98 protein-coding genes, 3 tRNA genes, 1 rRNA gene and 2 pseudogenes (1 of these 104 running past the window's edge) are annotated in these 115,343 nt (G+C 47.6%); 64 read left to right on the forward strand and 40 right to left on the reverse strand.

The features are described from left to right. Together N0M98_RS09335 and N0M98_RS09340 are read left to right on the forward strand one after the other, a co-directional pair. Positions 1–177 (forward strand): 23S ribosomal RNA (locus tag N0M98_RS09335); the annotation flags it as partial. Positions 178–329: 152 nt separating this feature from the next. Then, positions 330–415: transfer RNA gene (locus tag N0M98_RS09340), tRNA-Leu, on the forward strand. Between the two features lie 546 nt (positions 416–961). On the opposite strand, the gene N0M98_RS09345 is transcribed toward N0M98_RS09340, so the two are convergent. From N0M98_RS09345 to N0M98_RS09370, 6 genes are all read right to left on the reverse strand, one after another. Further along, positions 962–1,360: a DUF6075 family protein gene (locus N0M98_RS09345; protein WP_259617652.1), complete on the reverse strand. Its 399-nt coding sequence runs from the start codon at positions 1,358–1,360 to the stop codon at positions 962–964. Between the two features lie 62 nt (positions 1,361–1,422). Then, positions 1,423–2,634, reverse strand: a complete 1,212-nt coding sequence (locus N0M98_RS09350; protein ID WP_259617653.1) for a site-specific integrase — start codon at positions 2,632–2,634, stop codon at positions 1,423–1,425. Positions 2,635–2,809: 175 nt separating this feature from the next. Further along, complete coding sequence (locus N0M98_RS09355) at positions 2,810–3,100, reverse strand: hypothetical protein (protein WP_259617654.1); 291 nt, start codon at positions 3,098–3,100, stop codon at positions 2,810–2,812. A gap of 24 nt (positions 3,101–3,124) precedes the next feature. After that, positions 3,125–3,427, reverse strand: coding sequence for a hypothetical protein (locus tag N0M98_RS09360; RefSeq protein ID WP_259617655.1), 303 nt, complete (start codon positions 3,425–3,427; stop codon positions 3,125–3,127). Positions 3,428–3,531: 104 nt separating this feature from the next. Continuing rightward, complete coding sequence (locus tag N0M98_RS09365; RefSeq protein WP_259617656.1) at positions 3,532–3,882, reverse strand: hypothetical protein; 351 nt, start codon at positions 3,880–3,882, stop codon at positions 3,532–3,534. Positions 3,883–3,884: 2 nt separating this feature from the next. Continuing rightward, complete coding sequence (locus tag N0M98_RS09370) at positions 3,885–4,163, reverse strand: hypothetical protein (RefSeq protein ID WP_259617657.1); 279 nt, start codon at positions 4,161–4,163, stop codon at positions 3,885–3,887. Between the two features lie 564 nt (positions 4,164–4,727). On the opposite strand from N0M98_RS09370, the gene N0M98_RS09375 reads away from it, so the two are divergent. The 3 genes from N0M98_RS09375 (at position 4,728) to N0M98_RS09385 (ending at position 6,892) form a co-directional block, all read left to right on the forward strand. Next, positions 4,728–5,027, forward strand: a complete 300-nt coding sequence (locus N0M98_RS09375; protein ID WP_259617658.1) for a hypothetical protein — start codon at positions 4,728–4,730, stop codon at positions 5,025–5,027. Positions 5,028–5,268: 241 nt separating this feature from the next. After that, entirely contained in the window at positions 5,269–5,850 is a 582-nt protein-coding gene (locus N0M98_RS09380) for a recombinase family protein (RefSeq protein ID WP_259617659.1), read from the forward strand. Next, positions 5,843–6,892, forward strand: coding sequence for a hypothetical protein (locus N0M98_RS09385; protein ID WP_259617660.1), 1,050 nt, complete (start codon positions 5,843–5,845; stop codon positions 6,890–6,892). The genes N0M98_RS09380 and N0M98_RS09385 overlap by 8 nt, the downstream gene beginning before the upstream one ends. A gap of 60 nt (positions 6,893–6,952) precedes the next feature. Here N0M98_RS09385 and N0M98_RS09390 read toward each other — a convergent pair whose 3' ends face one another. After that, the gene (locus tag N0M98_RS09390; protein WP_259617661.1) at positions 6,953–7,459 is read right to left on the reverse strand and encodes a hypothetical protein; all 507 of its coding nucleotides are present in this window, start codon (positions 7,457–7,459) and stop codon (positions 6,953–6,955) included. A gap of 953 nt (positions 7,460–8,412) precedes the next feature. Between N0M98_RS09390 and N0M98_RS09395 the strand changes: the two genes are divergently transcribed. Beyond that, entirely contained in the window at positions 8,413–8,535 is a 123-nt protein-coding gene (locus tag N0M98_RS09395; protein ID WP_259617662.1) for a hypothetical protein, read from the forward strand. A gap of 973 nt (positions 8,536–9,508) precedes the next feature. Here N0M98_RS09395 and N0M98_RS09400 read toward each other — a convergent pair. After that, positions 9,509–10,756 carry a tyrosine-type recombinase/integrase gene (locus N0M98_RS09400; RefSeq protein ID WP_259617663.1) on the reverse strand — a complete coding sequence of 416 codons (1,248 nt, stop codon included), beginning with the start codon at positions 10,754–10,756 and terminating at the stop codon, positions 9,509–9,511. 120 nt (positions 10,757–10,876) lie between these two features. Here N0M98_RS09400 and N0M98_RS09405 point away from each other — a divergent pair, with 120 nt between their 5' ends. Next, positions 10,877–11,677 carry a hypothetical protein gene (locus N0M98_RS09405; protein WP_259617664.1) on the forward strand — a complete coding sequence of 267 codons (801 nt, stop codon included), beginning with the start codon at positions 10,877–10,879 and terminating at the stop codon, positions 11,675–11,677. A gap of 471 nt (positions 11,678–12,148) precedes the next feature. Here the strand turns inward: N0M98_RS09405 and N0M98_RS09410 are convergent, their stop codons facing one another. The 4 genes from N0M98_RS09410 to N0M98_RS09425 form a co-directional block, all read right to left on the reverse strand. Further along, positions 12,149–12,865, reverse strand: coding sequence for a hypothetical protein (locus tag N0M98_RS09410; protein WP_259617665.1), 717 nt, complete (start codon positions 12,863–12,865; stop codon positions 12,149–12,151). Positions 12,866–13,531: 666 nt separating this feature from the next. After that, positions 13,532–13,681: a sporulation histidine kinase inhibitor Sda gene (gene sda, locus N0M98_RS09415; RefSeq protein ID WP_259617666.1), complete on the reverse strand. Its 150-nt coding sequence runs from the start codon at positions 13,679–13,681 to the stop codon at positions 13,532–13,534. A 126-nt stretch (positions 13,682–13,807) separates the two neighbouring features. Continuing rightward, on the reverse strand, positions 13,808–14,293 hold the full coding sequence (locus N0M98_RS09420) for an antirestriction protein ArdA (protein ID WP_259617667.1): 486 nt from the start codon (positions 14,291–14,293) through the stop codon (positions 13,808–13,810). A 13-nt stretch (positions 14,294–14,306) separates the two neighbouring features. After that, entirely contained in the window at positions 14,307–14,780 is a 474-nt protein-coding gene (locus N0M98_RS09425; protein ID WP_259617668.1) for a JAB domain-containing protein, read from the reverse strand. A 237-nt stretch (positions 14,781–15,017) separates the two neighbouring features. On the opposite strand from N0M98_RS09425, the gene N0M98_RS09430 reads away from it, so the two are divergent. Beyond that, on the forward strand, positions 15,018–16,061 hold the full coding sequence (locus N0M98_RS09430) for a hypothetical protein (RefSeq protein ID WP_259617669.1): 1,044 nt from the start codon (positions 15,018–15,020) through the stop codon (positions 16,059–16,061). A gap of 121 nt (positions 16,062–16,182) precedes the next feature. Here N0M98_RS09430 and N0M98_RS09435 read toward each other — a convergent pair whose 3' ends face one another. The 3 genes from N0M98_RS09435 to N0M98_RS09445 all read right to left on the reverse strand — a co-directional run bounded on the left by N0M98_RS09435 (position 16,183) and on the right by N0M98_RS09445 (position 19,078). Beyond that, complete coding sequence (locus tag N0M98_RS09435) at positions 16,183–16,869, reverse strand: hypothetical protein (RefSeq protein WP_259617670.1); 687 nt, start codon at positions 16,867–16,869, stop codon at positions 16,183–16,185. Between the two features lie 379 nt (positions 16,870–17,248). Next, complete coding sequence (locus N0M98_RS09440) at positions 17,249–18,793, reverse strand: stalk domain-containing protein (RefSeq protein WP_259617671.1); 1,545 nt, start codon at positions 18,791–18,793, stop codon at positions 17,249–17,251. 84 nt (positions 18,794–18,877) lie between these two features. Continuing rightward, the gene (locus tag N0M98_RS09445; RefSeq protein ID WP_259617672.1) at positions 18,878–19,078 is read right to left on the reverse strand and encodes an XRE family transcriptional regulator; all 201 of its coding nucleotides are present in this window, start codon (positions 19,076–19,078) and stop codon (positions 18,878–18,880) included. A gap of 169 nt (positions 19,079–19,247) precedes the next feature. On the opposite strand from N0M98_RS09445, the gene N0M98_RS09450 reads away from it, so the two are divergent. From N0M98_RS09450 to N0M98_RS09505, 12 genes are all read left to right on the forward strand, one after another. Beyond that, a complete protein-coding gene (locus tag N0M98_RS09450; protein WP_259617673.1) occupies positions 19,248–19,706 on the forward strand; it encodes a helix-turn-helix domain-containing protein in 459 nt (152 codons plus the stop codon). A 207-nt stretch (positions 19,707–19,913) separates the two neighbouring features. Then, positions 19,914–21,440 (forward strand): alpha/beta fold hydrolase, encoded by a 1,527-nt coding sequence (locus tag N0M98_RS09455; RefSeq protein WP_259617674.1) that lies wholly within the window; start codon positions 19,914–19,916, stop codon positions 21,438–21,440. Positions 21,441–21,911: 471 nt separating this feature from the next. Further along, positions 21,912–22,556 (forward strand): hypothetical protein, encoded by a 645-nt coding sequence (locus N0M98_RS09460; RefSeq protein WP_259617675.1) that lies wholly within the window; start codon positions 21,912–21,914, stop codon positions 22,554–22,556. An 80-nt stretch (positions 22,557–22,636) separates the two neighbouring features. After that, positions 22,637–23,419, forward strand: a complete 783-nt coding sequence (locus tag N0M98_RS09465; protein ID WP_259617676.1) for a hypothetical protein — start codon at positions 22,637–22,639, stop codon at positions 23,417–23,419. A gap of 234 nt (positions 23,420–23,653) precedes the next feature. Beyond that, on the forward strand, positions 23,654–25,723 hold the full coding sequence (locus N0M98_RS09470; protein ID WP_259617677.1) for a Druantia anti-phage system protein DruA: 2,070 nt from the start codon (positions 23,654–23,656) through the stop codon (positions 25,721–25,723). A 16-nt stretch (positions 25,724–25,739) separates the two neighbouring features. After that, entirely contained in the window at positions 25,740–27,284 is a 1,545-nt protein-coding gene (locus N0M98_RS09475) for a P-loop NTPase family protein (protein ID WP_259617678.1), read from the forward strand. Between the two features lie 3 nt (positions 27,285–27,287). After that, on the forward strand, positions 27,288–28,763 hold the full coding sequence (locus tag N0M98_RS09480; RefSeq protein ID WP_259617679.1) for a hypothetical protein: 1,476 nt from the start codon (positions 27,288–27,290) through the stop codon (positions 28,761–28,763). 3 nt (positions 28,764–28,766) lie between these two features. Further along, complete coding sequence (locus N0M98_RS09485; protein WP_259617680.1) at positions 28,767–33,425, forward strand: FtsK/SpoIIIE domain-containing protein; 4,659 nt, start codon at positions 28,767–28,769, stop codon at positions 33,423–33,425. A 74-nt stretch (positions 33,426–33,499) separates the two neighbouring features. After that, complete coding sequence (locus N0M98_RS09490) at positions 33,500–34,198, forward strand: DNA/RNA nuclease SfsA (protein WP_259617681.1); 699 nt, start codon at positions 33,500–33,502, stop codon at positions 34,196–34,198. 293 nt (positions 34,199–34,491) lie between these two features. Continuing rightward, on the forward strand, positions 34,492–35,295 hold the full coding sequence (locus N0M98_RS09495; RefSeq protein ID WP_259617682.1) for a ParA family protein: 804 nt from the start codon (positions 34,492–34,494) through the stop codon (positions 35,293–35,295). A 1-nt stretch (position 35,296) separates the two neighbouring features. Next, the gene (locus N0M98_RS09500; protein WP_259617683.1) at positions 35,297–35,608 is read left to right on the forward strand and encodes a hypothetical protein; all 312 of its coding nucleotides are present in this window, start codon (positions 35,297–35,299) and stop codon (positions 35,606–35,608) included. 491 nt (positions 35,609–36,099) lie between these two features. Continuing rightward, positions 36,100–36,184, forward strand: a tRNA-Leu gene (locus N0M98_RS09505). A gap of 530 nt (positions 36,185–36,714) precedes the next feature. On the opposite strand, the gene N0M98_RS09510 is transcribed toward N0M98_RS09505, so the two are convergent. The 3 genes from N0M98_RS09510 to N0M98_RS09520 form a co-directional block, all read right to left on the reverse strand. Next, entirely contained in the window at positions 36,715–37,116 is a 402-nt protein-coding gene (locus tag N0M98_RS09510) for a hypothetical protein (protein ID WP_259617684.1), read from the reverse strand. A gap of 80 nt (positions 37,117–37,196) precedes the next feature. Continuing rightward, positions 37,197–38,102 carry a M56 family metallopeptidase gene (locus N0M98_RS09515; RefSeq protein ID WP_249862894.1) on the reverse strand — a complete coding sequence of 302 codons (906 nt, stop codon included), beginning with the start codon at positions 38,100–38,102 and terminating at the stop codon, positions 37,197–37,199. A gap of 11 nt (positions 38,103–38,113) precedes the next feature. Then, positions 38,114–38,473 (reverse strand): BlaI/MecI/CopY family transcriptional regulator, encoded by a 360-nt coding sequence (locus tag N0M98_RS09520; RefSeq protein WP_249862895.1) that lies wholly within the window; start codon positions 38,471–38,473, stop codon positions 38,114–38,116. Positions 38,474–39,429: 956 nt separating this feature from the next. On the opposite strand from N0M98_RS09520, the gene N0M98_RS09525 reads away from it, so the two are divergent. After that, a complete protein-coding gene (locus N0M98_RS09525; RefSeq protein ID WP_249862897.1) occupies positions 39,430–40,257 on the forward strand; it encodes a helix-turn-helix transcriptional regulator in 828 nt (275 codons plus the stop codon). Positions 40,258–40,393: 136 nt separating this feature from the next. Next, positions 40,394–40,789: a VOC family protein gene (locus N0M98_RS09530; protein ID WP_249862898.1), complete on the forward strand. Its 396-nt coding sequence runs from the start codon at positions 40,394–40,396 to the stop codon at positions 40,787–40,789. A gap of 214 nt (positions 40,790–41,003) precedes the next feature. Here N0M98_RS09530 and N0M98_RS09535 read toward each other — a convergent pair whose 3' ends face one another. The 6 genes from N0M98_RS09535 to N0M98_RS09560 are packed head-to-tail and all read right to left on the reverse strand — an operon-like array spanning position 41,004 to position 46,474. Next, entirely contained in the window at positions 41,004–42,044 is a 1,041-nt protein-coding gene (locus tag N0M98_RS09535) for a sensor histidine kinase (RefSeq protein ID WP_249862899.1), read from the reverse strand. Beyond that, positions 42,041–42,742, reverse strand: coding sequence for a response regulator (locus N0M98_RS09540; protein ID WP_249862900.1), 702 nt, complete (start codon positions 42,740–42,742; stop codon positions 42,041–42,043). Before N0M98_RS09540 ends, N0M98_RS09535 begins: the two co-directional genes overlap by 4 nt. Positions 42,743–42,765: 23 nt before the next feature. Beyond that, on the reverse strand, positions 42,766–43,452 hold the full coding sequence (locus N0M98_RS09545) for an ABC transporter permease (protein ID WP_259617685.1): 687 nt from the start codon (positions 43,450–43,452) through the stop codon (positions 42,766–42,768). A gap of 12 nt (positions 43,453–43,464) precedes the next feature. Continuing rightward, entirely contained in the window at positions 43,465–44,250 is a 786-nt protein-coding gene (locus N0M98_RS09550; protein ID WP_259617686.1) for an ABC transporter permease, read from the reverse strand. Further along, on the reverse strand, positions 44,247–44,987 hold the full coding sequence (locus N0M98_RS09555) for an ABC transporter ATP-binding protein (RefSeq protein WP_259617687.1): 741 nt from the start codon (positions 44,985–44,987) through the stop codon (positions 44,247–44,249). The genes N0M98_RS09550 and N0M98_RS09555 overlap by 4 nt, the downstream gene beginning before the upstream one ends. Then, complete coding sequence (locus N0M98_RS09560) at positions 44,984–46,474, reverse strand: DUF1349 domain-containing protein (RefSeq protein ID WP_259617688.1); 1,491 nt, start codon at positions 46,472–46,474, stop codon at positions 44,984–44,986. Before N0M98_RS09560 ends, N0M98_RS09555 begins: the two co-directional genes overlap by 4 nt. Before the next feature lie 535 nt (positions 46,475–47,009). On the opposite strand from N0M98_RS09560, the gene N0M98_RS09565 reads away from it, so the two are divergent. Both N0M98_RS09565 and N0M98_RS09570 read left to right on the forward strand, forming a co-directional pair. After that, positions 47,010–49,604 carry a winged helix-turn-helix domain-containing protein gene (locus tag N0M98_RS09565; RefSeq protein WP_259617689.1) on the forward strand — a complete coding sequence of 865 codons (2,595 nt, stop codon included), beginning with the start codon at positions 47,010–47,012 and terminating at the stop codon, positions 49,602–49,604. 981 nt (positions 49,605–50,585) lie between these two features. Then, entirely contained in the window at positions 50,586–54,206 is a 3,621-nt protein-coding gene (locus N0M98_RS09570; protein WP_259617690.1) for an S-layer homology domain-containing protein, read from the forward strand. A gap of 227 nt (positions 54,207–54,433) precedes the next feature. On the opposite strand, the gene N0M98_RS09575 is transcribed toward N0M98_RS09570, so the two are convergent. The 3 genes and pseudogenes from N0M98_RS09575 to blaI all read right to left on the reverse strand — a co-directional run bounded on the left by N0M98_RS09575 (position 54,434) and on the right by blaI (position 56,694). Beyond that, the gene (locus N0M98_RS09575; protein WP_259617691.1) at positions 54,434–55,561 is read right to left on the reverse strand and encodes an outer membrane protein assembly factor BamE; all 1,128 of its coding nucleotides are present in this window, start codon (positions 55,559–55,561) and stop codon (positions 54,434–54,436) included. Positions 55,562–55,567: 6 nt separating this feature from the next. Beyond that, a pseudogene (locus N0M98_RS33845) lies at positions 55,568–55,996 on the reverse strand (M56 family metallopeptidase); the annotation flags it as partial. A gap of 323 nt (positions 55,997–56,319) precedes the next feature. Continuing rightward, positions 56,320–56,694 (reverse strand): penicillinase repressor BlaI, encoded by a 375-nt coding sequence (gene blaI, locus N0M98_RS09580; protein WP_259617692.1) that lies wholly within the window; start codon positions 56,692–56,694, stop codon positions 56,320–56,322. 479 nt (positions 56,695–57,173) lie between these two features. Between blaI and N0M98_RS09585 the strand changes: the two genes are divergently transcribed. Then, positions 57,174–57,749 carry a sigma-70 family RNA polymerase sigma factor gene (locus tag N0M98_RS09585; RefSeq protein ID WP_259617693.1) on the forward strand — a complete coding sequence of 192 codons (576 nt, stop codon included), beginning with the start codon at positions 57,174–57,176 and terminating at the stop codon, positions 57,747–57,749. Beyond that, positions 57,742–58,515 (forward strand): DUF4179 domain-containing protein, encoded by a 774-nt coding sequence (locus N0M98_RS09590; RefSeq protein WP_259617694.1) that lies wholly within the window; start codon positions 57,742–57,744, stop codon positions 58,513–58,515. Before N0M98_RS09585 ends, N0M98_RS09590 begins: the two co-directional genes overlap by 8 nt. A 409-nt stretch (positions 58,516–58,924) precedes the next feature. Here N0M98_RS09590 and N0M98_RS09595 read toward each other — a convergent pair whose 3' ends face one another. Next, complete coding sequence (locus N0M98_RS09595; protein ID WP_259617695.1) at positions 58,925–59,593, reverse strand: ArsR/SmtB family transcription factor; 669 nt, start codon at positions 59,591–59,593, stop codon at positions 58,925–58,927. 376 nt (positions 59,594–59,969) lie between these two features. Here N0M98_RS09595 and N0M98_RS09600 point away from each other — a divergent pair, with 376 nt between their 5' ends. The 5 genes and pseudogenes from N0M98_RS09600 (at position 59,970) to N0M98_RS09620 (ending at position 64,804) form a co-directional block, all read left to right on the forward strand. Continuing rightward, positions 59,970–61,250, forward strand: a complete 1,281-nt coding sequence (locus N0M98_RS09600) for an MFS transporter (protein ID WP_259617747.1) — start codon at positions 59,970–59,972, stop codon at positions 61,248–61,250. Positions 61,251–61,298: 48 nt separating this feature from the next. Beyond that, positions 61,299–61,621: pseudogene (locus tag N0M98_RS33850) on the forward strand (flavin monoamine oxidase family protein); the annotation flags it as partial. Positions 61,622–62,081: 460 nt separating this feature from the next. Then, the gene (locus N0M98_RS09610) at positions 62,082–63,569 is read left to right on the forward strand and encodes an MDR family MFS transporter (protein WP_259617697.1); all 1,488 of its coding nucleotides are present in this window, start codon (positions 62,082–62,084) and stop codon (positions 63,567–63,569) included. A gap of 99 nt (positions 63,570–63,668) precedes the next feature. Beyond that, positions 63,669–64,163: a MarR family transcriptional regulator gene (locus tag N0M98_RS09615; protein WP_310943432.1), complete on the forward strand. Its 495-nt coding sequence runs from the start codon at positions 63,669–63,671 to the stop codon at positions 64,161–64,163. An 80-nt stretch (positions 64,164–64,243) separates the two neighbouring features. Continuing rightward, the gene (locus tag N0M98_RS09620; RefSeq protein ID WP_259617698.1) at positions 64,244–64,804 is read left to right on the forward strand and encodes a nitroreductase family protein; all 561 of its coding nucleotides are present in this window, start codon (positions 64,244–64,246) and stop codon (positions 64,802–64,804) included. Positions 64,805–64,996: 192 nt separating this feature from the next. Here N0M98_RS09620 and N0M98_RS09625 read toward each other — a convergent pair whose 3' ends face one another. Then, complete coding sequence (locus N0M98_RS09625; protein ID WP_259617699.1) at positions 64,997–65,914, reverse strand: alpha/beta hydrolase; 918 nt, start codon at positions 65,912–65,914, stop codon at positions 64,997–64,999. 169 nt (positions 65,915–66,083) lie between these two features. Between N0M98_RS09625 and N0M98_RS09630 the strand changes: the two genes are divergently transcribed. The 3 genes from N0M98_RS09630 to N0M98_RS09640 all read left to right on the forward strand — a co-directional run bounded on the left by N0M98_RS09630 (position 66,084) and on the right by N0M98_RS09640 (position 68,177). Beyond that, on the forward strand, positions 66,084–66,647 hold the full coding sequence (locus tag N0M98_RS09630) for a TetR/AcrR family transcriptional regulator (protein WP_259617700.1): 564 nt from the start codon (positions 66,084–66,086) through the stop codon (positions 66,645–66,647). Between the two features lie 220 nt (positions 66,648–66,867). Beyond that, on the forward strand, positions 66,868–67,461 hold the full coding sequence (locus tag N0M98_RS09635; RefSeq protein ID WP_259617701.1) for a YdeI/OmpD-associated family protein: 594 nt from the start codon (positions 66,868–66,870) through the stop codon (positions 67,459–67,461). Positions 67,462–67,631: 170 nt separating this feature from the next. Further along, positions 67,632–68,177, forward strand: a complete 546-nt coding sequence (locus N0M98_RS09640) for a TetR/AcrR family transcriptional regulator (protein WP_259617702.1) — start codon at positions 67,632–67,634, stop codon at positions 68,175–68,177. Positions 68,178–69,326: 1,149 nt separating this feature from the next. Here N0M98_RS09640 and N0M98_RS09645 read toward each other — a convergent pair. From N0M98_RS09645 to N0M98_RS09665, 5 genes are all read right to left on the reverse strand, one after another. Then, positions 69,327–70,931 carry an exosporium glycoprotein BclB-related protein gene (locus N0M98_RS09645; protein WP_259617703.1) on the reverse strand — a complete coding sequence of 535 codons (1,605 nt, stop codon included), beginning with the start codon at positions 70,929–70,931 and terminating at the stop codon, positions 69,327–69,329. Positions 70,932–71,035: 104 nt separating this feature from the next. Further along, complete coding sequence (locus N0M98_RS09650) at positions 71,036–71,377, reverse strand: alpha-helical endospore appendage domain-containing protein (protein ID WP_259617704.1); 342 nt, start codon at positions 71,375–71,377, stop codon at positions 71,036–71,038. A 41-nt stretch (positions 71,378–71,418) separates the two neighbouring features. Continuing rightward, on the reverse strand, positions 71,419–72,528 hold the full coding sequence (locus tag N0M98_RS09655) for a glycosyltransferase family 2 protein (RefSeq protein WP_259617705.1): 1,110 nt from the start codon (positions 72,526–72,528) through the stop codon (positions 71,419–71,421). Next, complete coding sequence (locus tag N0M98_RS09660) at positions 72,525–73,028, reverse strand: hypothetical protein (protein ID WP_259617706.1); 504 nt, start codon at positions 73,026–73,028, stop codon at positions 72,525–72,527. The genes N0M98_RS09655 and N0M98_RS09660 overlap by 4 nt, the downstream gene beginning before the upstream one ends. A 5-nt stretch (positions 73,029–73,033) precedes the next feature. Beyond that, positions 73,034–73,351: an alpha-helical endospore appendage domain-containing protein gene (locus N0M98_RS09665; RefSeq protein ID WP_259617707.1), complete on the reverse strand. Its 318-nt coding sequence runs from the start codon at positions 73,349–73,351 to the stop codon at positions 73,034–73,036. 192 nt (positions 73,352–73,543) lie between these two features. On the opposite strand from N0M98_RS09665, the gene N0M98_RS09670 reads away from it, so the two are divergent. The 5 genes from N0M98_RS09670 to N0M98_RS09690 all read left to right on the forward strand — a co-directional run bounded on the left by N0M98_RS09670 (position 73,544) and on the right by N0M98_RS09690 (position 78,176). Next, entirely contained in the window at positions 73,544–74,656 is a 1,113-nt protein-coding gene (locus N0M98_RS09670; RefSeq protein ID WP_259617708.1) for a tetratricopeptide repeat-containing glycosyltransferase family 2 protein, read from the forward strand. Continuing rightward, complete coding sequence (locus tag N0M98_RS09675) at positions 74,643–76,205, forward strand: glycosyltransferase family 2 protein (protein ID WP_259617709.1); 1,563 nt, start codon at positions 74,643–74,645, stop codon at positions 76,203–76,205. The genes N0M98_RS09670 and N0M98_RS09675 overlap by 14 nt, the downstream gene beginning before the upstream one ends. A gap of 25 nt (positions 76,206–76,230) precedes the next feature. After that, the gene (locus tag N0M98_RS09680; RefSeq protein WP_259617710.1) at positions 76,231–77,097 is read left to right on the forward strand and encodes a hypothetical protein; all 867 of its coding nucleotides are present in this window, start codon (positions 76,231–76,233) and stop codon (positions 77,095–77,097) included. A gap of 4 nt (positions 77,098–77,101) precedes the next feature. After that, on the forward strand, positions 77,102–77,848 hold the full coding sequence (locus tag N0M98_RS09685; RefSeq protein ID WP_259617711.1) for a class I SAM-dependent methyltransferase: 747 nt from the start codon (positions 77,102–77,104) through the stop codon (positions 77,846–77,848). Between the two features lie 254 nt (positions 77,849–78,102). Beyond that, a tRNA-Arg gene (locus N0M98_RS09690) sits at positions 78,103–78,176 on the forward strand. A gap of 85 nt (positions 78,177–78,261) precedes the next feature. Here the strand turns inward: N0M98_RS09690 and N0M98_RS09695 are convergent. The 3 genes from N0M98_RS09695 to N0M98_RS09705 form a co-directional block, all read right to left on the reverse strand. Further along, on the reverse strand, positions 78,262–78,441 hold the full coding sequence (locus N0M98_RS09695) for a hypothetical protein (RefSeq protein ID WP_249862905.1): 180 nt from the start codon (positions 78,439–78,441) through the stop codon (positions 78,262–78,264). Between the two features lie 58 nt (positions 78,442–78,499). Next, positions 78,500–78,676: a DUF4025 domain-containing protein gene (locus tag N0M98_RS09700; RefSeq protein WP_259617712.1), complete on the reverse strand. Its 177-nt coding sequence runs from the start codon at positions 78,674–78,676 to the stop codon at positions 78,500–78,502. 80 nt (positions 78,677–78,756) lie between these two features. Beyond that, on the reverse strand, positions 78,757–79,062 hold the full coding sequence (locus N0M98_RS09705) for a hypothetical protein (protein ID WP_259617713.1): 306 nt from the start codon (positions 79,060–79,062) through the stop codon (positions 78,757–78,759). Positions 79,063–79,210: 148 nt separating this feature from the next. On the opposite strand from N0M98_RS09705, the gene N0M98_RS09710 reads away from it, so the two are divergent. The 5 genes from N0M98_RS09710 (at position 79,211) to N0M98_RS09730 (ending at position 85,963) form a co-directional block, all read left to right on the forward strand. Next, entirely contained in the window at positions 79,211–81,475 is a 2,265-nt protein-coding gene (locus N0M98_RS09710; protein WP_259617714.1) for a PAS domain S-box protein, read from the forward strand. Positions 81,476–81,550: 75 nt separating this feature from the next. Then, positions 81,551–82,486 (forward strand): aldo/keto reductase, encoded by a 936-nt coding sequence (locus N0M98_RS09715; RefSeq protein ID WP_259617715.1) that lies wholly within the window; start codon positions 81,551–81,553, stop codon positions 82,484–82,486. Between the two features lie 702 nt (positions 82,487–83,188). Beyond that, on the forward strand, positions 83,189–83,713 hold the full coding sequence (locus tag N0M98_RS09720; protein ID WP_259617716.1) for a helix-turn-helix domain-containing protein: 525 nt from the start codon (positions 83,189–83,191) through the stop codon (positions 83,711–83,713). Between the two features lie 93 nt (positions 83,714–83,806). Further along, on the forward strand, positions 83,807–85,195 hold the full coding sequence (gene fumC, locus N0M98_RS09725) for a class II fumarate hydratase (RefSeq protein WP_259617717.1): 1,389 nt from the start codon (positions 83,807–83,809) through the stop codon (positions 85,193–85,195). A gap of 135 nt (positions 85,196–85,330) precedes the next feature. Next, the gene (locus N0M98_RS09730; protein WP_259617718.1) at positions 85,331–85,963 is read left to right on the forward strand and encodes an NUDIX hydrolase; all 633 of its coding nucleotides are present in this window, start codon (positions 85,331–85,333) and stop codon (positions 85,961–85,963) included. A gap of 171 nt (positions 85,964–86,134) precedes the next feature. Here the strand turns inward: N0M98_RS09730 and N0M98_RS09735 are convergent, their stop codons facing one another. Beyond that, positions 86,135–86,401 (reverse strand): YpbS family protein, encoded by a 267-nt coding sequence (locus N0M98_RS09735; protein WP_259617719.1) that lies wholly within the window; start codon positions 86,399–86,401, stop codon positions 86,135–86,137. Positions 86,402–86,816: 415 nt separating this feature from the next. Between N0M98_RS09735 and rocD the strand changes: the two genes are divergently transcribed. From rocD to N0M98_RS09770, 7 genes are all read left to right on the forward strand, one after another. After that, the gene (gene rocD / locus N0M98_RS09740) at positions 86,817–88,010 is read left to right on the forward strand and encodes an ornithine--oxo-acid transaminase (RefSeq protein WP_249862915.1); all 1,194 of its coding nucleotides are present in this window, start codon (positions 86,817–86,819) and stop codon (positions 88,008–88,010) included. A 22-nt stretch (positions 88,011–88,032) separates the two neighbouring features. Continuing rightward, positions 88,033–89,583 (forward strand): L-glutamate gamma-semialdehyde dehydrogenase, encoded by a 1,551-nt coding sequence (gene pruA, locus N0M98_RS09745; RefSeq protein ID WP_259617720.1) that lies wholly within the window; start codon positions 88,033–88,035, stop codon positions 89,581–89,583. A gap of 72 nt (positions 89,584–89,655) precedes the next feature. Next, positions 89,656–90,579, forward strand: a complete 924-nt coding sequence (locus N0M98_RS09750; RefSeq protein WP_259617721.1) for a proline dehydrogenase family protein — start codon at positions 89,656–89,658, stop codon at positions 90,577–90,579. Positions 90,580–90,615: 36 nt separating this feature from the next. Then, on the forward strand, positions 90,616–91,545 hold the full coding sequence (gene rocF / locus N0M98_RS09755; RefSeq protein WP_259617722.1) for an arginase: 930 nt from the start codon (positions 90,616–90,618) through the stop codon (positions 91,543–91,545). A gap of 394 nt (positions 91,546–91,939) precedes the next feature. After that, on the forward strand, positions 91,940–93,742 hold the full coding sequence (locus N0M98_RS09760) for an ATP-binding cassette domain-containing protein (RefSeq protein WP_259617723.1): 1,803 nt from the start codon (positions 91,940–91,942) through the stop codon (positions 93,740–93,742). 23 nt (positions 93,743–93,765) lie between these two features. Then, a complete protein-coding gene (locus N0M98_RS09765; RefSeq protein ID WP_259617724.1) occupies positions 93,766–95,616 on the forward strand; it encodes an ABC transporter ATP-binding protein in 1,851 nt (616 codons plus the stop codon). 80 nt (positions 95,617–95,696) lie between these two features. After that, on the forward strand, positions 95,697–96,182 hold the full coding sequence (locus tag N0M98_RS09770; RefSeq protein WP_249862920.1) for an NUDIX hydrolase: 486 nt from the start codon (positions 95,697–95,699) through the stop codon (positions 96,180–96,182). A gap of 114 nt (positions 96,183–96,296) precedes the next feature. Here the strand turns inward: N0M98_RS09770 and N0M98_RS09775 are convergent, their stop codons facing one another. Together N0M98_RS09775 and N0M98_RS09780 are read right to left on the reverse strand one after the other, a co-directional pair. After that, on the reverse strand, positions 96,297–99,338 hold the full coding sequence (locus N0M98_RS09775) for an alpha-mannosidase (RefSeq protein ID WP_259617725.1): 3,042 nt from the start codon (positions 99,336–99,338) through the stop codon (positions 96,297–96,299). A 197-nt stretch (positions 99,339–99,535) separates the two neighbouring features. Beyond that, on the reverse strand, positions 99,536–100,648 hold the full coding sequence (locus tag N0M98_RS09780; RefSeq protein WP_249862922.1) for a GntR family transcriptional regulator: 1,113 nt from the start codon (positions 100,646–100,648) through the stop codon (positions 99,536–99,538). 243 nt (positions 100,649–100,891) lie between these two features. On the opposite strand from N0M98_RS09780, the gene N0M98_RS09785 reads away from it, so the two are divergent. From N0M98_RS09785 to N0M98_RS09845, 13 genes are all read left to right on the forward strand, one after another. Beyond that, the gene (locus tag N0M98_RS09785) at positions 100,892–102,349 is read left to right on the forward strand and encodes a sensor histidine kinase (protein ID WP_259617726.1); all 1,458 of its coding nucleotides are present in this window, start codon (positions 100,892–100,894) and stop codon (positions 102,347–102,349) included. Positions 102,350–102,424: 75 nt separating this feature from the next. Then, positions 102,425–102,628, forward strand: coding sequence for a VOC family protein (locus tag N0M98_RS09790; protein ID WP_249862925.1), 204 nt, complete (start codon positions 102,425–102,427; stop codon positions 102,626–102,628). Between the two features lie 45 nt (positions 102,629–102,673). Next, positions 102,674–102,925 (forward strand): YolD-like family protein, encoded by a 252-nt coding sequence (locus tag N0M98_RS09795; RefSeq protein ID WP_249862926.1) that lies wholly within the window; start codon positions 102,674–102,676, stop codon positions 102,923–102,925. Between the two features lie 298 nt (positions 102,926–103,223). Continuing rightward, positions 103,224–104,768 (forward strand): ATP-binding protein, encoded by a 1,545-nt coding sequence (locus N0M98_RS09800; protein ID WP_259617727.1) that lies wholly within the window; start codon positions 103,224–103,226, stop codon positions 104,766–104,768. A gap of 410 nt (positions 104,769–105,178) precedes the next feature. Beyond that, positions 105,179–107,494 (forward strand): helix-turn-helix domain-containing protein, encoded by a 2,316-nt coding sequence (locus N0M98_RS09805; RefSeq protein ID WP_259617728.1) that lies wholly within the window; start codon positions 105,179–105,181, stop codon positions 107,492–107,494. Between the two features lie 157 nt (positions 107,495–107,651). After that, a complete protein-coding gene (locus N0M98_RS09810; RefSeq protein ID WP_259617729.1) occupies positions 107,652–108,602 on the forward strand; it encodes an ABC transporter permease in 951 nt (316 codons plus the stop codon). Between the two features lie 15 nt (positions 108,603–108,617). Beyond that, complete coding sequence (locus tag N0M98_RS09815; RefSeq protein ID WP_249862930.1) at positions 108,618–109,484, forward strand: carbohydrate ABC transporter permease; 867 nt, start codon at positions 108,618–108,620, stop codon at positions 109,482–109,484. Between the two features lie 37 nt (positions 109,485–109,521). Then, positions 109,522–111,057, forward strand: a complete 1,536-nt coding sequence (locus N0M98_RS09820; protein ID WP_259617730.1) for an extracellular solute-binding protein — start codon at positions 109,522–109,524, stop codon at positions 111,055–111,057. A 70-nt stretch (positions 111,058–111,127) separates the two neighbouring features. Then, the gene (locus tag N0M98_RS09825; protein ID WP_249862932.1) at positions 111,128–112,558 is read left to right on the forward strand and encodes a sulfatase family protein; all 1,431 of its coding nucleotides are present in this window, start codon (positions 111,128–111,130) and stop codon (positions 112,556–112,558) included. A gap of 108 nt (positions 112,559–112,666) precedes the next feature. After that, the gene (locus tag N0M98_RS09830) at positions 112,667–113,581 is read left to right on the forward strand and encodes a Rossmann-fold NAD(P)-binding domain-containing protein (RefSeq protein WP_259617731.1); all 915 of its coding nucleotides are present in this window, start codon (positions 112,667–112,669) and stop codon (positions 113,579–113,581) included. A 355-nt stretch (positions 113,582–113,936) separates the two neighbouring features. Further along, the gene (locus N0M98_RS09835; protein WP_249862934.1) at positions 113,937–114,113 is read left to right on the forward strand and encodes a hypothetical protein; all 177 of its coding nucleotides are present in this window, start codon (positions 113,937–113,939) and stop codon (positions 114,111–114,113) included. Continuing rightward, a complete protein-coding gene (locus tag N0M98_RS09840; RefSeq protein WP_249862935.1) occupies positions 114,106–114,285 on the forward strand; it encodes a hypothetical protein in 180 nt (59 codons plus the stop codon). Before N0M98_RS09835 ends, N0M98_RS09840 begins: the two co-directional genes overlap by 8 nt. Positions 114,286–114,418: 133 nt before the next feature. Then, positions 114,419–115,343: the 5' portion of a S66 family peptidase gene (locus N0M98_RS09845; RefSeq protein ID WP_259617732.1), read on the forward strand. The gene runs 89 nt beyond the window's last position; 925 of the gene's 1,014 nt are visible here — the first part of the coding sequence; its start codon is at positions 114,419–114,421; its stop codon lies off the right edge, out of view.

Raw genomic sequence — 115,343 nt, forward strand, 5'->3', positions numbered from 1 at the left:
CTGGATAGCTACGTACGGACGGGATAAGCGCTGAAAGCATCTAAGCGTGAAGCCCCCCTCAAGATGAGATTTCCCAGTAAGTAAGACCCCTTGAAGACGACGAGGTAGATAGGTTCGGGGTGGAAGCACGGCAACGTGTGGAGCTGACGAATACTAATCGGTCGAGGGCTTAACCAAATTCCCAAGAAAGTGAAGAGAAGCTTCGAAGCTGATTCCAAATACTTTCTCGGGGCCCGGAAACAAACCGGGAAGAACAAATAATCATTGCTCAACAACGCGCACAAGTTTCGTATCTAGTTTTCAAGGCGCAAGCCTTGAAATGAATATATGCGGTTGTGGTGGAATGGCAGACACGCTATCTTGAGGGGGTAGTGGGCGTACGCCCGTGGAGGTTCGAGTCCTCTCTACCGCACCATAATTAAAACCTCGGAAACCCTTAATGAATAAGGGTTTTTCTTTTTTTCTCCTTCAAGTTAAGTTCAAAATTTTTGTGGTGGATTATGGTGGAATCACGTTTTTGGTGGAATTTGGTGGAGTAAGTGAAAATTACGGATGATTTTTGAGGGTTTTTAGAAGTGAAAATGAGGTTAAAATAAAATCGGAGCAAGTTGCCCCGATAGCTTTAGTGAAGTAATAAATTTATTCTGACGTTGTTGTGACTTACTGCCTTATCCATCAATCTAATAAGAAAATTACTTGGCGTTCCATCGCTTCTATGCCAATAATAATCTGTACCTACCTTTGTAAAGTGATACGGAATGAATCTCATATGACCAATCTTCTTGATGACAAGTGTGTATTCATGATCATCTCCTTCTAACTCAAAGTCAAGCCTGTAATACTTATGACCCATGTAGAAGTTTTCATTACCGATTTGAACATTTTTAATTTTCATATCAACCCGCCGTATCTAATAAATTTAACTGTGAAGAAAAGCCCGCATAGGGCTCTCGAATATTGCTCATACTGCAACTACATGTCTGCCGCGTCGAACTTGGCAAGCTTCAACGAATACTCGGAATAGTTCATCACCCCATGTGCTAAGGGCTAGATATGGAGTGAAGTCATCCCATGCTTCCGAATGCTTATGATTGTTGTACAGGTTAAGACCTGCTTTGACTAGATGCCGGTATCCATCAGATAAACTTGCTCTAGTACACGGCGGATTTTCCTGCTCGTGGAAATACCAATCGTAAGGACCGTGACCGCCACTTACCGGATTTTGATCGCAATGCTCATAGACCGTCGGCAGCGCCACAATATAGAATGCTGCTTTGTACTGATTATCAACTTTGCCGACAGGATATTGGTTTAGTAACTGATTAAAATTCTGCTCATGCTGAGCATCTGTGAAATACATAATAAATGTCCTCCAATATCAAATTGTTGGGTACAGGGAAGCCCGAAGGGTTCCCTGTACAATTAATTATCATCTAAGATGTTGTCGATCATATCGGAGGCTTCAAGCGCTTCCTCAGATATAGTTGCTTCGGGCTCAGGTTCTTCTTCTTCCATCATGCTATCGACTTTGTTTACCGCCTCATCTTGCATGTTTGGAAGCAGATGAGAATAAATGTCAAGCGTCAAGCGAACGCTAGCATGTCCAAGCATTTCGGACACTACTTTTGGATGAACATTTGCCAAAAGCAGCAAACTCGCGCAAGTGTGGCGACAACTATGATAGGTGATGTAAGGAAGGTTTAGTTTCGTTTGTAGTTTCTTCCACCGCTTCATAATATCTCGGGGTAGGGCTGGTGTTCCTTTCTCTGTGCATATAACCAGATCGTTATCTACATATGCCTCACCGAGCTTATCTCGCTCTGTGTAGATCATTTCGCGATGCTCCAGAAGGGCAGCAGTCGTTGACTTAGACAATGCAACCGAGCGGATACCAGCAGTCGATTTCGCCCCAGGCATTAGCTTCTTTCCATCATGACTAAGTGTTTGCTGTATGCGCAGCACTCGTTTATTAAAGTCGATGTCACGCCATCTAAGCCCCAAAACTTCGCCCTGACGTAATCCACAGAACAGGGGAAGGTAGTACGCCATATAATATCGTGAAAGCCCCTTAGCGTCCGCTACAAAGCGTTTGACGGTTTCTTTATCCCAGACTTCGATTTTTTTATAAGTGACTTTCGGTTTTTTCACGAGCGCAACGACATTCTCGGCTACTTCTTTTTTACGGACTGCTTCAGATAGAGCATTGTTCATGATATTATAAATTTTCTTACGTGTACCAGAAGCAAGCCCTTTTTCGTCTATCTGATCCATAAGCTTCTCAATGTGAAGCACGTTCAACTTGGACAGCTTTACGTTCCCGATGCAAGGATTGATGTGAATGCGAATGTTGGTGTCATACACTTGCGCTGTTTGTTCTCCAATCTCATTTTCCCGCCGCTTAACCTTTAACCACTCTGCAAGCAACTCGCTCAGCAGTTTGCTAGATGGCTTTACGATGGTTTTGTTGTTCTTTTTGAACAAAATCTCGGTTTCGTAAGCGAGGGCTTCTCTCTTCGTGGCGAAGCCTCGCTTTTTTTCAATAATCTTCTTTCCAGTCTCAGGGTCGATTCCCAAGAAAGCCTCCACATACCACGTTCTCTTATTGTTCTTGCCGTAATACTCATGTACTGGCATAAAATCTTCCTCTCATATTGTCTTTGATTTAATTTGTCAGGCAGCAATACCCAACCTTACACTTCGCTTGCCGTAAGACAGGCGAAGCTTGCGATATGGGCTAAGCCATAAGCAATTGAAGTAAGTTTCGTTGGAATATAGCAGGGATTTTGATAAAGTCAAACAATTGTTCCTATCAGTGCGTTAGTTCTGCTTCAGCTTCTGACAGAGTTTCGCCTTTAAACCAGCTGAGAAAAGAGTCCTTGATGATGAAGTAGCTCTTTCCATTGCGTATTACTTTGAATTGGTTCTTACGGCAATGCGCGTAGCATTGATTAATTCCGTAGCCTGTAAATTCCTTCATGTCATTCACGGTCATAATTTCCGGCAGCGCTTCTACATTCAGAAACAGCTTATTGACTTTCTTGGCTGGCGGTCGTTTGTTCGTTGCTTTTGCACTTATTTTTGTGTTTGTAGTTTTTGGCATGTTTCGTTTTCCTCCGGTGATTGTTTAAATAACGTTATAATAGATAGCAAGGACATCAATAGCGAGCCGCACCGAATCATCTTCTATCAGATCCGCAAGGATCTTGTAGTAAATCCAACTCTCGTCTACGTTTGCGACTGAATAATGTCCATTAATAATTGCTCCACAGCTTCCCGGCTCAATGGGATAGCCTCTATATTTCTTAATATAGAAGAAGTGCTGGCAGTCACATTCGTCGCAGAAGTAGTTGACTTCGATGAAGAAGCCCCTTGTATTCGTCTTTGCTTCGGTAAATTTGCCATGGCTTGCGATTGAGATGTTATACATGGTTGATGTTCCCCTTTGATTTGATGGTGCTTCGTAAGTGGCAGTTTGAATTTTTCCTGCTATTTATAATGATAGTTTGATTTTATAAAAACCTTAGGTCACTTCTAAAAGTTTTTTATAAATTGCTCATATCCATCGTATAGCTGTTCTCCAACGTCTCGTGCCGATTCGATGGGGAGGCACAGACCATAAACCCAAATGTCTGCCAATTGAAATACTGCGAACTCTTGCCATGCTGTAGCAACTTCTTGAGCTTGATCGTGTACGATGAAAGTCATCTCAAGGGCGATGAACTCTTTAAGATATTCACGTTCGCCTGTCGTTAAGGAAAGTACAAATTTTCTTTCGGATGCACAGTGCTGGTTCTGGAGCTTGAAAAGAAGTGATTGAGACATTGAATCAGGAAAAAGGCGAGTTTCCAGCATTTTCATTAGTGTAAGAAGAGTAGTTTTCATAATTACCTCACGTACCTATCCAGATATATATCGAGATACATCTTGATCCAATCAATTAATTCCTCAACATCGTCATGGTTGTTGAGCAGTTGCTGCCACGTTAACAGATACTTTTCAGATGCGGTGTTCATGTCATAAACGAAATCGATAATCAGCTTCTCATCTTGAACCGAGAAGGCTGGTGTTACTAATTTTGAATCATCTTGCAGAAAGTGCCGAGTCAGGTGATCAGCCAATTGTTCTAAATCCTTAAATTGATGAAATGTTGTTTTTGAAACCATGTGAATACCTCCGAATGTATTGGATGTTTATAATTCCCGCATGAGCGGCTAAGGCTGCCAGATGTGTCGATAGAAACACAAAAAACAGACCTGTATTGTTCCAGAGAACATACGAAAGGTCTGTTTCATGAGTTTACGAACGTATAACGAAGAAAACAGAGTCATGGCGAGAGGAGGCGAAAATGCAGCCAGCCTTCCAGTTAAGGGCTATCTTCGAATATAGATTCGTATTTATACTTCATGAATGCTGAGCGCGATAGTCGCGTCAGGTGACGATTTCGTTGTCCTAAACGGAACAACACAGGTCTGTTGAAGCCTCTTTTCATTATAGGATCACAGCGCGTAGCTCGTGTCGAAGTTGATGTTGCAATTGCTTATATTTGTATATTAACAAATTAGGGAAAACGAATTCAAGGGGGTTGGAAGTGAGTTTGACATATTTTTTTTTGAATCGTATTCTGCTACTTAGACTACCCTTGGTTTGCCGTATCCTGTATATTAATTTAGTAGTGTTTCGTGATGCTACCATTATACCAAATATACTTTTTGCAGGAGAGATGGCGAATGAAATACGAAATGACTTTCAACTTAGCGGATGTTGAAGTATTAGAGCAAGAGGAGCTATGGAATGGCGATGGTATACGGATTGATTTTGAATACAATGAAGAACGATATCGGATTATTCTTGTCGATGATGAAGATAATCCTACAGGCGAGCTGACGGAGTTATACTCCGATGTAAATCATTTAGCACCGCTTGTTCGGGTAACCGACCTTGAATACGATAAGACAGAATCAGTAGCTATTGAGGAAGAGCATCTGAATGAGCTTAAGGATCATATCCTAAGATTAACGTCTAACTGAAATTATTGATCACAAGCAACGAGACTGTCCTTCACGGGGTGGTCTTATTTTATTCTTCATTTTATTATTACAGCCCCCAAATCGGTCGATTTTGGGTCGTCAGGTTGATTGTTTCTGCTTGTTCGTTCATAGCTGCAACATAGAGTACCATAACTCGAACGAAATTCTAAGAATTTTTTTATTATGCCACAAGGGTTTTTGGTTCATCTCCTAAATCTAATAGAGGGAGGTGAATTCTAGTATGAGTAGAAAACTTGGTTACGCTCGGGTTTCAAAAGGTGATCAGAATTACGAACTACAGATTGATGCATTAATTAAAGCCGGAGTTGAAGAACGCGATATATTTAAAGAGAAGATGACTGGTAGCAAGAAAGAGCGACCGGAATTAGATAAGCTGTTGGCTTATGCGCAGCCTGGCGATTGTATTGTAGTTTGGAAGCTTGACCGCATTGGTAGAAACATTAAGCATCTTATTGAATTGTCGGAATACTTCAGAGAAAACAATATCCATTTCATTTCGCTAAAAGAAAATATCGATACCGCATCTATAGCCGGGAAACTTATGTTTACCATTATGGCAGCATTAGCAGAATTTGAACGTGAGATGATCATTGAACGTACATATGCTGGCTTAGAAGCAGCGAGAGCTCGCGGCAGAGTTGGTGGCAGAAAACCGAAGGATACAGAATCGATAGAGCTTGCGCTGAAACTGTATCAGAGCAAGGAATATCCGATACATGTGATTACGAAGATGACAGGAGTGAGTAAGACGACGATATACCGATATTTGAATCGGGATGATAAGGGGGGAAATCATGAGTAAATCAAGAAGAAAGAAATCAGAAGAAGAATTATTAAGCGAAGCCACATTAAAGGGGACATTGACTAACGAATACGGTGAAGATGCTAAAGTGCTAGTAACATTAGATGATGGTGACAAGCGAATTATCAGCAAAGCTGCTGAAAAGAAACGCCGTGAACAAGCAAGACGATTTTTTCAAGGAAACTCGCCAGACTCTCGTGGTAATTTTATTCAACTCATTCACGAGTCGAATGATTGGCTTCACATGCGCAATATAATGATAGAAACGAAAAGAGATAAATGGACGTTGTTACATGATAAGTATGTGATGATGCTAATACCATTCGCAGATGCTGATCGCAAGGGACTGCTTGTTGATATCGAAACACGTAATCCGCTGAATGGTGCGGACATAGCGAAGAGGCTGATCGTAAGTATTAATGCTGTTCAACCAATACTCAGAACTTTAGTGAAGCATGGAGTGTTACTTGAAGTGAAGGCTTCGAAAAATCAGAAGCATTACCAATTTAATGATAATATTTTCAATATTAAGGGTAGACCCCTCTTGAAAGACGAGTATTTCACAAAAGTCTTTCAAATGACGTTAAGCCAAATCTTAGAGAAATTAAGTGGCAACGAAATCGGTTTGTTACGTGTACTGGCAAGCAGGTTCCATTACCAGTCGTACTATCTCGTGGAAAATCCAGATGTGGATTTGCGTCAGGACAAGTCGCTCAGCTTCCAAGAAAACTTTGAGAAGCATGGAGCAACACTCTTCGATGGTTTAACGTTCCTGAGCATGTCAGAAATAATGCGTTTGGCAGAAATTCAGCATTCCAATACACTACTTGATTATATGTACCGATTAAGAGACGCGGGAGCTATTCATATAAATGAAAGAAGTAACGGCTTGCGGGGAAAGAAAAAGAGAGTCAAACGTTTCATACGAGTGAATCCGAATTTGATGTATCGAGAACGTGGGAATTTGGATCAATTGCTCGTAAAATTTATGCTTGCCGACTTTGATATTTTTAAATTTAAGGGTGGAGAAGATCGGTTTTAACCTGAGTATATAAGTGCAAACAACATAAGACCCGCCATCACGATGGCGGGTCTAGCTATTTTAGTCAGTCAATAGCCTTGTATGTCGCTTTAGAATAATATCAGCTTCCTTGTAACGTGCCATAATATTTATCTCATCCCAATTTACAGGCATTCTTGTCCGAGAAAGCCTGCTTTCTTCATCATCTGTAATAGTAGCTGTCCAATAGTATCGGTTCAATAAATCTCTAACGAAAGATTCAGTTAGATCATCTGTTTCTGCTTTCGCTTCACAAACCTTTGTGATATATCTCGACTTTGGCACAAGATGTTCAAATTTCAAACCAGCAATAATTCCATTATTTAGTTGAACTTCAGCATCTTCACTGATAAAGTCTGTAGCATATCGACGGTCTGTTTGCCCTTTCGGCAACTCCAGCTTCCCGATTTCGATATGGAGATTGGCTAAGAATTTGATTCTAGCTTCTTTTAGAGCCAACATCATGTGCATATCCTTCTTGAATGGTAAACCAACTAGAAATTTATAGTACGTGTTTGCCAAGGTATCAATAAATTGGCTTCTGTTCATTCGAAATTCCCTACCTCATTTCGGTATCATCTAATCGATTCATTTTTCTCAAAATACTGGGTGACTCAAACGGGAGTTTCTTATTATTTTTACTCAAAGTGCTTGGTGACATGAGCATGTTTTTATTCAAAATGCTGTGTGACTTACTTGAAATCTACAGCCCTTGAAGCCTACAGTGGCAACGCATTCAAAAATGTCGGTCGCTTGCTCCTTCTTTATCTTCATCCTGCTCATTTCCAATTATTATAATATCTCAGTGCTTAGTGACTTTCAATCGTAAGCTTTAATCAATTCTGTTATGTCTTACATTTTTAGATTTGAGGATCTAGCAATTCTAGCCGCTTGCAAATGTAGATGCTATTGCTGAACTGTTCATTGTTAAAGCTTAGTGCATGAAACATTGCCTCTGTAATAATTGTTGCACCGAGAGGATCGTCATAACTTCAAGCGGCTTAGACCACGCCCCATTGGGGCATCGCCGCTAAGGCTGTGCCTTACGGCACGTTTAAGGGCAAAACCTTGTCTGTTAAAGGTAGTTCAAAAGCAAATGAAAGAGCCGTAAAAGATGCTTTTCTCTAGAGTATTTGCCCTGCAATGTTTTGGAGCTTAATATTTGTAGATTTTACGGATCACAAGCCAACAACATGCATCACAATTTTTTTACATTTGATAGCAAGCGTTACAAGTACAGTTGATTGGCGCACAGCAGCTAAATATCCAGAATCTAAGGATCGGCGGCAGCTAACGAAACTATACCAATGAAAATAAAACATCAGGTGCAATTAGCAGTTGCTAAGCATCGTTGGATACATTATGTACCGTTGCTCTAGAAGTCGCTTTCGGTCTTATTGATACTATATACAGATTTCATCAAATGTGGTTTAAGAGGCTTTTTAGTACAAAGCATCCAGAATGATTAGATTGTGCTGGCTAGCTTAACAGGTGTTGGAATAATGACGCTTGCTTCTGTAGCCACTGCTGCTGGCTCTGGTGATATAATTGATTGCTTTTTTAAACAAATGAAGCAGAGTTTAAATTCTCAAGGATTTATTAAACTCTCTGATCGCCCGCTGTAAACATTGTACGTTTGTGTTAATGATTATGGCGTGGATTAAACAATTTACAGGGGAAGAGTTAATTTATGCTTGGGAGATTTTATATGTGGCGGTTTTGTCTAAATTTCAAGCTGTTTGAGCTATTGGAGTTATAGCAATTTGTACTTAACCAATTACCGGACAGGGGTTTCTTGAAAATGGTTTTGAAACTGGTGAGCTGAGCAGACTACCCCTTTACAAAAGGGTAGAAAAAGCTAGATCATGCGGTTTCAAAAACCGTATGTCGCTTCACGTTACAGTGCTGATTCCAAAGAATCAAGCAGCTCAGGTCTCGCTTTACCTGCCATCAGTCATGATTCACTGTAACCTACCTGCCTTTCGGCACGAGGACGGGATATGTTACTTGCACACTTGCATGTGCGTTCACTCTGAGAAGAATAATGCCCCTTTCTGATGTTTTACATCATCGGACATGAATGGCAACAGATGTCCTGCGGGCTTAAGCATCGCCTGACAAACGGCGAGCACGGATCAGACGGGGAACCTAGTGTTAAGCTTAACGTCTTTTTTCGTATATTATTGCGCCTGCCGCAATATACACGGACAAATCTATTATTTGTCAGTTTATTCAATTGCCCTGCTGTTGCGTACAGGGTTTTGTTACATAATGAAGCGAAAGTGGCTGTGGCTGCAATGCAGCACATATTAGGTCAGCATTTTGTTGTGATACTGTGATACTTACTCCTACAAGCAATCGCCCTGACTAATAGCAGATTCTTGTCTGAGGGAGGTTTTGGGCTCCAATTTTTAAGGTAATATTCAATTTGTAGAAAAAATTCAAAACCCTTCTTCAGTGCCAAAAATTTTTTACTCGCTGTTTGGCAGGTGCAGTAACGGTTTGCAGCACGATTGGAAATCGTCGGTGGGAGGGAATCGCCTGTCAAGGCAAAGGGAGTACCTTGACAGTTTTACTGTCGGCTGCATATTTGAGTAATTAGCCACGTTTGTATGGACAAACCTTATCGTTGCGACTATGTCCCAACATTTGCGTGAGATATTGATTTTGCAACCATCGAATTTGTTTTGATGCCAGAAATTCAGGAGTGTACTTCGGAGTTTTGACTCCGCCGCGATTAACGATTGGATTGAGTTGAGGAGATATAGACACAAATTCCATAATGGAATCAATAAGCTGCTGTTTACTGTATTTTTGCAATCGGCGCATCTGATATTCTAGCCCTGCTTTGCGAAAATCGTGCGCTGCGCAACATTTTACTTTGCCATAGGCTGCACAGCTTTTTATCAAGCCACGTACTTGTTTCACAGACATGCGATGTCCCCAGATGGTTGTTTCCTTGTTTGGAAAGTATGGCTCTAGTTGCTTTAATTTTTCCAGCACGATATCCGGCAATTTAAGCATACGAGGTCGATTGTTCTTATTTTGGTTCTTCTTGTTCAAATAAATGCATCTCTTCTCGAAATCAATCTGGTCGAATGATATTCGCAGGAGCTCTGATATGCGCGGCGAACCGCCGTAAGTTAGAAGTTCCAGTAATACTTGCTCATATATGCTATAATGCTTTCTCGCTTGCTTGATGATAACTTGAGCTTCTCGTAGCGTATAGCCTGTTCCGCCTTCTCGTCCTCGTCGGCGTTCTGCCTTTCGAGCAGTTGGGACCATTTCCCGATGTTTACTATTGACCAGCCCGGCATGAGACTTGATACCGGCTTTAACAGACGATTCAGCCATTTTTTCGATTGCACTCACATAGGCTGATATTGTTTTAGCGGAGCATCCCCGATTTTTCAGATCCTCGATGTATTTCCCAATCATGCGCGGCTTAATATCCCGCAATGACCTGATGCTATCAAAATTTTCATAGCAGAACTTCAAAAACGTTCGGCAGCTCTTCTTATATCGTTCGAATGTAACTGATGACCAGATACCTTCGACTCCAAGATTTCCATTGTTGCCTTTGCGAGCATCGCGTTTTGTTGGCTTGTTTGCCGTCGTGCGGCTTATTTTTGAGTTTGCGATCATAACCCTATCCAGATCAGCGTGTAAACGAATCAGTTCATGACGCTGTCTGCTACTCAAATGGTCAATCCGGCGTTGCTTATCGGTAATCTTCGTTTTGCCCGCCTGTTTCCCGCGCTTCTTTTCGCCGCTGAAATGCTTGCTTTTATATCTAGGCTTATCCGACAGCGCACGCTGTAGTTTCTTTATTTCATCTATGTTCAAAAATATCACCTCCACTGTCGGAGGGATTATAGCATAGTATCGAGTTAATTGTTAAAGTTAGTTCCAAATTGTGCTAAAATATATAGGATGATATTTGATAATTGCAAGGAGCTGTATTAAATGAGTAGCTTATTAAAAAAGAGAAAAAAGGCAAAAGAGCTTTTTAAAAAATTAAATGAAAATACAGCTCAGTTGTTAGTAGTTCATTATTCTTGTGAAAGCTTTTATGATATTCCAAATGGAAGAACACCAAGAATAACTTCAATCGCGGTAAGATATTACTCTACGGCTCAAACAAAGTCGTTTTCAATTCACAAGACTGCCGAGTTAAAAAAAGTTGCATTCGATGAGATTGAAGACCATTATGATGACCTTGAAAGAGATATGTTAAACGATTTCTACAGTTTTATAAGAAGTCACATGAGTTACTACTGGTTACATTGGAACATGCGAGATATTAACTATGGCTTTGAAGCGATCAATCATAGATATGCTGTACTAGGTGGCACCCCCGTTGAGATTCCGGACGTTCAGAAAGTTGATTTATCAAAATTATTAATTGAAATGTTTGGAGAACAGTATATTGATCATCCGAGATTAAAATCACTACTGTCGTTAAACCATATCGGAAAAAAGGATATGTTAGAAGGCAAAGAAGAAGCAGAGGCATTCACTAACAAAGAATATGTAAAACTACATCAATCTACTTTGAGAAAGGTTGACGTTCTGCATTCCTTAACCGAACGAACAATGGAAGGTCGCTTAGAAACAAAAGCAACCTTTAAACAAATTTACGGATATTATCCTCAGGGGCTCTTTGAAGCAGCTAAAGATAACTGGAAGCTCAGCTTGATTTGGACCTTTGTTACATTAATTTTAAGTGGAATTTTTGGCACAATTATATCTAAAATAGTTGGTTGAACTTGAAACAAACTAGCGACCTCATTTCAATCGGTGATACTTGAAATATATAGGAGTTTCAGCATCATACCCCCTCTACATTCCCAAGCTCATGTTCACGCTGGCTTTCAGCGGCGTGAACATGAGCAGGGAATATAAAGGGGGCTTTTTATAGGCTGCTGTCGTTTCACGACATTCGCCCGAGCAAAAAAGCTACGTTTCGCAGCAGCCGCTCTTTTGCTCTAATCACTTTCGCTGCATTCAGCGAACATCTGTACTGATGTACAGATGAAGCCAAATTGTGATGCTGCTGAACATTTGGGGAAAGCGGCTTTATTTACGAAATATAGCCGACTTACATAGAAGAGAGCCTCCATAATTTGAGGCGAGCTTCCTACTTTTGTATGATTGAGCTATCGTACCCATTCGTTGTCGGTGTTCGAATCCGAATCACAGCATTCTGTGGTCTGAACAATATACGCTGCGTTATGACTATGATTTTGGATGGTGGTACAGTTCCTCGGTCAATCTTTGATTTTCTAAAGCCAATCTTATTAATTTCTCTTTATAGCCATCAGCTGGTTGGATATGAGGATATTCCCTTGATATTTCAACTATTTGTACGATTATTGACAAACAGATATTACCTAGCCATCTCAATCTTTCTTTTGTTTTATCAACATCTTCACTGTCAAAAAAGCTGGTTTCAAATCCCTCTCTTCCGCTTAAAGAAAAACTATTAATAACTTGACTTAAATTTGCATGTGCCATATGGTTGCTTAATTGAACTTTTAGATTTTTCACATTATCCGAAAACTCTTTGTACTTTGTGTCAAACCAATTGTTAGCCGCTTTTTTTACTTTTCCAAGTTCTTCTGCAGATCCACTCTCCTTATAATATTCTTCAATCGTAGGATTTTTCAAAGCATACATAGCTAATACAGCTGTTTCTAAAGCATATCTAATGTTCATACCCGTCTGCGCATCATGTCTTCTTACTATTGATAAAAATGCGAGTTTTAGCGAAATGTTCATCTGCGAGTAGAACATAAAAAACAGATAGGATTCTTGCTTATTAGAATATTGATCTAAGAACTGATTGGTAAATTCAACTATTTCCTTAGCATTAGTAAAGAAATTATTGTATTTACTTCTTGCAGATATTATTTCTTCATGCTCAATTTCTGATAACTCTTCAATTGTAAGCATAATTACATTCTCCTCTTGACTAATGATATCAATCCCTCGTTTTGCCAAACAGACCTACCGACGATATAAGAATATAATAACTTCACGAAATTGTCGATGTGACAATTCTTTTCCAAGTGGTGCATCCTTTTGAAACACAATTTAATGGGGCAGCACAAGAAGAATTCTTCACCTTTCAAGGCAATACAAACGAGGGAGGTGAAAGTCATGCCATTCTATTCGACAGTTGATGTGCAAAACAGCGGCAAGACATACCGGGGCTTTACTATAGGCTATAATGGCTTTTACGATTACATTAAATGAAGGTGGATGCTGACCGCAAACGAATGCAAAATTGTGGGTGTTCCTGTTCAAGAAGATGAGGAGCCGGATGCTTATGTATATACCATCAAAGGTAATGGTTTCAACAATTATTGTGGCTTATACGACTAGACTAATCGGTTCACACGATTGGTTGAAACGGATCTGACCGATTATATGCTTGTGCCAAAAGAAATGAAGAGGCTGGGAATTACCGAGGACGAGGGTTAAAGCCTGTAGGATTCATATGGAAAGATCATGCTTGCATGTCTTTGATTGTTCGGAATTTTCCGAGTATAAGGAGTACAGACTCAGAAGGTTACTACTCGGGGATAAGGATAAATAATCGATGAAAAAACGCGACCATTATTGGTCAACGTTTTCATTGTCGTCTGGAATAGTAAGCTTGCGCCGCTGGAACTCTGCTAGTAACAACGCAATAAAATTCTCATCGAGATTCTTCCTCTTTGCACTTATATATACTTCAATTAATGCTCCATCGGTAAGAAGTTTCATAGACAATTCTCTCCTAAAATTGATTAACACGTCGCTAAAGCAGGAGATTGCATCTCCCATATTTACAAACCGTTGCTATGCAACGATTATCGCGGCGTGGTGACCGAAAGTGTTAAATCAAATTCATCAATAAATACAAGTGGCAACTCCGTTTACAACAGTCCATCCTTGTAACGTTAAATCCCGAGCAATTTTCGTATAGTCGATATAGCCATTTATGGAATCTGGGATGGTTCCATATAAGCCCTCATCAACCAGCTGATAAGCTACATCCTGCATACTCTCCATATCGTAGTAGCAAGAATACTCGCCGCTCTCCAATACTCGCAGGACGTCTTCCAAGCTACTCAAGTTATAAAACAAGCTCTGAATGAGTCTACTGTCGTACGACTCAAGCTGCTGAAGTAGTTCATTGAGTTTATATGGATTGTCAAATTCGTAGATGCTGAAAAATGCTTCGTAATCATGGATCGCATACTCATCATCTTCTCCGAGAATTTCTTCTATAAAAGACTTCAAATTCTCCGAATCGGTCGGGAGAGTAATCCAATCTCCTACCAGCTCTCCGTCGTTGTATTTAGCCAAGTTGGCAATGTACACTTTTATCTCCACAATACTCCTCCGATTAAATAAATCCATTCTCTTTCATGCTGTAGAAGCCGGAATCGCCAATTATGATGTGATCCAACAGGTCTATGCCTAGAATTTCAGCACTTTCCTTCAGCCGCTGAGTGATCTGTATATCTTCGGGCGAACTTTGCGGACAACCAGATGGGTGGTTATGAAAAATCAGTATTGACGCGCTTGAGCTAAGGATTGCCAGCTTGAAAACCTCACGTGGATGCACCAGGCTTGCATTCAGACTGCCGATGGACACAACATGGATGGCGTTCACCTTGTTTTTGGTATCGAGCGTAATCAACCCGCAAATTTCCCGGTCTGCGTCCCCGATAAACGATTTCGCCAAGCGCATCGCATCGTTAGGGCTGCGAATCGTCCGCGTTTCGAATGGAAAGCTGGCTTCCTTCACCATCTTCAAGCTCACGACATCCAATCTTTTCATCCGTAGCTTCTTTTCATGTTCTTCCTGTAGCTGCATAACCATGCAACCTCCTATGTGATAATTATTTTCTTCGGTAGTTGGACTCGAATATCAATATTCGAGTGACACATCATCAACTACAAAGCCGATAACGCTTGTTCGATTGAAATACGAACAATTTAAGCAAGATAACTGGCACATTATAATTCCAAATTTTAGCCTGTCAAGCAAAAAGAATTTCAATTGACAATTCCCCTGTTTGCTCTATAAAAGAGCAAAAGGATGGTGAAAAGAATGAGTGAAATTATAAAAAAGCTTGCAGAGCGTGTCTGCAAGCCGTTGAAAGTAATAGAAAATACAATCTCGCGAGAAAAGATGAGAGGGGCAATCATCAATGAAGCGGATATACGTCCCAATTTCGCAAAAGAACTTTTGCAGGAAGGATTCGTTGAATTCCCGGTATATCGTGATCAAAAAATCGTAGGTCTAGGACGCGGTGGAAAATTCTGCGATTACGATGTGCAAATTTATGGGGTGGGGAACCTGGTGGAGATAACGCAAAGTTACGGCGAACTGGAGTTCAACATGCAAGATCGCCGATACATAAAGAGAACCGCCCAACATCAATTACGAGTGTTCCGATTCTTTTACGATTATAATGAGAAACGATTTAAGCAGGAGAATAATGAGGCTCGATGGAAGCAATTGCTCGAAGAGGCGAATGATCTATTGTTTCATGAGGAAGTGGACAAAGCGCTGTGGGGCTTCATTGATTTTTACGAGGATTATTGGATTGAACATGAGGTATTCAAATTTCAGCGAAAATTGACCCCTATCGTTACTTTGCTGGATTTAAAGGAGTATTGCCATTACCTTTGGTACAAATGCGTGGAAATGAACGATTTCTTCACGATTTTGGGTATCTTTAGAGGAATATCGGAATCGGAGAAGACTGTTCTTGCCGAAAGCGTCAATCGCCTGAAGGAGCAAATCGATGATATGCATATGCATCTAAACGCTCAAGTCTTCATTCATGAGAAAGAGTTGGATGCGATTTACCATGACGATCAGCATAATTACAGGTTACGGAAGCTGGAGAACACCATTAAACGAGCATTCAAGCCTGGCTTTTATATTGACCCATTCAAAGAAGAACTTTACCGGAATGTTGGGCAGTATTATGCATCGATGCTACCGACCAAGTATTTTTCCAATTCGGAGACAATGAAGGAACTTAAGGGTAAGTTGATTAAGTCCGCCAAGAATTCGTTGGCGATCAAAGGAATTACAAAGGTTGAAACCTTCGATGATCTCGAATTTACATATGTAGATCTATAAAGCGCGGCTACCGCGCCAGACGCTCAAAGTTGGAATTCACTTTTCGGTCCGGCTTTGGTCTGATAAAAAACAAACCGCTCATCTGTGACAATGGGCGGTTTTCTTCTGTAAATTAGGACAATCAATGATTTCTTCGATTTTCATACGCCTCAGACTCCAGTCTTTCTGCCTCGCTTCTGGCATAATCAGCTTGTTTTCTGGCTGAAGCTGCTTCGGCTCTTGCAGCAAAAGCAGCGGCTTCGGCTGCTTCGATACGTCCGATAGTTTCCTCATGCATTCGATCTTGTTCATATAGATTCAGGCATTCCTTCAAAGTAGAGGCACGTTTATTGGTGACATATTTCTCAAGCTTCTCAATAATCGATTCGTCCCAATAGTCCTCTGGCACAATCGAGTGGGATAAAGCATCGATATCCCGCTCAATATTGTTTCGCAACTCCATCATCCGCTTGGCATTAGCACGTAAACGTTGCGATACAACTTGTTTATTAATGAAGGCTGCGATCAGTAGAATGGGAGCGCCATATTGGAAAACAACCGCTGTTCCTACAATTATCGCATTCCCATAATGCGGTAAATCTAGTGGGGCAACAAATGGATTGAATATGAACGTGTCCAAGAAGCTCATAAAGGGCTTGGCTAAGTTCAACTGAAAGATAACGAATATCCATGCCCCCAATAAAATGAGTGTAGGCAAGAAGGGAAGAGGCATTTTATAAAATTCGTAGTATTCGTTTGATTGGCTTTTAATGATTTGAACAAGTTCCCGCGTTTCCTTAAGCTGTTGAAGGAGTTCAGATGAAGTCATGAAAAGCTCCTCCCGCGATTATTGGCACAATATCGACCTATGAAATAGCATACGATGTGATTAATGGCTAGAAAAAACAACATAGAAAATAAATCTGAAAGATTTGGATTGCCATATCGATGTATCAAAATGATAGAATATTCAACACTCGCCATGATAAGTGCGATGAAGGGCGTTGAAGATATCATCATAATAGGTCCGAGCAAAAGAGTTCGGAACAGTGGAAACGTGGACTTTGGTCGAGTAATAAGTTTATGTGTGGGCAAATCATGGTCTGTTAAAGTATTCAGCATGATATCCACCCCTTCTTTATATTTCAAAGTATCGGGATTCGGTGCAGAGAAAAGCGCCGCCGCTAAGGACGGCGCCTACAATTTATTTACTTGCTGGTCAGCAATACTGTATTTGTTCTTGAGTCCCAACCAACTTCTAATCCCAATGCCTCACCTACAAATCGTAATGGCACCATTGTACTGCCACTAACAATAACAGCCGCTTGTTCAAGCTGGATGTATGTATCATTTACCTTTGCAACTGGGGAATCGATTTGCAACTCAACGGTGCTGTTCCCTTTTTGGCTTGTTACCGCCCTTCTGTGATCATCCCATTTAATGGACGCATTTAATGTCTCGAAAATTTTTCGCATGGGAACCATTGTCTTCCCATTGATAATGGCAGGCGGCTGGTCAAACGTCAGGGGTTGATTATCCAACTTGACTTGAACCTTCGTATCCGATATTTGCAAGCTTGGAATATGCTCTACCTTCGTCTCAGCAAGCTTGTTAAGTTTTACAAGCTTCAGTGATTGTTGGCGTTTAAAGTCAACAACTTCCCACAGATGGAGTTCGTTAGCGGTTGATGTCACTCCACTGACTCGGGTTAAGCCAGTATCCACTTCGGGAGTATTTATGCCGAGGTTCAAATTGAACTGTTGTATGGTGACTGAACTGTAGATATCCTTATTACATGAATAGAATCCACCATCATGTGCTTGTTCCATGCAATACCCCGTGGCTTCTGGAGTGGTTTTATCTTTGCCGTTCTCGGTATATAAAGGCTCGCCAGTTTTCATATTCAATTGCTTGACTCCATCAAAGCCAGAACTGAAAGTGCCGCTTCCTTGTGCAAAGAAAAACTTAGAGTGTGTTAAATCCGCATAAGCTTGCTGTACATTAAAAAATGTAGAAATAACCTTGTGGGAATCCTTGAATGCATAGATTTTTCCCGATTCCGGCAAATAGATTTGCATATTCTCGTTGTCTTCAAATACGAAAAGACCTTTCCCATGCGAGGTATTAATAGGCTTGTAATAGTATGGAGGGAGCCATTCACCTGGTTTGAAATCCTTGGAAAATATCAGCTTATTGCTTGTAACTTCTCCATTTGTATTCAGGCTGATTTCTTGTGTCACCAGCTGCCGCTGTGCGGCATCCGGTTTACTTGCATAATCAATGTAGACCTTGTTGTTTGAAAAAACTCTAATGCTCGACACATTCATATTTTCAGGACGGACATCGAAAAATGCAGGCGTTCCCTCTTTGAATTCACTAAAACGGTCAATCGTGGACCTATAGGCTACTTCTAGCTTGGCTATGTGTTTTCCAGTAAAGACCCAGTTTCCACTTTTCGCAACAGACATATACAAGTTGTACTCAAAAGAATTCGTACTGCTGTGATAGTCTTGTGTAGACCACAACACCGTAACTTCATCGCCGTTTTCAGTAATATCCATGTTTTGAACGTTATGCTTTAATGGATCACTTGTAATTGTTGTTCCATCAGGGTCAAAGCTTGCCCCACCGAATTGCGGTATTGTTTCCGTTACCTTTATAGTGTCCTCTTCAACAATGGCAGCATGACTAGCTGCGGGGCTTGCCGCAAGCAAGACCAATAATGCAAGTAATGAATAAATCACCTGTCTCATTCAATAGCTTCCTCCGTTACTTCTGAAATTTTTAAGACATATCGGTTCTAATGTACCAAATCCATGGTTACACCAGGGTTACACTTACAGCGAGTCATCACTGATGCTTAACGCCTTCATTACAACTTCTCGGTACTTCTTTGCCGGTCTCAAGCCGGTGATCAGATTTGACAAGCGGCTTTCAGGTATGCTTTCTTGCTCACAGAATTGTTTGCGTGTCATTTTTCTCTCAGCCAGAGCTTCGAGGATCTTCCATCCCAAAGGTGTTATCGGCTTTTGCGACAATGTGCCTCCTCCCCACTTCCTTCATACGTTTCATTAATAAAAATTAGTGCTATACTAAGAATGGCAATAAAATAACCATTCAATAGGCAAATAATACTAATTAAATTGAGTGATGTCAATGTATTTACTAAAATATATTAGCAAGCTCGTGGAAATGAGGATTGAATACATGGATGAGATCGTGAAGAAGCATGGCATCGAGCCGAGGATTATGCAGGAAATCGGGAGTCGTGTCCGCGAGATTAGAACTCGCTTGGGGCATAGTATGGATTCATTCGCTGCGTTAATTGAGTCAACTTCGGCAACGATCAGTAATATTGAAAATGGAAAGAGCGTGCCAAGCGGCGCGATCTTGATGAAAATATCCAAGGCTTGCAGTGTATCGACTGATTGGATTTTGAATGGGGATAGCAAAGAACAAGAACTGTTGAAGGAAGATGCAGGGTCTTCTATTTTTTTTCGAGGAAAGTGGCAAATTTTTAGCCAACTAAGTAACGGATATATGAGTGAAGAAGATAGGCAAATACATGATGCGGTTTTTTCTTTGCTTGACAATCTACAGAATCTAAACATAAAAGATGTTGAGATGCTTAGCCTTCTAGCGTCGAGGATAATAAAAGAGATGTAATTTCAGATTGTATTTGGAACCAAAACGAGCGCTTATGCCTACCAACGGCTTAGCGGTCGTTTTGCTGTGGTTCCACGGCGCACTATATAAGCTTTCGTAAGTTCTGGATAAACCAGCACTAATCAATCTATAATTGCGGGATGGATAATTTTTCATATACAATAGGAATATTGAACTATTTGTGAACAGTTAGTTGGGGGAGTTCCAGTGAGTTATATTAATTTAGACGATAGACGGATTTACTACGGGATACATGAATCGAAAGTTAGAGATACGGATACTCTTTTGCTCGTTCATGGAATGGGGTTAGACTCCACACTTTGGGAACGAATTACCCCGTTACTTCAACAGCATTATCGCGTTGTTGTCTGTGATCTGCGTGGACATGGTCAGAGTGACGACTTTGCTGCCAAACCGACGTTTGAAGGATTTATACAGGACCTTGAAGCCATAGTTACCGCATTAGAACTTAAAGACATTCACATTGTAGCCCATGGATTAGGGACAAATCTGTCAGCCAAGTTCGCGTCAGAATTTCCCCATGTAGTAAAATCGATGATCTTTATCGGTGCAACTTTTGTAGTTCCTAAGCCGGTGCGAGAAAGAGGTACTGAGTTTCGAAAAAAGCTTTCAACGGATGGTTCATTGGTGCCGCTTGGAAAAGAGATTGCGAAGCATATTACTTTAGAACCAGAGAATAGCCCAGAGGTAAATAAAATCATTCGTTGCTATTCAAGAACAACATATGATTGTTACTTTGGTATTTTAGAGCTATATTCTGCAGTCGAACAGCTTCAGCTTGTATCGAATGTTAATCAACCCATACTTTTTATCGCTGGACAAAAGGATCTTTTATATCCCCCTAGTACCATCGAGATTGCTTCGAACTGTGCTCCAAATGGCATTTTTCGAATAATTAATGACTCAAGCAACATGACTTTTATTGATCAGCCGGAGAGCACGGCGACATTAATATACGACTTTATTAGCAATCCAGAAATAATGATAGACTCAGAATCACCACCTTTTTGGCAAGGACTTACGAAGGAAATAAGCTCATTATTCTATCAGGCTACTGTAAAACTTGAATCGACGATATCTTTACGAGTGGATTTGATCAATTCGTTCCGAGTTTACATTAACGGTGAAGAGCATACCAATGGTTGGAACCAACGATATGCTAAGAACATCCTGGTCTACTTAACATTTCACCCGACGTGTACTCGAGAACAAATCTGTGATGCTTTGTTCCCGGCTATTCCCTTGAAGACAGTTCTTCGAAACCTAAAAGTGTATTTGAATTATCTGAAGAAACTGTTAGCTATACCTCTGACTGATTCGTCCATATTAAATACGGACAAAGAACATATCATGTTAAACTGCAACCTGCGGTCGGATATTATTGAGCTTATTGAAACCATTAGAACCGTTGATATTCAAGAGAATGATCCTTTGAGGTACGTTGAGGCTACAAAGTTAATGGGTAAGATTCCAGAGACTAACTTTTTACCGGGGGTTTACGACGACTGGTTCATTGAGATAAAAGAACGAACAATGTCACGTATCGCTGATATAGCCATATGGTTAGGCGAAAAGGAAAAACTGAATGGCGAGTATTCAAGAGCCATTCGATTCTATGACACTGCTAGAAGGTATAAGCCTTCCGACGAGAGTGTTTATGATAAACTAATAGATTTATATCGAATTTTGCAGTCCGAACATCGACTTGTCTAAAATATGGACCACTGCTGACCTAGCTGAGTTGAAAAATTTTTTTTGAGACACGTAACCTTTTGAGAAGTTGTGCGTTTAATACTATACAAAACCAAATACGACCAACTTTATAAAACAGCTTGCCGCTATTCGCGGCACACGGTGGCTTCCGATTTATGGGGCTGCCGTTTTTATTCCAAGGATAAATCAACCTAGTACAAATAAAAATAAAAGTGAATTCCATGAAGGGCAATACGAAGCATATGGGCATATAGCAGCCTACATGAACCGGTTACTTGTAGAACGCGAATGAACTTAACAAAATAGCAGCTTTCCGCTTTCGCGGCGCACGGTGGCTTCCGATTATGGAGCTGCCGTTTTTATTCCAAGAGTAAATATGTCGCTCAGCATATTGCGTGTGGCAAGAAGTATTCTGTTAGTTTCAGTAGTTAATTGGTTTTCAATGATAATATTAGAAAAGGAGCCCTCAAAGTGAGACATAAATTCACTTTAAACAATGAAAATTTCATGATACCATCCAGATTTTACCCAATAGCGGATTTAAAGAATATACGCATTTTTCATAAAGATAATACAATCGACTCTGTGATCAATAACGAAGAGCTAGCCTCGGAATTAAACAAACATAACTTTGAAACAGGGCAATGCTATTCCAATGCGGTTAAGGTATGTGAGATTGGTAGAAAATTAGGAGTTAACATTGAATTTTGGGTTGGCTGGGTAGAAGTTTCAAAGGGACTAGTTCCGATTCATCACGCTTGGAATGTATATGATGGGCATATCATAGACGTCAGTATTTCATACCATGACGCTATAGTGATAAAACAAACTGAAGAAGCAATTCAAAAGATGGAGCAAAAAAAGAATATGAGATTTATGGCTCGTACTGAGATGTATGCTGCAATGCTAAGAAAAATGGAACCCAAACGTCCGCCTACTATAATAGATCGTGTTTTTGGTGCTATATTGGATGAAAAAACATACATCGGCTCTCCTGATACAATCGATAATGCGGTTAATACTTGGACTTCTATCATGGAGAGATTTCCTCAACATCCAACGATTAAAGAAATGGCAACTGGCGAAACAAGATTACAAGCTGCACTTCGGAAATAGTGCTACAAGGTATTGTTAGAAGTTTGCTCACGGCAAAAGTGCTTTCTAAAAACAATGTACATTGAAAGGTTGTGGAGTCAGTGGAAGCAATTAATAATCATGCAATTGAAATTAAACGGTTAGGAAGCCTGTCCCTAGATGAGGATTTTTATAATTGGAAATGGTTTGATTTCCGTAGAGGAAATTTGTTCTTTATCAGTCATATCGAATTTTATATAAATGGAGATAGAAGAAGAAAACATCTTGAGATCTTTTACGACAATGGGTGGAAGGTTAGTAAATTACGGGAAAATACCAAAAAGGGTAAAAAAGAAATTGCCGAGCCTGAAAGAAGCAGGATTGCGAATCTATTCCTTGAATGTGACCCGGTAAGAAATGTATTAAACGAAGCTGAAGATATGTTCCGACTGATCAACTATATTAATGAATCTGAAAAAATTGAATATGAAAAACTAGTAGTTGACTATTCAGGTGGAGCAAGCTGGAAGGATGTAAGCTTACGAATAAAAGGATTTGAGAAATATAATATATTAGCTAACATCGACGAAACTGAAGAGACTATTGAAGAAAAATTAGATGTTGAATTCTGCTTTTCCCAAGGCTTCAGAGATGGCGGTAAGATCTGCGGGAATAAAGTAAGTCTTGTTGGAAAGATTGACAGCCAAAAGATGTATAACCTTATTGTAAATGATAGAAGATTTAAATTTGAGCTTTTTGTTCAGCAGGCACCACAACTTGAACCTTGCAAGCCAAGTTTCGAAGATCTATACGCAAAAATTGGCATGTTAGAGGGTTTTTGCTCAAAGTTACAACAAGAGCTAGAAGATTTGAAAAATAGCCGTATAGAAACAGAACATCAATAATTTATCGCTCCGCTTAGCGGGGCTTTTTTCCTATGCAAGCAGGAGTTTGGAAGTGTTTGATCGAAAGGATAGGGATATTTCATAATTAAACGGTGGTATTTTAGCTGATTATATTGTCAATGAAAAAGGATGCGAGCACATTTCCAGAACTTTTGTTCCCGTAAGGAGCTGCACGAGCTTTGAATTTGTAGTAAAATGATCATTATATGATCAATGATGAAAGCAGGTTCAATAATGAGTAGTCAAGCAACTAAGAAGAATGTCGGATTCGATACAAGCGAGATTGTTGATATAACAGATTTCATGCCATTTAAGCCCACTTTAAATGAAAATTACATGGGTGTTTTTAATAAAATCACTACAGCTTTACTGGACAAGTTTAATTACCAACGTATTCAATATCTTAATGATCATATTCAACAATGGAAAAGTATCATCACTCTGGAAGATGTAGAGGGAATGAAGTTTCTCTCAATTTTAAGTATATTAAGAGATTTATTGACTCAGGAATGGAGAATCCTAAAAAATGATGACCATGAATTGATGCTGGCTCCTCCTGTTTTACTAAGAGGAGACAACAAGGCTTATCTGCGTCAGCAACTTCAGCATGAAAGAAATGCACAATTTAAGCTGGATAGTATTAGAGCCTTCATTAAAAGAATGGAAAAAAGGCGTAAACACCAAGGCAAAGAACTCAACATACTAGATCTTGTCGGGGATAGCTCGCTGCTTTCATCAACAATAATGAAAATACAAGAATGTGTCAATCAGGAGGAGCGTTTAAAAGAGGCTGCTTCTGGGATAAAGCCATATGTTCAGCTTGTAGATAATTCATCTTGTATTCACACAGGCTACAAATTAATGGACATCTGGAGATATTTTCGTTATTCATGGTCAATTCCTTATAAATCGACACCAGGAAGGAATATTTTCTATTTAATTAGAGATGCCGCGCAGCCTAATCATCCAGTTATGGGGATTGCCGCCTTAGGCAATTGTGTATTGCAATTAACAAATAGGGATAATTTTATTGGCTGGACACTAGATTCCATAAAAAATGCATTAAAGAAGAGAGTTAAGAAGGAAGCTTTTGAGGAAACCCTTCCTGGACAGCTTGGACTAAAGCGACAAGTTGAAAAGACGACTGAATTAGAAAACGATCGTGAGTATCAAGCGCGTATTCAACGGGAGAGCGACAATACGATACAACTCCTTCTAAGGTTTTTAAATGAAGCAATTAATGACATAACACCAATTAATCTATTGTCAGATAATGAAATTGAGAATCCTAGCTTTATGTGTATAGAGCGGCTAAAGGAAGTTGCTGAGTCCCTTAAAGACCTTCAATTAAATAATAAAAGAACGCCTGGAGAAGTCAATTGGACAGCAGAAGCATGTACACCGCTCTTTACAAAAAAGAGAGCTATTGAATTAGCAAAGCTTCTTGAAGCAAAGCTAGTTATCAGAAAAATACTTGAAACTGAGCAGGATAGTCTTGGTGCTTTAAAAAGGCTTATATCGACTGATAAAGGTAAATCCATTAATATTGCTCTGCAAGCAAATAGAAAGAGTAAGATTGGTTCGAATCTGATGGAAATTATTGTGTGTGGTGGAATCCCCCCATATAATGAGGCTCTAGCAGGCAAGCTAGTAAGCATCCTAATGTGTAGTCCTGTAGTGGTTAAGGAATATAACGAGAGATACTCTAAGCAAGTCAGTGAGATCGCATCTAGAATGAAAGGTGAACAGGTAATTAGGGACTCTCAGCTTGCTTTTTTAGGAACTACAAGTCTGTATCATATGGGAAGTAGTCAATATAACAGGATAAAGATTCCAGTTGGTAATGGTCAGAGCTTAGAATACAAAAAGCTAGGTGAGACAGAGGGCTTCGGTTCAGTTTTTTTTGCACAAGAAACCACTCGCTTTATAAGTACAATGGTACAACAAATTGATGGCGGCAGAAAAATCAATAATGTATTTGGTGAGGGAACAAGTCCTCGGTTACGACTCATACGCTCTGGGCTTTCTGCATTGGGGATCTCCTCGGAAAATTTTCTGAAGCACCATACAAGAAGAATTGTTTACGGTATTCCTCTAGCATCCAATACTCGTGAGTTCCTTAGGGGTGAGGTAGAGGAATTGAAGTATTTCCTTCCACTGGATGGAAATGAGGAGAAGCACACAGGTCAATTAATTGACTTTTGGAGAGAGCGATGGTTTCTAAAAAGGATTGAAAATGTTGATCTTATTGAGAGACTTAGTGCTTTTAATAAAGCCTCAATGCTATTGAGTAATTACTTTTAATTTGGAGGGGAGTAGTATGTACTTTGATTTAGATTTTATCGCAAAGCTTTACAATAATCGAAATAGCTATGCTGATGTTTTTAGTATAGAGGAACTCCGAGCTCTTCACGTGGAATCCGGGATTGAGGCATTATTGAAAAAGTATATTGAGCAAAAGAAGCTTATTTTCTTAACAGGCAATCCTGGTGACGGTAAAACACATTTAATAAAATCATTAAAATCGGTTCTTGACGCGCACAATGCCTACGTAGAGCCCGATGCAAACAGCATTAAGGACGAAGAAGCCTTTTTAACTGAGCTCACAGAGGCAGTTTCTGATGGAAAGCCTTGTATTGTGGCAATTAACGAATTTCCGCTAATATCGTTGATGGAAAAGCTTGGTGATAGACTCCCGGGCTTTCAGCAAATCATGCTGCAAAGGGAAAAAGGGATTATCTATAACAAGGGAGGCGAAGAAACAGTCAAGGAAGTGGTGGTTGTTGATTTAAACAATCGAAACCTACTATCCAGAGATATGCTAGAAAAAACCTTAAATAAGCTGTTGGAAATCAGCAAACCTTGTGAAAATTGTAAAAGCTGCTCCGCATCAATGAATGTTATTAAGCTTAAGCACCCTGTTGTACAACAACGATTATTCTCTGTTATTGAGAAAATTGGGAGTATTGGACTCCATGTTGTTATGCGGGATATCCTGGGCTTCTTCGCATTTATCATCACATCTGGCAAGAAGTGTGTGATCAGAAAAACTGAAGTCTCAGATGAAAATGATTATTACAATCTAATATTTAATGGCTCAAACGAGCTGTTTACTGTGCTAGCCATATTCGATCCTTTCCACTACTCTCACCCGGAGATTGATGAACGCCTATGGAACGGAACGCTTACAGAGGGCTGGTTATTCGAGGATAAATATACTGCTCCTGAGTATGCGGATGAGCCGTTAGAAGCCTTTATAGCCTTGAAGAGAAGGTTTTATTTCGAGAATGAGCGAGGAAATGAACTGCTAGAGTTGCTCCCTACGGAATATAAAGCATATTACGATGTATTACTTCAAGGCTACGATAGACAGGACGAAATGATAAAAAAAATTATATCTGGAATCAATAAATTTTTCAATCCTGATGATAATGAGGATGATAAGCTCAAGATTTGGACGACACATAAATACGAGCTTCGCACTTATCCCAGAGTAGCTGTTTCTAGTAAATATGCATATTCGAATCAAATTGAACTACTTGTTCCAAGGCTACCTGGTCATTTAAAGGAAATGGAGTACGTTCCCGATCACTTTCTTTTCCGGGTTTACAAGTCGAAAGAAAAGGTATTTGTTGAGCTGAGAATTGACCTTAACCTTTATCGAGTTTTAACATTAGTTCAAGTAGGCTATCCATCACAACTGGTACCTGAACAGCATCAATTTAAGCTCCTTCGATTTATGAATGAGCTTTCCTCGTTAGAATCGGCAAGCAGAGCAAATGAGTTTCTAATTAGGGATATGGACAATCGTTCATTATATCGGGTAAAGGTCAATAATGCACAATATGTATCAAAGCGGGGGTAGAAGATGGCAAACCGATTGAAGGAATATGGAAATCAGGTATTAAATGATTATTTTAAATATAGACCTACTTCGTCATCCGTTAAACCGGTACATGTTGCTAATGGCTTATTTAGACTTGTATCGGGAGAGAGCTATACAGTGGATGCTTTGAATGAGTGGATAATTCGCTGGAAGCAAGGTAAAGAAGTTAATCCAGCTTCGCAAATAAGAATTAAATATAACGATGCTTTCGATGGAAGTAGCTTTGATGATGATGAGATAAATATGCTTCGGTTTTTTTTGAATATTATTTTCAATGCCGATAATGCTGCATTCCCAAGTGCAAATAATACTGTATTGACGATTAGTAGTAAGACGCAGGTTCGGGGGGCTGTTGCGCTAGAAGCTGGCTTGCACAGCTTTTTATACCGATTACTTACTACTGAGGTAAATGGTCAGCCTTCAACTTGTCTAGAATTAGTAAAGGGATTTTTGGAGAATGAAAACGATGACCTTAGTAGAATTGCAGCGCCGCTGACCAAGTTTGCAAAAAAGAAAACTCATGAACAAGCAACTAACTCAGATTTACCTTTACTCAGTGGGGTGGAAGCTAGATTAAGGTCTTCATTTGACAAGCTTGCTAAAAATGAAATGTCTTCGGGAAATAAGCTCCTGACCTTGGAGAGGATTATTCTGTTTGGCTGTTTTGCCATAATAAATCATTTGTCTTCAAAGGTTCTAGATTTATCCCCAGAATATTCTATTGATGATAGAGTTCCTATTCTTTTTGATGCAGATGGTCAGCTCGATTCTGTGAAGTATGCGAGCGAAGAAACCTTGGTGGTAGCCAAACTACTTATTGAACAATTTTTCGAAAAGGGCTTGGAAGAAATTCTATCAGCTGAGAAATATCAAACATTTACTCATGAAGAAATGCTTGCACGAATAAATGATTTACGTTTAGAAGAAAGCTCAAGAAGAACCTCTAACCGTGAGGAGGAGGATGAAAAGCGCAAAAGCTACCGAGCCTTATATTTGGGTTACTATGAACAAATCCAAGATCCCTTTCAAGCCTTCATTAAGGCATCACGGTTTAAGCTCTTTGCCGACGAATATGATACTGATCCTTCAAGCTTTATTTCAACCTTCGGTGGAAGAATTGCTCTACTTGCACCGAGGGCACAGGGTGGAAAGCGAAAGAGGTACTCCCCTGATCCACTCATTATGGAAATCTTATTGTTAACAATTCTAGAACCAGGGCGAGGCTTAACATTAAGCCAGCTTGGTCATGAGCTATGGGATAGGTATGGTATCATTTTTGGCGCTAACCCTGAGACCGATTTTGAAAGGCTGACTGACTGGAAGGTGACTCAAAATACGCCTGGTGATCTAGCTGGAGATTTGGCGAAAAATGCGGAGAAAATCGCTGATACTTTAATCTCAATGGGATACGGGAAGCGCTATGCAGATGGTGTTACTGTGATCTCTTTAAGGAGGTAAAAAATGTCTTCTCAGATTGTGCTTTCAGATATACTTGCATCTATTGTAAGTAAAAGAGTGTTAAATGAGAGCTATGGTGTTCTTTTGAAGGATTTACCGAAATATTCGTATAGTAATTTTATAAATATGCTCGAGCTTCGGGTTAAAGAAGAGGAGCTAGCAAAGCCAAATGTGTTTTTTGTTGGCTTCACAGAAGCCGAGCTTGACGAGCTTCGACTAGAGCTGAATAGTCAGCTTACCTTCCTTTCCTTGTATTATTCAGTCGAGGAAGCAGAGGATTTTAGGAATGACGGAGACGTTAATAGCACTCGTATTGTAATTGTAAAAAGAGCAGTTCCAAAGCTCTCCTCCCTACGTTGGTATGAGCAAATATCCTCTGAAGAGATTTATAAAGTGTTGTGTGACAGTGCGGAGAAGCAGCTTGGGGGAATTAATGAATCGTTAAGGAATATGTGGAAATCCTTAAATTCTAAGAAAATAATGGAAGTGGTTTCGCTAGAGCGACTGATTGATTATTACCAGTACCTAATGTTAAATGATGATGATATTCCAAGAGATTCAATAGAGCATCTGTTTAGACTAGGGTTGTTAATCGATGAAAGTGTATTTGTGAAGAGTAATATAGATTCAATCAGACAAAGGCTAATTGAAAACTCTAAACTAGTGTCACGAATAAGCAACTTGAATAAAGAGGACCGTAAGGCAATCCAATCTAACCCTGATTCAGATAAATTTCATTCAACTCGTTCCAACATTCTTCGATTCTATAGTACAAGAGATGTCTCTGTTCTCGGACATATGAAATACAGCGAGGTACAAGAGCTTCTTTCTAAGGTTAAGAATGAAAAAACAAATAAGAAAAAGCCTGTTGACGATGATAACGGTCCAGAAGACTCTGATAACAGCTCAGGAAAATCTAAAAGGAAGCCAGATTCACCGGAATCAACTGCTGTTGATTTAATAATTGAGCATGACACTGATAAAGTAAAAGGACTGCTTGATGAGATTGAGCAAAAATATACTGAATGGGAAAAGGCTAAAGCTAGCAAGGTTAACGTTGAGAGTGAAAATGAGAGCACTCGTATTGAGTTTATTCCTGAGATCCACAGCCTTATTCAAACCTTTGTCGGTGAGAATTCCTTTGGGGGCGTAATAAAAGCGAATGTTAAAAACCCAATAGATGCATTTCGTTCGTTGGAGCAGTTTAGAGTTAGAGTATTTGATAAAGAGTATATTGATGGAATTAAGGAAATTATCGCTCTATTTGAGGATGAATATGCTGAGGCAAAGGGACTATTGGAGGTCTTTAATGAGCTGTTATCTATCAGAAGCAGCTTAGTAAGCGCAGCTCACCGCCTAGCAGATTGTCCAATGCTTAAGATTGTTGAGACTGATGAAATTCTAAAAAGCTGTGCTGCATATGTAGAGCTGTACGGAAGAGTTCTCAAGCTTATTAAGCAGCATTATGGGTTATTTAGCTCCTTCAGTCCCAAGGGCTCTAAGCAGTTAGTGGCTAGCATTAATTCTTTAGACATGATCTACATCATTGGAGAGGAAAGCGTTCACGCAACTAGCACACCATTATTTCCATTATATCTTTGGAAGTACGTTGAGCTAACGGTCAGACTAAGGGAATCCTCCTCCAGCTTGAGCGAGATAGATAAAGATTTCCTTGTTCGGGCATCAGGCGAAATTCCCAACCCGTTACCCACAGCTTTCGTTAGCAGCTACATTTCAAACAAGGGCGACAGAGTAATTCCAGAGGTAAGCCAGCTCGGCAAGCTGCCTATTTATTCAAGCGAGCAGCAGGTCAATCAAATGCTTGATGGGCTTGAGGTAATAGAAAAATCTCTAACAAAGCTAATTAAGGTCTATCCACACAGCTCGTTTGGGCTGCGAGCAGCCTTTGTGAATCCCCCAAGCGTAAAGCACGTGTTTGATTTGGTTAGAGGTATGCTCCGAGCAAAGGATATAAGACTGCAGGGAGCCCATATACATATATTTAAAACTAAGGAGACCCCTGAGAATTGGTCAAGCTTTGATGATGTGGATGATACAATATACAACAAGTTTGCCCTTTCCAATGATCCGAACTTTTCAATAAAAATCGAAACAGTTGTTTTAGGGTTTGAAGCACTAGTTGAGCTGGTGAAAAAGCATCACTTTCATACAGTTATATTGTTTGATCCATGCGGGAAGTCTGTTTCAAATATAAGAAGGAACCCACTTCTAAAAATTCATCCTTTGTGCATTCCAAAGGTTTTTGAGTACGATCCTATCGCTGATAAGGTAGAGATACTACCTGCTTCGGATGGAAATATATTCTCTGATCATCATGATCTGATAGGTCGTCTTAATGACAAGCCTCAAGGCTGGCATCACACAATTGTATTAGAGCTAGAAACAAGTAAACAGGAATTTAACGAGCTACTTGAGGCTGTGCCATGGTTAATAGTTGCTGATGCGAATTTAAAGAATCTTGAGATGAGCGTTATAGGCTCCGAGAAGTGTATTTATTATCAGTCAAAATCCTTTCGTGATGTAGGGATTTATTCGAATGACTGGGCAAAGCTTACAAAAGGGATGGATAACACAATCCGTTCTATTGGAAATTATGATCCAAAAGAAGAGTGCGTCGGAAAGGTTCTAAGAACAATTCAAGGCTTGAATGAAAGAGGTGTTCTGAGCCTCGCATCCTCAAAGATAGACCGAACCTTTAATATTGATCATACTAAAGGTGCTCTTGGTACAGCCATTTCTGCAATTTGGTCGAAGCAGGATTCAAAGAATTTTATCCTAGTAAGCTTAGACACAGAGCTTGCACAGAGCTGGCTAGATGAACGTGAAGAAGGCGCATTCTCCGATCTTATTGGAATTACCTTTGATGAGCATCAAGCGTTGATAGATATTATTGAGGTAAAAACATATGATGGTGCTTATCAAATTGATAAGAATGAAATCACAGGAAAGGCTGTTGAGCAGGTTAATTCAGTCAGAAGCATCATTCACGAGATTTTCAATGAGAGAGATAAGATAACAAGTACATCTAGAAGAGAGCTACTGAGGTTTCAAGCTTTTAGGTCCTTTTATCAGCTTCCAATGTCAAAGGCTGATAAAAAGGAGTGGACGTACCAATTAAATAGACTGTTTGCTGGGGAAATACCTGTGACAATAAACTCTTCAATTCATCATGTTAGGTTTAGTGAGCAAGGAACTTCCGTAAGCAGGCAGTTTGACTCGGATTACAAAATTAACCTATTGGAAATCCGAGATGATTTTATAAATAAGGTTTTAGTAAATTGTTGTGAGGTTAGATTTGAAAGCAAATTTGATTCTATCAGCTTCAAGGGGAGCAGGAATTCAACTCAATCCACAACGGATGCTAGTAACAACATTTCATCAGTTGTAGACACGAACCAGCAGGTTGTTGAAAAGGAGCTTGAGGGGAAGCCTCATCTCTCTTCAGATTCAGCACTAGATAGAAGTCATAGGGATAATGGAATCAATAACGGTGATGAAAATATTGATGCAGCAGATTTTGCTCAAGAACAAGCTAGAGATGCAGCAGCGGAGCTAAATGACCAAATAATAAAAAACGCAGGTACCCTATTTAGGGCTATGCGCGATTATTCGATTGATGTATCATCTGTTGATCCGGAGATGGCTTTAGTTGCAGCACGATTTATTAGATTCCGAGTTAGACTAAGAGCTGGCGAAACATTGCAAAAGGTATTGAGGTATCGTACTGATATTACAAGAGAAATAGAAGCTGAATCTGAAATTCTTGTTGGGAACGAGCGTGGCACTCAATTTGTATTTGTTGATGTTCCTCGCAAAAGCAGCGATTCAATTAAGCTATTGGATTATCTTAAAATGCTGCCGCGCGATACGCCGGTCGGTAATTTAAATGTGGTGATCGGACAAGATCCAAGTGGAGAATTCAAGCTACTTAATATTGCCCAAGCTCCTCATATGCTCACAGCTGGCTCCACTGGCTCGGGAAAGACCATTTTCCTTTATAGCTTAATTGTAAGTTTAATTTCACAGTATAGCCACGAGCAGCTTGAGTTTGTTATTATTGACCCTAAACAAACAGACTTTATATTTTTTGATGGTCTGCCGCATCTTCGGAATAAAGAGGTAATCCTGGATGCGGAGAAGGCAGTCGAAATACTTACGGATTTGACTGAGAATGAATTGGAAAGAAGAACTGATCTGCTGCGACAATCGCGCAGTAGAGATTTGTTTAGCTACAACCAGAAGAATCCTGAAGCACCATTAAAGCCAATCGTTGTAATAATTGATGAATATGCTGACCTTGTTCAGGTTGCAGACCTTGAAGGTCGAAAAAAGGATTTTGAAAGACAAATGATCCGACTGGCTCAACGTTCTAGAAATGTTGGAATACATTTAGTAGTCGCTACCCAGAGACCAAGCGCAGATATTGTCACCTCGAATCTAAAAACCAATATCCCTTGCAGGATCTCCTTCAGATTACCAGCCCACCAGGATTCTATGACTATTCTGGATTCTCCTGGAGCTGAGGATTTATTGGGTAAAGGTGATATGCTGTTCTCACTTAATGGCGATATGACAAGATTACAAGGGTTGTACATTAGTGAAGAGGATTTAGAAGGCTTTTTAGAGAAGTATATATATTAATCATTTTGCCGTCAGGATTAATGACATCCTGACGGCGATTTTACTATAAAAACAGCAAGGGACACTGATGAGCATTGTTTAATAATGATAGCTATATAAAGGGCGTTTTTGTTGAGGAGAGCAAGAATAGATTTTTATGCATAGTATTAATTGAAAATGAGTTGTGTGAGTGCTACGTACCTAGCTCTTCCCGAATCGAGAACTATTTAAAGCTCAAGGGGCGCGAGGTTCTCCTTACTGCAAACAAAGGAACAAATAAACGAACTAAGTTTAGTCTTTTTGCTGTAAAATATTACAACAAATATATTTTGATTAATTTAAATATGGTCGATCAGATAGTTGAAACGATGATAATTGATAACAAAATAAAGAAACTTTCTGGAACAAGATTAAAAAGAGAACAAACAATTGAAGGATATAAAGCTGATATAATGATTGAGAATCATGGAAATAATAAAGCTACTATTATAGAAGTTAAGGGAATCATTTCAGCATTTAGGGAAGCAAGATTTCCAAGTGTATTTTCGGAGAGGGCAATCGTACAGCTTCAAAAAATTAAAGGACTTTTACAACGAGGATACAAGGTTGTTTATCTAATTGTATCACTTAGCCCAATCCTTAAGAAAATCAATATTGATTCCAACTTTTCACAATATCATTCATTGCTATTGGAGTGCATTGAACTAGGGATGGAACTGCGGTCATTTTCTGTATCGTTTAATGAAGGTCGTATTGAATATAAGCAAAAGGTAAGCATAATAAACTTGGGATAATGGTAAAAACGCGGTAACAATCCGGTAACAAACTGCCAATATTGACCCGGATTTACCGATAACCAGTGATTATGAAAAACGCCGAAAACCCAGACAGGAGAAGACTTCCGGGACTTTTCGATAACCAGCGATAACGGGAGGATGAACCCTGGCAGTGATGAGGTCATAATATTTCTTGAGCCAGTCCAACAGTAATGGATTTTCAAGTTTATTAACTGTATTAATTTTCACAACTTTATTAAAGGAATACGACAGCCTCCCCTCAATAGTTCAATTGAGGGGGTTATTTATATATGAATTCTAACGTTATCACAATTCTATCCACCAAAGGTGGAGTCGGCAAATCCACATTAGCTCGTTTTCTTTCGATTGTCGCGGCGGAAAATGAGAAGAAAGTATGCATCATCGACACATGCCAAAACAGCTCGATTGCAACGGGCTTTCTACAGCATCGGGACTCATTTGAAAAGAATGCATTTGATTGGCTTACTGGCGAAGCCAAGCCATCAGAAGTCATCCAGCGTTTTGAAGAATCAAACATATACTATATTCCAAGTGACGAACGTATCGATGATTTTGGCGAGTGGGTTTCGAAGAAAATTCCGAGAGTTAAGCAACTTCAATACTTCAACGAAAAGATTGAGCCACTGCAATCACTTTTTGATTTTATCATCATTGATTCGCATCCGTCAGAAAACAGTGATATTGTGAACTATTCAATCGCCGCGTCAGATTATTGCTTGATTCCGTCTGAGGTCGATTTGGATTCAAAGTTGGCTGTTCTTCGATGCGTCGAGATTATCAGGGAGTACCAGAACGCCGGTTATAACCTAGATTACGGCATTATCTTTAATAAAGTGGAATTGAATAAGGCGAAAGCCAAAAATCAAAAGCGATCAATACAAGATGAGCTTTGCAGCTCAGGGATCCCAGAAGAAAAATTCATTGGTGACATCCGGTATTCATCAACTGTATCAGCTTGTAAAAACGAGGGAATCTTGCTTCACAATGTCGAGAATAAATACGCGAAGAACATAATGAACGATTTCAGGAAAGTTGGGCTTGAACTATTCAGGAAGCTAGGAGGGGATGCTTGATATGCCGGGAACTAACGATCTGGATTTGAACAAACTGGACGAGTTGGCAAATCAAACGGTCATCCCTGAGAATCAGCCGATCAATAAGAAAACAAGACGAAGTACCTTGGACAAATATAAATCGAATGATCAACCGGATTCCAAAAGAGAACGCAAGGTGAAGCCGGTCAGTTTTGCCATCAGCTATGAGCTTGACGGACAAATTGACCGGTATTGCCAGCGACATTACATGAAGAAATCGACATTTGCAACGCTTGCGTTGGAACAGTATTTGAGCAAAAAGCTGTCTGAGGAGAGCGAGGGGGATTATTAAAGTTGTTAATGTTTATAAAGTTGTTACGTTTATTAATTTTGTGCGGATTTTCAATTTGGCTACATGTGGGATAAGCATGATCAGCTGCAGCCCTACAAGATACAAGATCAAAAACGTGGTGGAATTTGGTGGACAAACAGAAGTGGAGGACAGTTTTTTGTAGTGAAGAAAAGTGAAAACCATCATTTTCATTTGACAGAATGCCCGAAAACAGGCATAATAAGTGACGTTAAGTGAGTGACGGTGAACAAAAATGAAGGCATTGAACCTTGTCCCTGCCTTGAGGGGGTAGTGGGCGTACGCTCGTGGAGGTTCGAGTCCTCTCAACCGCACCATTTATGTAACTACGGCTGATCGACAAATATACATTGTTTAGATACTTGTGTAAAAGTCGAAAAAGTTAGGTTATACGATTTTACCGAAGTTTTAGTTCTCAGTTCTCCCCTGTAGTTTCTTATGCTTTTCGAAGTACTGACTGAGGAGAAAGATTTGCGGTCGTGGCGGAATTGGCAGACGCGCACGGTTCAGGTCCGTGTGGGCTAACCCCCCGTGGAGGTTCGAGTCCTCTCGACCGCATCACCTTAACAATGAACAAGCTCTTGAATTCGTCCTCGCGACGATTCAGGAGCTTTTTGCATTCCTGGGATTTGGAATGTGTTACTTATGACTTGAGCTGACAAATCTTTGAGCAATTGTTTTCCTCTATTCGCCGCTTCATTTCGGATAACGATATTATGAACACTTTACGGCGCGTTGGATTGGACAAGCAGGGCGTACTGGAAATACGAGCGTTGCTTGAACATTTTGTAATCCGCCTTTGTAATTCATCCTTCATTTGAATCGTGGACAACTATTATAACGATCCAGAGCTTGTAATTTTATGAAAGCTGGTTTTAAGTCAATTGATAAAACTGCCTCTGAGGGCAGTTTTATCGGTTTTTGAGGTTTGCTGAAACGATGGAATATAATTTTCTATAGGGGGAGGTCAGTATGCAACAACGGAAGGGTTACTTTTTGTCTCTCTACTCTCACCTGTTGTCCATTTCTGATTATCACAGTTTTATACTTTAAAACTGACGGTTTTGCTTTTCCATCAATGAAACAGATTATTTGTTTCTCCAATATTCCAGATTGGTCATCATACGTTCAAATTCTACTGGATGATTTTCTTCCATCGCACTTGCGTATTCTTGATAAATAGCAGCAATAATCTGTCCGCGCGCATCATGATTTGACTCTTTTAAAATAATTGACAATGCTGGAACAAACTCAAAAGATTCATACATTAGAAGAATCCGAATATCCTCCTCCGTATTTCCAACCAAAACATGTGTTTTGGCATAGTCGTATAGGCTGGTGCTTTGAGCATTCGTGATAGCCGCAGCAAGGATACTTGAAATATTATCCGTTTCCGATCCGGTAAGTTCAAAATGAGATAAAATCTTATCTATATATAGGTTTGCGTACTTTATCGCATTATCATCTTTACTAGCATCTGCCATAATCATTTGGTTATTATTTCCCTTTTCATCGGTATGATCTGCCGCCGTTGCAAATATAAGTGCAACAACGGATACAAGAACAACAGCTAAATAGGAGAAAATACGTGGCGTTTTTTAATTTTCATAATCGACACAATCCTCTCTTCAATAGCGTTTTTACTGAAATTGTTTACAAGCGGAGTAAAACGGTTTTTCTGTTCTTCCAGCCCAATCAATGTCAGAGCATAGGCTGATTTTACATTTCTCCCAAAAGCCCTTACAACAGCTTCATCACAGGACAATTCGATATCCCTATTCGCAAGTACATACATCAGCCACACAAAAGGGTTGAACCAATGAACGCATAAAGCGATTGCCATTACTAACTTTTTCAACGTATCAAATCGCCGGATATGCACAAATTCATGGGTCAGGATATAGCGCAGTCGGGTTTCGTCTGTCCAATCCATTTGTTTAGGCAGAAGTACAACCGGTCGGAATATACCATAGGTCAGGGGGGCAAAAATTGTATCCGATTGCCGTATTTGAACACCTCTCCATATTGGATGTTCCTGTTGCCAGAGTTTCACAAAGGCATTGTCGATAGGAAGCGCCGTCTTGTACTCCTTGCGGCAACGCAGGTGTGTTACAAGGAAAAACAGAGTGCAGACCGCTAAACCAATGAGCCAGATTATTATTAAAGGAGATACATTTGCACGCGCCGCTTCCGGCAAGGTTGCAGCAGTTTCTGTTATAGCCGTATGGTTTGGCACAGCAGGTATTCCTGCCAACGGTAAATCGGTTCCGGAAGCTCTGCCTTCCAGCAGCATATTTACAACCGAATAAATGCTGAACCGTGACGAAACCTCAAAGGGAATCAGCAGGCGGCATAACGCTACGCTCCACAAAACAAGAAAGGCTCTTTTCGGCAGTTTGTGCAATAGCAGCGCACGGATGATTATAATAGCTAGAATAAGTATAGCAGCCGAAAAACTCATGTTTAGCAAACTCATAAGCAGCCCCCTTATTCCAAGCTATTGACGAGCCGCTTTAGTCTTTCGATTTCTTCCGGGGGTAGGTTTTTGCGTCCCAAAATAGAAGCCACAAGCTGGTCGGCGGCGCCGTCGTACATTTTGTTAATGAGTTCCGTTGTTTCAAGCTCTCTAGCCTGATCAATCGTGACAAGGGGATGGCATACGAAATTAGGTTCAATACGTTCAATCGCCCCTTTGGCAATGCACCTTTTGATTAGCGTGTAAGTCGTCGTTTTGTTCCAACCTACTTGCTCTTTTAAGATTTCTGCTATCCGCTTTGCAGTGGTATCCCCATTCTTCCAGAGAACATCCATTATCTTTAGTTCTGAATCAAATAACTTGATTTGCATGGTTAAGCTCCTTTACAATAGCATTTTACTACAGTAGAATGATTGTGAGTTCATTTTACTCCAGTAGAACAAACTAGTCAACATGGGGGAAGTGTCAAATAGCCCCCACTATGCGGCGGGAGCGAGCACGAAGAATTGGGTTAAGTCTTTTTCATCCGGCAATCGGCTGGAAGTGCATCGGACCAAGATAGAAATGATTCGAGTGGGTCGGCGTCAAGCGGATAGATGAACTGAGGCAGCTCCTCGAAAGGTACTGCAAGTTTAGAAGAGGTGAGGACGAGAGGGGACTCATCAGGGCTGAAATGAACGCTTCTCGGCCTTGACTTGCCTAGTACATTTTCATTCATGGTGGTGGCCAGTAGGCCATAGTAGCTTGGGACAGCCCCTTTCAGACTGATAGCTTCTTTTTAACATTGATTTATCAGTAGGTACGAAAGTTGAGTTAGTTTATAACAACTAGAAATTGAATTAAAGAGGTACGTCAGATTCCCGTACACTAACTTTTCCGCTTACTATACCATTATCTGTATTATAATTTAAATAAAAAGCATGTCCACTTGCGTGAGTAACATTAATAGTCAAATTGCTATTTGCATTAACAGTAAATGTTCCGATAGTTTGTTTGCTACCAGATAATCGTATCCAGATTGCTGGGATCAAGAATTTCCACCATTATTGAGATTAGCATTATCTATCGTTAAGAAATATTCGGGGGTAGTTCACTGGGCCACGATCGCCGGATAGTGTATAAGGAGGCAATTCGTCGTTCGCGGTTTCCGCATGGCCGGCGGCGGATGAGCGGCTCTGTTCGCCTGCGGAATCCGCAGGCGCGGCATTCGTAGCGAATACGGCCATGGCGCCGATTACAACGGTCAGCGCGAGCAGGCTTCCGGCTTCAACTAATGAAGCGTGATATATACAATCCCACCCGGCACAATGAGGAGGCTTCGACCACGATGGTCTATCGAACATACAAGCCGTCACCGCCGCTAACCTATTTCGTCCAAAACATCTGGTACTTCGCGGGCTACCGTCCGCTCGAGCCGACGGAACTGCGCATGCCTGACGGTACGGCATCCATCACCTTCCAACTAAACGGGAAGGTAGTACGGCTTGCGGACCGTGAAGCTGGCGGGGCTCTGCGCTCTTTCGGACGAGCGGTTGCGGGCGGCTCGCGATCGGAATATTTTAGGATGGATACCGGGAACGAATCGACCATGCTCGGCATTCAGTTCCAGCCCTCAGGCGCCTTGCCCTTCCTGAAGTATCCGGGGCAAGAGCTGCACAATACGCTGTTGCCGCTTGCCGATCTATGGGGCAGCGATGCGGCGGAGTTGCTGGATCGGCTGCTGGAAGCTGAGACGCCGGAGTGCATGTTCGCCGTCACGGAGCAGTTCTTGTTGAATCATCTTAATGGCTCGATGGAACGCCACCCGTCGATCGAATTCTTCCTTAGGCAGGCGGATAGCGCCGCGATCAACTCAGTTGCCGAAATTGTCGGTCAGATCGGAATGAGCCAGCGACGATTCATCGAGCTGTTCAAAATAAATTGCGGCATGACACCGAAAGCTTTCCTGCGCGTTCGCCGCTTTCAGGATGCGCTTAGATTAGCCGCTTCTCCCGGATTTCAGGGGAATTGGACGGAGGTCGCCATAGCATGCGGATATTTCGACCAGTCCCATTTTAATCATGATTTTCGCGCTTTCTCCGGGATAACCCCGGGTGAGTACCGGACCCTCCGGGGACCCTTCCGCAACCATGTGCCGATTCGGGAAGGCGGGTAAAATTTTTACAATCGATCTTGCCTCCGTATTGGTATTATGAAGGGGAACGATCCGATGACGGGGCGAGAAAAGCTGCGGATGGAGCTCCTGAGCCCGCCTTCGCTCCCCGACTTCGGACGGAATGGAGGGAAAGAGAATGAAATTGACGAATGACGGTTTTCCATCGGTACGGCCTTATTGCATTGTGGAGGGGGGAGAGCATTTTATCGCCTTCCTTGTCCGTTCTTTCGATGCGGAGGAGATGAAACGGCACCTGACGCCGTCCGGTGACAAGATCATGCATGCAGAGATTCGGATCGGGGACTCACTAATAGCAGCATCAGATGCCAGCGAGGCATGTCAGCAGGCCCCGAATACGATTCATTTGTATGTGCGGGACACGGACGACTGTTACCGTCGCGCGCTCGAAGCGGGTGCGCGTTCTCTGAATCCGCCTGCGGACAAGGAGTACGGGGAACGAAGCGCTGGGATCGTCGACCCGTTCGGGAATACATGGTTTCTGGCTACGCCGCTTGGGCCGCGCAGTGAGTAAGCGAAGATAAGACAACCCCACAAAGAGGGGCCGTTGCTTCAAGTGGCAGGCATCCGCCTCGCTGCATTCCTGTAAAAGCAGCTACACAAAAAAAGGCTGGACGAAAAATCTTGTGTTTTCTCGCCCAACCTTTTTATTTTGGGGACTTATTGGACAGCCCTTTTATTAGTGAATTGGCGCGGTAGACCTAAAGTCGAAGAGAATAATTCCCGTTCTAAACTATAGGCAGCGTAAAGCTGAAAGTTGTTACGATATTCGGAGTGCTTTCTACCCATATTGTACCGCCATGATTTTCAATTGTTTTTTTGCATATGGCAAGCCCAAGTCCTGCGCCGCCATAATGGCGAGAGCGTGATTTCTCGGCGCGGTAAAATTGCTCAAATACATACGGCAAATCCTCCGGCGATAAGCCGGAACCGTTATCTGACACCGATACGGTCAAATATCGATCATCGGCGTTTGCCAGAACGGTAATTGCTCCGTTTTCCCCGACATAACGTTTGGCATTTGCAATCAGGTTATCAAACACTTGAGATAGACTGTTTTCAGATGCAAGAATCTCAACCTTTGGGAATGGACGAACAATTTCAAACCGTATTTGGCAGTCGGTAAATTCTACCTCGTAGGGTCTAAGGATCGCTTCGAGCAATTCTTCCGAGTTTCGTCTGCATAAATTTTGGATGCCACCGCTCAGCTCGAGCCTGGAATATTGAAAGAGATTTTCAATCTGGTTATCCAGGCATTCGGTTTTGTTCTTAATGACAGCGATATACCGGCTGAATTTTTCCCGGTCACGGACAATACCGTCTTCGAGGCCCTCGACATAGCCGCGAATCGAAGAAAGTGGCGTGCGCAAATCGTGAGATATACTGGCAATGAGCTCTTTACGGGAATGTTCAAGAGCGGCTTGCCTTCTCAGGGATTCTTTAAGCTGCACTCGCATTTGCTCGAACGCCTGACAATACCTACCCATTTCATTGTTTTTCTTGTATTGGATTTCATAATCCAGGTCACCGGACATGATTTTTTCCGTTGCTTGATGAAGCTCTTCCAGAGGCTTGAGAACGCTGCGTATGATAATGCTGGAAACAATCGAGGTACAGGCAATAAGCAAGACACTCTGAGCGACGATGAGCGCTAACGCGTTTTCCACCCCGCCGCTTTTACTGCTCCCTTCAGCCAAGAACACAAGTACAGGGATAACGACCGTTGCTTCAAAAGCAAGAACCAGTTTCGTACGAATCCCAAATCTCATTTTTTACCTCCGTCAAACCGATAACCGACACCCCAAACGGTTTTAATATATTGCGGGTTTGAAAGGTTGATTTCAATTTTTTCGCGTATTTTCTTGATGTGTACCGTTACCGTGTTCAAGTCGCCAATATGGTTGAATCCCCAGACGTTCTCAATGATTTGCTCTCTGGTAAGCACCTGACCGGGATGCAAAGCCAAGAGACGTAATATTTCGAACTCTTTCGCCGTAAATTCAATGGGCTTGCCGTTCATGGCGACCGTGTAGCCTTTCAGGTCAATCTCCATCTTATTGAATCGCAGCAGTTCTTTCGGCGTTTCCGCGGACGAGAGCATATGGTAACGCCGAAGCTGTGCCTTGACCCGCGCGACAACCTCTCCGGGACTGAATGGCTTTACGATATAATCGTCGGCCCCCAGTCCCAAGCCTACAATCTTATCAACATCCGCTTTTTTGGCGCTCAGCATAATGATGGGAACATTGGATTCGGAGCGGATGGTCCGGCAGACCTCCATACCGTCAAGTACAGGGAGCATGATGTCCAATACCACCAGATTCGGCTGGTGGGTTCGGAACATTTCTACTGCTTCCTTACCGTTCGTGCTGATCATAACGCTGTACCGTTCTTCTTCCAAATAATCCTTAATGAGTTCTGCAAGCTCCACTTCATCATCGACCACCATAATTTTCATGTCTACCATAAATCGACTCCTTCCCGGGAACCTTATGTTAACAGATCTTTTTTGCAAAAAATTAGAATGCTCCCTGTATAAAATATCGTGATATAGGCGGCAATCACCGCAACATTAATTATAGCTTGTTCCCCATTAAATTGGAGAAACAGGTTTTTATAAAATACTTGCATCAGGTAAATGATGGAGTAGTACCGGAGTGTTTCGGATGCAACCAACATTTGCGAAACAAGCAAAAACCCAGCCGTACAACCGACGGTAATCGCCATATGATTGGTGAGGACGGAGATAAACAATACTAGCAGCCCAAAGCCAAGCACGGGAACCAGCGTCACCGCGCCGGATTTCAGAATCCATAGTACCTCGATTGCTCCGAAGGCATACGCGGACAAGAGCGTGAATCCCATCAAGGCAGCCGCACAGACAATAAAAGAAATCACCTTGGCATTCAAAAGCGCGATGCGATTTACGGGACGAAGCAATGACAATTTCAGCACGCCGCTTCTATATTCATCCACCCAGCTGTCCGTAAAGAAAACGACTGCACATAGCACAAATAAATACGGCAGGTTATCGAAAAGCGATATCGGGAAATACGAACCTTGTTGTGTGCCTTGCAGCGCGGCGGCTATGTCAATCGCTAGCGCCACAAGCGTGAGGAGGTACAGCTTTTTCAGATGAAAGACTTTGTAGAGTTCATTCTTGATTAAACTGCCCATACGGGTCACCTCTCAGCACAGAACATTTTTTTTCCGGAATACGGCCAATGACAGCAAATAAAAAGTCGCGATGTACGACAGATTGACCGCAACACTTAACGCTATTCCGGAATGGTTATTGTTCTTCACAAAGTAATCGCTGAAAAAAAACAGCTGATTCACGATCAAGCCATTCCTGAAATCAGAAGGAATAGCGCTTAAACCACTTAACAATTCCCCGGCTATAAAAAGAATAAACGCAACCGCAACTACAGTGACCAAATTTGTCGCGAGAGCGGCAACAAACATGCAAATCATACCGAAAGCGATAAGGGGCAGAAGGGATGCAGCATATACTTTTATCGTCAGCCAAAGCCCATCCTTGATGGAATAGGTGACGCCGTGATATACGGTGCTTCCACCCCACTCAAACGCAACCATTCCTACTGCATAGGTGATCAAAACCGAGAAAAGCGTTAATAATACGATAAAAGAAGCCATTGCGGTTATTTTGGAATGGAGAAGCCGTACCCGGCCAATCGGTCTAAGCAGGGTTAATTTGACCGTGCCTGTCTTAAATTCATCTGTGAGAATATCCGCGATATAAATCGCCGTGAAGATGAGCAAGAACTGTACGGCGTCATATTTCATTGCAATGGGGAGCGATTGCGCATTCGCAACTTCAATAACCGTTTGAAAGTTTTTACCGACGTTAAAAGAATATACAGCTATACTTCTCATCACAACAAAAACGCATAAGAAAATATACAGTTTTTTCGTCTTAAACAGCTTAAACAGCTCGTTCTGCACTAGCTTCATGCCAAATCGCCGCCTTTACCGGTTAAGTCGAAGTAAATATCTTCCAAAGATTTGCTGTTTGCTGTTTGCGTCAGCTCGTCCATCGTCGCCTCGCATAGCAGTTTGCCCTTATCGATAATACCGATGCGGTTGCAGATTTGTTCCACCTCTTGGAGCAAATGACTAGAAATGAAGAAGGTGATATTCCTCTCGGAAGCAAGTTGAACGATCATTTCTTTGATTTCCTTGATGCCTTGCGGGTCAAGCCCGTTGGTAGGTTCGTCAAGAATGATCAGCTTCGGACTGCCCAGGAGGGCGTTGGCAATACCCAGCCGTTGTTTCATCCCGAGCGAATAGGTCTTAACCTTATCCTTGGCCCGTCGGCTAAGCCTGACCATGTCCAAAACCTCATCGATCCTGTCTTTTTTTATGCCGGGTATCAGATTTGCCATTAGCTTGAGGTTGTCGTAACCGGAAAGATAGCCGTAAAAAGACGGCGATTCCACAATGGCCCCGACATTGGAAATCGCTTTTTTAAAATCGCTTCGAAGAGGATGTCCGTCGATCATAACTTCGCCTGAATCGGGAAAAATGAGCCCGGTGACAAGGCGTATTGCAGTTGTCTTTCCTTGTCCGTTACGTCCGAGGAAACCGTATATATCGCCTTTCATGACATGTAAGTTTAAACTGTCGATCATTTTTCTACCGCCAAACGACTTGGTGAGATTGCGTGTTTGTAGCAACAAATTCGAATTCATATGATATCTTCCTTTCGGCGAAAATAAAATGCAGTCAGACCGACAGCAAGCACAGTATATCCGCAGAGCACAGAGAGGCCGGCCCACGGCGCCAACGGGTAGTACCCGAATTGCGGTATATAGGGACCGATTACCTGCGGATATTGAGGAATACTCTGAAGGATAGAGAACCCGGCGGCCGGGGTAAGCTGCAAAAGCGACTTGGCTACATCTCCCAGACGGGTGGGCAAGAGATTAGCAATGATGTATGGAAGGGCAACCCCCGTGATACTGATCGTCACAGCCCATACACGTTTTCTGAACAAGACGGCGAGTGTAAAGGCAAAAATAGCGGCAAAGGCAAAAAGTAAAGCGGTGCCCAGTATGATCCGCACTTCAGTAAGGAGGCTAACCGGCAGGACGCGGCTTCCATTTGAGAGTAGAATTTGTTTGCAGATCACAACTGCAGCAATCGCCGCTAACAATCCGATAACGAAGGATACGATGCCGATCACGCAAGCTTTTGCCGCCAGGGCTCGAGCTAACCCTAATCTTGCATTTTCGGTTGTGAGAAAAAGCACTGCCACAATCATCACTGCGATTAGTCCTGCGAATGTTCCCATAAGGGAGCGTTCAACCGGCCAGCCATCTACCGCCCCAAGGGGTGCAATGTCTCCGTTGCCGTTTATGGTAAACGAGCCATCAGATTCGTTGCTGCTGCCGTATAATATGGGGTTCCCCAATCCTTTCTCTGCGCCAAAATCATCATTGCTCCATGTGCTGCTCAAACCGTCCCCCTGAACGATCACATGATCAATAACAGCGGTGGCGCTGGCAAAACGATTGGCACCGTCATCCAGTGTCACATTTCCTGGGGATGTAACGAATAGACCGATCTCTGCCGTGGAAGAAAATCCAATTAAATGCGCCGTATCCACCTTCGTCCATTGCGTTCCGTCCATCGATTCGTAACCGGTGATGACATCGCCGGAACGTGTGAGCCGCAGCCATCGAGGGGATTCCGGACTGACATTGCCAGGAACCCCCGCCGTATCATGGATGAAGTTATACTGCATCCGAACGCCCTGTTTGCCGGTAACCATCATCGCGGCATAAGGCGATCCATGCTTGAGGCCATCCTTGATAAGGATACCTGCTTTGGCCCATGGAACGACACCATAGACCATGTACTCATCATGGTTTGGCGGCGGATAAGTAATGACACCCGTTAACGAGGTTACCCGTACTGTAATGCTGCCATCCCCGATAAGCGGCTTATGCACGAAATAGAACTTATCCGACACCGCTTCGCCATTCGGACCAATCGGAATCGTCTCGCCTTGATTCTTCATCATTGTCGAAAGGAAAAGCCCGGGAAGCACGGTGAGCAGCAATGCAATCAAGATCCCGGCCACTAAGCCGCGTGCTTTTCGAAATTTTGTCCACTCCTTTCGAAGTAATTGAAGGAAACTATCAATTCTTGTGTGTATTGCATTTTCAGTCAACATAACGGTTTCTCCTTGTCCCCAGAATAACGGTCAAGATGTTTCTTCACCTTTCTTGAAGTATCCAGGATAAAAATAAAACGCTGCATTGCAAAAAATAAACAATCGATGGTGAAATGATTAAAAATTGATAAACACGAAATCTCGAGCACCGTCAATGTCGACGGTAGGTAGGGGCTGGTTCTATTGTCGTTCTCTCTTAGACTCTCTCAAACTTCTAAGAATGAACTAGCTCTTGAATCTGTCCTTGCGACGATTCAGGAGCTTTTTGCATTATGGGGATTTGTAAAATGTAAGTAACAAGCTCGCACAACAGTGACGAAGATCATGGAAGCGACTTTGTCTAAGCATGTGCTTCTTGGGAACACGGCTTGTTTGAAACAGAAATAGCCGCAAATACTTTGCATGTTTACGTATGGAAGCAGGCATTTCGCAGCTCTTTGTCGAATGGATATTATGGTGTTCCTCGTTAGTAGAGGAGGTTCCATTTGCCTTTGTTGGAAGGTAAAAAAAGCGTTCTTTGTGAAGGATGAATCCTATGTATCTTGAAAACAATCCTATTATTTTATCCAAATTAAATATTCCGGCGCCTATCTCGCAAATCGTGCCACGTGCCCGTTTGATTGCCCAAATGAACGAGGGCTTGCAGCGGCGGGCGACATTTGTCACGGCGCCCGCCGGCTATGGCAAAACGACGCTGGCGACCGCTTGGGCAAGGCTGTTAACCGTACCGGTAGCGTGGCTGTCGCTCGATGCGAAAGATAACGATCCGGTTCGATTTTGGCACTATGTAAGCAAAGCCATAGAACAAGCTCTCGGCGGTTTATCCGCTACGAGCCAGTCTGCAGCCGCGACCTTGAGCCCTGGGCATTACGAGACATTCCTCGCTGCTTTGATTAATGATTTGAATGGTTTAAAGAAGCGGCTCGTACTGGTGTTTGACGATTGGCATGAAATATGGGACAACCATATTCTCTCGTCCGTCTCTTTTTTTCTAGAGTATTTGCCGCCGCTTGTACATATTTGTTTTGTAAGCCGGACGTATCCCCATTGGGCCAAAGCGAGATGGAGCAGCCGGGACTGGACGAATGAATTCCAAATCGATCACTTGCGCTTCGATCTTTGTGAGACGATGGATTTTTTTCGAATATGCACGGAGCGCGAAATGCCCAGAGAACAGGTAGAACGAATTTGGGATCGAACGGAAGGATGGGTAACGGGATTAAAGCTCGCTGCTTTGTCCATGCGGTATCGTGAGAAAGAACCGGATTTTAGCGGCAAACTGTCAGGAGACAGCGGCAAGGTCGAACAATATTTACTGGAGGAAGTTTTTTCTGCTCTGGACGACGCCACCCAGAAATTTCTGATGAATGCCTCCATTCTTGAAAAAATGAATGGGCCGCTATGCGAAATGTTATCAGGGGAGACGGGCAGCGCGAGGAAATTGGCGGAGTTGGCGAGCGCCAATCTTTTTCTTGTTCCCTTGGATGAACAGGGGGATTGGTACCGGTTCCACCCGTTGTTTGGAGATTTTTTGAAAAAGCAGCAGAAGCGTCACGATCCAAGCCGAACGAAGGATTTGTATCGTATTGCAGCCTCATGGTACGAGACGCAAGGCTTTGCCGAAGATGCGACCGATTATTACTTAGCTGGGCAGCATTATACGGAAGCATTGCGCTTGCTCGAACAGATGAGGGCTCTGATGATTCGCAGAGAGTTTTCCACGCTGAGGGTATGGCTGGCGGCGATACCCGAATCGCTTCTCCAAGAACATCATTACCTATTCTTCTCCTACATTTACTCGTTGCTGTGGGACCATAAACCCGATCAGGCCGAAAAATATTTACAGCTTGCGGAACAATATTATGCGTCGTCTTCGGCCGACTGGGCGCCAGAAGACAAGCGGCGTTATTTAGGCAACCTTTATTATGTAAGGAATTTCAAGGCTACCCAGTATGAAATGGATGTGGTGAAAGGGTTGGAATATATCCGTCTATCGCTGCAACACAATCCATCCGGTACGGATCTTATTTTTGCTTCTACGCAGATGCCGTTATTTCCTTCCATTTACCGATCCTATAACGGCAAACGCGGCAGGCATCTGCCCAGAGATCTGGCGGAACCGTTCTTCCTTAGCATGATCGACTTTATGGCAACGATGGGTTTACAGGAGCCTGTTACTGTATGCTACGGTGAATTGCTGTACGAACGCAACGAATTGGACAAAGCGCTGCAATACTTGCAGGCAGGACTCCCAGAACGTATTCGGATCACTTATCAGCCGGAGAAGGTATACGTTCCGGCTTGCCTGTTCTTGTCGCGAATAAGTAAAGCCAGGCAAGATTACGCACAGGCGGCGAAATGGCTGGAGAAAGCAAGACAACATGCTTTGGAGGATCATGCGGAAGCCGCGCTCATTCTCCTCGACATAGAAAGCGCCGCTTTGCGCCTGGACCTGGGAGATTCGTCTGCGGCCGATGAATGGTTGGCTACGTATCGGGTAGCGCCTGATGATCCCGTGTCCGTGCATCAACTGTTCATCTACGTTTTTCTCATGAGAATATTAATCGAGAGCGGACAGAATAGGGAGGCATGGTCTTTATCGGAGAAATTGCTCGCCGTCGCGCTCAAAGATCATCGCCCGATGGACGCTTTGGATATTCAGGTGCTGCAAGCGCTCATTCTGCGGCGCATGAACAGGCCGGAGCAAGCGGTGCTGAGGCTGGAAGAGGCGCTTCAGTACGCGGAACCTGATGATTATATCCGCGTATTCGTCGACAAAGGAAAGCCGGTTGCAGAGATGTTGACGGAGTACGTCCATTTGCGTCAGAAGGGAAACATCCGGGAAAAACGCATGCCCTCGCTCGCTTACGTGCGCCGGATATTGTCCTGCTATGGCGGCGGGGTTGCTTCGTCTCTTCCAGCAGATGTCGCATTGGAGACGCTTCTGACCAAGCGGGAGCTGGAGATTTACCGCTGCATGGAAGAAGGACTGGATAATGTCGCGATCACGGAAGCGCTTGGCATCGGGATAGGAACCGTAAAAACGCATATCAATCATATCTATAGCAAGCTTCAAGTGACCAACCGGGTAGAAGCGATCATACTGGGGAAAAAAATGCAAGGCTCATGACGTTTTATGCAAATGCGACCCGCCGTTGTGGCGGGTCTTTGTTGTGTGTTTTTTTCTATAACCGGTTCTATAACCGGGGTTAGATTCCATCGTTCACCGAATCATATATACTCCATTTATATCGGACACATTTCGAGAGAATGGGATACTTTCAATGATGAATGAGCAGCCGTGTGTCGAAGTTTCCCTAATAATCGAGACTCCTCCATGATCGGATTGCTTATCTAGTTCTTCTAGGTCATAAAACCAACACTATCGTTTTTTGTGAACCATTTGCCGGAAACCGTCCATCTTTGCATCAGTCGTACATACCCCGAATTTGATGTATCCTGGCTGGAAAGTGCTGGGAAGGTGGTCTCCGTTCTTTTAGATGTGCTTCGGTTAAATGAATGGGAAGGAAGGATGGTTTACCGGAACCGTATGCTCCTAGAATGGGATGATATGGTGATTACGGAGCTGGTACGCAAGTCAAAATGGTGGATTGCCGCTCTCAAGCCGGCCGTCCCAGCCATGCACCAAAACTATGATACGAGGGGGATTGCATTGAAGACCGGGAAACGAAAACTTGTCAAAACCATTATTTTCGCCATCGTGATGGTATCCATGCTATTTTCTAATTTTTCCTTTGATCATCCATTTGCTTGGGCCTATGACAGTGCGAAAAACGCTGTACACGCCAGCGCATACACGGTTCCTTCAGGCGAGCCTGTTACGCTCTTCGCGGTAAGCGATCGGATAGGGGAACCGGGTGTGGAAACCGGGGATAAAAAAGACATCCCGACACACTTGGATTGTTACACATGTGACCCTCAATTAGTTAACGAGGCATATCGGCAATCTCAAGCTCCCGTTACAGATGGAGACGAGCGGTATGTTCCGATAAGCCGAGCGACGGATGAAGCTTCGGGTTCGTTCCATAATAACGGCGCCAGATCCACCGCTACGTATACGCCAACAACTATAGGCCTCGATAACGTAACTATGGGGTTTGACAAACAACAATGGGTTGCAGGTCAATGGACGGATGTGAATAAAGGCCAGGATGCCAAACCGATTACCGGATTGACGAACGGAACGAACTATGCGGTTGCAGTCAAGGCTGTCGATGCAGCAGGAAATGCCAGCGATTTCTCTAATGCAGCCACGGCGGCACCGGGAGCATCAAGTGATGGAGGATTTGCCGGAGGCAGCGGGACGCCGCAAGACCCGTGGTTAGTCACGACGCCGGGACAGTTGAATGCGATCCGCGACAATCTGTCGGGCCATTACAAGCTGGGCAACGACATCGATCTGACCCTAGAGACAGGAGATCCGCTTGGGCAATTTTATGATGGAGGCCAGGGCTGGGAGCCGATCGGTACGGAGAGTCAACGTTTTACCGGTACATTCGACGGCGATGGGCATAAGGTCATCGGGCTCTCTATCAATCGCTCTTCGGAAGCGGAAATCGGACTGTTCGGTTCTGTCGGCAACGGCGGTGCTGTTCGCAATGTGGGACTGAAGGACGGCTCCGTCAGAGGCGGTGACTATACTGGCGGGCTGGTGGGATATAACGTTAACGGTACGATAGAGAATACTTATTCGACGGTGAGCGTGAACGGCAACGAAAAGGTCGGCGGATTGGTAGGACAAAATGACAACCGCGGCTTGGTGAAGCAGTCATATGCCATCGGTAACGTCACCGGTCTAGGTACCGTCGGCGGACTGGTGGGACGCAATGACAACTCAAGTACGGTGAGCCAATCTTACGCCACCGGTTCCGTGAATGGCCAGTACGAAGTTGGCGGACTCGTGGGCAGGCATTATGGCAGCATCGGTTATTCTTACGCCGTTGGCCGCGTGACGGGAGGCACGGATGTCGGAGGGCTGGTTGGAAGGTCTTTCGGACCCACGATAACCTCCAGCTTTTATAATAGCGAAACGACCGGACAATCCGGCACTGGAACTTCCAAAACGACCGCCGAGATGCGAACCAAATCCACCTTTACAATGGCCGGTTGGGATTTCGATCATGTATGGGGTATGAATTCGTTGATCAACAATGGGTATCCGGTTTTGGTACCGCCTTACATCGTTACCTACGACGAGAACGGGGCGACCGAGGGAAGCGTGCCGAAGGACGGCCGGACGTATAAACCGGATGAATCCGTTACGGTACAAGGCAATTCGGGGAATTTGGCGAGAGAAGGCTACTCGTTCGTCGGGTGGAGTCTTACCTCCGACGGCAGCGGAGCAAGTTATGTTGAGGAGAACATCTTTACGATGGGATCGTCCAACGTGACGCTGTTCGCGAAGTGGACGCCAAACGGCACGATCGATCCGACGACGGGGAGCTTTGACAAGTATGCGCCTGCCGATGTGACAACGACGTTGGCGGTATATGGGAACACGCTGATCGGCATCCGCAATGACGATAAGGTCTTAAGCGAGACCGCCGATTATACCGTATTGGGGAATACGGTAACGATCAAGAAGGAGTATTTGACGACCCAGCCGGTAGGCGAGGCGGAGCTGACGTTCACCTTCAGCGCGGGGCCTGCACAGACGCTGAAGATTACCGTCACGGATACGACTCCGCCGCCAACAGCTCCGCCAGCACCCACCGGTTTACAGGCTGCCGCCGGGGAAGGGAAAGTCAATCTGACATGGGAAGCGGTTGAAGGGGCGGAATCCTACAGGGTGTTCAAGTATGAAGGCGCGGAAGCGCCAGCCGATTCTGGCGAATGGACTCTTATCAATGATCATGAGCAGACAGAACCTGCTTATCTGGTTGACAATTTGGCTGCCGGAAAACAATATTGGTTTGCGGCAGCTGCCGTAAGAAGCGGGAAAGAAAGCGGACTTTCGGAGCCTGCATCTGCAATGCCCTATACGACTGTAACGGAGGTCGTGCCTCATGAGGACATCAAGGTTGGCAAAGGCATCGCCCTGGAGCTGCTAAAGAATCGTTTTCCGGAGAAAGTCCAAGTTCATGTAAAGAGCTTGCTTTCCCTCGATTTGAACGTGGATTGGGATTTGGAGCATACCGACTATAATCCGGATCAAGCGGGGACCTATAAGGTGACCGGCCAATTGCAATTACCGGCATATGTTCGTAACCCGCAATCCTTGCAAGTGGAGCTGTCTGTTCTCGTGCTCGCGAATGCAAATGCGCGATTAAGCGGCATTTACCTGGACGATGAGCCTCTGCAAGGGTTTCTTCCCGACCTCTTCACCTATACCATCGAGGTTCCTTATGAAACGGAGCGAGTGACGGTTACGGCGGCAACTTACGATGCAGCGGCCACCTATGAAGTGTTTGGCGGCAATCTTCAATTGCTTAAGGTTGGGCATAATTCGATGAACATCCTTGTCACAGCAGAAGATCAGAAGGAACAAACAACTTACATAATCAACGTAGACCGCAAACCGGATACCGAACCGCCGCAATGGCCGGAGGGCAGCGAGCTGATCGTTTCGGACATCACGAGAAATAGCGTGAAGCTGTCCTGGCCAACGGCGACGGATAACTTGGGAGTGGCGGGCTACCTGATCGATGTCGATGGAAAGGAGCGTACGACGGTAAGCGGGAACGTATACGCAACTATCGTCGACAGCCTGACGGCCAATACGATGTACACGTTCAAAGTCACGGCTTATGACGCGGCGGCTAACGAAGGTGCGCCACTAAGCAGGCAAGCAATGACAGTCCGATCTTCGAAAAGAGGCGGCGGTTCCGGAGGCAGTAGTTCCGAAGAAGAGCGGGAGTTATCCAGTAACGCTGACCTGGAAGAGTTGCAGGTATGGTATAAGGATAAGAAGCTGGAACTCAGCCCATCGTTTGCTGCCGATACGACGAGTTATACAGCCCGAACGGAGGCCGGGCAGGTCGAAATTGCGGCAAAACCGGCGTACTTCGCGGCGAAAGTGATGTTAAAGGATAAGTTGTTCACGGACAGAACCAAGGTAGATCTGGAGGAAGGCGACAATAAGCTGCTGTTGATCGTAGAGGCGGAGAATGGAAGCAAGAAGGAGTATACGCTGACCGTTCGCCGCGAAACACCACAGACATCGGAACCGATCGTCCATTTTACCGACATCGCCGGACACTGGGCGGAGAGCGACATCAAACGCGCCGCGGCGAAAGGCATCGTCAGTGGTTATCCGGAAGGAGCATTCAAACCGAGTGATCCCGTCACCCGCGCCGAGTTTACGGTTATGCTGGCAGGTGCTATAAAACTGGATGGACAAGGGGCCACGCTGACATTCGCCGATCAAAATCAAATCGGTGAATGGGCAAAGCAGGCGATTGCACGGGCGGTGGAATCGGGTATTGTAAATGGATATGCCGACGGCAGCTTCCGTTCGAATGACCCCATTACCCGTGCTGAGATGGCAGTCATGATCGCCCGGGCGCTCAAGCTACAAAATGGCGCCCATGCATCGACCGGCTTTGCTGACGACGAGGCAATTCCGCAATGGGCAAAAGGCGCGACAGAAGCGATTCGTGAGCTCGGCATCGTGGATGGCCGCGGCCAGAACCGGTTTGTACCGAATGAAAATGCGACGCGAGTGGAAGCGGCGATCATGCTGCTACGAATGCTCGATCACAAGGAAGATTAATAATGGGATGAATGCCTGTGGGGGAGAAAAAACCTTTTTCGAATTGCGCCTGGGCCGACAAAATCCTTGAACTGAGGGTTGGAAGGAAGATCATTACATGGCAAGTGGGGATACCCGCCCGGGCCCGAAATTAAACCGAGTTCTCAACGCATCAGATCGGGCAGAGAAAGAAGTGGCATTGTAATCTAAAATAGAAGGAGGCTGTAGCCAGGCTACAGCCTCCTTCTTTATTTTTCGGGATCAATGAGCCAACTGGTAAGATAAAAATGACCGATTTGACCATCTTCCCCAACAGCAAATCCCAACGAAGGATAATAGAACCCTTCTTCTAATCGAGTTCCGTTTAACCAGTATGTTGTAGAATTTTCTGGGGAAGGTTTGCTTTGGGCAACATCCGGGTAAGCGGAGAGCAGCTCCTGAACACTGCTTCCAATTCCAATGTTCTTATTTGTTTTTAACCCTGATGGATTATTGATTTGAATCTCATCGACGCCTCCAACAGGTTCTTTTTCGCCATGACGATAAAAGCTGATATAAGCATTTTCATGCTCATAATACCACATAATATCTGGGGTGCCCCCTCCGCCATTTCGAATCTTACTCGGTTCACCCAAAAGTCTCCGCACTTGATCTTGACTGTCCCCAATGTGTATACCGCCAATCGAAGTGTTTGCTTTAGTTACCGGCCCTTTACCGGCCAGTTTGCCGTTGGCGACAATTCTAGGGATTACTTCTTTTTGGGCATCCAAAGAAGCGGAATCGTGGGTGATAACAATTTGTGCAACTTTTTCATTTGACATAGCAAACTGAATTGAATATTTTCCATCTGTGGAAGTCTGAATATAGGATTCTCCTGGAGTAATATCGGGATAAGCTTTTAACACTTCTGAGGCAGAACTGCCAATGTGAATACCTCGTGGCGTACTTCCCTCAAAAGAACCAAAAACGGTGATATTCCATATGGGTCCTCCAAAATCAATGGCTAAACCTTGCTTTTCAAAAATCCAGTAGGGTGTGCCTATCCCGTGAGCAGTTGTTTTCTCGCTGGGTTGGCCATAGTTTTTAACAACGTCATTCATATCACCGTCAATTTCAATACTGCCTATTGTTAAGTCAGCATTGCTTAATGGTTTTGCTTGCGATAGTGAACCCATTCGTTCCTCTTCATTTTTTTGAAAATCGTTGACGTTCAAGGTTTCTTGATCTTTTTGCATCGATGTACTTAAATCTGTTGTAGCTTTATCCTCTTGAGATAATGATTTGGCATTCGTCAAGACAGCGCCCCCAAGGACAAATATAAGTATCAGGCCAAAGGCTGACCATCGATAGCTTTTTTTTGAGAACTGCTTAATCATGATCATCCTCTTTTTTAATTTGGACTTACTTGATGAGAAGGGAGTCATCCCAATTGTCCGATACGAAGACGAGTAAGATTCTAATACTTGAATAATGGTATGTCCGTAATCTCGAATTTTGTCAGGTTCGACGAAAGTCAAAGCCAATGCATCGCAAGCTAACTCCTGATCTTCCCTCATACGAGTATAAGCGTACCATAATAAGGGGTTGAACCAGTGGATAGCGAGCAAACCAAAAAAGAACCAGTTGAATGCAATATCTTTTCGGCGATGATGCGCTAATTCATGATAAAAAATGTACCTTAACTCATCCAACTGGAAGGTTGATACGGCTCCCGCAGGCATTAATAATTTGGTGCGAAACAAACCAAATAAAGTTGGCCCGGAGACGGCGTTGGTTTCAATGAGCGGAATCCTTGATTTTACACCTTCGATTTTTTAAAAGCCATTTGAGAAGGAGTAGAAGTACTACCAAGAGGCTGGCCATGAAAGAAGTATGAAGTACCCATTGAAAAATGGAATTTATCCTCTCCATATTTTCAACCACATTCATCCTTTCCTTTCTTCAATGAATACAACGCTAAGACATTTCTTCTTTGTAGAAACTCAAATACCGTTATGGATTTTATTTTTCTCTGTTGTGTCGCTTGATCCGATGCATACAAGTGTTGATCGAAGTACATTTTCTTTAAGACTTCAGAAGCGATCGCTGCAGCATCTTCATCATTTTGCGAAAGACAATATGAAAGCTGATAACATCAAGATTTTTCATCAAGGATACTCCGTAGTTCCTTGATATCGTCCGGGGAAAGCTTTTCTTCCTTTATAAAATGTACAAGCATGGGTTTGAATGCCCCTCCATAGATCCGTTTTAGGAAAGAGTCGGCCTCAGCGCGGCGGCACTCGTCTTCCTGAACAAGTGGAAAATAGGCAAACACTTTACCATCACGATTAATGTCGATGGCCTGCTTTTCAACTAAGCGATTTAGCAAAGTGCGGATCGTCTTTGGTTTCCATGCGGTTACGTTTTGCAAAGCTTCAATTACTTCGTTAGCCGTTAAGGGAGATCGGTTCCAAAGCACTTTCATGACCTCCCATTCGGCTTCGGATATTTTGGGGATAGGATTAGTCATCGATAAGCCTCCTTGATGGATTACATTTGTAATACAGATATAATATTACATCTGTGATTCGTTGGTGTCAATTGTTTTGCTTTGTTTGACATCTTTTGATTACACATGTAATATCAAAGTGCAATGCTTTACATAATCTAGGAGGTCATATGATTAACGAGTTGTGGTTCAAGGCAACTTTCAGTAGACGCTTCGAATCATGGAACTGGACGTGACAATACATTGTCAATTTCCATTCCGTTTAATGATAAGGAATATAAAATATTCTATAAATACCCTGATAATTTTATCTTAATGAAAACATTAGCGAACGTTAAAAAAGAGATCGGTGGAAAGATGATCCCTTAACGAGATAAAAGCCGGTGATTCCTTAGCGTATCTTTTCGTTAAAATGTTGGCGGACCCCCTTTTTAAAAAAATTGAACCATTTTTCACGATGGAGCCAATATAGGGTGTATACAGTTTGGAGGGCCCCTCAGATGAATGATAAAGAATTACATTTATGGATAGATCGATTGGTGGAAGGAGATCAGGAAGCATTTGAGGTCATATACAGTTTAACGAAGAAAAGCGTATATGCCACGGTGACGATGCTGATTCGCAATAAGGAAGACGTGAATGACATTGTGAGCGAAGTTTACTGCCAAATATTCAAATCACTGCCGAGCTTTGACCGTTCACGTTCTTTCTCGTATTGGTTGAACGGAATCGTTATCAATCAAATCAATAATTGGCGTAGGCAAATATGGCGCAGGTTCCGCCTGTGGCAAAAACACGACATGCTTCAAGAACGTCGTCCTCCGGAGCTCCCCGACGAGTTTCTGATCCAAAGCGAAGGACAGCAGCAATTGTTGGGTTTTATCGGTAAGCTACCCTATAAATTGCGTGTTGTAGTCTTATACAAGTATTACTTCGACTACAACAACGAAGAAATAGCTGAGTTACTTCAAATTCCGGTCGGTACCGTCAAGTCACGAAATAGCCTGGCGTTGAAGCAACTTCGACAAAGATTCGGTACTCATCTGGCGAAGGAGGTCACGTTAAAAAATGTCTAAACAAAATTTAAACGAAGTATTGACAAAATATGTAGAGGAGATTCAAGTTCCAGATGAGCTTGATCAACGGATTCAGCAAAACTTTATCCAATATTACGCCAAAAAGGAGAACTCTCAGATGACATTCAAGAAAAAAATATTAGCTTTCAGCTTAGCGGCTGCCATCCTGATTCCGACAAGTGCGTTTGCGCTTAACAACTCCTACTTTAGCCAAAGCAATGTAAATCTGAACGACCTGGTGGACAAACAAGTGAAACAGGCGGCCGCGGAAGGTCTCACTATGCCGATTGATTACAAAATTTCGGATCAAGGTGTGACTATTCATTTCACAGAGATGTATGCACAAGATTCCAAGGTACTTCTGCATTACCGAGTCGAAAAGGCCGATGGAACGTTAGTACCTTATGAATTTGATACCCAAGGTTTGAATATAGTTTCTGACGGCAAGGAGAACGGCCAGCAGAGCACGAATCCAACCTATAGTGTACCTGGACAGGAGGGCTTTAGTGTACTGAACTTTTTCGGTACTCCTAACGTTGGTGACCTGCCGTTATACCTTACAGATTCTAAAGGCAACATACTGGATACAGGGATTTCGGACCAAGGCAAGCCGGAGGGGCTTATCGCATTCGTGACAGCTGGTCATAAGTTGCCGCAGCAGATGATGTTGCACGTTAATGTAAATCGCATCGGTGGAACGAAGGGAAGCTGGAAAGGCGAACTCTCGATCGACAAACAAAAAGCACCAACCCCAAGTACTAAGTAAACCTTGCAATAAAATTCACCTAAAAAACGTGGACACCTCACTAGTATCCACGTTTTTTGCGTCAAAAAAGTCAAGCTTGAAAGGGGCTTTGTGTTCTCATATCAAATAGAGCGGCTGGCGAAGTTTATCTTGCCCAATGCTCCCCAGAGTCATCTGTTTTATATTCGAATGTTTCGGTCTTGCTGTGATATAGGGGATATACTTAATATGACCAATTACATTCCTTATTAGTTGCGTATTCAAGAATTGCCGGGTCCAAGTGAAGGGGAATACAATAGGGGGGCTATTTCTCTCGGGCTTTAAAGAAGCTTGAGACGATAAAAAGGCAACTTTAAAAGCCATCCTTGGCGGGATGGCTTATTCCCAAAATGGTCGCCGGTGTCGATGCAATAATTTCATCCATTTTGTATTAATGTGCGAAATGTTCCTGCCATTCGTTTAATCCCTCATCCATCCGATAGGCCTTAAATCCTACAGCCTGCAATTTTTGCGCAGCGAGTGCGGAGTACACACAGAGCGGGCCTCTGCAATAGGCAACAATTTCGGCATCCTGTGGCAAGTTTTGCATAAAATGCTCCAGCTCTGCCATAGGTACGGATATAGCCCCCGCAATATGGCCGTTTTCAAACTCTTCTTTCGGACGTAAATCCAAAAGAAAGATTGACTCTGTATTTAATTTTTCCATAACTTCATCCATCGTCAAAGTTTGAATCTTATCCAGGTCATTCAAAAAATTGCTTTTAAGCCTTGCGATATCCGGGAGTTGTTTCTCGCTGATCCTCCACAAGGAAGTTAATAAATCAACAATACCAGGATCAGCCAAGGAATAAATAACGTGGGTGCCTTTCTTGGTGAATTTAACAAGTTTGGCCTCCAATAATACCTGAAGATGACGAGACACATTTGCAAAATTCATCCCCGTGGAAGTGGTCAGCTTTTCCACCGTTTTTGATCCTTGGGACAATAAAGTCAGAATTTCCAGACGTTTATCGCTCGACAAGCATTTTCCGATTCTCGATAATTGTCTATAGAGCTCTTCTTTTAGCATAGTCGCAGAGTCCAGCAAGTTATCAGCCATTCTGAATTCCCTCACTTCTTGAAAAGATAATCTGGAGTTTTATATAGTGTACATCAAGTTGTTCAATTATTCAATTGAGCAAAAAGAAAAGACATATAGAGGATTGCCCCTTGTTTCAGCAGACGAGGAATCTTGTCATATACTAGATGAGGGCCATGCAAATTCCGTCGAAAGGTGCTCTAGCAGGCCCATTAAAATGTACTTGACGTAACCAATATTCGAAAATATAATTCAATAGAATAATTGAGAATTTGAACATTATGGTAATATACGGTGGTCCAGCTTTGAGGACAAACCGATAGGCGGGTATTGAGGAGCATATCCCGTATATTTCTTTAGACAAGGGGGAATAGAGATGTTGGAGAATCCTATAGCCATGGAGAACAAGGCGCAAAGTCTGTCGCCTTCCCTTATGGACTACGTGAATGTACCGGAGAAACAACGTCAACTGCATGCCAAAACGTTAAAGGTCGTTATTTTATCACAAATTCTTGCTGGAGCGGGTTTGGCGGCAGGGGTCACCGTAGGCGCATTGCTTGCCAAAGAGATGCTGGGCACAGATCGTTATGCCGGAATTCCTTCAGGACTCATAACTTTGGGTTCCGCCGCCGCGGCTTATGGAGTGGGGCGACTGTCCCAACGATGGGGACGCAGGCCTGGGCTGGCTATCGGGTTTATGGTGGGCGGTTTGGGAGCTATTGGCGTTGTGCTTTCCGCGCTATTAAACAGTATACCTTTACTATTTATTTCCATGTTGCTTTATGGGGCAGGAACGGCAACCAATTTGCAAGCGAGGTATGCCGGGACGGATTTGGCGTTGCCAGCCCATCGGGCCAAAGCGATCAGTATGGCTATGGTTTTCACCACGTTTGGCGCTGTTGCCGGTCCGAATCTGGTCACACTGACCGGCAAGTTCGCCACGTCTTTGGGCGCTCCGCCATTGTCAGGGCCGTTCATGTTGGCGGCAGCGGCGTATCTGATTGCGGGTGTGGTGCTGTTTGTTTTCTTACGACCTGATCCATTCCTTGTCGCTAAGGCTGTAGCTGAAAAGCAAAGACTCGAGTCCATAGCGGATGATGCGAAACGACTCGAAAATGCCGCGAATAAAAAGGGAATTATCATTGGCGCTACGGTTATGGTTCTTACACAGATTGTGATGGTTGCGATTATGACGATGACTCCCGTTCACATGCAACATCATGGACACGGTCTGGGTGCAGTAGGCATTGTCATCGGCATTCATGTTGCCGCGATGTATCTCCCTTCCCTGGTCACAGGTGTACTCGTTGATAAAGTTGGACATATCGCTATGTCGTACGTTGCCGGATTTACGTTGTTATTGTCAGGTTTACTGGCTGCATTTGGTCCTGGCGATTCCATGGCGGTGCTGATTCTTGCACTTGCGCTGCTTGGATTGGGATGGAATTTTGGTTTGATTAGCGGTACAGCGGCGGTTGTTCATGCCACGCCCCCGCAGATTCGGGCGAAAACCCAAGGTACGATCGATGTACTGATCGCTTTAGGCGGAGCTTCCGGCGGCGCATTGTCGGGTATGGTTGTAGCGCAGTCCAGCTATACAACCCTTTCATTGGCCGGAGCTTTTCTGTCTTTGCTGTTGATTCCCGTTGTCCTTTGGGTTCGGAAGAAGAAAGGTTGAGCAGGATTGAATATGGAAAAATATGAGCCTGTTATCATTATCGGCGCAGGGTTAAGCGGCCTGCGAGCAAGCTGGGTCGGACCTTTGCAAGAAATCCATGATGCATCGCCTGTTACCGGGGCGGGGGCGCTTTTTGGTTTCTTTGGCATACCGGCCAAGAAACGTGAAGAGTTAGGGGAGGAAAACCTGTTGAAGCTTGTCCGTGAGCAATTCATCCGGCTCTTTATGGCTTACCCGTAGGACTGCAAAGCTGGGATAAGAAAATCTTTTTTGCCGGAACAGAAACCGCTCGTGAACAAGGCGGACATCTGGAAGGGGCTCTTCGGTCTGCTGATCGAGCAGTAGCGGAACTAATGGAGCATACCATTTGAGCTGTTCAAATTGGCGTGTAATCGTAACGAAGGAACCTGTGTTTTACATCCAGCAAGTGCCACACATCATCAATTAAATGACGAAATTAAAAGCAGCCGGGGTTGATTCAGGTATGGTTCGTATTTCAGTTGGTTTGGAGGAATCTCAGCATGGGGGAATGCGAAAGACTTCGATGTTTATCGAGGTTCCCCCTCATCTGTGCAGGCTGTCCTCAATGCAGTAACGCTGGCCGGGTAGAAGTATCATAACCGAGGAGGCGATTCAAACAAGCAGTGAGATTAAAATGGAATTGATATTGATTTTCATTATTATAGAAGTTATAATCATTATTGTTTACCGGTAAATTAAAAGTTATGAGGTGGAGCCGGAATTGAATTTTATTTCGCTTTTATTTGATGTGTTCGAATTGATATTTTGTTAACTGGTAAATAAAAAGGTGAGTGGATGGTGGAACTTGCAATGAAAAATAAGAACTTGACCAGCACGGAGGAGCAACAACCTCAGAAGCTCATGAAGTTTATGCCATTAATTGTAGCGATTTTCATGGGGAACTTCCTGTCGCTGCTGAACAGCAATACGATTAATATAGCTTTGCCGGTCTTTCAAAAAGAATTTGCTTCCGACTTAAGTATCGTGCAATGGACACTGACTGGCTTCATGTTGGCGCTCGGCACATTCGCGCCTACAGCTGGATATTTCGGTGAACGCTTCACTTACAAGCGATTGTATATTTTCGCCTTGCTCGGCATGACGGTTGCTTCCGTGCTGTGCGCCTTGTCTTGGAACGCGCCGATGCTGATCGCCTTCCGCATTGTTCAGGGCGCATTCTGCGGTATTATAGTGCCGGCATCGATGACCATGATATTCCAGATCATACCGCGGCATCAACAGTCTGTAGCCATGAGCATCTGGATCGCCGCTTCGATAGTGGCGCCAGCCATTGGACCGACATACGCAGGCTGGCTTATCCAGCACGAATCCTGGAAGTGGCTGTTCTGGACCAATGTGCCGTTAGGGCTGCTAACGATCGTTGTTGCCTTTTTCTTCATTCCTTACTATCGTCTGAAAGTGCCGAAGGGATTCGATTTATGGGGGCTTCTGACGGTCATCGCCGCAAGCTCGCTGCTGCTGATCACGATGTCGCAAGGGTCCGGTTGGGGATGGGGGTCGGTCAGTACGCTGCTTTGTCTGGGAGGCGGGTTATCGGCGCTGGTGCTGTTTCTTTGGCGTGAGATGTCAATCGAGTCGCCGCTTCTACAGCTCAAAGTGTTTCTGAATCGGCGCTTCACGTCGACGGTAATATTGCTGTGTATCGTGATGATCAATTTTTTTTCGGGCATGCTTCTTGTTCCCGTCTTCCTGCAAAATGTCCAGGGACATTCGCCGCTTGATACGGGGATGATTCTGCTACCGTCTACACTTGCCATGGCGATTATGTCCTTGATTGTCGGTCGGCTGTACAAAGTAGTTGGCCCCATGCCATTACTGCTTGTTGGTGTACTGTTGATGGCCGCAGGAAACTTGCCGCTCGCATGGCTGCAGATCGACAGCTCATCCGCTTATACGCTCTTGTGGATGACCGTCCGCAGTCTAGGTCTGGCCCTGGTGCTGATGCCGGCGACGACGGCCGGGATGGAGGAGATTTCCCGCGAGTACACCGGCTACGCCTCTTCCATTCAGAACTGGCTGCGGAATGTATTCGTATCGTTCGGTGTGGCTCTTTTCACCACTCTGCTATCTTCACGTACTGCCGATCATGCTGCTAGGCTGATGGAGGGGGACGTCGGATCGCACTTGACTCAGTTGTCCACAACAATGGGCATCAACGATTTGAATTTTTTTTCGACGATAATTGTGGTGCTGGCTCTGCCATTTGTTTTTGCAATCCGCTCAAAGCGGAAGAAGGAACGGGGAACGGACAGCGCCTTGAGCAATCCCGTGCATTAACCATCACGTATCGTTGAAGGAGGGAACGTTGCACTCCGGCGTCGGAACGTGATACGATTGTTTATCGGTAAACTATCATTTATGTGACTGAGGTGTGAGATGATGAATACGTTGGAGACGATCAAATGGCTGGTCCATGCTCAGGTCGTTCATTTTGCGCATCTGAGCGAGCAATTGATCGAATCGGAGCACGACAAAATTTTTCGTTTTGCACAGGAGCAGCGATTGGAATCGATCCCGCGTCACTTGACTAGCGTGCACGTGATCGACTGCATCGGCAACAACGAGCCGATCAACAACACGGCGCTTGCAGAGAAGATGAATTTGTCCAAGGCCGGCATCACGAAAATCAGCGTGAAGCTGTTGGAGGAAGGATATATAAAGCGAAGGCAGCTGAATGATAATAAGAAGGAAGTCTACTTCAGTCTGACGGCGAAGGGCAGACAGGTTTTTGAGCTCCATCAACGGCTTCACAAACTGGAGGAGGAGCGGTTTATGCAGCTGCTCGAGCCGTTTACGGAAGCGGAGTTACACGCTATTCTGCGATTTCTGCAGAGCGTATCCGCGCATTGGACTAAGAAAGAGCCGGAGTAGGCGAGCGGCCCGGCGTTGGAAGGCGCCAATCGCATCTGGAAGCTTCGGCCATTGAACATTGCGATGGGAGCGTGATTGTCATGAGTATCGCCAAGACAATTCGGGAGAGAAGAAGCATTCGCACGTTTAATCGGACCCCTGTGCCTCGTGAATTGGTTATTCAACTGTTGAATGACGCGGTGTGGGCTCCGAATCACGGGCTGCGGGAGCCGTGGAGGTTCATCTATGTGGATAGCGAAGATGGCAAGGTGCGCCTGGTTGACCTGATTACGGCTGCATCCGGCAGTCTTAAACGGTACCGTCTGCTGCCGCCCAAACTCAAGGAGTTTATGAGAAACAGGTTACTTGAGATTCCCGCCCACCTGATCGTAGTAACAAAGGAGGAGAAGAACGAGCACAAGCGGGATGAAGACTTCGCGGCGGTTTGCTGCCTGATGCAAAACCTGCAGCTTGTAGGGTGGGAGCAGCGGCTGGGAATGATCTGGTCCACCATCGAATTCATTTTTAACCCCGAGTTCCGGGACGGGCTGGGCGTACGGAAAGACGAGCGGATCGTAGGTATTCTTCATATGGGGTATTTTGACAAGGTGCCCCGTCCAAAGCCGCGTACGCCAGCTGAAAAGAAACTGACCATATGGTAGATGCCGGTAATTGGGCAGGAAATGAACAATACAATGTCCATTATTCAGGTGAAGAGATGCCGTAGCTCGACAGTTCTATGTAGTTGGGTTGGAATTGCAAAAAGGTACCCGTATACTAAACACTTTTTTTGGAAGTGTCCGGTATACGGGTACCTGTTTTACATTCCCGGCATCTTTTTCATTTCTGCTCGTTTACAGGTTTTCTTTATAGAACGCGCCCAGCTTTTCGACTGCTTGCCGGACCGGCTCCGGTCTGTCGTACAGGTCGTAGTGGCTTGCGCCTTCGAGCACAAACAGATCCTTCTTCGCGGAAGCTGCACGCTGATAGAGCTCATGGCCGTCCTTGTACGAACCGAAGGCGCCTTGAACGCTGCCGACGATGATTTGCAGAGGTTGAGTAAGCAGCTGTTCCGCCAGATGAAAGGCGTCGAAGCCGTACACAGCGGCCAGGCTGGTGAAGTTTACTTTATTCGGCGAGTTCGGATGCTGACCGCGCGGCGTCGTGTAGTAATCAACCGCTTCGACAAGATCGATGTCGGTGAGACCCGCTTTCTCCCTCTCCTCCTGATTGCCGGGAATCCAATTCGTGATCAGCGTTTCGGCTCCGCGAGCTTCGGCCGTACGTTGCGCCGCAATAGCTTCCAAAGCCTGGATTGGATCGCCGCTTTCACGGTTTACGCGACCGATGTTGGCGCCGACCACCGTGCCGACCGCCTTGATACGGCGATCGGTCATCGCGGCGTTCACAGCGTAACCGCCGCCTGCGCAGACGCCCAATACGCCAATCCGATGATCATCGACATAGTCAAGCGTAGTCAGGTAATCGACGGCACAACGAACGTCCTCGACCCGTGCGGCCGGTTCCTCGATATAGCGAGGCTCGCCGCCGCTTTCTCCCTGATAAGATGCGTCAAATGCGATCGTGACATACCCCAGCTCGGCCAATTTCTCGGCGTAGATGCCTGCGGTTTGATCCTTGCAGCTGCTGCCGGGATGGACGCAGACGATTGCCGGATTTTTCTGTGCTTCGGCTTTGTCGGGAATATTCAAAATACCTGCAACCTGCAGCCCGCGAGCGTTAAATGTTACGGATTTTTTTGTTACTGCCATGTTTGTAGCCACCTTTGTTTTTTTAAATTATATACTTGTGAGTATGAATACTCTTGTGTATATTTAAATTACATCAGATAGACACTGCATTCAATGACCAGATGTTTAGCTTGAGCGTATTACTACACACATAACGGAAATTCGTGTAATAAATAAGGGGTTGCTCGATATGGATAAAATAGATCGCAGAATCATCAAATCGCAGAATGCGATCCAGTCCACCTTTTTGACGATGCTGGTCGAAGAGGGCTTTGATGAAATTACGGTTAAGAAGATAACCGAGCGAGCGGATTTAAGCCGTAAGACATTCTATTTGCACTACGTGGACAAATACGACCTGCTGGATTCAATCGTCAACAGACAGCTTGTGGAACTGGAGGAAATTTGCCGACTTAAGCAGGAGAAAGGATTTGTTGAGGGGACCGTCATCTGGTTTCGCTATTTTGAGGAGCATCGGGACTTCTTCGCCGCACTGTTCGCAAGCAAGAGCACCGTATCCTTCAGGGAACGGCTGCTGGGGTTTATGATGGAGCAGATCGACCGGAAAATAGACAGGAGCAAGCTTAGCAGAGATCCCGAGCTGTTTTTAAGATTTCTGGGTATGGCTGTTCTGGGGATTATGGAATCTTTCTTGCTGAATCAGTTAACCGGCAGCACGGAGCAGGTTGCGACAGAGGTCGGCGAATTGGTGCAGCAGACGATCGCTTTGGCTTCTTCAACGGATAAAAGCTAAAGGAGCATTGCCGATTCCGGGTACGCGGCTGGTTGACATGACACTGAACGGTGTCCTATAATTGATATGTCACTAAAGAGTGTCCAATTAGCAAATAGAACAGTGACAACACAGGCTTTTGATGGACCGGATGGCCATCGAGCAAGTATGTTCTGCTGAAACAAGTCGATTATAGTCAGATGCCATTGGATGAACGGCAAATAGCAGAGGGGGAACCTTGATGATAAAGGGTGAGAGGAATCCTAAGCTTGATTCCTATTTTAACAAGCTTAAGAAATGGAAGGAAGAGTCCGAGCTGCTGCGAGAGATCGTTCTTGACTGCGGACTGACCGAGGATTTTAAGTGGATGCATCCTTGCTACACGCTGGATAATCATAATATCGTTTTGATCCATGGGTTTAAGGAGTATTGCGCGCTTCTGTTCCACAAAGGCGCGTTGCTAAAAGATCCTCACGGGACTCTCGTCCAACAAACGGAGAAGGTACAGGCGGCGCGCCAGATTCGGTTCACGAATGTTCAAGAAATCGAGCATATGCAGCTTATTTTGAAAGCATATATTGATGAAGCTATTGGAATTGAAAAAGCCGGGTTGCAAGTAACTTATAAAAAGCACACGGAATATGTCATTCCCGAAGAATTGCAAAATAAATTCGTAGAACTCCCCGACTTGAAAATAGCTTTTGAAGCATTGACGCCGGGACGGCAAAGAGCGTACATTTTGCATTTTTCTTCACCCAAACAATTTAAAACTCGAGAGTCGAGGGTGGAAAAATATATCCCGCATATCCTGAATGGCAAAGGCTTGAATGATTAATATATGATCTATGTAGATGAAACTCTGCGCCTGGCGCGGAGTTTTTTGCTGAGCCGTGCACGGGCGATTACACTGAGAATCGGCCTCAAGATGTATAAAGTAAGTGCATATTGATAACATATAACACATATGCGTATAATCGAATCAAAAATAAAAAGAGGCTGTTTCCAATGACCAAAGTAGATAGAAGAGTTCTCAAGTCGCAGCAATCGATAAAGCAAGCTTTTATCGAGCTGCTGTCCGAAAAAAGCTTTGACGAGATTACGATACAACATATTGCCGACAGGGCGAATGTGGGCCGCCGGACGGTATATCTTCATTACTTGGATAAATATGATTTGCTGGATAAGCTGATTGAAGAACATATTCATGCGCTGGAGAGGCTCTGCCAATCATCGGCGGATTTAAGCTTTGTAGAAGCAACCCGGATTTGGTTTGATTATTTTGAAAACAACCATGCGTTCTTCTCGACGATTCTGGTGAGCAAGGGAGCTCCTTCTTTTCGCAGCGGCTTCTTCAAGCTTGTCATTAAAGAATTGGAAGGCGAGCTGAATACGGCGGAAGGAGTGAATAAAGGATTTAGCAAGGAGATCATCCATGATTTTTTTGGAAAAGCCGTTGTAGGTATTGTTGAATCGTATATTACGAATGAAATCTCCGAACCGGCTCATGTCGTGGCCGAACAAGTCGGGCTGCTGCTGGAGAGAAATATATAGACAGAGCAGACGGATTGCATTGATTAGAAAAACATCAGTTTTCGCCGCTGAAAGCTTATTTTCGACGTTGTATTTATATGTATTATCGTTCCGGACGAGATGATTTATACGACGTAAAGCGCCAAAGCAGGCTATAAAAAACGGTACGATTCATATGTATTCTGGCCGTTCATTTCCTTGAGACATTGCTTGAGACAGGCATGGAATTACGATTCCATGTCTTTTTTTGTGCGGGAACGGCTTTAATGCATAGTTTCGATAGCTTTGTGCATTAACGCACAAGGCACTGCCACTTGGTCATTGAAGATATGTTATTCCTGCTTATTATGATACACATAAGGTCTTTATTACGCATATGCGCATTTAACTGGACCGCCTAAATTCACTCACCGTGCATGATGCGATTCGGCGTGGATACAATATTTCGGTTAGGAGATGAGAACGGCAGGACTAGAGAATAAGTCCCGGACGCACAGTGTTTTTTTCCAATTAGCGAATAAGTTACTTTTACTCAAATAAATCATTTGGAGGTATTACGATGAAAAAGGACGTCAAATTTAAAAATAACTCAATCTGGTTAGCAGGCAACGTATACGTTCCGGCAAATTTGGATGAACGACACGGCCAGTCGCGGGGCGTCCTCGGTCCCCTCCAATCGGCTTGCCCGGATCATCAAGTAGGGATAGCCTGAAAGGCGAACGCATGTTTTTGCGGGAGATGGCGCATCCGGCGCTGTCGATAACGCCCGGAAGTATGCTGTTCTGACCGGCCTTGGGAGTACGGCACTGCCGATGTCCTCCCACTCGATGAGCGCAGCCCGCAGTTCGTCGCAAAAACCGGCAGGGGACAGCACATTTCTGTAACGCCCGCTGCTTGTCATCCGTCCTTCCGTCGCCCCGCTTAACGACGCGGTCGAATCGGACGCTTTTACCAATTGGCTGTATTGAATGTAGTCCGCCTTTAAGTAATCGTATTCGAACAAGCGATCGTGAAGGTAGCGCAGCGATCGAAGGAAGCAGCCTGTTGAAAAGCCGAATATAGCTGAAGTTCGCCAATGACAAGCTGCCATTGATTAATAAGTTGAAAGATAATGAAGAAAAAGAGGTTGACTTGGAGAAGTCAACCTCGAAAAAATTGGCGCAGCTCTTGTTAGCTTATGGCAACCCCTGCGCTGGCATAGCCCGCTATCGTATTCACCAAACTTAAGCCTGTGGCGGTAGCTGAAAATACCATTAAGTGACGATCCCCGGCACTTACAGGTATGCTTAGACCCGTTGTGATTCCGCTGGTGATCGCTCCGATCGCTAATATGCCTGTAAGAGGGGGAGTCAATGTCACGATAGCTCCCGGGATTGGATTAAAGGTGTTATCAGGAGTGGTTGAATTATATAACTGTGCTGTAATTGTAATTGAAGTTCCAACAAGTGACAGTGCCGCCGTGACGCTAAAATAGGCAGCTATTGAAGTAATCGTGCCTGCGCGAGGCACGGAGTAGGCGAAGTTCAAAAGTGTACCGGCTGCACCGGTCAAATCGATAGCGCCGCTGCCGAGAACGGATACGCCTGTTACAGAGTTTCCAAAGCCGACAAGGCTCGTTGTGCCCAATAGTCCGCCTGCTATGGTGGTAAGCGCAGTAGGCAGTCCTGAAGCAAAAGGAATGATCGCACCGGAACCGGCAGCGCCCGTGGCCCCTGTAGCGCCTGTGGCCCCCGTGACGCCCGTGCCGCCCGTAGCGCCCGTGGCTCCCGTGCCGCCCGTAGCGCCCGTGGCCCCTGTGACGCCCGTGGCCCCCGTGGTGCCCGTGGCCCCTGTAGCGCCTGGGTCCCCCGTAGCGCCTGTGGCTCCCGTGACGCCCGTGGCTCCCGTAGCGCCCGTAGCGCCTGTGGCCCCTGTGACGCCCGTGGCCCCTGTAGCGCCTGGGTCCCCCGTAGCGCCTGTGGCCCCTGTGACGCCCGTGGCCCCTGTAGCGCCTGGGTCCCCCGTAGCGCCTGTGGCCCCTGTGATGCCCGTGGCCCCTGTAGCGCCTGGGTCCCCCGTAGCGCCTATGGCTCCCGTAGCGCCCGTGGCCCCTGTAGCGCCTGGGTCCCCCGTAGCGCCTGTGGCCCCCGTAGCGCCCGTGGCTCCCGTGACGCCCGTGGCTCCCGTGACGCCCGTGGCGCCCGTGGCGCCCGTAGCGCCTGTGGCCCCCGTAGCGCCTGTGGCCCCTGTAGCGCCTGTGGCCCCCGTGGTCCCCGTGGCCCCTGTAGCGCCTGGGTCCCCCGTAGCGCCTGTGGCCCCCGTGACGCCCGTGGCCCCCGTAGCGCCCGTGGCTCCTGTAGCGCCCGTGGCTCCTGTAGCGCCTGGGTCCCCCGTAGCGCCTGTGGCTCCCGTAGCGCCTGCGGCGCCCGTAACCCCGGTCGGCCCCGGAGGTCCTCCCGACGGTCCTGTAGGTCCTGGAGGCCCTGTCGGCCCGATAGAAACAGGAGTGCTTAGGATGCGTTCAAGCTTGCTTTGAAGAAGAAATTCATTTCGAGTCAGATCACGAATCGTGTCTCGCACACTATCGTTAACTAACAAAAGATCGCTCAATGTCGGCGTTGGTGAGCTGACCCCCGGCAAGGTGCCCAGCACAAATTGCAGTTTTTCACCTTCCGCATTGATAATGTGACTTAATCCCAATTCTTCCAATGCAATCGAAGACAATAGCAAATTTATTGCGTCATCTCTTGTAATGGTAATAGCCGGCGTAATATTAGGGATATTCGACTGCGACATATCAACCCTCCTGTTTATTAAATTGAAGGACAGTTTATTGTATTATTGACAAATGTGAAAAGTTACAAATTTTACATTATAATGAATATTTTGTTTTGGCGTTGTTAGCCTTGAGGGGGACCGGCTTCTCTCTCAAGCAGCTTATCCATATATCCCAATACATTGGCAAATTTAACTTGCAGCAGCACTTCTTTTAAAACTACATTTTCCAACGTTTTTCTCACCGACTGGTTGATGGCGAGAATGTTTTCCAAACTAATGTAAGGCGGCGGCTGGATCGAAGAGTCCAAAGTGCCCAAAATAAATTGAATTTTCTCCGCTTCCGCGTTCATAATATGCGCCAGCGCGATTTCTTCGAGCGCGATGGAAGACATCAGCAGCCTGACGGTTTCATGATCTGTAACTGTAATTAGAGGCGTTATGTTAGGAATATGGGCTTGTGACATACCATATCTTTCTCCCCTCATTATTCGTCTGCAGTTTATGCTTAAGTAAGCCGGATAGGGTCCCACCCGACCTTCTGCTGCGCTGCCGCATGGTTGGAGCATACTTGCAAAGTCTGTTCGTAAAACCGTTTCGCTTCATTAAGATCCCCGTTTTTTTCATGACACAGGCCCATATAGTATAAGGCTTGAAAACTTCCCACGCCTTTCAGCGACAAGTAATGAAGCGGGCCATCGCCCAGCTCCAGGCATTTCTGAAAAGCGGCCAAAGCTTCCTCGATTCGTCCCTTAACGTAAAGAATGATTCCTTTGTAAAAGTGAAGATCCACATAATCCGGGTACAAAGCGATCGCTTTTTCAATGGCCGGCCACGCTCCGTCTATGCTTCCTAGCGCGAGCAGAATGTCGTACTTCATTTTGTATACGATGGAAGGAGGCAGTTGTCCGATATTCAAAAAGCCGAGGATAGCGTGATTCAGCTCATCGAATGCTTGTTTGTATTCCTTTATACGGTAATATTCACTCGCTATGTGATAACTTACCAAGGGGCTGTGTCCGGACTTTTGTTTTTCCTTCACCAGCATAGTGAAATTTCGTTCAAATTTATTTTTGCTTTCGGTGACGGTATCCAAATAGCCGTAATGATAAATGGAAACGGGAAGGATGCCGATTCCGGACAAGGAAGCGCTCAATTCCGGTAAATTCAGCTGCTCATGAATATCGTTTGTAAATTGAATGCCCAAACCGTTGCGGAACAACCGGTGGCTGGCCGAAGTATAGACTTGATCCAAATCGGCCGTTTTTCCGTAAAAGTTGACGAGTGTCATCAGCAGTACGTCATGAGGCGTCGAAGCGACTACATCCCGCAGCTCGGAAGCGTGCCCCGCCCGCAGCTCCTCGTCGGCATCCAGCCAAAGAATCCAATCCCCCGAAGCTTTCTTCAAGCCGTAATTACGCGCTTTGGCAAAGCTATCCTCCCACGGAAAATCGAATACTTCGGCTCCGAAAGACTTGCAAATCGATGGGGTTTTATCCGTCGAACCGGTGTCCACGATAATCATTTCATCCGCAATGCCCCTAACGCTTTGCAGACAGCGCTCTACACAAGCTTCTTCATCTTTGACGATCATGCATAAAGAAATGCGCGCCTTCATGGTAAGCCGCCGTCCGTTTGAGCGGTTAATTGCCTGCGATGCCAAGAAGACGTTATGCGATATTTGCCGGCGGGCAGTTTGTACGTCAAAAGCGGGGACAGCCAGGGCGGAGAGGGGCGCGGAGCCGAGGCGCCTTGTTCGGACAAGTATCGCAAGCGATCGATGTTTGCGAATAGTTTTTTCAGGTCATCCAGTTTTTGTTTCATTTTTTTGGCATATAATAGAAAAAACGCTTTGGTAACCGTGTCCGATCCGTTACCGCGGCTGTCCAGTAGCGTAAAGTATGCTTCTGTTTTTTGCATATAAAGAATAACAAACTGGTCTAAGCAATGAAACAACCGGTTCTTATGTTCTCGCTCAAGCTCTCGTTTTTGCATCCCCTCCGTTAAGCGGCTCATCGCTTCCACAAAAATGAGGAAAGCGATATGCGTTTCAACCGCGGAATTCAAGCAATTCTCAAGGGCAACAGGCAGCTTGGAGTTGGTGTCCGCATTCATCATTGTCGTTACTCCTCGCACTCACAGCATGGCTCCATGCAGTCAAATTCGATTACATTCTCCAGTTTTCTAAGGAGCAGCCATTCTTTCATCACGATAATATCGACCAATTTAAACACTTGACCCTCAAACTTAATGATCTCCCGGGTCGTCGGACTCGTTGGAAAATCGAGGCATTTGCCGACGAACGCTTGAATTTTCTCTGCCTCGGCATTCAATAAGTGAGAAATTGCGGTCTCTTCCATTGCAATCGACTTTAACAAATCAATAACGACTTCTTCTTTGGTCGGTCTGTATGGTTCCTCGGGAATTTTCGGCATGCTCATTTGAAAAAAACCTCCACATCCCTTGTAAATAATACAAATTTTGGGTGAAAACCTATGGATTATTGTATGTGATATCACTGGAATAGTTCATGTTTATTTACAAAAAATGATAATTTAAATTCTAAACTGTTTTTTTTGAATATATTTGAATATATATGTAGAAACGGACTTCGGAAGGTTAGGAGGGATCGTGTGATTACGGTCAGCCTTTGCATGATCGTCAAAAATGAGGAGGATGTCATCGGGCGCTGCTTATCCTCCGTCGCCTCGGCTGTGGACGAAATCATCATTGTCGACACGGGGTCTACTGATCGCACGAAGGAGATCGCCGGTTCCTTTGTGCAGCGCATCTACGATTTTGAGTGGATTGATGATTTCGCAGCCGCGCGAAATTATGCGTTTGGCTTGGCGACAAAAGATTACATTTTATGGCTGGATGCGGACGATGTGATCCAGAGAGATCAGCTTGCCGCATTCGTATCGCTGAAGGAAACGCTTGATCCGTCTGTCGATTCCGTCACTATGGCGTACCACCTTGCTTTTGACGAATTCGGCAACGTGACCTCGAGCGTCCGGCGCAACCGACTTGTGAAGAGAAGCAACAACTTTCGGTGGATCGGCGCGGTTCACGAGTACTTGGAAGTATGGGGACAAATTTACAACAGCGATATTGCCGTCACTCATAGCAGCCTTCGCCACGACAGCGATCGCAACATAAATATTTACGAGCGCAGATTGGGCGCAGGGGAGCAGTTCTCTCCGCGCGATTTGTATTACTATGCCAACGAGCTTCTTGACCACAGCAAGCCGGAGATGGCGACTCGCTATTATGAGCAGTTTCTCGCCACAGGAAAAGGGTGGATCGAGGACAACATCTCCGCTTGCGGCAAACTGGCGGACTGCTATCATCAGCTCGGAAATGAGCAGCTGGAATTCGAATCCGCATTACGCTCTTTTCGATATGACCGCCCGCGTCCTGAATTTTGCTGTCGGCTGGGCTACCACTTTTTGAACAAACAAGAATTTCAAACCGCGATCTTCTGGTATAACCTGGCCACATTGTTCGAACCGTCGGAGCAGCAGATGGGTTTTCGCAACGAGGCATGCTCAACCTGGCTTCCTCATTTGCAGCTGTGCTTATGTTACGATCGAATCGGCGAATACAAGCTGGCTTATCTGCATAACGAGCGGGCGCGCCGCTACCGGCCCAAAGACCGGAGCATACTGCATAACAAATCGTATTTGGAAGGCGTACTGAAAAACAGTGAATCGATAGGCCAAGGAGAAGCATATGACGGAAAGTAAAAAAAAGGTGTTGGTCGGCAGTCCGATTCATCAGAAGCCGGCGATTTTGCACGAATTTTTAAGTTCGCTGCTTCGTCTTAAGCAGGAAAACGTCGAGCTCTCTTATCTTTTCGTCGACGATAACGAAGACCCGCAATCAACGGAGCTTCTTCACCGGTTTGTCGAGGATGCCAAGCGGGTGTTCATCATTTATTCGGACCAGAGAAACAATTATGAGTGCAACGAAACGACGCATGTATGGCACGACACTTTAATATGGAAGGTTGCCGAATTTAAAAACGCAATGATTGAGCATGCAGTGAATCTCCAGTATGATTACTTATTTTTGATCGATTCCGATTTGGTTTTGCACCCGGATACGATCGAACATTTGGCAGCAGCGGGGAAAGATATCGTCTCGGAAATTTTCTGGACCCGGTGGCAGCCGGGCGCTTCCATGCAGCCTCAAGTATGGCTTCATGACGAATATAAGCTGTGGGAATATCGGCCGGGAGAGTATCTGAGCAGCGAGGACATCGCCGCGCGTACGGCTGCATTTATCGCCAAGCTAAGGATTCCGGGGATCTATGAGGTGGGCGGCTTGGGCGCTTGCACGTTAATCAGCCGGCATGCCCTGTTGTCCGGTGTCCATTTCAAGCCGATTAAAAACCTCTCCTTCTGGGGGGAGGACCGGCACTTTTGCATTCGGGCAGCGGCTCTCGGATTTTCGTTATTCGTCGACACGCATTATCCTGCGCTGCATTTGTATAGGGATTCCGATTTGGAACGAGTGGAAGCGTTCAAGAGGGAAGCTGGGATTGCAGCCGGCGACCGTAATCCGCTTCCCGCCTTCCTGGGTACGGAGGTGAGGCGGACGCAGAAATTGACATTATCCATGGTCGTTAAAAATGAAGCGGACCGGTTTCTGAAAGAGGCGTTATCGGAGCATCGGAAATATATCGACGAGGCGGTAATTATCGATGACGGCAGTACGGACGGTACGGCCGAGCTTTGTCTCGAAATGCTGCATGGAATCCCTGTAAAGCTCATCCGGAATGAGCAATCCAAATTCAGCAATGAGATCGAATTGCGCAAGCAGCAATGGGAGGAGACGCTGGCAACGAATCCGGATTGGATTCTGAATCTGGATGCGGACGAAATATTCGAGCGAAAATTTGCCGACAGCGTCCGCCGGTTGATCGAGGACTCCGGTACCGATTTGTTTTGCTTTCGGCTGTATGATTTCTGGAATGCGACGCATTACCGGGAAGACCATTTATGGCGGTCGCACTTTTTTTACCGTCCGTTCTTGCTTCGTTACCGGAGCGACAGAACGTACACGTGGAAGGAAACGCAGCAGCACTGCGGCAGATTTCCGGAGAACATCTTTGCACTCCCTCATCGTTTATCCGACTTGCGGTTGAAGCATCTGGGCTGGTCCGAATCCAGTCACCGGCGGGAAAAGTATGAACGGTACTTGAAGCTCGATCCCGATGCCAAGTTCGGGTGGAAAGAACAGTACATGTCGATTCTGGATGAAAATCCGAATTTGATCGAGTGGATGGAATAATCGGGTCCATGGGAGGGGGCAAACGTTGCCTTTGAACATCATTCATACGATGCCGCTGCTGATCCGCAGCGACGATGCGCTCGGTTACGATGTTGCGATGCTGCGCCGTGCGGCCGAAAGCTTGCGGGCGTCCGACGATCACACGCTTGTCGTATATAATCAGGGCGGCTTAAGCAATGCGCAGCTGTCCGGGCTGTTCGGCGCATTCGGCTTGGCTCCCGTTATACTGGGCGACGGCGCCAATGTCGGGATCGCGCAAGCGAGGCAGAGCTGTTTCCGCTACGTTTGGGATCGATTTAAGGAAGTGCCCTATATTTCTGAAATTCATGTCGATATGGCATTTCCTAGAAATTGGCATGTGCCGCTCATCGCATATTTGGAATCTTCCGACGATCCCTTAGTTTGTCCGGGCATACTGACGTCCGGCGGCGAGCTGCAGCCTCTCGGCCTGTACGGCACGGTGCCGCAACAGACGGACGAATTGATCGCGTATTTGGAGAGTTTATCGAGGAACGAGATCAGAGAAGGCTTCGTGCATCCCGTCGTTCACAAGTCCGCCGCTCTGCGCGAAGTGGGCGGGTACGACACCCGGTTTATGAAAGGGAAGCAGGGGTATGAGGACGACAGCTTGCTCGTCGGCTACTCCTTTTATATGGGAACGCGGAATCGGTGGAAGCCGAAATGCTGCTTGCATTCATGGGTGTATCATGCCACGATGGCGCAAAGAATGTCGCTGCCTGACAGACATGCGGATTTTACGTTAAATGAAACAGGCTTATTCCAAAAGTACGGCGCTTACGGGCTGGAGCAGCTGTCGGCGCTTTATCCGAACTCGAAGGTATTCGAGCAGCTGCTGCAAAAATTCGTGCCGCAGGGCAACGGACGGGAGTGAAAGGATGTCTGACCAGCAGAAGAAAGTGTGGGACGGGATTTGGTCGGGGAATGTTTCGTATTCGTGGGACCCGCTCAGTCAATCCATATATGAAACGATGCGGGAACTGGCCGGCGATTTCCGCGACAAGGACATACTGGAGGCGGGCTCGGGAAGCGGCAAAATTTCGCTGCGTCTGGCCGGAGAGGGAGCGCGCGTGACATTGGTCGATTACTCGGAAAAAGCTCTCGCCAACAGCAGGGCCGCGTTTCGCAGTGCAGGCTGCGAAGGGAACTTCGTGTTGTCGGACATCCGATGCATGGAGGTGTCCGGGCAGAGCAACGATCTTACTTGGAATGCGGGGGTGCTGGAGCATTTTACTTCGGATGAGAAGGTAGCCATTCTGCGCGAAATGGCCAGGGTGACCCGGCCCGGAGGCATGGTCGTTACGCTGACTCCTTATGCCAAATGTTTGCCGTATCGCGCCGGCAAAGCGTATGGCGAGCGTCAAGGGACGTGGATGTACGGTATCGAGGAGCCGGTGCTGACCGTCGAAGACGAATTCCGGAGGAGCGGCATCGAATGGATCGGAGAAACGAATATCGGATTTCTCAATAGTTTGGACTTTCTGGATTATATACCGGAGGCGCAGCCGGTCAAGCAAGCGATACGACAATGGTATGAGACGCTGCCGGCAGAAGAACAGCGGCTGTTTCCGGGATATTTGCTCGTCAGCGCAGGGAAGGTACGGGCTTTTGGCGGTACAGCGTGATCCAATTGCAAGCACGGATAAGAACAAGACGGCCAATCATTGCTTGCTTTCAAGGAGAGGCGTCTCTTTTCCGCATGAGTGAAACTGGCCAGCGGATTTATTCCAGGCGATATGTCGGCATATCGCCTGAACCTGCCTAAAGCCCGATTTTCGGTACGCGCTATGGGCCATTCCGGTTTCCCAATGATGGACGACGAACGCGTACCGGCCTTGACAACCATTTCATATATGTTACAATAAGCAAATGAACTTATGTGCCCTTAGCTCAGCTGGATAGAGCGTTTGACTACGAATCAAAAGGCCGGGAGTTCGAATCTCTCAGGGCACGTCAAAAAAACTGATTTCGCATCATGCGAAATCAGTTTTTTTCTTTTTCAGCCTCTCGCAAGCTCCAGGCTTGCCGGGGCAATGATTTATTCGCTCAAATCAGACTCGTTTTCGTTAACAGCAGAGGAGGTAGCATTTGCATTCTCTGCGTTGTTTTGCAGCAGGGAAGATAATTGTTCTACTTGCTGCTGCTGTTCAGCATCCTCAGCGCTAGCTTTGGCGGCGTTCAGACCGTGCTGAACCGCGTCGTTTTGGTTCTCAGCCATTCGAAATCACCTCCTCGTTCATCTGCATACTAGTATGTCACGATCGAGGAGGAGGTATTCATTGGTTCTCATTTCGCTTAGCTTCGCCGGATTCGCTGCCGGAGATATCCATCGTGCCGTTCTCAAGCTGTACGACACCGTCGCTGGTTCCCGCCGCATACACATCGTTTAATTGTTCTTTGGTGACCGCTTGCCCTTGCTTAGCGGATGGACGTTGAGACGATTGGGGAGACATAACTTGGATCGCCGCCTTCGATTCAATTGTAGTTACGTTGGTTAATGTCTCTCTCGCTCAAACACTTTATGCGAATTTACTCAAATTTGAGTCCCGGGAAAATGCGAAGCCGCGCCGATTCCGAAAATCAGGAAGATGAGCAGGAAAATTATAATGTAGAGGACGATAACGATAACGGCAAGGAGCAAGGAGGCCCGGGCGTAATTTTTTTTGTTGGGATTGGTTTGATCTCCGAAGGCCCATACGAACAGCATAATGATGTTTACGATGGGAATGGCGCATAAGATGAAGGTTAAAATCCAATGCTTCACAGAGACTACGGGCGCTTGGGCCGCCGCAGGGGGGACATAACTTCCTTGAGTCGGATTGGTCAATTCAGAGTTCAATGCAATCACTCCTTTGGATAATAAAAATATACCTGCCATGGTTTGACAGATGTTGTAACTTTAAAAAAAAGTTAGGAGGAAAAGCGCATTATTTGAAGAAGATAATGTAGTAATATAGTAAAATAACCGGATAAAAGAGGTACATGCCATGAATGAATCGCAAAAGGAACAAGATTGGACGGATAAGACGGCTTTATCGCTGGAACCGTCTCTACACGTCAATGATTCGCTGTTCCGTAATGCGTTTGATTATGCTGCAATCGGAATGGCATTGATCGATCTGAACGGAAGATGGCTCAAAGTAAACCGCTCCCTATGCGGAATTATCGGTTATTCGGAACAAGAGCTGCTGTCGACGGATTATCAAAGCTTGACGCATCCCGACGATCTGGAATTAAATCTCGAACACAATCGGCGGCTGCTGTCGGGAGATTGGGTAAGCTTTCAGATGGAAAAACGTTTTTTTCATAAAACGGGCAAAGTGATCTGGATTCTGCTTCATGTGTCGCTCGTTCGCTCCCCTCAGGGACAGCCGCTCTACACAATTGCACAAATTCAAGATATTAGTTCCCGCAAGCAATTAGAACAAAAATACAAATCGCTGATCGAGTACAACCCTGCCGGGATTTGCTCTCTGGATATGGAAGGACGGATCGACGGACTGAATCCTGCCATGGAGAAAATCATCGGGTACGAGGCTTTCGAGCTGCTGCATACTTCGTTCAAATCGATTATTGCCGGTGAAAAGGACCAGCTGCATATTTTCCAGAACGGTACGGACGGAGAGCAGCTTAATACGGAAATCGCCTTGACCCATAAGATGGGCCACCAAGTTTATTTGGGGGCCAAAGACGTACCTATCATCGTGGACGGGCGCATCGTCGGATTTTATATCATAGCCCGAGACATCACCGAATTGAAAAAGACGAAGGAATCGTTGGCCGTGCTGCAGCAGGATTTGCAAGATGTGGTGCGCAAGCAGCAAGGAATGACCTTTAAATTTAAACGGATCGACGGCCGCTTCATTCATACGCTGTGCGACGGGGAACTCGTATTCCGTCTAGGTCTGACGCCGGAGAGAGTGGTTGGCAAGGAGTTAAGAGAGTTCCTCCCCGCGGATATCGCCGAGGTGAAGGAGCGCTACTACGAACGAGCGTGGAGCGGCGAAGAGCATGTGCTGTACGAAGGCCAGATTAACCAGATTACATACATCTCCTCATTGCGGCCTATTAAAAGAGACGGGCAGGTCGTGGAGGTTATCGCTTCCTGTATCGATATCACGGAGCGTAAACGGGCGGAAGAAGATTTGCTGAGGACCAAAGAAATGCTGGAATCTCTCATAACGAATACATCCGATGCGATCGATGTCGTTGATTTGCAGTTTAACGTGCTGCAGGTGAATCATGCTTTTGAAAAAATATACGGGTTTAGCGGCGAGGAGGTCGTAGGCAAGCCGATCCGTATTATTCCGGACGATAAAAAAGAGGAAACGCTGCAACTGATGGAGCAATTGCTGTCCGGGCAGGAAATCACCGATTTTGAAACGGTGCGGCTGCATAAGAACGGAACCCCGCTTCACATCAGTCTGACGATCTCCCCGATCAAGAACGCGGAAGGCGACACGGTAGCGATCGCCGGTATATCCAGGGACATTACCGAGCGGAAAAAGACGGAGGAGCTTCTAAGAAAATCGGATAGGCTGTCCGTCGTAGGGCAGTTGGCGGCAGGGCTCGCGCACGAGATTCGAAATCCGCTCACCTCGTTAAAAGGGTTTCTCCAGCTTATGCGCGAGAGAGGCCCGAATCAGGATCATTATTATGAAATTATGAGCGCCGAGCTGAATCGAATTAATTTTATCGTGAGCGAATTTCTGATCATAGCGAAGCCGCAGGTCATTCAATACGAAATGTATTCGCTGAACCAGCTGATTCTTACGGTGATTCAACTGCTGGAGCCGGAAGCGACGATGAATAACGTCCGCATGGCGGTGAAGATGACCGACGATCCGATTATGATTTATTGTTCCGAGATTCAGATGAAGCAAGTGTTTATTAATTTATTGAAAAATGCGATTGAGGCCATGCAAGCCGGAGGAGAGATACGGGTAGAAGCTTACGTCGAGCGGCAGCGGGTGCATCTTAGGGTCGTCGACAACGGAGCGGGAATTCCCCATGAGCGGCTGGCGTCGCTTGGAGAGCCGTTCTACACGACGAAGGAAAAAGGAACCGGCCTCGGACTTATGATGTGTTTTAAAATTATCGAAGCGCATCAGGGCACGATTCAGATCAACAGCCAAATTCATGAGGGAACGGAAGTGGATATTGCGCTTCCGCTTGCAGCGCAGCAGCAGGGGGGCCGCGAGGAGCGGTGGAAAAACTCGATCAAAGCGGTGCCGGGAAGAACGCCGGTCTAGCAGCAAAAGCGCTTACGTGGTATGCTAGGGTGGACAGCAGGAAGTTGTAAAATACATACAAAGGAGTTGGAACCATTGCAATTGATTACGTTGGGAAAAAGCAAACTGCAAGTATCGCCGATTACATTCGGATGTTGGGAATTGGGAGGCGGTCCGTGGGAGTTTACAAGCGACGAAAATAACATTCAAGCGATTCGGGCCGCATTTGAGATGGGCATCACGACTTTCGATACGGCGGAGGGCTACGGCGCAGGACATTCCGAGGAAATTGTCGGGTTGGCGCTGGAAGGAAGCAGGCAGCAGTGCGTTATCTCGACGAAGGTAAGCCGCGCCAATCTCGCGCCGGCCGACGTACGCCGCTCTGCAGAGGCGAGCTTGAAACGGCTTAAATCCGATTTTATCGATATTTATTATATTCATTGGCCAAGCTACGAGATTCCGGTGTCGGAAACGCTGTCCGAATTCCAGAAGCTCAAAGATGAAGGCTTGATCCGGGCGATCGGCGTATCGAATTTTTCCCTGGAGCAGTTGAAGGAAGCGGCCGGTTTCGCGCAAATCGACGTGATTCAGCCGGAATACAGCCTGCTGCACCGCGCCATTGAGGAAGACATCGTTCCTTACTGTCTCGAAAATGAGATCGGTATCATGAGCTACAGCTCGATTGCCAAAGGCCTTTTAACCGGGGCGTTCCATCTGGGCGGCAAAACGCTGGATGAAAACGATTTCCGAAGCACGCGGAGGTTGTTCCTGCCCGAGCATTTGAAAATGGAAGAAGAACTCATCCTTTTGCTCAAGCAAATTGCCGACGCCAAAGGAAAGGCCGTCTCGCAAATCGCTATCAGCTGGCTGCTGCATCAAAAGGCGCTGACTACGGCGATTGTCGGTTCGCAAAGCATCAAGCACATGAAAGAAAACGTGGAAGCCGCCGAAATTAAGCTGACCGCCGATGAGCTGACCGCCTTGGACGCCGTGAGCCGTAAAGTTATCGCCGGCATCGATGCAACGCCGTAACTTAAGGAGAGTTCTTCTATAATAGATTGTATCTGCATCTTGCAACCTTGCTCACATACTAATTGGAGATGACCTCTAACCGGGGCTTCTCCAAGCTCTGTGACCGCGTTCGAATATAGGTTTTATCGTCACATAAATGTTTATTGTTGCGCTGACGTTTCAGCGATTTAAACATCCCAACAGGGTAAAAAACGGTGTGTCTCTAAAACAATGAAAGCCCTACCTCTCTTCCATCCTTGCGGCTCCGAAGACCGCGCCAGTGTGAATCAGTAAACACGCAACAAATTCTTAGGGTTCATGGGAATTTGAATTGTTTTTAAGAAGCGGAGGATGAAACCAAAATGAACTGAGGAACTTCATTATGAGGTTGCTTGAAAATGATACATTCAATTATAATACCACGGATGATACGAGAAAGCAAGAACTATATTATCAATTTACGAAAACCATTGCTTTCGATATCCTGGCGCTTGCCCTAAAGGTAATTTCATACCGACAATCGTACCGCGCGCTTCCTTGGCATTGATTTTTAACCCGTAATTTTTGCCGTAAGCCAATCGAATCCGATTATGCACATTCATAATTCCATTGCCTGACCTTTGATTTCTGCCCGCTCATTCCGTGCAGTCGTATAGCGTCACCAACAATCTTCCCTATTTTAAATATTGGTGCCATTTCACCACGCGCATCGGTTCGTTTGATTTGTTCCAATGGCTGGACATACCGCTTTATATAAAGGTCGGCAATGCCGAGCAGATGACAACATGGTTTCATGAGCTTGTTGCGTTGCGCGAGGATTCTGCTTTAACATCCCGGCTTCGTGAAAAGGCAATTCTGTTGCAAATGATTGCCTGTTACTTGGAGTCTGTTCCTATCCATATTTTGCAGCAGCGCAGCGAGGAAATCGAAAGACTGGACCAACTGCAGAAATACATCGAACGTAATTTGCATAAAAGCATTACTGTGGAACAACTGGCCAAAGCCGTTCACTTTCACCCCAACTACTTGATCAAATATTTCAAAAAGCACTTTGGCATGCCGCCGGCTAAATATATGCAGCGCAAACGGATGGATAAGGCCAAGTTTCTGCTGACCACAACTTCGCAAAGCATGAAAGAAGTCGCCCAGCAGAGCGGTTTTGAAAATACGAATCATTTTACAAAAAGCTTTCGCAAGGAAACAGGCTTTCCTCCGACGGAGTATCGGAAAAATGTAAAGGGCCTGTAGCGGACTTTTTCACCGCCGTTTTTTGGGGCGGACGATGAGTAGACGATCCCGCTATTTGGCAAAATATGAAGGTAGAACAGGGAGGTGCCTTTTGTGAAATATAGAGTGGAAAGAGATACGATGGGGGAAATCCAGGTTCCCGCCGATAAGCTATGGGGAGCCCAAACCCAGCGCAGCAGCGAAAACTTTCGGATCGGGACGGAACGGATGCCGCTAGAGGTGATTCAGGCTTTCGCTGTGCTGAAAAAATCCGCGGCCAAGGTCAACCGAGAGTTGGGCAAGCTCGATGCCGATAAGGCGGATGCGATCATCCAGTCGGCGGACGAAATTTTGCAGGGACGATGGGACGATCATTTCCCGCTTGTCGTCTGGCAGACCGGGAGCGGGACGCAGTCCAACATGAACGTGAACGAGGTGATAGCGCATCGGGGCAACCAGCTGCTGGAGGCGCGGGGAAGCGAGAAGCGGATTCATCCGAACGACGATGTGAACAAATCGCAGAGCTCCAACGATACGTTCCCGACCGCTCTGCATATTGCCGGCGTGCTCGCCGTCGAGGAGCGGCTGCTCCCCGCGCTGGAGAAGCTGAAGGAGACGCTGCGCGCGAAAATGGAGCAGTTCGCCGACGTGATCAAAATCGGCCGCACGCATCTGCAGGACGCTACGCCCCTTACGCTGGGTCAGGAGATCAGCGGCTGGCATGCGATGCTGGAGAAGGCGGGCCGAATGATTGCGGACAGCGTTCATGCGATGAAGGAGCTGGCCATAGGAGGGACGGCCGTCGGCACCGGGCTTAACGCGCATCCGCAATTCGGCGAGATGACTGCGGCGGAGATTAGCCGGGAGACCGGGAAGACGTTCGTCTCCGCCGAAAACAAGTTCCATGCGCTGACCAGCCACGATCAAGCCGTCTTCGTCCACGGCGCGCTAAAGGCGCTGGCCGCCGATTTGATGAAAATCGCCAACGACGTGCGCTGGCTGGCCAGCGGGCCGCGCAGCGGCATCGGGGAGCTGACGATACCCGAGAATGAGCCGGGCAGCTCCATCATGCCGGGAAAAGTCAATCCGACGCAGAGCGAAGCGATGACGATGGTCGCGTGTCAGGTAATGGGCAATGATGCGGTCATCGGCTTTGCGGCGAGCCAGGGCAACTTCGAACTGAACGTATTTAAGCCGGTGATCATTCACAACTTCCTGCAATCGGCAAGATTGCTGACCGATACGATGGTATCGTTCAACGACCATTGCGCGGTCGGAATCGAGCCGAACCGGGAAGTGATCGACCGTCATTTGCGGCAATCGCTGATGCTGGTTACGGCGCTGAATCCTCACATCGGCTATGAGAAAGCTGCGAAGATCGCGAAGAAGGCGCACAGCGAAAAGCTGACGCTGCGGGAAGCGGCCGTTCAAAGCGGATTTTTGACGGCGGAGCAGTTCGATGAGTACGTGCGGCCGGAGGAGATGGTAGGGCCGAAAGCCTAGCGTCTCGCACAACGGGACCGATTGCACGCATTTCACCGATCGCGGCGCCCGGCTCGTAGCCTCTGGTGGCGGAAGGAATCCGCAAGATGCTACAATAACTCCTGTATACCCAGAACGAGCAGAGGAGCTTGGTTAATGGCAAAGCAGGAGCAGGAGCGTTTTGATATATTCGACGAAACGATGAAGCCGATCGGCACCGCGACCCGGAAGGAGGTTCATGCCAAAGGCTTATGGCATCAGACCTTCCACTGCTGGATCGTCACCCGCACGGGCGAAGAGACCCGGATTTTATTCCAAATGCGGCATCCGGATAAGGATACGTATCCGAATTTGCTGGATATTTCCTGCGCCGGTCATCTTATGGCCGGAGAACGGGTCGAAGACGGGGTGCGGGAGCTGGAGGAAGAGCTTGGGGTTGCTGCTTCGTTCGAGCGGCTAAAATCATGCGGAGTCTATCGCGAAGAGCGGATCATTGCCGCGGATAAAATCGACCGCGAATGGTACCATGTATTCATGCTTGCATCCGATCAGCCGCTGGCTTCGTACCGCCTTCAGGAAGACGAGGTGACCGGGCTCTACAGCATTCCTTTGTCCTGTGTGGGCGATTTGGCCCGGGGCCGGTCCGATTTCGAGATTCGGGCGGCCGGGGTGGAACCGGATGAGAGCGGCAAGTTGCAGGCGGTCGAACGTACGTTCCGCAAACGGGATTTCGTCCCGCATGAGCCCGGATATTTTGAGCTTGTGCTGCGGGAGGCGCAGCGCCTTTGAGCGCAGCTTCACCGAAGCTTGCTCCAGGACGAGCGGGTTTGCAGTAAAAAAACGAAAAGCTTTGAGCAGAAAAGGGATGCCTTTTGCTGTTCAAAGCTTTTTTGGTTTGACCGGATCGGCGGGCGGATAGAGATATCCCGTCGTCCCATGCAGGGGAGCGACGGACTTCGCTTATTGCGCCGATAGCTTGCGCTGGACGTATGCTGCCACCATCTCGCTCGTTACGTACGGTCTTGTCGGGGATATCCCGCGCTGGGCATGATCGTTGATCCGTGCCGTGATCCGGTTAATCTCGTCGGTCGTGAATGCCTGTCCCGAGGCGCAGAGCGCGACGGCTTGCTCAATGGCGGCTTCGCGCGCGTCGTCCATTCTTTGGAACGCTTCGAGATGGGAATGCATTTTACGGGTGTGGGCGGTAATCTGTTCGTGTACGCTCATGGGGAAAACTCCTTCATCCAATATAATACGATCCGGACGGGCCGATGGTAGTTATGATACTACGTATCGCGACATTCAGGCAAGTCAACGGCATACGATCCATCCGCGTCTCCAAGTTCGGTAAACCTATCGGTCAAAGGCCGCGCATTCAGCGAGGCGCTTCCGGACGGCACGGGACAAAAGGGAAGGAGCTGTTTTGCGTAAAACCGGGCATGCGCCCAACCCAATTGCATAGGCTAATCATAAGATAGGTATGAACATTGTCTGCATTATTATCAGAATATTCAAATATAACCAAGCCTATCGCAATGGTTTCCATTCCTATTCAGCCTTGCTGCAAGGAAAGCGGGGGGTAACACCCGCTTTCAATGCTCCGTTCAGCCGGAATCCGGGAAAAGAGGTGGAAGCTTGTCCAATGAGAAGAAGCCAAGAGATTATTCGAAAGACGGAAAAGTACGGGGCGGCTAATTATCATCCGCTCCCTGTTGTTATCGCTCACGGGGAAGGCGTGTGGGTACGCGATGTATCGGGCAAAAGGTACATGGATATGCTCAGCGGATATTCCGCGCTGAACCAAGGGCATCGCCATCCCAAAATCATTCAGGCATTGAAGGAACAAGCGGATAAAGTGACCTTGACGTCGCGCGCATTTCATAACGAGCGGATGGGAGATTTGCTGGAACTGCTCGGCGCCATTACGGGAAAAGAAGCGTTTCTCCCGATGAATACGGGAGCGGAAGCGGTGGAGACGGCGATGAAGATGGCCCGGCGATGGGCGTATCAAGTGAAGGGTGTCCCCGAAGATGAGGCTGAAATTATCGTATGCGAAGGAAATTTTCACGGCAGAACGATTGCGGCGACCTCCTGTTCAAGCTCGCCGGAATACCGGCATCAGTTCGGTCCGTTCACGCCGGGCTTTCGCGTCATTCCTTACGGGGATTCGGCGGCCTTGGAGCAGGCGATCAGCTCCCGTACGGCGGCGTTTCTCGTCGAGCCGATTCAGGGAGAAGCCGGCATCCGCATCCCGCGGGAGGGCTACTTGAAAGAGTGCGCCGCATGCTGCCGGGACCGCCGGGTGCTGCTAATGGCCGATGAAATCCAGACAGGGCTCGGCCGGACCGGCCAGTGGTTCGCCTCTGACTGGGAGGACGTCGTGCCGGACGCGTACATTATCGGCAAGGCGCTGGGCGGAGGCGTCATGCCGATATCCGGCGTAGCCGCCGACCGGGACCTGATGCAGGTGTTCGAGCCCGGATCTCACGGCTCTACCTTCGGGGGCAACCCGCTTGCCTGCGCGGTGGCCATTGCTTCGCTGAAGGTGCTGCACGAGGAGAATTTACCGCAGCGGTCGCGCGAGCTAGGCGAATACATGCTGGCAAAGCTGCGGGCCGAAGTGCATGCGCCGTGCGTTCTCGACATTCGCGGCAGGGGATTGTTCATCGGGATCGAGCTTGCCGGGGAAGCGAGAACATACAGCGAAAGGCTGATGAATTTGGGGCTGCTGACCAAAGAAACCCATCATACGATATTACGGCTCGCTCCGCCGCTTATTATTACGGAGGAGCAAATCGATTGGGCCGTCAGCAAAGTGAAGGCGGTCTTACCATAACGATCAGGAGGGAGCGATCGGCATGAAACCTTATCAACCGGAACCGTTGACGGACTTCACCCGTCCGGAGGAAAGCCGCAGGCTGGAGGAAGCGCTCGGCCAAGTGCAATCGGAGCTCGGCCGCACTTACCCGCTTCTTATCGGGGGGGAGGCGATAGAGACGGAGGATGTGCTCGTATCGCTCAACCCGTCCCGCAGCGATCAGATTATCGGGAAGGTCGCGAAGGCGGACCGATCATGGGCCGAGAAGGCGATTCAGTCTGCAGCGCAGACTTTTCGATCATGGTCGAAGACTCCGGCGGTGCAGCGCGCCGAATATTTGCTTAAGGGAGCGGCGACGCTTAGGCGGCGGAAGCATGAATTCAACGCATGGCTGATGCTCGAAGCCGGCAAAAGCCGGGTTGAGGCGGATGCGGATACGGCGGAGGCCATCGATTTCCTGGAATATTACGCCCGCCAGATGATCGCGCTGTCCGGACGGGGAGGGAAGGAGCTCATCCCGCTGGCCGGCGAGCATAACGAGCTGCATTATATTCCGCTCGGCGTCGGCATCGTCATTCCGCCGTGGAACTTTCCGCTGGCCATCATGGCCGGCATGACGACCGCTGCGGTCGTTGCAGGCAATACGGTCGTTCTCAAGCCGTCCAGTCAAACGCCGGTGATCGCGGCCAAATTCGTCGAGCTGATGTACGGCTGCGGTTTGCCGTCCGGAGTGATCCAATTTGCTCCCGGCAGCGGCAGCGAAATCGGGGATTACTTGGTAGAGCATCCGCTCGCCCGGTTCGTATCCTTCACAGGCTCGCGCGACGTCGGCGTCCGCATCCAGGAGCTGTCCGCACGCGTCGCGCCGGGCCAAATCTGGCTCAAGAGATTTGTCGGCGAGCTTGGGGGCAAAGACTCCATTCTCGTCGACGCCGAGGCCGATCTGGAAGCGGCGGCCCGAGGGATCGTCGCCTCCGCCTTCGGTTATTCCGGCCAAAAATGCTCGGCCTGCTCCAGAGCCATCGTTCATCAGGACGTATACGAAACGGTGCTGAGCCGCTGCAAGGAATTGACGCAAGCTCTGAAGGTGGGCGATGTGACGGATATGACCGTCGATACGGGACCGGTCATCGACCGGGCATCTTTTCAAAAGATTATGGACTATATCGACATAGCCAAGGAAGAGGGACGCATCGTAACCGGAGGCCAAGCGCTACCGCTGCCAGGCTATTTTATCGAGCCGACGATTGTGGCGGATGCGGCCATCGATTCGCGGATTATGCAGGAGGAAATATTCGGTCCGGTGGTGGCGTTCGCTTCCTGCAAAGATTTTGACGAAGGGCTCGCGATGGTTAACGATAGCGAATACGGTCTGACCGGTTCCGTGTACTCGAACAACCGGGAGCATATCGCGCGGGCCAAAGCCGAGTTTCATGTCGGCAATCTGTACATTAACCGCAAATGCACAGGGGCGGTCGTCGGTGTGCATCCTTTCGGCGGATTTAATATGTCGGGCACGGATTCCAAAGCCGGCGGTCCGGATTATCTGCTATTGTTTACTCAGTCGAAGGCGATTTCCGAGCTGCTGTAGAAGCGTCGGCATTCGCTTTTGGGGTCAACCGCATAACCGGATTTCTAATGCAAGGGGGCCAGGAGTATGCGAATGAATGCCTGGTTTCGCCGCACCGTGCTCCGCGTCGCGGAGCTGAGGCGGGTGAAGTCCACATTTGAACGATATGGAATGCGTATGGGGGTACGGCGGTTTGTCGCAGCCGAAACGTTAACGGGCGCCCTGGAGCGCGTGCGCGATATGAACCGTCAAGGTCTGGCCGCAACGCTCGATTATTTGGGCGAAAGCGTAGAAGATCCGCTTGTCGCGGAGAAGGCCGCCAATCAAATTATCGAGATGCTCCGCATGATCGACGAGCGCAAGCTGGACGCCAATGTGTCACTGAAGCTGACTCAGCTCGGCTGCTTGCTGGACCCTGACGCCTGTTTGAAGCATATGGAGCGGATCGCGGCGGCGGCCGGCTATTACCGGAATTTTGTCCGCATCGATATGGAGGACTCCACGCTTACGGATCTGACGCTGGGCATGACGGGCAAGCTCGTCGAACGATTCGGACACGAGCATGTCGGAACGGTGCTGCAGGCTTATTTGTACCGTTCTCCGGGCGATTTGAAGCGGCTCGGGGAATGGAAGTCGAATGTCCGCATCGTCAAGGGGGCCTATAAGGAGGACGCGCGGATTGCGTTTCCCCAGAAGCGCGATGTCGACCGCCAGTACGTGGAGATGGTTAAAGCGCATATGAACGCCGGACATTATACGGCGGTTGCGACGCATGACGCCCGCATCATTCAGACGGTCAAATCGTACGCTGCCGGGAAGGGAATCTCCAGCAAGCGCTTTGAGTTCCAGATGCTCTACGGCATTGCGGGCGGATTGCAGCGCCAGTTGGCGGATCAGGGCTATCGGGTACGCATCTACACGCCGTTCGGGAGCGAGTGGTATCCGTATTTCACCCGCAGAATAGCGGAACGGCCGGCCAACCTGCTGTTCGTGCTGAAGGGGATGCTGCGCAAGTGAACTGGCGTTTTGCCGACCGGAGGAGAGTGAAGCAGAATGAATGATTCGCAAGCCGTTCATGTGATCGGCGCGCCGCTCGATTTGGGAGCGGGCTGCCGAGGCTGCCGGATGGGGCCCGATGCGATCCGCTGCGCCGGACTGCTAACCCGTTTGCGGCAGCAAGAGCGCATGGTTCAAGACTTGGGCGACGTGACGCTGACGGAGCGGGAGAAGCTGTCCGCCGATACCGCCGGCGGCCATCCCAAAGCGAAACATATCGATGAAATCGTCCGATTTAACCGCCGGCTTCACCGCAAGACGGCGGCGTCGGTGGAGGCCGGCGCGATCCCTCTCATACTCGGAGGGGATCACAGCATCGCCGCCGGAACGATAGCCGGCGCGGCGCGGCATAAACGCATCGGCGTGCTCTGGTTCGACGCCCACGGGGACTTGAACACGGTTCAGACCAGTCCTTCCGGTAACGTTCACGGCATGCCGCTTGCGGCGATGCTCGGCTATGGTTATCCAGCTCTAAAGCATATAGGCGGGAAGAGACCCAAAGTGCGTCCGGAGCATCTCGTGCTTATCGGCACGCGTTCGCTCGATACGGGGGAGCAGGAGCTGATTCAGCGCGCCGGCATCCGCATGTATGCCAGCAGGGAGCTTCATAGGCTCGGCATGTCGGAGGTTGTCCGTCAAGCTTTGGCGGCGGCCGGTGAAGGCACGGACGGGATTCATGTCAGCTTCGATCTGGACGGCCTGGACCCTGGGGAAGCGCCGGGGGTGGGAACGCCGGTTTCGGCGGGAATGCGGCTTACGGAGGCGCTGGAGGCTATGAGGGTGATTGCCGCCTCCGGATTGCTGGTAAGCGCCGAATTCGTCGAGGTGAATCCGGCGCTCGATCTGAGGAGCAAAACCGCTCACGCCGCCGTCGAGCTGATCTGCAGCTTGCTTGGTTCCGATACGATGGAAGAGAAGAGCCGTTAGCCGAAAGCCGAAGCAGAGTCATATCGAATCTGGAATAAATTTACAAAACTGTCTCAGGCCCGGCCCGGGACGGTTTTTGTTCTTGTTTAGGAAATGATGCGCAGCCATAGCCTGAGGATATCCGGGTTCTCCCCCGAAAGTAAATTCTACCCACAGAACGATCCCAGAGGAAGGGTTAGACGCCGATCCAGCTTAGGCTGGATGCGGACGGAATAAGCTTCAGAGCATCACGTCACTTTTAGGGGATTTGTTCTGCGCCCAGCGAACGCTCAATTGCTTAGCGGTGATAGCCTCGGCCGACTTTTATATTCGAAGTCCGATGGCAAGAAAAAGCTTGCGCTTCCGTATTTTTATGGTAATATAGATGTTCCTTGGAAAAATAATCCTATGCGAGGTGACCTGTATAGTATCTTTATTTTTCTCCCGCTTACGGGCGGTTTCTGCGTTTCTCAGACATGCCGACGCCGGGGCCGTCAGAATCAAGCCTGTTGCAGACGCTGTCCAACTGCTTCTGATGCCCGTGCAGCTGCTTCTGACCAAAGCGATGGTCGATCGGCTGCCAAACTGGAGCTCGCCATCAGGGAAGCATGAGCTGGCCGCTGCCGCTGTGCTGCTCGCGACCGTGATGATCGTACAAGCCTTCGTCGGCCGAGCCTCTCTCCTGTCGCACAGCAGGCTGAGCGAAATCGGCGCTTACGAGGTGGAACACGCGGTTCTCGCCAAGTCTGCCAAGCTCCCGCTGGCTTTATTGGAATCTTCGCATGTCAAAGACCTTCGCCTACGCGCCATGCGCGCTTCACCCGACAATCTGTTTATGCAGAGCAACCAATACATCCTTCAGATCATTCAAGTCATTATTCTTCTGCTCATCCTGTTATTTTACGGACATTGGCCGATCGTCCTTCTTTATTGCATCGTTTTGCCGGTTCAATTGAAGCTCCGCTCCTATGCGGCGAGAGTGACGGAGCAGTTGGGGCAAGAGCAAATTCCGCAGCGGAGAGCGGCAATGTATTTGGCGCAGCTGCTGACGGCCCGGCGTCCGGCGCAAGAGATCCGCTTGCTCGGCACAGGAGACCGGTTTCGCTCCGATTGGTTGCGGTTACATGCGGAGTTTGCGCGGCGAATGATAAACCGGACGAGCAAAGAGCAGTTGACCTTGGCTCCATCCGAGCTGCTTGTGACGCTGGCTGTCGGCTTGTCGGCGGCGCTAGTTCTCGCGGCCTCGCTTCGGGAAGGGAGATCGGCGGGGGATGTGACGCTGCTGCTGCAGGCGACTGTCATGCTTGGAGGCTTATGGCCCGGCTTGCTCAATCTTCAAGCGGGGCTGAAGACGCTCGGCATGCGCTGGGACGATTTGCAGCAGTATCGGGAGCTGCAAGAAGATAAGGTGTTCGGGCTTGAAGTTTCGGCCGCCGCAGAAGGTAGCGATCGGTCCCGGGAAAGGAACGGCGAACATGAAGTCCGGTCGCTTCGGGCGGAAAGGCTGTGCTTTACTTATCCGCAGCAGGAAGAGCCGGCGCTGGACGCCGTAACGTTCCAAGTCGAAGCGGGAGAGAAAATCGCCGTCGTCGGAGAGAACGGTTCGGGAAAAACGACCCTCATCAAGCTGCTGCTGGGATTATACGAGGCTGATTCGGGCGGCGTCATATGGACTGACGCTTCAGGCGAAAGGCGCAGCGCGAGTGAAGCGCGGCATTCGTTCACGGCGGTTCTGCAGGATTTTTCCAAAATGCATCTGCTTGTTCGAGAGCATGTAGGTCTCGGGAGAGTGGAGCGTCTCCATGACGACGAGGCTCTACTGGAAGCGCTGCGGCAGGCCGGCGCGGGGAATTGGGGGTTCGAGCTCGATGAGAGAACCGGGCCCGAGTTCGGAGGCCGGGAGCTGTCCGGCGGCCAATGGCAGGCACTGGCTGCGGCGCGGGCTTATTTCCGAGGCGGCAGCGTGCTCTTCTTCGATGAACCGACCTCTGCGCTCGACCCGCTGGCCGAAAAAAAAGCGATGGAGGTATTCATGGTTGCTGCGGGCGAGCGTACCGCCTTCCTGGTAACGCATCGGATGGGGGCCGCCAGAATGGCGGATCGGATTTTCGTTATGAAGCAGGGACGGCTTGTCGAGCAAGGCACGCATGAGGAGCTGCTGCGGCTTCGCGGGGAGTACGAGCGATTATACCGGCTTCAGGCTTCCTGGTATGTATAAGGGCGGGGGAGGAAAGAGTTATTATGATAAAAGGAAACGGCGGTACATACGGCGTTCTGCAGCTGCTGTTCCGCATCGGGAAACGGATGCCCTTCCTTACGGCTTTATGGCTGACCGTCCCGATTGCGACAGGTATGCTGGTTGTTCCCCTGATGACTTCTCAAAAGCATATGATCGATACGGCCGCAGCGGCGCTGACCGGCATCGGGAACGGAGAAGACTTGGCTGCTTCCGTTGCGCCGATGGTGCTGTTGTTCATAGGGGTATCCGTCCTTCAGGTGCTGGGCGGCGCGCTGCGCAAGGTGACGGACGAGATGATGAACCGTCGCGCGGAAGGATACGTGCAATCGGAGATATTTACGGTTGCGACCGGCGTTTCGCTGGAACGGTTTGAACAGCCTGCGTTTTACGACCGCCTGTATCGCGCGCAATCGGCGGCAGGGGGCGAGCTGATCGGGATGCTGCGCAACGGCGTCGATGCGGCGCAGCGCATCGCCCGACTGGCCGGACTGGCGCTAGTGGCGGCTCAAGCGCACTGGACTGCGGCGCTTATCCTTGTTTTGATGAACGGAGCGATTTTATATTTCCGGCTGAAGCTGGAGCTTGCCCGCAGACGGCTGGATAAACAGCTGACCGCCGAGGGACGCATGTCGGATGAGATGATGAAACGGTTGACGGATACGGCCGTGTTGAAAGAAGCCAAGCTGTTCGGTTCCGCAGATTATTTGCTCGGTCAATGGGCTGCAAATACGAAAGCGCAGCGATCCCGCAGGTTCGCGATGGGACGCAAAGAGAATAAGATGGCCGCGTGGGTATCTCTTGTTCATATAGCGGGGGCGTTTCTCACCTTGGGTGTTCTGCTGCTTCTTCCGTCGCCCGCCGGAACGGTCTCGCCGGGAATCGTCGCCGTCGTCTTCCAGGCGATATTCCAATCTCAAGGAGCCACTCTGACTTTGTCGTGGCCCTTAAGCAAAATGATCATGCAAAGCGGCAAAGCGGAGGAATTGGCCGCCTTTTTGAATGAAAAGGCGGATCGGCAAGGCGGATCGTCGCCCCATCGATTGACCGTGGAACCGGTGCGGGAGGTGCGCTTGGAGCAAGTGTCTTACCGTTATCCGAATGCCGCCAAGGAGACGCTTCACGCGATCGATGTGACGATTCGGGCCGGGGAAACGATAGCCCTGGTCGGCGACAACGGGGCCGGGAAGTCGACGCTGCTGAAGGTTCTGCTCGGTCTGTACAAACCGTCCGCAGGACGCGTACGGTGGAACGATGCCGATATTGCGGAGGAGCCGCATGCTTGCGAGGCGGTGTGGGGCCGTGTCAGCGCCGTGCTTCAGGAGAACGAACGGTATCCATTCCGCTTGCGCGACCATGTGACGCTCGGCAGCGGCCGGCGCGCGGTTCCGTGCGACGACCGGGAGATCAAGCAGGTGCTGGAGGCAGTCGGGCTCGGCGGGCTGATCGGGGATTCGTCCGCTTTGGACGCTCCGCTCGGGCAGCTGTCGGAAGGCGGACGCGAGCTGTCGGGAGGCCAGTGGCAGAGGCTGGCTATAGCCCGGGCTATGCTGCGCGGAGGCGAGCTGATCGTTCTCGACGAACCGACGGCGGCGATCGATCCGGCGAACGAAGCCGAGCTGTTTCGGCAGTTTCGCCGTCTCAGCGGCGGCAAAACGTCGATTGTCATCTCTCACCGGCTTGGCTGGGCCCGATATGCCGATCGCATCTTGGTGCTGGATCAAGGTCGCTTGCTTGAAGACGGAACGCATGAACAATTGATGTCGCTGAACGGGAAGTATGCCGCTCTGTTCACGGAGCAGGCGTATTGGTATCGAAATGAAGACGATTCAGAGGCTTCCAAAGCTGCGTATTAGCGTTCAAACGCATGTAGACGCTTGTAAAAATCGCCGCCGGTTTAAGCCGTCCGGCAGCTGAAGAGGAGAGTCGACCGATAATGATGTTCGTTAATGCGAGAGCTCTGATCGAAAGAACGACGGAAGGTACTACGCAACTTGTCATTCAGCTGAGGAATAAGACCGGCGAACCTGCGCTTTGGGAGCTGCCCGGAGGGCGGATTGAACCCTTCGAATCGTTGACCGCCGCGCTCAGGAGGGAGGTCATGGAAGAAACCGGCCTGACGGTCGTGGAAATCGAGGGAGAGCGGACGCGTATCGATACTCGAGGAATCAATCCGCAGTTTGAAGTGGAATGCATCCAGCCTTTCGCCGCATATCAGACGATCCAAGGGCCGATCGATTCGGTCGGCTTCTACTTTCGCTGCAAAGCGGAAGGCGAGCTGCTGGAGGCAGGCGACGAGACGCTGCAGGCGCAATGGATCGACCGGGAGCGTCTGGAACGTATGTTTCATGAAAATCCGCTCCAATTCGCCAATGTGGATAGGGCGGGCATCATGTATTATTTGCGGCAAACGAAGGGCTAGGCCGATTCGCGGGAATGCCGAGAGTTTAATATATACCGGAACAAAAACCTCCAAGCCCGCAATTGAAGGCTGGAGGTTCGTTTTGTTTTTACCGCATCGCAATGTTTAAGTTTTCTACAGCGATAAGCGGACGGTTATGATCTCAAAGGGCTTGAAGCGAAGGCGAACCTTCCCGTCATCCGATACCGCAAGCTCTCGCTCGGGCTGCTCCAGCATATTCGTCCGGCGGGCGGAGCGGACCGGGAAGCCGAGCTGCAGCTCGCATTCCGTCAAGGTACGGTACGCCTCGTACATGCGGATGATGACGTCGCCGGAGCCGTCCTCGGTCGGTTTAACGGTATCGATCACGATATTGGCCCGATCCGCCGCGCAGAGCGAATGCGAACCGGCATCTCCCGGGCGGGCCGTCGCCGGACAGTTCAACTCGTAGGCGTGACGCACGACGCCGCTGTCCAGGAAGCTGCCGTTCCACGGATAGAACGCGTAAGCGAACTCGTGCTCTCCCAGATCGGCCTGCGGGTCCGGGGCCGTCGAAGCCCTTAGCAGCGTCAGGCTCATCGTGCCGCCGAGAACGCTCATTCCGTACTTGCCGTCGTTCATTACGGCGCAGCCGCGGGCTTCTTCCGCCAGCGCCGCCCATTTGAAGTGGGAAACTTCGAACCGGTCCGCATCATGCGGCCTGGAACGATGAGTCGGCCGTTTCATATAACCGAACTGAGTTTCGAATATCGCCTCGCCGGCGTGAACGGTCGTAGGAAAATCGACCTTCAGCAGCTTATGTTTTTCCTGCCAATCGATCTTCGTACGGAACAGGATGATCCGGCTTCCTGCAGTCAGCACGATATGTTGGCGCAAAGTCGAGCGATGAAGCTTCCTTGTTATTTCTACTGTCGTTGTGAGCGGGCCGTCGGCCAGCTTGCGGATAACCGCAGGATCGTCCAGTCCGATTTCGCCCAGCTCATAGGTTCGGTCAATCTCCCAGGCGTCAAAGCGCGGCGGGGTATCTTTATACATGCGGAAATCGTTGCCGGGTCCGGCGGTCAGCTCCATGCCGCGCTCTTTGTCCCAGACGCTGATCATCCGGCCGTACTCGTCGAGCTCGATACGCAGCAGATCATGCTCAAGGATGCGCTCGCCGGTGCTGGGGGCGGCTAAGTCTTTCGTTTCGTCCTCCTTTTCCGCACGGGTGATCGTGACCCAGCCGCAAGGAGGAAGCTCCACGCGAGCCAGCCGATGGCCGTTGCTATCCTGCTGTGCCGCCAAGGTTTGGCCGTTCGCATCTGCGGCTCCGCTCCAGCCTTGGGGAAGCGGGATGACGGCACTGCGTGCCCAGGACAGCGAGTTAAAGACGGACAGCGCGGACTCGGACTCCGCCGCTTGCGGGACGGACAATGCGTCCTGGGCTTCGGCGGCAATGCTGCCGGAAGTCCGGATGACCCGGCCGAAATCCTGCTCGGCCTCCGCATGCACACGGGCGATGGAAGTTCCGGGCAGTATATCGTGGAACTGATTTAGCAGCAGCGTCTTCCACAGCGCATCCATCTGCTCAAGCGGATAACGCCATTGGCGGAGAAGTACTGCCGCCGTCCCCCATAATTCGGCTTCGCGCAGGGCGAATTCGCCGCGCCGGTTGCCCTGCTTGGTCTTGGCCTGCGTCGTGTAGGTTCCGCGATGCGCCGGATAGTACAGCTCTCCGACATAGCGGGCGGAAGAGAAGCCCTGCCGCTCCAAATCTTTGAAATATTCGATAGGCGAAGTCAGCTTCACCTTCGGTACGCCCTCCAAATCGGCGCAGCGGCGCAAATATTCGAGCTCGTCACGGGTCGCCCCGCCGCCGCCGTCCCCATAGCCGAATTGGGCGAGGCGGGAGTTGATGCCGTCCTTCTGCACCCGCTGATTCCAGTTGTCGATGAGGACCGACGGCTTTGTCTCCAGATGGTAGTCCATAAAATGTACCAATACCTCCGAACCGTCTATGCCTTCCCACAAAAACGTATTGTACGGGAACGGATCGGCAAAATTGTTATAAGTTTGTCCCATTTTGACGGAAGCAAAATAACGAATGCCGCAGCCTTTCATAATTTGCGGCAGCGAGCCGGAGTAGCCGAACACATCCGGCATCCACAGCATCTCATTGTCGACTCCGAATTGCTCGCGGAAAAAACGCTTGCCGTGGATAAATTGCCGAATCAGACTTTCACCGGAAGTCAAATTCGTATCGGCTTCCAGCCACATCCCGCCTTCCGGTATTAGCTGACCGCGCCGAACCGCCTGAACTAGGCGTTCATACAGTTCGGGATACAGATGCTGCACGATTTGATACAGATAAGGCTGGCTCTGCGTATAAATATATTCCGGATATTCCTCCATAAGTGCAAGTTGGTTGGAGATCGTTCTTGCGATCTTGCGTTTGGTTTCCTCAATCGGCCACAGCCAGGCTACATCCAGATGGGATTGGCCCATCATGTACAAGGTCGGCGTCGTCGAACCGTTCGTACAGGCAAGCAGCGGCTTGAGCGCCGGATGCTCGCGGCGAATGTCGGCCATGAGCTCCGCTTCGTCGGCATCCAGGTCAATGACGGCGGCTATGCGGGCCAGTGCCCGGTCGATCTCGGCCGCACGGAGCGAATGTTCGTCCACGCTGCAGCGAATTTGATACAGAGTGTCCACGTCGATCAGAAATTGATACAGATCCTCGCGCCAAATGCCGATACCGGAGCTGCCCATAACCGGGCGAGCCTCTTGATGACCCGCATACCCTTCGACGTAAATTTCATAGGCTTCGCCTTCGTTAGCCTCTCGCGACAGCGTAATATAAAAATGCCGCTTGTCGATGGAACCGGCAATGACACCGTTTACATAAACGGTGCATTCCGCTCCTATATTCAGATTCAGCATAAGACGCTGGCCCTCGGCGGCTTGCGGGGCGGCAACGGTTGTCCGAAACCAGTAATAACCCCATTTCTCCCCCCATGAGTCGCCTTGTACGACGTCTCGGTAAGCATCCGGCGGATAAGCCTTCGCCTCGTCTATAGTCATGCAGCCTTTCGCCGGAAAGCCGCGGAAGCTAACTTCCCCCAATTGCCGGTACGAAACCGCATCGCGGGCTTTCATCCAATTCTCCACCTTCAAATTCCACTCTCTTTTTAAGGCCACAATAGTTCCTCCTAGCGGTTATTTTGTTAGTTTGTATTATCTGTATTAATACAATAAAATACTCTGCAAACATTATAGAGGGGGAGAGAAGCGGTGTCAATAACGATTTGGTTTCGGGCTTGCGGGAAGCGCGTCCGCTGTTTTATGCCGAAAGCGCAGGCTGCCGGCAACCTGCGCTTCTTATTCAAAATGCCGGTCTACAAACTGTTCGCGGGTTTCACCGAGCTGCCTAAGTACAGTGAGGAGGAACAGGTGTGACCGATGACGGCGGGGCGTTCAATGCCCTGTATCATCTGCATGAGCTGTTTGGCGGCGGTACGACCCATGTCATAAAACGGCTGATTCATGCCGGTAAGATTCAGACGGAGACGGTAATTAATATTCGCCGCGTCGTAGGTGACGACGGATATCTGCTCCGGTACGCGGTATCCGAGCTTCTCCAGGGAGATCAGAGCCGCTTCGGCGATCTGGTCGTTGGCGCAGAATACGGCGGTGAACTTCATCTCCTTCATCTTCCGTTCGAAGGCGCTGCAGTACGCTTCGAATTCGAGTTTGAAATCTTCGTTTTCCGTAGGGATAAACACGTCAAGCCGTTCGGAGAACTCGCAGCCGAGATCGGCATGCGCCTGCTGGAATCCGAGCCAGCGCTCGTTCATCGTCGTCAAATTCGAATTGCGCACGAATAGAATGTTTCGATGCCCATGCTCGAACAGCAGCCGGGTCAGCTTATAGGAGCCGATCTGATTGTCGCTGGTTACGTAAGGAACATCCATATCGTAGGCGTACCGGTCCAAAAACACGGTTTGAATGCCGTTATCGGACAGCATGCGCACCAGCTGCGCATTTTTATTCGGCCGGCCGTGCTCGACAATCGGGCACATGATAAGCCCGTCGACCTTTTTGGCGACCAGTCCCTTCACCATCGATTCGAGCTTGGCGGAGCTGCCCTCGTCGCTGGAGGAAAGCAGGCTGTATCCGTACTGGTGCACTTCGTCGTCAATGCCGCGCAAGGCGCTCGCCCAAACAGGATTTTCGATACCGACGACGAACGCGGCGATTAAGCCGGAACGGACTGACGAAGACGGCGGAGCGGCCTCCGGCATGCCTCCCGCGAATGTGCCGCGTCGGCTGTCCCGGGTGAGCAGTCCTTCCTGAGCCAGCTCCTTGATCGCTTTCTCGACGGTGTTGACGCTGGTGCCGTAATGGGCGGCGAAATCTCGGCTGGACGGGAGCTTCTCCCCCGGCTGCCAAGAACCGCTGCGCACCCGGTTGCGAATGTCGGCTTTAATTCTCTCGTACGCGTATTTCATTTTATATGCGGCGGCCCCTTTTTATCGTTAGCTTAGGTTATTTGAATCTATCGTACGAAATTGTATCAACTGTGTCAAATTAATGATTCGGTTAGAGAAATATTTATTTCATTTTAACGCTGTCTTAATCCATAAATGGATAATTAAGGATATGGTTTTAAAGTTTATAGCAGCGGATGTGATGAAGGGATGACGTTCCGTTTTCGATTAACTTTAGTATACGCCAGGATTGTAACGCTTTCCTTGCTGTTGTTGGCGCTTGGGCTCTATGGGGCTTTGCGGTGGTACCTGTACGACGAGATGAATCAAACTCTCCGGAAGGGGCTGGAATCGGTTCAGCATCACGCCGAATGCAGCGCTGTATATTCAGCTTCGGGCTGGAACGGTGTCGTGCAGTTGGACGATGCAGCCATCTCTCCCGATCTTTATGTTCAATGGATCGACGTCACGAACGGAACGAGAGTTCAATCCGCTAATGTAAAAACAACTCTGTTGCCTTACTCGATCCGATCGCTGAATCAAGAGAAAGAAGGATATTTTCACCTTGATACGGTTGACGGAACATCCTTCTATATTTATAGCAAGCCGTTATGGCGCAGCGGGAGCCTCGTCGCCGTACTGCAGATCGCCCGCGATGCGGAGCTTATTAGCGGGCTGCTTACTATCACCCGGCGGGTGCTGTTCGCGCTGATTACGATCATTACGGCTTTGGCTTTCTGCGCGTGCTGGATGGCCTCCGGAGAAGCGCTCAAGCCGCTCAGGGAGCTGATCTCAGCGATGAGAACGGCTCGTCGTAACGGGAAAGCGAACATAGCGCTTCGCTACAACGGTCCCCGCGACGAAATTCGCACATTGTACGAGCTGACGGCCGGACTGATGGACCGGCTGGAAGGAGCCGCCGGCAAACTGGCTCGCGCCTCTTCCGGTCAAAAGCGGCTGATCGCGGACGCATCGCATGAGCTGCGTACGCCGCTTACGTCCATCCGCGGAAATTCCGAGCTGCTGCGCAAGATGTGGACATCGCTCTCCGGGCAGCCCGAACGGCCGCTTGAAGCCGAGACGTGGACGCTTTCTTTGGAGGCGCTGGATGATATTACGGAGCAAACGGGTAAAATGTCCGCCCTCGTTAGCGACATGCTGTCTTTGGCGAGAGCGGATGCGGACACAGGCGCGCAGGAGAACCGTCAGGTCATTCCGTTAAAACCGATCGTCGATCGCGTTGACATGCAATTTCAATATGGCTGCAGCCAGGTAGAGTGGAGGACCTTTGGGCTCGATACCCTGGAATCCGTCTACGTTCTCGGCCATTCGGACGATTTGCAGCAACTGCTGACGATTCTGGTGAAAAATGGTTTTCAATTTACGGCAGAGGGCTGGGTACAACTGAGCGCAGAGAGAACGGAAGACGAAATAGTCATCTCGGTTCAAGATACGGGCATCGGAATGGATGCCGAGCAGCAAGCGCAGCTGTTCGAACCGTTTTATCGAGCCGATGCGTCGAGAGGGATCACCGCGGGAAGCGGGCTCGGATTGGCGCTGGCCAAACGGATTGCCGAGGCGCATCAAGGCGAGCTGTACTGCTCGAGTTTTCCGGGAGCGGGTTCGGTTTTCACGTTCAGGATGCCAATCTGCGTTACAACGAGAAAGAAGCGGGGGCGGCAGGAATGCGCTAGCCCGATCTCGAATTATAAAGAGTTATGAGTGAAGGAGCGTGATGGCTGTGATTCGCGGCATTTATGAAACGCATTTGCAAGTTTCCGAATCGCCTCGAAGCCCGTGTTCGGCAGAGACGGTTCGGAACCGATCGTTCATGCGTCGGACCCCGCTGCATCGATTTATTTCGACGATCCCGACGGCAACGAGCTGGAATTTTATGCCAGAATCCCGGGGGAGCCGAGACGGTTGTCCGCGACGGCGCTATTAAGCGAATGGACGAGCGCACGAAATCATGAAGAGAGCGGCGAGCAGAAACCCAAGTGATCGTTTTTCACCGCGCTTTAAGTAATTATAAGAGGGGAGCACAGGATGGCAAAATCAAAAGTACCTAAAAGGCCGACGCGGGATGAATTTGTATTAGAGGAGCTGGGAAATCAACTGACCGAAGCTTTTTATGAAAAATCGGAAATCGTATTGACCGTATGGGGATGGGAAGAAGCCGTCCGCGGCCAAATCGATAAAATGGACCCCCGAACGGGCAAAGTACATATTGAACAAGCCGACGGGATAGTGAAAGTACCGTTTATGGACATTATGAGCGTTGATTATCCAAGAGACTAAACGAATTGAAAAAGGGCCGCTTCTGATTAACCTTTAAAAAGGTTGAACTCCAGGCTCTTTTTCATCAATTTACTTTAATAGTGCGAAGCGTTACAACGATAAAAACATGCTGAAGCTCAAAATTTTCATAGCTTGCCGGAAGCTGTCGTCGTGCGGGAGCTTCCCTCCGAAATGCTTCGTTCTATTCGGGCAGTCGTTCTTTTGATAGAATGAAGACGTGCTTCTTCCCGGCAAAAAGGGAGCAAGCGCAGCGGCCAGCAACAAACAACCACAGAACGGATGACGGAGGTAGGCAAGGATGCAAAGAGAAGAAGAACTGCGAGAGAAAAAAAGAAGCGATCTTCATTTGAGCCAACTGGCCTCGGTAGGGCAAATCGCCGCAGGCATTGCGCATGAGGTCAAAAACCCGTTAACGGCGGTCAAGGGCTTCCTGCAATTATTAAAAGAACGCAACGAAAAGCAATATATCGAAATTGCCCAGGCAGAGCTGGAGAATGCGATCGGCATTTTGCAAAATCTGCTCCATGTCTCCAAGCCGGATTTGGACGACGAGCCATTCGAGACGATCGATCTGACCGCAGAACTGGAATCGCTGATGCAGCTGTTCCAGGATCAGTTTTACCGGGTTCAGGTGTTGACCGATCTCAACAACCCCGGCAGCTACATTTTTGCTAAAAAAAACCAATTGAAAAAAGTGTTTTTCAATTTGCTGAAAAACGCCTTCGAAGCGATTCCCGGCGAGGGGGCGATTTCGATCGGACATAGAGCGACGGAAGAGAAGATCATTGTTTACATAAAAGACAGCGGAACCGGAATTCCGGAGAAGCAGCTGGAGTTATTGGGAACGCCTTTTTTTACGACGAAGGAAAATGGGTCGGGCATGGGGCTGGCTCTGGTATTCTCCGTCATTTATCAGCATAACGGCGAAATCGAGGTCGAGAGCGAAGAAAATATCGGCACGACCTTCACGATTACCTTCCCGAGGGCGACAGGAAGCATGAAGAGAAAAGAGGTAGTCCAATTGGAACTGGAACAGGCAGCTACATTGAAGGAATATCTTACGGTCAACCGGGAAAAGTTTGAACAACGCCTATTGATGGAAGCCGTCAATGTAAGGGATAAAATCGATGAGATTATGGAGATCGGCAATATCAATTTATTGGATAACGCTCATAAGCTGGTGCTTTATATCGTGGAAAACAAGCAGCATGAGGTCATCTCTTTTGCGAAGCTGGAGGGCATGACCTGGGCCAAGCATTCTTTGACGCTGGCTTTCAAATTGGAGTGGATTCAGGCGGTGCGGCGAGTGCTGTGGGATTTTCTGTACAATTTCGACCGGACGAATCATTATCTCGCCGAGAGAGAGCAGTTCTACAATCAGGAAAAACAGATTAACGAGCTGATGGATTTGTTCCATACCCATTTGTTCCTCAGCTATTCCCAGTTGAAGGACGATCTTATTCGTGCGCAGCGGGAAATGGTGGAGGATTTGTCCGTGCCGATTATTCCGCTCACCAAATCGACTTCGATCCTGCCTCTAATAGGCCAAGTCGATGCAACCCGGGCCGAGATTATTGAAGAAAAAGTGTTTTTGCAGATCGGCCAGCATCCTATCGACACGCTGATCATCGATTTGTCCGGCGTTGTCAGCATGGAGGCCGCCGTTATCGCACAAATTCTGGGCGTCATTCAAGGCATTAAAATGATGGGTTGTCAGACGGTCATCACCGGTTTAAGGCCGGAAATTGTAAAATTAATGATCCGCTCGAATTTATCCTTCGAAAGCAGCGCGATCACGAAAGGAACGCTGCAGCAGGCGATCGAGGATTATTTTGCAAGATAACCGATTGGCCGGTTTTTCGGGCCCATAGACGCATGCGATCTATGGGCTTTTGTGCTTGTTTAGGAAATGATGCGCAGCCATATCCTGTGGATATCCGGGGGCTCCTCCGAAAGTAAAGTCTACCCTACCCATAGAACGATCCCGGAGGAAGGGTTAGACGCCGATCCCGCTTAGGCTGGATGCGGACGGAATAAGCTTCAGAGCATCACGTCACTTTTGGGGGATTTGTTCTGCTTAAGGGATATGATATCCATTGAAAGACGGCGGGCTGGCGCCAATTGCCGTGCTCGTGAACGAGCATTACGGATGAAGGGCGACTGACGTCTTTTTTTCGTGATTCCAACGCTTACGGCTGTGTTATAATAGGGAGGCCAATAGACCAACAGACCAAAGACATAGGGGGGTCTTGCATGAAGCGGACGGTGTTTATCCGCCTGTTGTTTCATTTGACGATCGCAATGGTCGTAATTACTCTGCTTGTAGGCGCGCTTGTATACCGGTACACGAACATGATGCTTAAGGAAGAAGTGCTCGGCACCAATACGGAGCTGCTGGACCAAACGAGGAAAATTGTCGAGCAGGCGCTCGGCGAGGTGCAGCAGATGGCCAGCTCGCTGGCGCTGAATTCCGAGGTGCAGAAATCGGTCTGGCTGCCGTGGAACTTGGAGGAAGAATACCGTTTTTTAAAAAGCACGAGCGATTTGTTTACAGACCGGATCAATTCCTCGAATTATTTGCATTCGATCTATTTGTACAGCGCGATTAATCAGAAACTGATTTTCGGCTCGGGAATTACCGACCTATCGGACTTCGCTTACCGCGAGGGACTGCAGCGGTTTCTCGGCAATCGAAGCGCTTCGGCTTGGGAGGCGGCCAGTCTGGATTCGGCGAGCGGGTCCGACAATGTCATTTCTTTCTACTTTACGGTTCCTATTCTCGATGTGCAGAAAAAAGGCGCGCTCCTGATCAATTTGAAGGAGGACGTGCTCTATAACGCCGTCGTCAACACGAACAAGCGCAAACTCGGCAATGTCGCCATTTTGAATTCCGAGGGAGAGGTGCTCTCCTATAACGACAAAGACCGGCTGCTGACCCGCTTTGACCAGGCGGATATCGAGCGTATCCAGCGGGAGAAGGAAGGCTATTTCATCGAAACGATAGGCGGGGTGCCTACGCTGGTGTCGTATATGACTTCTTCATTTAACGGCTGGGTCTATCTCACCTTGAACCCGTACGACGAAGTGTTTAAGCGTTCCAAGGAAGTGATCCGCACCACGCTGATCATTTCGCTGATTGCGCTGCTGCTCGGCATTGTCTTGATGGTGCTCGTATCGCGGACGTATTACAGACCGGTTAAACGGATGGTTCAAGCCATTTCGGCCCATATGGACAAGCCTCTGCCCGGCGTGCCGTACAAGGACGAGTTCGGGTTTATCGGGGAATCGATCAATCATTTGTTTAACGAGAACGAGGAATTCAAAGCGAAGTTCCGCGGTCAGGAGATGATTCTGCGGGATCATGTGCTGGTGAACCTGCTGTCGGGCAAAGGGACGGACCCCGATGAGATGCTTCGCCAGCTGCAGTATTATCAGCTTGGACTGGACCCGGAGCAGTTTATTGTGCTGGTCGTGCGAATTCATTTGGAAGAAGCCGGCGACGCATCGGAGAACGCGGAACAGGTCCGCAACCTGATGCATTTTCAAATCCGTACGATTTGCGAGGAAACGATGGCCGCTTACGGCAAGGGCGTATATGTCAGCCAATTCCATAAGCATGATGTGATAATTATGAATACAGGTCAGTGGGAGGAGCTTAATCAGGCGCTGGAAAAGGCCAAGGAGCTTGCTCACCGGATGATCGCCGGGGTTACGGGGCAAATGGAGGGAGTCGCCTTGACCGTAGGAATCGGCGGCAATTACCGCAAAGTATCCGACATCTCGCTGTCGTATAACGAAGCGGTAGAGGCGCTGTTGTACGAACAGCTCGCCGGCGTAGGCAGTATTTTATCCATTCACGATATGCAGGTGAACCGCGCCAGCCGCAATCGCTTTATCGCCTATCGGAATCAGGTGGACAAGCTGCTCGCCGATCTGAAGACCGGCAGTCTGGATAAGGCGCTGCAAACGAAGGATCAAATTATCGATCAGCTGCATCGCGATACGCAGTTCGGCTTCTCCTACAAGCATATGATGCTGACGCATCTGCTCAATTCTCTGGTTGCGGTGCGGGTGGAGCTCGTGCAGAAGGACGATTCGCATGAAGAGGAGCGGCGATGGTACGCCGATTTTGCCAAACTGCAAAATTTGGATGAGATCCGCGGCTGGATCGGCCTCGTTCTGGAGCAAACGGCGGGGGAGCTTCAAAGCAAAAGGGAGAACAAAAACGTCGAGGTCATTGAGAAGCTGGTCGATTATATCCGGCAGCATTACCGCGAGCCGATCGGTTTGCAGACGTTGGCGGATCTGGTGTTCATGAACGGCAACTATTTGTCCAAAGTGTTCAAAGAGGTTACCGGCCAGACTTTTATGGATTTCTTAACGGAAATTCGTTTCGCAGAGGCTTGCCGGATGCTGGACGATACGGAACGCAATATTAATGAAATCGCCGAGCTCACCGGCTTCGGGCAGAAGCAGAACCTGATCCGCACCTTTAAAAAAATGACAGGTCAGACTCCGACAGAATACCGAAATCGCGAGGTCATGGAGCGGTTGAACGAGGAAAACTGAACGATTGATACCAATCCGATCGATTGATACCGGGCCAATGGCGACGGATGAAACCGTTATCTAATATTGAAGCTTGAGCGCTCCCGCGTTTTCTTACTATGATGAGGTTGTTCCCAAGCCAAGGGATAACATAGAAGAGAGGAAGGGGGTCTTAAGCATGGCTGTATCGGCGACTACGATTCAGACCAAAGCGGCGGTTCGCAAACGAACTTTATGGAAGCGCATACTTGCAAGCCGCTATTTGTACTTGATGCTGCTGCCGGCGATCGTTTACTACGGTTTGTTTCATTATTACCCGATGTACGGGGCTCTGATCGCATTCAAGCAATTCAGTATCACGAAGGGGATCATGGGGAGTCCGTGGGCAGGCTTCAAGCATTTCGAGTACTTGTTCGGTCTGGATAAGTTCTGGCAGGTGTTCTGGAATACGATCATCATTAGTTTGTACCGGCTCGTATTCGGGTTTCCGCTGCCGCTGGTGATGGCTATTCTGCTGAATGAAGCGAGGAAACTGGCGTTTAAGCGGACGGTGCAGACGATCGTGTATTTGCCGCACTTTATTTCCTGGGTGATCATGGGAGGCTTGCTGATCAGTCTGCTGTCCACCGACAGCGGAGTCGTCAACAATGTCATCCGATCGTTCGGAGGAGAACCGGTCGGCTTTCTGACCGATGAGCGCTATTTCCGCAGCACGTTGGTATGGTCGATGATCTGGAAAGAGTTCGGATGGAATACGATCATATATATGGCAGCGCTTTCAGGAGTGAATCCGCAGCTGTATGAAGCCGCATTGATGGACGGCGCGAACCGTTTCAGACAAATTTGGCATATTACGCTGCCGTCGATTCGCGGGACGATTGTCATTTTGCTCATCTTAAGAATCGGCAGTCTGATGGAGGCCGGCTTCGAGCAAATTTTCGTGCTGTATCACACCGGGGTGTACAATGTGGCGGACATTATCGACACGTATGTATACCGGATCGGGCTGACGGAAGGACGGTTCAGCATCGCTGCGGCGGTCGGATTGTTCAAGTCGGCGATCAACTTCGTCCTGCTCGTTATAGCCAACCGGCTGTCGAGAATGATGGGAGAACAAGGAATTTATTAATTCAGGGGGATTCATATGGCACATTCCGGTTGGGGCAGCAGGCTGTTCGACGGCCTGAACGTCATCCTTCTATCGCTGGTTGCGCTGCTGACGCTGTATCCGTTCTGGGATTCGCTCATCGTGTCCATCACGCCGCTGAACGAAAGCGCCGCCGCCAGCGTTCATTTGTACCCGAAGACAATTACGCTTGAAGCCTACCAATACTTGCTGAAGCTGGAGCAGCTGTGGACTTCTTATAAGATTAGTATTCTTATTACAATACTTGGAACTGTAATCAGTATGCTGGCAACGACACTGGCCGCTTACGCGCTTTCGAAGAAGGATCTTCCGGGCGTTCGCCCTATTATGTTCGCTATCGTCTTTACGATGATGTTCAGCGGCGGCATTATTCCGAATTATCTTGTCGTCAAGCAGCTAGGTATGCTCAATTCCGTATGGGCGATGATGATTCCGGCAGCTATTCAAACGTATAATCTGATTATTATGCGCAGCTTTTTCGCATCCGTTCCCGAGAGCTTGGAGGAGTCCGCCAAAATCGACGGCTGCAACGACTTCGGCATTTTGCTGCGGATTGTTATCCCGCTTTCCATGCCGGCTATCGCTACGATCTCGCTTTTTTATGCGGTGACGAAGTGGAATGAGTTTTTTACAGCCGTTATGTATATAACGGACAAGGATATATGGCCTCTGCAGTTGTTCCTGCGCTCTATGCTGATCGATAACGAAGCGGCGTTCCAATCGGGCGGAGACAGTCCGTTCCTGCTCGGTCAATCGATCAAAATGGCCACTATTATGATATCCGCCATTCCGGTGATGATGATCTATCCGTTTTTTCAACGGTTTTTCGTGCAAGGGGTTACATTGGGCGCAGTCAAAGAATAGCCCGCAAATGCATGTACTTATGGGGGAGGATATGATAATGAACGTTTGGAAAAAAGGAATGCTCGTTACGCTTACGGCCGTGCTGCCGTTGTCGGCGGCGGCATGCAGCAGCGGGGGAACGGATACGAAGCAAGCGGGAGACGGCAAGTCGAGCGATAAGCCGACCAAGATCGTATTCCTGACGCCCGGCGACAACGCTGCCATGGGGATTAAGTCCGGCGATCGGATCGTGGCGGAGATCAATAAGCGTCTGAACATCGATCTCGAAGTGAAGTTCGTTCCGGAGAACGGATACGAGAAAATCAACGTCGCTATGGCTACCGGCGACCTGCCCGATGTAGTGACGATCAATTATCCGTCGCCGTCGCTCAATCAATGGATCGACGAAGGGATGCTGGTCCCGCTGAACGATTATTTGCCGTCCATGCCTACGATTAAGGAGAAGCTCGATAAAAATTTGCAATGGACGGCGGTCAACGGCAAATATTACGGATACCCGTTCATTGAAGAGCGCGCCAATACGGCGTTGACTTACCGGGCCGATTGGCTTGACACCTTGGGGCTTAAACCGCCAAAGACGCTGGACGAGTTTTATCAGACGTTGAAGGCCATCGCGACCAAGGACCCGGACAAAAACGGGAAAAACGATACGTACGGATTGACAGGCCAGAAGAGCACCGGCTTTAATACTTCGTTCAACTTCGTCTTCTATGCTTACGGGATGCCGCACGGCGATTGGGTGCTCGATGATGCGGGCAAGGTCGTGCCGATCTTCGAGCACCCGGCGTTCAAGCAGGGGGTTCAATATTTGCGCAAGCTGTGGGACGAGAAGCTGATCGATCCGGAATTTTTACTTAACGATACGCAGCAGCGCGAGCAAAAGTTTTATCAAGGCAAGGTAGGATTTATGGCGGCTCCATTATTCCGTCACGTCAACAGAATCGAGACGAGCCTGCAAAAGGTGAATCCGGAAGGCAAGCTCGGTTACTCCGCTCCGCCGGCAGGTCCCGACGGCAAGAGCGGGATGAACATTGCGGCTAAGACCGGCTTATTCACGGCCGTCACGAAAAATGCGAAAAATCCGGAAAAAGCGGCGAAGTTCATTGAGTTCATGCTGTCCAAGGAAGGGCGCGACCTGCTGGAGCTGGGTATCGAAGGCGTACATTACACGAAGCAAGGGGACAAAATCAACTATAACGAGGAAGAACGGGCCAAAGACGGGTTCGCCTCCAACGGCTGGGCGCATCCGCTGGCTTGGGGCAGCGTGATCTGGCCGCTCGGAGAATACTATTTGCCGCAGACGGAGCCTCAGGCCGATCGGGCCAGAGAGTCGGCGGACATTGCAACGAAAAGTATAGTTCCGAACTTGATCAATACGACCACACCCGAGGAAGTGGAAATGAGCGGCGTGCTGGGCGAACTGCTCAATCAATATTATATCGAAATGATTACCGGCAAACGCGACATTGATGCCGGACTGACGGAACTGTCCAAAAAATGGCGGGATCAAGGCGGCAATAAAGTGCTGGACGCCGTCAACAAAGCGTATCAGGCGCAGCAAAGCAAGAAGTAGGAGGGGCGGAAGGCTGCAGGGGCGGCCTTCCTTTTCATGTCCCAAGCCGATATAACGAGGAGGAATTAAGATGAATTCATTCGCTGCTTCGGAGAACAGCCGGCCTCATATCGTATTTATTCTTACGGACGATCAGGGAGCGTGGGCGCTTGGCTGCGCCGGCAACGACGAGATTCGGACGCCCAACCTGGACAGATTAGCCGCAGAGGGAACGCGGTTTTCCAACTTTTTTTGCACTTCTCCGGTTTGCTCTCCGGCCAGGGCGTCGCTGCTTACAGGAAGAATTCCTTCCCAGCACGGGGTCCATGACTGGATTCGGGGAGGCAATATCGGGGAACGGCCGATCGCCTATTTGCAGGGCCAGCCGGCGTATACCGAGATGTTGGCGGACAACGGGTATGTATGCGGGCTGAGCGGCAAATGGCATCTCGGCGACAGCATGCAGCCGCAAAAGGGCTTCAGTCACTGGTATGTGCATCAGACCGGAGGCAGCGCCTACTATGATGCGCCGATGATCCGCGACGGCAAGCTGATCCAAGAGCCCGGATATTTGACCGACGTCATTACGGACGATGCGCTGCAGTTTCTGGAGGGGCGGTCCGGCGAAGAGCAGGGGCCGTTCTACTTAAGCGTCCATTATACGGCGCCCCACAGCCCGTGGATCGACAACCATCCGCAGCAATATGTAGACTTGTACGAGGATTGCGCCTTCGACAGCTGCCCGCAGGAGCCGAAGCATCCATGGGCGATCCCGACGGCCCCGTGGTCGGACAATCAGCGGGAAAACCTGAAGGGCTATTTCGCAGCGGTGACGGCGATGGACCGGAACGTCGGGCGCATTCTGGATAAGCTGGAGCAGCTCGGCATCCGCGATCAGACGCTCGTGTGCTTCTTAAGCGACAACGGCTTCAACTGCGGACACCACGGCATATGGGGCAAAGGCAACGGCACGTTTCCGCAAAATATGTACGATACGTCGGTAAAAGTACCGGCGATCTTTAGCCAGCCGGGCCGCATCCCGCAGGGGCGCGTCTGTGACGGTCTGGTCAGCGGTTACGATTTCATGCCGACGCTGCTGGATTACGTCGGGCTGGACAATCCGGAGGCGGAGCGCCTGCCGGGCACGAGCTTCCTTCCGCTGCTGCTCGGCGAAGCGGAGCAAAACCGCGAAGATGTCGTCATCTTCGACGAATACGGTCCGGTGCGGATGATCCGCACGCGCGAGTGGAAGTACGTTCATCGCTATCCGTACGGACCGCATGAGCTGTACCATCTGGCGAGCGACCCGGATGAGCGGGTCAACCGCATCGACGACGCTTCGGCACAGGAGCAGCTGGCGAGGCTTAAGGCGAAGCTGGAGCGCTGGTTCGTCCGCTACGCCGATCCGGCTCGCGACGGGACGCGGGAGCCGGTCACCGGCTACGGACAGCTGGAGCTGGCCGGCCCGGACGGAGAGGGCAGGCCTTCTTATTTTGCCGGAGAAGCCCCCAAGCCGAGCTAAGCCGAGCGGAAGGCAGGACTGGTTTATATTGACAAAAACGCGGTGAAAACTTATTATGTATAAATATTCATTAACTATTATATTTATGCATAATAGGAGGTTGCAGCGATGAGTCATTTGATATCTTTGCAGGAATTCGACCGGGAGACGCTCTATTCGATCATCGAGCGCGGGCTCGATATCAAGAGGAATCCACGGAAGTTCGACCATGCTTGCGAAAGAACCGGCCTGCTGATGCTGTTTCAGAAAACGTCGACTCGAACGAGTCTGTCATTTCAGTCGGGAATGGGGCAGATGGGCGGGTATACGGTGAATATGGATTGGGATGCGAGCAATTTCAGTCTCTCGCCGATCCGTTACGAGGCGCGGTATGTTTCCAGAAATTGCGATCTGATCGTGGTCAGGCTGAAGAAGCATGCCGATTTGCTGGAGCTTGCCGAGTATTCCCGCGTGCCGGTCATTAACGGCTGCTGCGATAAGTATCATCCTTGCCAAGCGTTGGCGGACTTGATGACGATCTATGAGGTCAGCGGGACTTTTTCCGGGATTACGGTCACGTATGTCGGCATTCACAATAATGTAGCCAATTCGCTTACGGCGGGCTGTGTCGTGCTCGGCGTGAAGCTGCTGCTCGTTACGCCTATCGTCAACGAAGCTTCCTGGGATGAAGCGCTGATGCAGAAGGCGCTGCGCAGCGGTTATGTGGAACGGGTCGGCAGCTTGGCCGAGGCCGTTCCGCGCTCCCAATTCGTGTATACCGACACATGGATCGACATGGAATTTTTTGACGATCCGCAGTATCAGGAGGAGAAACGGCACAGAATACAGACGATGAGCCCGCTGCAGATCAATCCGCGCAATCTCGGCGGACACACTCCTTATATTATGCACGATATGCCGATCCACCCCGGATTGGAGATCGACGAGAGCTGTATCGAATCGGAGCGTTCGATCATTTATCAGCAGGCCGAGAACAGGATGCATGTCCAGAAAAGCTTGATGCTTCATCTGCTCCAAAAGTAACAGCTTTCTTTGACTGCCTAAGAGTAAGGTAAAAGTAACTTTTTTGACCTCGCTCTATGAGGCCGTCTTGCTTTTTATATATGGAAAATATAGGATTGTGCTTTCCCCACAAGAACAGCTCTGAGCTGGTGCTCAGCAATCATCCGGAAATACGCTGAATTAGCCCCCCGTTTGCAACTGAATCCGGCCATGCGGCCGTAATGAAAGCATCTGACGGAACGGACCAACAAAAGTTCTTAGCACTCGACAAAACTTCCTATGTTCATCAATCTCTTAACTCTATAAAATAAAAGATAATGATCCGTATTCGGCATAAGCCACATCATTTTCATAGTTTGGATAGGGGGCATAGGGGATGGCTAAGCAGTCGTCGGGCAAAGCTTTGTTGAACAAGTATTTTGAGGAAGATACTCATACGCTGTTGAATTTAATAGAAAGCATGAGCGAGAAGTACCCAACGGACAGCGAACAATGGAAAAAGCTGAACTCGATATGGGTTTCGACCGAAACGGTGAGGGAATGCCATGATTGAAAAATATACGCTGCTTAAAGAGCCGGACAAAACGATGTTCGTCTTCTTCAAAAACGATAAATATTACGGGCACATCATCAAAAACAAGACGGATAAAGCGCCGGCCAAATTTATTTTCGAGACGGATAAATACGACTCTCTGGAGCAGTTGAAGGCCGACTATCCGATGTGACCGCACGAAAGCGAAGGCTGGGCGTAATCCGGCGCAGCCCGCTTAAAGCGCGCCGGATTCATCATAGCCGAACCGGGCTGTGAGGGCGGGGGCCTCATGACGTTAATATCGGATACTGCAGGGGGGATTACGTATGATTCAATATCCTGTACTGATAAAAGGAACGACCATTGGGGTGACGGCGCCCTCCTCAGGGGTTAGGGAAGAGCATCATGATATGGTCAAGCAGGCATGCGAACGGCTGCGCAAGGAGGGATACGATACGATCGTCGGGCCTACGGTTTGGACTCAGAATAAGGCGCGGTCTTCACCGGCGCATCGGCGTGCCGCAGAATGGGAAAACATGATGAACGACCCTAAGATCGGTCTCATCATCCCTCCGTGGGGCGGAGAGCTGTTGATTGAAATTTTGGAGCATTTGGATTTTGATCGGGCGCAGCCCAAATGGATACTGGGATATTCGGATATTAGCCTGCTGCTGCTGGCCATGACCTTACGCACCGGAATAGCGACGGCCCACGGTACGAACTTGATTGATTTAAGAGGAGAGCATTCGGATGAAACGACGGCGATGTGGCAGACCGTTCTGTCCGCGCAGCGGGGCCAGTCCGTTTTCCAGCGCTCTTCTTCCAAGTTTCAAAAGCAATGGAGGCATACGTCTCCGTCTTCTTATGTTTTCCATCTGACGGAGCCGACCTGTTGGAAGAGTGTATCTTCCGGTCCGGTTCGCCTGACAGGCAGATTGCTCGGGGGATGCATCGACGTCATCCGTCATCTGATCGGCACTCCGTATGGAGACGTGGCCGGTTTTCAGGATCGCCATATCCAGGGTGAGCCGATTCTGTGGTATCTTGAAAACTGCGAATTATCCGTACCGGATTTGCGCAGGTCGCTGGTGCATATGAAGCTGGCAGGGTGGTTCGATCGCTGCTGCGGGATTGTATTCGGCCGCAGCTCCGCCCCGTCCGAGACGGACGGTTATACGATGCGGGATGTGTATGCCGAGCTTTCCGAGGAGCTGGGAGTTCCGGTCGTTTACGATATCGACTGCGGTCATG

It is taken from the genome of Paenibacillus doosanensis, assembly GCF_025060755.1.
Classification (GTDB): domain Bacteria; phylum Bacillota; class Bacilli; order Paenibacillales; family NBRC-103111; genus Paenibacillus_S; species Paenibacillus_S doosanensis.

Coding starts and splice junctions, on each gene's coding strand:
- N0M98_RS09350 (WP_259617653.1), bottom strand. CDS start 2,634: ATGCCAGTACATGAGTATTACGGCAAGAACAATAAGAGAACGTGGTAT.
- N0M98_RS09590 (WP_259617694.1), top strand. CDS start 57,742: ATGTCTAAACAAAATTTAAACGAAGTATTGACAAAATATGTAGAGGAG.
- N0M98_RS09625 (WP_259617699.1), bottom strand. CDS start 65,914: ATGGCAGTAACAAAAAAATCCGTAACATTTAACGCTCGCGGGCTGCAG.
- N0M98_RS09765 (WP_259617724.1), top strand. CDS start 93,766: ATGATAAAAGGAAACGGCGGTACATACGGCGTTCTGCAGCTGCTGTTC.
- N0M98_RS09515 (WP_249862894.1), bottom strand. CDS start 38,102: ATGAGTTTGCTAAACATGAGTTTTTCGGCTGCTATACTTATTCTAGCT.
- N0M98_RS09675 (WP_259617709.1), top strand. CDS start 74,643: ATGACGGAAAGTAAAAAAAAGGTGTTGGTCGGCAGTCCGATTCATCAG.
- N0M98_RS09805 (WP_259617728.1), top strand. CDS start 105,179: ATGAAGCGGACGGTGTTTATCCGCCTGTTGTTTCATTTGACGATCGCA.
- N0M98_RS09480 (WP_259617679.1), top strand. CDS start 27,288: ATGGCAAACCGATTGAAGGAATATGGAAATCAGGTATTAAATGATTAT.
- N0M98_RS09370 (WP_259617657.1), bottom strand. CDS start 4,163: ATGGTTTCAAAAACAACATTTCATCAATTTAAGGATTTAGAACAATTG.
- N0M98_RS09450 (WP_259617673.1), top strand. CDS start 19,248: ATGGATGAGATCGTGAAGAAGCATGGCATCGAGCCGAGGATTATGCAG.
- N0M98_RS09660 (WP_259617706.1), bottom strand. CDS start 73,028: ATGATGAATGCGGACACCAACTCCAAGCTGCCTGTTGCCCTTGAGAAT.
- N0M98_RS09355 (WP_259617654.1), bottom strand. CDS start 3,100: ATGCCAAAAACTACAAACACAAAAATAAGTGCAAAAGCAACGAACAAA.
- N0M98_RS09595 (WP_259617695.1), bottom strand. CDS start 59,593: ATGGCTGATAACTTGCTGGACTCTGCGACTATGCTAAAAGAAGAGCTC.
- N0M98_RS09560 (WP_259617688.1), bottom strand. CDS start 46,474: ATGTTGACTGAAAATGCAATACACACAAGAATTGATAGTTTCCTTCAA.
- N0M98_RS09615 (WP_310943432.1), top strand. CDS start 63,669: ATGATGAATACGTTGGAGACGATCAAATGGCTGGTCCATGCTCAGGTC.
- N0M98_RS09750 (WP_259617721.1), top strand. CDS start 89,656: ATGAATGCCTGGTTTCGCCGCACCGTGCTCCGCGTCGCGGAGCTGAGG.
- N0M98_RS09575 (WP_259617691.1), bottom strand. CDS start 55,561: ATGATTAAGCAGTTCTCAAAAAAAAGCTATCGATGGTCAGCCTTTGGC.
- N0M98_RS09655 (WP_259617705.1), bottom strand. CDS start 72,528: ATGAAGGCGCGCATTTCTTTATGCATGATCGTCAAAGATGAAGAAGCT.
- N0M98_RS09525 (WP_249862897.1), top strand. CDS start 39,430: ATGGTCTATCGAACATACAAGCCGTCACCGCCGCTAACCTATTTCGTC.
- N0M98_RS09380 (WP_259617659.1), top strand. CDS start 5,269: ATGAGTAGAAAACTTGGTTACGCTCGGGTTTCAAAAGGTGATCAGAAT.
- N0M98_RS09630 (WP_259617700.1), top strand. CDS start 66,084: ATGGATAAAATAGATCGCAGAATCATCAAATCGCAGAATGCGATCCAG.
- N0M98_RS09520 (WP_249862895.1), bottom strand. CDS start 38,473: ATGCAAATCAAGTTATTTGATTCAGAACTAAAGATAATGGATGTTCTC.
- N0M98_RS09410 (WP_259617665.1), bottom strand. CDS start 12,865: ATGCTTACAATTGAAGAGTTATCAGAAATTGAGCATGAAGAAATAATA.
- N0M98_RS09640 (WP_259617702.1), top strand. CDS start 67,632: ATGACCAAAGTAGATAGAAGAGTTCTCAAGTCGCAGCAATCGATAAAG.
- N0M98_RS09475 (WP_259617678.1), top strand. CDS start 25,740: ATGTACTTTGATTTAGATTTTATCGCAAAGCTTTACAATAATCGAAAT.
- N0M98_RS09635 (WP_259617701.1), top strand. CDS start 66,868: ATGATAAAGGGTGAGAGGAATCCTAAGCTTGATTCCTATTTTAACAAG.
- N0M98_RS09585 (WP_259617693.1), top strand. CDS start 57,174: ATGAATGATAAAGAATTACATTTATGGATAGATCGATTGGTGGAAGGA.
- N0M98_RS09770 (WP_249862920.1), top strand. CDS start 95,697: ATGATGTTCGTTAATGCGAGAGCTCTGATCGAAAGAACGACGGAAGGT.
- N0M98_RS09470 (WP_259617677.1), top strand. CDS start 23,654: ATGAGTAGTCAAGCAACTAAGAAGAATGTCGGATTCGATACAAGCGAG.
- N0M98_RS09700 (WP_259617712.1), bottom strand. CDS start 78,676: ATGTCTCCCCAATCGTCTCAACGTCCATCCGCTAAGCAAGGGCAAGCG.
- N0M98_RS09600 (WP_259617747.1), top strand. CDS start 59,970: ATGGAGAACAAGGCGCAAAGTCTGTCGCCTTCCCTTATGGACTACGTG.
- rocF (WP_259617722.1), top strand. CDS start 90,616: ATGAATGATTCGCAAGCCGTTCATGTGATCGGCGCGCCGCTCGATTTG.
- N0M98_RS09730 (WP_259617718.1), top strand. CDS start 85,331: ATGGCAAAGCAGGAGCAGGAGCGTTTTGATATATTCGACGAAACGATG.
- N0M98_RS09565 (WP_259617689.1), top strand. CDS start 47,010: ATGTATCTTGAAAACAATCCTATTATTTTATCCAAATTAAATATTCCG.
- sda (WP_259617666.1), bottom strand. CDS start 13,681: ATGAAACTTCTTACCGATGGAGCATTAATTGAAGTATATATAAGTGCA.
- N0M98_RS09800 (WP_259617727.1), top strand. CDS start 103,224: ATGCAAAGAGAAGAAGAACTGCGAGAGAAAAAAAGAAGCGATCTTCAT.
- N0M98_RS09620 (WP_259617698.1), top strand. CDS start 64,244: ATGAGTATCGCCAAGACAATTCGGGAGAGAAGAAGCATTCGCACGTTT.
- N0M98_RS09610 (WP_259617697.1), top strand. CDS start 62,082: ATGAAAAATAAGAACTTGACCAGCACGGAGGAGCAACAACCTCAGAAG.
- N0M98_RS09535 (WP_249862899.1), bottom strand. CDS start 42,044: ATGAGATTTGGGATTCGTACGAAACTGGTTCTTGCTTTTGAAGCAACG.
- N0M98_RS09435 (WP_259617670.1), bottom strand. CDS start 16,869: ATGACTTCATCTGAACTCCTTCAACAGCTTAAGGAAACGCGGGAACTT.
- N0M98_RS09810 (WP_259617729.1), top strand. CDS start 107,652: ATGGCTGTATCGGCGACTACGATTCAGACCAAAGCGGCGGTTCGCAAA.
- N0M98_RS09650 (WP_259617704.1), bottom strand. CDS start 71,377: ATGTCACAAGCCCATATTCCTAACATAACGCCTCTAATTACAGTTACA.
- rocD (WP_249862915.1), top strand. CDS start 86,817: ATGAGAAGAAGCCAAGAGATTATTCGAAAGACGGAAAAGTACGGGGCG.
- N0M98_RS09685 (WP_259617711.1), top strand. CDS start 77,102: ATGTCTGACCAGCAGAAGAAAGTGTGGGACGGGATTTGGTCGGGGAAT.
- N0M98_RS09780 (WP_249862922.1), bottom strand. CDS start 100,648: ATGAAATACGCGTACGAGAGAATTAAAGCCGACATTCGCAACCGGGTG.
- N0M98_RS09645 (WP_259617703.1), bottom strand. CDS start 70,931: ATGTCGCAGTCGAATATCCCTAATATTACGCCGGCTATTACCATTACA.
- N0M98_RS09735 (WP_259617719.1), bottom strand. CDS start 86,401: ATGAGCGTACACGAACAGATTACCGCCCACACCCGTAAAATGCATTCC.
- N0M98_RS09430 (WP_259617669.1), top strand. CDS start 15,018: ATGAGTGAAATTATAAAAAAGCTTGCAGAGCGTGTCTGCAAGCCGTTG.
- N0M98_RS09365 (WP_259617656.1), bottom strand. CDS start 3,882: ATGAAAACTACTCTTCTTACACTAATGAAAATGCTGGAAACTCGCCTT.
- N0M98_RS09530 (WP_249862898.1), top strand. CDS start 40,394: ATGAAATTGACGAATGACGGTTTTCCATCGGTACGGCCTTATTGCATT.
- blaI (WP_259617692.1), bottom strand. CDS start 56,694: ATGACTAATCCTATCCCCAAAATATCCGAAGCCGAATGGGAGGTCATG.
- N0M98_RS09500 (WP_259617683.1), top strand. CDS start 35,297: ATGCCGGGAACTAACGATCTGGATTTGAACAAACTGGACGAGTTGGCA.
- N0M98_RS09390 (WP_259617661.1), bottom strand. CDS start 7,459: ATGAACAGAAGCCAATTTATTGATACCTTGGCAAACACGTACTATAAA.
- N0M98_RS09360 (WP_259617655.1), bottom strand. CDS start 3,427: ATGTATAACATCTCAATCGCAAGCCATGGCAAATTTACCGAAGCAAAG.
- N0M98_RS09695 (WP_249862905.1), bottom strand. CDS start 78,441: ATGGCTGAGAACCAAAACGACGCGGTTCAGCACGGTCTGAACGCCGCC.
- N0M98_RS09570 (WP_259617690.1), top strand. CDS start 50,586: ATGGGGTTTGACAAACAACAATGGGTTGCAGGTCAATGGACGGATGTG.
- N0M98_RS09495 (WP_259617682.1), top strand. CDS start 34,492: ATGAATTCTAACGTTATCACAATTCTATCCACCAAAGGTGGAGTCGGC.
- N0M98_RS09815 (WP_249862930.1), top strand. CDS start 108,618: ATGGCACATTCCGGTTGGGGCAGCAGGCTGTTCGACGGCCTGAACGTC.
- N0M98_RS09405 (WP_259617664.1), top strand. CDS start 10,877: ATGAGTAGCTTATTAAAAAAGAGAAAAAAGGCAAAAGAGCTTTTTAAA.
- N0M98_RS09825 (WP_249862932.1), top strand. CDS start 111,128: ATGAATTCATTCGCTGCTTCGGAGAACAGCCGGCCTCATATCGTATTT.
- N0M98_RS09665 (WP_259617707.1), bottom strand. CDS start 73,351: ATGAGCATGCCGAAAATTCCCGAGGAACCATACAGACCGACCAAAGAA.
- N0M98_RS09830 (WP_259617731.1), top strand. CDS start 112,667: ATGAGTCATTTGATATCTTTGCAGGAATTCGACCGGGAGACGCTCTAT.
- N0M98_RS09510 (WP_259617684.1), bottom strand. CDS start 37,116: ATGATTATGGCAGATGCTAGTAAAGATGATAATGCGATAAAGTACGCA.
- N0M98_RS09425 (WP_259617668.1), bottom strand. CDS start 14,780: ATGCAGCTACAGGAAGAACATGAAAAGAAGCTACGGATGAAAAGATTG.
- N0M98_RS09345 (WP_259617652.1), bottom strand. CDS start 1,360: ATGTATTTCACAGATGCTCAGCATGAGCAGAATTTTAATCAGTTACTA.
- N0M98_RS09550 (WP_259617686.1), bottom strand. CDS start 44,250: ATGAAGCTAGTGCAGAACGAGCTGTTTAAGCTGTTTAAGACGAAAAAA.
- N0M98_RS09795 (WP_249862926.1), top strand. CDS start 102,674: ATGGCAAAATCAAAAGTACCTAAAAGGCCGACGCGGGATGAATTTGTA.
- N0M98_RS09395 (WP_259617662.1), top strand. CDS start 8,413: ATGACGCTTGCTTCTGTAGCCACTGCTGCTGGCTCTGGTGATATAATT.
- N0M98_RS09375 (WP_259617658.1), top strand. CDS start 4,728: ATGAAATACGAAATGACTTTCAACTTAGCGGATGTTGAAGTATTAGAG.
- N0M98_RS09540 (WP_249862900.1), bottom strand. CDS start 42,742: ATGGTAGACATGAAAATTATGGTGGTCGATGATGAAGTGGAGCTTGCA.
- N0M98_RS09710 (WP_259617714.1), top strand. CDS start 79,211: ATGAATGAATCGCAAAAGGAACAAGATTGGACGGATAAGACGGCTTTA.
- N0M98_RS09840 (WP_249862935.1), top strand. CDS start 114,106: ATGATTGAAAAATATACGCTGCTTAAAGAGCCGGACAAAACGATGTTC.
- N0M98_RS09385 (WP_259617660.1), top strand. CDS start 5,843: ATGAGTAAATCAAGAAGAAAGAAATCAGAAGAAGAATTATTAAGCGAA.
- N0M98_RS09545 (WP_259617685.1), bottom strand. CDS start 43,452: ATGGGCAGTTTAATCAAGAATGAACTCTACAAAGTCTTTCATCTGAAA.
- N0M98_RS09820 (WP_259617730.1), top strand. CDS start 109,522: ATGAACGTTTGGAAAAAAGGAATGCTCGTTACGCTTACGGCCGTGCTG.
- pruA (WP_259617720.1), top strand. CDS start 88,033: ATGAAACCTTATCAACCGGAACCGTTGACGGACTTCACCCGTCCGGAG.
- N0M98_RS09485 (WP_259617680.1), top strand. CDS start 28,767: ATGTCTTCTCAGATTGTGCTTTCAGATATACTTGCATCTATTGTAAGT.
- N0M98_RS09440 (WP_259617671.1), bottom strand. CDS start 18,793: ATGAGACAGGTGATTTATTCATTACTTGCATTATTGGTCTTGCTTGCG.
- N0M98_RS09555 (WP_259617687.1), bottom strand. CDS start 44,987: ATGAATTCGAATTTGTTGCTACAAACACGCAATCTCACCAAGTCGTTT.
- N0M98_RS09835 (WP_249862934.1), top strand. CDS start 113,937: ATGGCTAAGCAGTCGTCGGGCAAAGCTTTGTTGAACAAGTATTTTGAG.